The sequence below is a fragment of the Erythrobacter sp. NFXS35 genome, assembly GCF_040148725.1.
Lineage (GTDB): Bacteria > Pseudomonadota > Alphaproteobacteria > Sphingomonadales > Sphingomonadaceae > Erythrobacter.
The window spans coordinates 500346-612409 of record NZ_JAGDEB010000002.1 but is presented as its reverse complement, the minus strand read 5'-3'; the positions used below and the strand labels follow the sequence as shown (position 1 = coordinate 612409).

General features: G+C 63.6%; 116 protein-coding genes, 2 tRNA genes and 1 pseudogene (2 of these 119 cut by a window edge). 63 read left to right on the top strand and 56 right to left on the bottom strand.

Annotated features, from left to right (window positions below; translation table 11 throughout):
* Together J3454_RS10575 and J3454_RS10570 are read left to right on the top strand one after the other, a co-directional pair.
* Positions 1-558 carry the 3' portion of an HNH endonuclease gene (locus tag J3454_RS10575; RefSeq protein WP_502878581.1) on the top strand. The gene continues 51 nt to the left of window position 1, outside the view, so the window shows 558 of its 609 coding nt (coding positions 52-609); its start codon lies beyond the left edge, outside the window; its stop codon occupies positions 556-558.
* 279 nt (positions 559-837) lie between these two features.
* Complete coding sequence (locus J3454_RS10570) at positions 838-1080, top strand: hypothetical protein (RefSeq protein WP_349513718.1); 243 nt, start codon at positions 838-840, stop codon at positions 1078-1080.
* 121 nt (positions 1081-1201) lie between these two features.
* Here J3454_RS10570 and kynU read toward each other — a convergent pair whose 3' ends face one another.
* The 7 genes from kynU to dksA all read right to left on the bottom strand — a co-directional run bounded on the left by kynU (position 1202) and on the right by dksA (position 6913).
* Positions 1202-2440: a kynureninase gene (kynU, locus tag J3454_RS10565; RefSeq protein WP_349513717.1), complete on the bottom strand. Its 1239-nt coding sequence runs from the start codon at positions 2438-2440 to the stop codon at positions 1202-1204.
* Positions 2437-3075, bottom strand: coding sequence for an arylformamidase (kynB, locus tag J3454_RS10560; protein ID WP_349513716.1), 639 nt, complete (start codon positions 3073-3075; stop codon positions 2437-2439). The genes kynU and kynB overlap by 4 nt, the downstream gene beginning before the upstream one ends.
* Positions 3072-3863 carry a tryptophan 2,3-dioxygenase gene (locus tag J3454_RS10555; protein WP_349513715.1) on the bottom strand — a complete coding sequence of 264 codons (792 nt, stop codon included), beginning with the start codon at positions 3861-3863 and terminating at the stop codon, positions 3072-3074. Before J3454_RS10555 ends, kynB begins: the two co-directional genes overlap by 4 nt.
* A 35-nt stretch (positions 3864-3898) precedes the next feature.
* Positions 3899-4330: a DUF4112 domain-containing protein gene (locus tag J3454_RS10550; RefSeq protein WP_349513714.1), complete on the bottom strand. Its 432-nt coding sequence runs from the start codon at positions 4328-4330 to the stop codon at positions 3899-3901.
* A gap of 5 nt (positions 4331-4335) precedes the next feature.
* On the bottom strand, positions 4336-5805 hold the full coding sequence (locus J3454_RS10545) for an ABC transporter substrate-binding protein (protein WP_349513713.1): 1470 nt from the start codon (positions 5803-5805) through the stop codon (positions 4336-4338).
* An 82-nt stretch (positions 5806-5887) separates the two neighbouring features.
* The gene (locus J3454_RS10540; RefSeq protein WP_349513712.1) at positions 5888-6265 is read right to left on the bottom strand and encodes a PilZ domain-containing protein; all 378 of its coding nucleotides are present in this window, start codon (positions 6263-6265) and stop codon (positions 5888-5890) included.
* Between the two features lie 189 nt (positions 6266-6454).
* Positions 6455-6913: an RNA polymerase-binding protein DksA gene (gene dksA, locus J3454_RS10535; protein ID WP_349513711.1), complete on the bottom strand. Its 459-nt coding sequence runs from the start codon at positions 6911-6913 to the stop codon at positions 6455-6457.
* 308 nt (positions 6914-7221) lie between these two features.
* On the opposite strand from dksA, the gene J3454_RS10530 reads away from it, so the two are divergent.
* Positions 7222-7563, top strand: coding sequence for an SEL1-like repeat protein (locus J3454_RS10530; RefSeq protein WP_349513710.1), 342 nt, complete (start codon positions 7222-7224; stop codon positions 7561-7563).
* Between the two features lie 6 nt (positions 7564-7569).
* Here the strand turns inward: J3454_RS10530 and J3454_RS10525 are convergent, their stop codons facing one another.
* From J3454_RS10525 to J3454_RS10505, 5 genes are read right to left on the bottom strand one after another with little or no spacing between them, the layout of a single operon-like run.
* Positions 7570-8721 (bottom strand): GNAT family N-acetyltransferase, encoded by a 1152-nt coding sequence (locus tag J3454_RS10525; RefSeq protein ID WP_502878580.1) that lies wholly within the window; start codon positions 8719-8721, stop codon positions 7570-7572.
* Positions 8718-9446: a glycerophosphodiester phosphodiesterase family protein gene (locus J3454_RS10520; RefSeq protein WP_349513709.1), complete on the bottom strand. Its 729-nt coding sequence runs from the start codon at positions 9444-9446 to the stop codon at positions 8718-8720. Before J3454_RS10520 ends, J3454_RS10525 begins: the two co-directional genes overlap by 4 nt.
* A gap of 6 nt (positions 9447-9452) precedes the next feature.
* Positions 9453-9911 (bottom strand): RidA family protein, encoded by a 459-nt coding sequence (locus J3454_RS10515; protein ID WP_349513708.1) that lies wholly within the window; start codon positions 9909-9911, stop codon positions 9453-9455.
* 2 nt (positions 9912-9913) lie between these two features.
* Positions 9914-10534, bottom strand: coding sequence for an HAD family hydrolase (locus tag J3454_RS10510; RefSeq protein WP_349513707.1), 621 nt, complete (start codon positions 10532-10534; stop codon positions 9914-9916).
* The gene (locus J3454_RS10505; protein WP_349513939.1) at positions 10531-10764 is read right to left on the bottom strand and encodes a DUF3572 domain-containing protein; all 234 of its coding nucleotides are present in this window, start codon (positions 10762-10764) and stop codon (positions 10531-10533) included. Before J3454_RS10505 ends, J3454_RS10510 begins: the two co-directional genes overlap by 4 nt.
* A 96-nt stretch (positions 10765-10860) precedes the next feature.
* Here J3454_RS10505 and J3454_RS10500 point away from each other — a divergent pair, with 96 nt between their 5' ends.
* Positions 10861-11229: a response regulator gene (locus J3454_RS10500; protein WP_349513706.1), complete on the top strand. Its 369-nt coding sequence runs from the start codon at positions 10861-10863 to the stop codon at positions 11227-11229.
* On the opposite strand, the gene J3454_RS10495 is transcribed toward J3454_RS10500, so the two are convergent.
* Positions 11226-11876 carry a Pycsar system effector family protein gene (locus J3454_RS10495; protein WP_349513705.1) on the bottom strand — a complete coding sequence of 217 codons (651 nt, stop codon included), beginning with the start codon at positions 11874-11876 and terminating at the stop codon, positions 11226-11228. The genes J3454_RS10500 and J3454_RS10495 overlap by 4 nt on opposite strands.
* Positions 11877-11950: 74 nt before the next feature.
* On the opposite strand from J3454_RS10495, the gene J3454_RS10490 reads away from it, so the two are divergent.
* The 4 genes from J3454_RS10490 (at position 11951) to J3454_RS10475 (ending at position 16114) form a co-directional block, all read left to right on the top strand.
* Positions 11951-12193, top strand: coding sequence for an acyl carrier protein (locus J3454_RS10490; protein WP_349513704.1), 243 nt, complete (start codon positions 11951-11953; stop codon positions 12191-12193).
* Positions 12194-12205: 12 nt separating this feature from the next.
* Positions 12206-13453 carry a serine palmitoyltransferase gene (gene spt / locus J3454_RS10485; RefSeq protein WP_349513703.1) on the top strand — a complete coding sequence of 416 codons (1248 nt, stop codon included), beginning with the start codon at positions 12206-12208 and terminating at the stop codon, positions 13451-13453.
* A gap of 77 nt (positions 13454-13530) precedes the next feature.
* Complete coding sequence (locus tag J3454_RS10480) at positions 13531-15000, top strand: PQQ-dependent sugar dehydrogenase family protein (RefSeq protein WP_349513702.1); 1470 nt, start codon at positions 13531-13533, stop codon at positions 14998-15000.
* Between the two features lie 148 nt (positions 15001-15148).
* Entirely contained in the window at positions 15149-16114 is a 966-nt protein-coding gene (locus J3454_RS10475) for an IS1595 family transposase (RefSeq protein WP_349513701.1), read from the top strand.
* Positions 16115-16426: 312 nt separating this feature from the next.
* Here the strand turns inward: J3454_RS10475 and J3454_RS16195 are convergent, their stop codons facing one another.
* Complete coding sequence (locus J3454_RS16195) at positions 16427-17164, bottom strand: DUF5343 domain-containing protein (RefSeq protein ID WP_502878579.1); 738 nt, start codon at positions 17162-17164, stop codon at positions 16427-16429.
* 365 nt (positions 17165-17529) lie between these two features.
* Between J3454_RS16195 and J3454_RS10470 the strand changes: the two genes are divergently transcribed.
* The 6 genes and pseudogenes from J3454_RS10470 to J3454_RS10445 all read left to right on the top strand — a co-directional run bounded on the left by J3454_RS10470 (position 17530) and on the right by J3454_RS10445 (position 21231).
* The gene (locus tag J3454_RS10470) at positions 17530-17664 is read left to right on the top strand and encodes a hypothetical protein (protein ID WP_349513700.1); all 135 of its coding nucleotides are present in this window, start codon (positions 17530-17532) and stop codon (positions 17662-17664) included.
* A 146-nt stretch (positions 17665-17810) separates the two neighbouring features.
* The gene (locus J3454_RS10465; RefSeq protein WP_349513699.1) at positions 17811-18371 is read left to right on the top strand and encodes a DUF4760 domain-containing protein; all 561 of its coding nucleotides are present in this window, start codon (positions 17811-17813) and stop codon (positions 18369-18371) included.
* Between the two features lie 307 nt (positions 18372-18678).
* A complete protein-coding gene (locus J3454_RS10460) occupies positions 18679-19134 on the top strand; it encodes a hypothetical protein (protein WP_349513698.1) in 456 nt (151 codons plus the stop codon).
* Positions 19135-19139: 5 nt separating this feature from the next.
* A pseudogene (locus J3454_RS10455) lies at positions 19140-19526 on the top strand (terminase large subunit domain-containing protein); the annotation flags it as partial.
* Positions 19471-19995, top strand: a complete 525-nt coding sequence (locus tag J3454_RS10450) for a DUF2793 domain-containing protein (protein ID WP_349513697.1) — start codon at positions 19471-19473, stop codon at positions 19993-19995. The pseudogene J3454_RS10455 and the gene J3454_RS10450, both read left to right, overlap by 56 nt.
* A 156-nt stretch (positions 19996-20151) precedes the next feature.
* Positions 20152-21231 carry an OmpA family protein gene (locus tag J3454_RS10445; protein WP_349513696.1) on the top strand — a complete coding sequence of 360 codons (1080 nt, stop codon included), beginning with the start codon at positions 20152-20154 and terminating at the stop codon, positions 21229-21231.
* Between the two features lie 250 nt (positions 21232-21481).
* On the opposite strand, the gene J3454_RS10440 is transcribed toward J3454_RS10445, so the two are convergent.
* From J3454_RS10440 to J3454_RS10410, 7 genes are all read right to left on the bottom strand, one after another.
* The gene (locus J3454_RS10440; protein WP_349513695.1) at positions 21482-23122 is read right to left on the bottom strand and encodes an MFS transporter; all 1641 of its coding nucleotides are present in this window, start codon (positions 23120-23122) and stop codon (positions 21482-21484) included.
* Between the two features lie 51 nt (positions 23123-23173).
* A complete protein-coding gene (gene queC, locus J3454_RS10435) occupies positions 23174-23872 on the bottom strand; it encodes a 7-cyano-7-deazaguanine synthase QueC (RefSeq protein WP_349513694.1) in 699 nt (232 codons plus the stop codon).
* Between the two features lie 44 nt (positions 23873-23916).
* Positions 23917-24336, bottom strand: a complete 420-nt coding sequence (locus tag J3454_RS10430) for a hypothetical protein (RefSeq protein WP_349513693.1) — start codon at positions 24334-24336, stop codon at positions 23917-23919.
* An 86-nt stretch (positions 24337-24422) separates the two neighbouring features.
* Entirely contained in the window at positions 24423-25313 is an 891-nt protein-coding gene (gene hslO, locus J3454_RS10425) for an Hsp33 family molecular chaperone HslO (protein WP_349513692.1), read from the bottom strand.
* A 54-nt stretch (positions 25314-25367) separates the two neighbouring features.
* Positions 25368-26318, bottom strand: coding sequence for an ornithine carbamoyltransferase (argF, locus tag J3454_RS10420; RefSeq protein WP_349513691.1), 951 nt, complete (start codon positions 26316-26318; stop codon positions 25368-25370).
* On the bottom strand, positions 26315-27514 hold the full coding sequence (locus tag J3454_RS10415; protein ID WP_349513690.1) for an aspartate aminotransferase family protein: 1200 nt from the start codon (positions 27512-27514) through the stop codon (positions 26315-26317). The genes argF and J3454_RS10415 overlap by 4 nt, the downstream gene beginning before the upstream one ends.
* A gap of 130 nt (positions 27515-27644) precedes the next feature.
* The gene (locus J3454_RS10410) at positions 27645-28418 is read right to left on the bottom strand and encodes a cold-shock protein (RefSeq protein ID WP_349513689.1); all 774 of its coding nucleotides are present in this window, start codon (positions 28416-28418) and stop codon (positions 27645-27647) included.
* Between the two features lie 275 nt (positions 28419-28693).
* On the opposite strand from J3454_RS10410, the gene J3454_RS10405 reads away from it, so the two are divergent.
* From J3454_RS10405 to J3454_RS10390, 4 genes are read left to right on the top strand one after another with little or no spacing between them, the layout of a single operon-like run.
* Complete coding sequence (locus tag J3454_RS10405) at positions 28694-29125, top strand: protein tyrosine phosphatase family protein (protein WP_349513688.1); 432 nt, start codon at positions 28694-28696, stop codon at positions 29123-29125.
* Between the two features lie 27 nt (positions 29126-29152).
* On the top strand, positions 29153-29572 hold the full coding sequence (locus J3454_RS10400) for a hypothetical protein (protein WP_349513687.1): 420 nt from the start codon (positions 29153-29155) through the stop codon (positions 29570-29572).
* Entirely contained in the window at positions 29565-30527 is a 963-nt protein-coding gene (locus J3454_RS10395; protein WP_349513686.1) for a sterol desaturase family protein, read from the top strand. The genes J3454_RS10400 and J3454_RS10395 overlap by 8 nt, the downstream gene beginning before the upstream one ends.
* Before the next feature lie 23 nt (positions 30528-30550).
* Positions 30551-32140: a GMC family oxidoreductase gene (locus tag J3454_RS10390; RefSeq protein WP_349513685.1), complete on the top strand. Its 1590-nt coding sequence runs from the start codon at positions 30551-30553 to the stop codon at positions 32138-32140.
* Between the two features lie 378 nt (positions 32141-32518).
* On the opposite strand, the gene J3454_RS10385 is transcribed toward J3454_RS10390, so the two are convergent.
* From J3454_RS10385 to rpmI, 11 genes are all read right to left on the bottom strand, one after another.
* Positions 32519-33793 carry an ammonium transporter gene (locus J3454_RS10385; RefSeq protein WP_349513938.1) on the bottom strand — a complete coding sequence of 425 codons (1275 nt, stop codon included), beginning with the start codon at positions 33791-33793 and terminating at the stop codon, positions 32519-32521.
* Between the two features lie 59 nt (positions 33794-33852).
* Entirely contained in the window at positions 33853-34191 is a 339-nt protein-coding gene (locus tag J3454_RS10380) for a P-II family nitrogen regulator (RefSeq protein WP_349513684.1), read from the bottom strand.
* A 198-nt stretch (positions 34192-34389) separates the two neighbouring features.
* The gene (locus J3454_RS10375; protein WP_349513683.1) at positions 34390-34947 is read right to left on the bottom strand and encodes a pyridoxamine 5'-phosphate oxidase family protein; all 558 of its coding nucleotides are present in this window, start codon (positions 34945-34947) and stop codon (positions 34390-34392) included.
* An 11-nt stretch (positions 34948-34958) separates the two neighbouring features.
* Positions 34959-35828, bottom strand: coding sequence for an alpha/beta fold hydrolase (locus tag J3454_RS10370; protein WP_349513937.1), 870 nt, complete (start codon positions 35826-35828; stop codon positions 34959-34961).
* A gap of 38 nt (positions 35829-35866) precedes the next feature.
* A complete protein-coding gene (locus tag J3454_RS10365) occupies positions 35867-37387 on the bottom strand; it encodes a peptide chain release factor 3 (protein WP_349513682.1) in 1521 nt (506 codons plus the stop codon).
* 21 nt (positions 37388-37408) lie between these two features.
* Positions 37409-39796 (bottom strand): phenylalanine--tRNA ligase subunit beta, encoded by a 2388-nt coding sequence (pheT, locus tag J3454_RS10360; protein WP_349513681.1) that lies wholly within the window; start codon positions 39794-39796, stop codon positions 37409-37411.
* Positions 39793-40893, bottom strand: a complete 1101-nt coding sequence (pheS, locus tag J3454_RS10355) for a phenylalanine--tRNA ligase subunit alpha (RefSeq protein WP_349513680.1) — start codon at positions 40891-40893, stop codon at positions 39793-39795. Before pheS ends, pheT begins: the two co-directional genes overlap by 4 nt.
* Positions 40894-40972: 79 nt before the next feature.
* On the bottom strand, positions 40973-41839 hold the full coding sequence (locus tag J3454_RS10350) for a helix-turn-helix domain-containing protein (protein WP_349513679.1): 867 nt from the start codon (positions 41837-41839) through the stop codon (positions 40973-40975).
* Between the two features lie 186 nt (positions 41840-42025).
* Complete coding sequence (locus tag J3454_RS10345) at positions 42026-42949, bottom strand: helix-turn-helix domain-containing protein (RefSeq protein ID WP_349513678.1); 924 nt, start codon at positions 42947-42949, stop codon at positions 42026-42028.
* Positions 42950-43095: 146 nt separating this feature from the next.
* Positions 43096-43455, bottom strand: coding sequence for a 50S ribosomal protein L20 (gene rplT, locus J3454_RS10340; RefSeq protein WP_349513677.1), 360 nt, complete (start codon positions 43453-43455; stop codon positions 43096-43098).
* A gap of 47 nt (positions 43456-43502) precedes the next feature.
* A complete protein-coding gene (rpmI, locus tag J3454_RS10335; RefSeq protein WP_054119415.1) occupies positions 43503-43706 on the bottom strand; it encodes a 50S ribosomal protein L35 in 204 nt (67 codons plus the stop codon).
* 273 nt (positions 43707-43979) lie between these two features.
* Here rpmI and J3454_RS10330 point away from each other — a divergent pair, with 273 nt between their 5' ends.
* Positions 43980-45029, top strand: a complete 1050-nt coding sequence (locus J3454_RS10330) for a fatty acid desaturase (protein WP_349513676.1) — start codon at positions 43980-43982, stop codon at positions 45027-45029.
* A 13-nt stretch (positions 45030-45042) separates the two neighbouring features.
* On the opposite strand, the gene hisN is transcribed toward J3454_RS10330, so the two are convergent.
* The 4 genes from hisN to J3454_RS10310 form a co-directional block, all read right to left on the bottom strand.
* A complete protein-coding gene (gene hisN, locus J3454_RS10325) occupies positions 45043-45813 on the bottom strand; it encodes a histidinol-phosphatase (protein WP_349513675.1) in 771 nt (256 codons plus the stop codon).
* Positions 45810-46157: a ribose-phosphate pyrophosphokinase gene (locus J3454_RS10320; protein WP_349513674.1), complete on the bottom strand. Its 348-nt coding sequence runs from the start codon at positions 46155-46157 to the stop codon at positions 45810-45812. Before J3454_RS10320 ends, hisN begins: the two co-directional genes overlap by 4 nt.
* Positions 46157-47092 carry a ribose-phosphate pyrophosphokinase gene (locus J3454_RS10315; protein ID WP_349513673.1) on the bottom strand — a complete coding sequence of 312 codons (936 nt, stop codon included), beginning with the start codon at positions 47090-47092 and terminating at the stop codon, positions 46157-46159. The genes J3454_RS10320 and J3454_RS10315 overlap by 1 nt, the downstream gene beginning before the upstream one ends.
* A gap of 142 nt (positions 47093-47234) precedes the next feature.
* Positions 47235-47414 carry a hypothetical protein gene (locus J3454_RS10310; RefSeq protein WP_349513672.1) on the bottom strand — a complete coding sequence of 60 codons (180 nt, stop codon included), beginning with the start codon at positions 47412-47414 and terminating at the stop codon, positions 47235-47237.
* 184 nt (positions 47415-47598) lie between these two features.
* Here J3454_RS10310 and J3454_RS10305 point away from each other — a divergent pair, with 184 nt between their 5' ends.
* The gene (locus J3454_RS10305; RefSeq protein ID WP_349513671.1) at positions 47599-48561 is read left to right on the top strand and encodes a glutathione S-transferase family protein; all 963 of its coding nucleotides are present in this window, start codon (positions 47599-47601) and stop codon (positions 48559-48561) included.
* Positions 48562-48604: 43 nt separating this feature from the next.
* Here J3454_RS10305 and J3454_RS10300 read toward each other — a convergent pair whose 3' ends face one another.
* The 3 genes from J3454_RS10300 to J3454_RS10290 form a co-directional block, all read right to left on the bottom strand.
* Complete coding sequence (locus J3454_RS10300) at positions 48605-49318, bottom strand: DUF8692 domain-containing protein (RefSeq protein ID WP_349513670.1); 714 nt, start codon at positions 49316-49318, stop codon at positions 48605-48607.
* Positions 49319-49502: 184 nt separating this feature from the next.
* Entirely contained in the window at positions 49503-50519 is a 1017-nt protein-coding gene (gene glpX, locus J3454_RS10295; protein ID WP_502878578.1) for a class II fructose-bisphosphatase, read from the bottom strand.
* Between the two features lie 170 nt (positions 50520-50689).
* Positions 50690-51280 (bottom strand): hypothetical protein, encoded by a 591-nt coding sequence (locus J3454_RS10290; RefSeq protein ID WP_349513669.1) that lies wholly within the window; start codon positions 51278-51280, stop codon positions 50690-50692.
* On the opposite strand from J3454_RS10290, the gene J3454_RS10285 reads away from it, so the two are divergent.
* Positions 51249-51851, top strand: a complete 603-nt coding sequence (locus J3454_RS10285) for a hypothetical protein (protein WP_349513668.1) — start codon at positions 51249-51251, stop codon at positions 51849-51851. The genes J3454_RS10290 and J3454_RS10285 overlap by 32 nt on opposite strands.
* Here J3454_RS10285 and J3454_RS10280 read toward each other — a convergent pair.
* Both J3454_RS10280 and J3454_RS10275 read right to left on the bottom strand, forming a co-directional pair.
* Positions 51848-53167, bottom strand: a complete 1320-nt coding sequence (locus J3454_RS10280; protein ID WP_349513667.1) for a homoserine dehydrogenase — start codon at positions 53165-53167, stop codon at positions 51848-51850. The genes J3454_RS10285 and J3454_RS10280 overlap by 4 nt on opposite strands.
* Before the next feature lie 69 nt (positions 53168-53236).
* Positions 53237-54049 carry a hypothetical protein gene (locus J3454_RS10275; protein WP_349513666.1) on the bottom strand — a complete coding sequence of 271 codons (813 nt, stop codon included), beginning with the start codon at positions 54047-54049 and terminating at the stop codon, positions 53237-53239.
* A 466-nt stretch (positions 54050-54515) separates the two neighbouring features.
* Here J3454_RS10275 and J3454_RS10270 point away from each other — a divergent pair, with 466 nt between their 5' ends.
* The 6 genes from J3454_RS10270 to J3454_RS10245 all read left to right on the top strand — a co-directional run bounded on the left by J3454_RS10270 (position 54516) and on the right by J3454_RS10245 (position 58376).
* On the top strand, positions 54516-55187 hold the full coding sequence (locus tag J3454_RS10270; protein ID WP_349513665.1) for an energy transducer TonB: 672 nt from the start codon (positions 54516-54518) through the stop codon (positions 55185-55187).
* Positions 55188-55260: 73 nt separating this feature from the next.
* Entirely contained in the window at positions 55261-56019 is a 759-nt protein-coding gene (locus J3454_RS10265; protein WP_349513664.1) for a MotA/TolQ/ExbB proton channel family protein, read from the top strand.
* A gap of 144 nt (positions 56020-56163) precedes the next feature.
* Positions 56164-56691, top strand: a complete 528-nt coding sequence (locus J3454_RS10260; RefSeq protein ID WP_349513663.1) for an ExbD/TolR family protein — start codon at positions 56164-56166, stop codon at positions 56689-56691.
* 32 nt (positions 56692-56723) lie between these two features.
* On the top strand, positions 56724-57155 hold the full coding sequence (locus J3454_RS10255; RefSeq protein ID WP_349513662.1) for an ExbD/TolR family protein: 432 nt from the start codon (positions 56724-56726) through the stop codon (positions 57153-57155).
* 220 nt (positions 57156-57375) lie between these two features.
* The gene (locus J3454_RS10250; protein ID WP_349513661.1) at positions 57376-57813 is read left to right on the top strand and encodes an ExbD/TolR family protein; all 438 of its coding nucleotides are present in this window, start codon (positions 57376-57378) and stop codon (positions 57811-57813) included.
* Positions 57813-58376 carry an ExbD/TolR family protein gene (locus J3454_RS10245; protein ID WP_349513660.1) on the top strand — a complete coding sequence of 188 codons (564 nt, stop codon included), beginning with the start codon at positions 57813-57815 and terminating at the stop codon, positions 58374-58376. The genes J3454_RS10250 and J3454_RS10245 overlap by 1 nt, the downstream gene beginning before the upstream one ends.
* A 34-nt stretch (positions 58377-58410) precedes the next feature.
* Here the strand turns inward: J3454_RS10245 and J3454_RS10240 are convergent, their stop codons facing one another.
* From J3454_RS10240 to J3454_RS10220, 5 genes are all read right to left on the bottom strand, one after another.
* Positions 58411-60915 carry a ligase-associated DNA damage response DEXH box helicase gene (locus tag J3454_RS10240; protein ID WP_349513659.1) on the bottom strand — a complete coding sequence of 835 codons (2505 nt, stop codon included), beginning with the start codon at positions 60913-60915 and terminating at the stop codon, positions 58411-58413.
* Positions 60887-61753 carry a hypothetical protein gene (locus J3454_RS10235; RefSeq protein ID WP_349513658.1) on the bottom strand — a complete coding sequence of 289 codons (867 nt, stop codon included), beginning with the start codon at positions 61751-61753 and terminating at the stop codon, positions 60887-60889. Before J3454_RS10235 ends, J3454_RS10240 begins: the two co-directional genes overlap by 29 nt.
* Positions 61754-61781: 28 nt before the next feature.
* Positions 61782-63197 (bottom strand): phosphoglucomutase/phosphomannomutase PgmG, encoded by a 1416-nt coding sequence (gene pgmG / locus J3454_RS10230; protein ID WP_349513657.1) that lies wholly within the window; start codon positions 63195-63197, stop codon positions 61782-61784.
* 195 nt (positions 63198-63392) lie between these two features.
* The gene (locus J3454_RS10225; RefSeq protein ID WP_349513656.1) at positions 63393-63695 is read right to left on the bottom strand and encodes a J domain-containing protein; all 303 of its coding nucleotides are present in this window, start codon (positions 63693-63695) and stop codon (positions 63393-63395) included.
* A 4-nt stretch (positions 63696-63699) separates the two neighbouring features.
* Positions 63700-64536 (bottom strand): division plane positioning ATPase MipZ, encoded by an 837-nt coding sequence (locus J3454_RS10220; RefSeq protein ID WP_349513655.1) that lies wholly within the window; start codon positions 64534-64536, stop codon positions 63700-63702.
* 108 nt (positions 64537-64644) lie between these two features.
* Between J3454_RS10220 and panC the strand changes: the two genes are divergently transcribed.
* Positions 64645-65514, top strand: coding sequence for a pantoate--beta-alanine ligase (panC, locus tag J3454_RS10215; protein ID WP_349513654.1), 870 nt, complete (start codon positions 64645-64647; stop codon positions 65512-65514).
* Positions 65515-65599: 85 nt separating this feature from the next.
* Positions 65600-65673 (top strand) — tRNA-Gly (locus tag J3454_RS10210).
* A 78-nt stretch (positions 65674-65751) separates the two neighbouring features.
* On the opposite strand, the gene J3454_RS10205 is transcribed toward J3454_RS10210, so the two are convergent.
* Together J3454_RS10205 and J3454_RS10200 are read right to left on the bottom strand one after the other, a co-directional pair.
* Complete coding sequence (locus J3454_RS10205; protein ID WP_349513653.1) at positions 65752-66897, bottom strand: S41 family peptidase; 1146 nt, start codon at positions 66895-66897, stop codon at positions 65752-65754.
* Positions 66898-67015: 118 nt separating this feature from the next.
* Positions 67016-69613 (bottom strand): chemotaxis protein CheB, encoded by a 2598-nt coding sequence (locus tag J3454_RS10200; RefSeq protein WP_349513652.1) that lies wholly within the window; start codon positions 69611-69613, stop codon positions 67016-67018.
* 155 nt (positions 69614-69768) lie between these two features.
* On the opposite strand from J3454_RS10200, the gene J3454_RS10195 reads away from it, so the two are divergent.
* The 4 genes from J3454_RS10195 to J3454_RS10180 all read left to right on the top strand — a co-directional run bounded on the left by J3454_RS10195 (position 69769) and on the right by J3454_RS10180 (position 73648).
* Positions 69769-70170 carry a DUF6894 family protein gene (locus tag J3454_RS10195; protein WP_349513651.1) on the top strand — a complete coding sequence of 134 codons (402 nt, stop codon included), beginning with the start codon at positions 69769-69771 and terminating at the stop codon, positions 70168-70170.
* Between the two features lie 143 nt (positions 70171-70313).
* Positions 70314-71483 carry an acyl-CoA dehydrogenase family protein gene (locus J3454_RS10190; RefSeq protein ID WP_349513650.1) on the top strand — a complete coding sequence of 390 codons (1170 nt, stop codon included), beginning with the start codon at positions 70314-70316 and terminating at the stop codon, positions 71481-71483.
* 70 nt (positions 71484-71553) lie between these two features.
* Positions 71554-72072, top strand: coding sequence for a PH domain-containing protein (locus J3454_RS10185; protein ID WP_349513649.1), 519 nt, complete (start codon positions 71554-71556; stop codon positions 72070-72072).
* Between the two features lie 10 nt (positions 72073-72082).
* Complete coding sequence (locus tag J3454_RS10180; RefSeq protein ID WP_349513648.1) at positions 72083-73648, top strand: PH domain-containing protein; 1566 nt, start codon at positions 72083-72085, stop codon at positions 73646-73648.
* Here J3454_RS10180 and J3454_RS10175 read toward each other — a convergent pair.
* The gene (locus tag J3454_RS10175) at positions 73594-73911 is read right to left on the bottom strand and encodes a GNAT family N-acetyltransferase (protein ID WP_349513647.1); all 318 of its coding nucleotides are present in this window, start codon (positions 73909-73911) and stop codon (positions 73594-73596) included. The genes J3454_RS10180 and J3454_RS10175 overlap by 55 nt on opposite strands.
* A gap of 79 nt (positions 73912-73990) precedes the next feature.
* On the opposite strand from J3454_RS10175, the gene J3454_RS10170 reads away from it, so the two are divergent.
* Together J3454_RS10170 and J3454_RS10165 are read left to right on the top strand one after the other, a co-directional pair.
* Positions 73991-75010, top strand: coding sequence for a threonine aldolase family protein (locus J3454_RS10170; RefSeq protein WP_349513646.1), 1020 nt, complete (start codon positions 73991-73993; stop codon positions 75008-75010).
* The gene (locus J3454_RS10165) at positions 75007-75954 is read left to right on the top strand and encodes a DMT family transporter (protein ID WP_349513645.1); all 948 of its coding nucleotides are present in this window, start codon (positions 75007-75009) and stop codon (positions 75952-75954) included. Before J3454_RS10170 ends, J3454_RS10165 begins: the two co-directional genes overlap by 4 nt.
* A gap of 36 nt (positions 75955-75990) precedes the next feature.
* Here the strand turns inward: J3454_RS10165 and J3454_RS10160 are convergent, their stop codons facing one another.
* The gene (locus tag J3454_RS10160) at positions 75991-76785 is read right to left on the bottom strand and encodes an SDR family oxidoreductase (RefSeq protein WP_349513644.1); all 795 of its coding nucleotides are present in this window, start codon (positions 76783-76785) and stop codon (positions 75991-75993) included.
* A 52-nt stretch (positions 76786-76837) separates the two neighbouring features.
* On the opposite strand from J3454_RS10160, the gene pepN reads away from it, so the two are divergent.
* The 14 genes from pepN to J3454_RS10090 all read left to right on the top strand — a co-directional run bounded on the left by pepN (position 76838) and on the right by J3454_RS10090 (position 93978).
* Positions 76838-79489 (top strand): aminopeptidase N, encoded by a 2652-nt coding sequence (gene pepN / locus J3454_RS10155; RefSeq protein WP_349513643.1) that lies wholly within the window; start codon positions 76838-76840, stop codon positions 79487-79489.
* Positions 79482-80243, top strand: a complete 762-nt coding sequence (gene pgeF / locus J3454_RS10150) for a peptidoglycan editing factor PgeF (RefSeq protein WP_349513642.1) — start codon at positions 79482-79484, stop codon at positions 80241-80243. The genes pepN and pgeF overlap by 8 nt, the downstream gene beginning before the upstream one ends.
* 225 nt (positions 80244-80468) lie before the next feature.
* Positions 80469-81032 carry a ubiquinol-cytochrome c reductase iron-sulfur subunit gene (gene petA / locus J3454_RS10145; RefSeq protein ID WP_349513641.1) on the top strand — a complete coding sequence of 188 codons (564 nt, stop codon included), beginning with the start codon at positions 80469-80471 and terminating at the stop codon, positions 81030-81032.
* A gap of 69 nt (positions 81033-81101) precedes the next feature.
* Positions 81102-82472 (top strand): cytochrome b, encoded by a 1371-nt coding sequence (locus J3454_RS10140; protein WP_349513640.1) that lies wholly within the window; start codon positions 81102-81104, stop codon positions 82470-82472.
* 54 nt (positions 82473-82526) lie between these two features.
* The gene (locus tag J3454_RS10135; RefSeq protein WP_349513639.1) at positions 82527-83384 is read left to right on the top strand and encodes a cytochrome c1; all 858 of its coding nucleotides are present in this window, start codon (positions 82527-82529) and stop codon (positions 83382-83384) included.
* A gap of 90 nt (positions 83385-83474) precedes the next feature.
* The gene (locus tag J3454_RS10130; RefSeq protein WP_349513638.1) at positions 83475-84026 is read left to right on the top strand and encodes an adenine phosphoribosyltransferase; all 552 of its coding nucleotides are present in this window, start codon (positions 83475-83477) and stop codon (positions 84024-84026) included.
* 167 nt (positions 84027-84193) lie between these two features.
* Positions 84194-87067 carry a monovalent cation/H+ antiporter subunit A gene (locus J3454_RS10125; protein WP_349513637.1) on the top strand — a complete coding sequence of 958 codons (2874 nt, stop codon included), beginning with the start codon at positions 84194-84196 and terminating at the stop codon, positions 87065-87067.
* A complete protein-coding gene (locus J3454_RS10120) occupies positions 87064-87435 on the top strand; it encodes a Na+/H+ antiporter subunit C (RefSeq protein ID WP_296721228.1) in 372 nt (123 codons plus the stop codon). Before J3454_RS10125 ends, J3454_RS10120 begins: the two co-directional genes overlap by 4 nt.
* On the top strand, positions 87432-88955 hold the full coding sequence (locus J3454_RS10115; protein WP_349513636.1) for a monovalent cation/H+ antiporter subunit D: 1524 nt from the start codon (positions 87432-87434) through the stop codon (positions 88953-88955). Before J3454_RS10120 ends, J3454_RS10115 begins: the two co-directional genes overlap by 4 nt.
* The gene (locus tag J3454_RS10110) at positions 88952-89440 is read left to right on the top strand and encodes a Na+/H+ antiporter subunit E (protein WP_349513635.1); all 489 of its coding nucleotides are present in this window, start codon (positions 88952-88954) and stop codon (positions 89438-89440) included. Before J3454_RS10115 ends, J3454_RS10110 begins: the two co-directional genes overlap by 4 nt.
* A complete protein-coding gene (locus J3454_RS10105) occupies positions 89437-89706 on the top strand; it encodes a K+/H+ antiporter subunit F (protein ID WP_349513634.1) in 270 nt (89 codons plus the stop codon). Before J3454_RS10110 ends, J3454_RS10105 begins: the two co-directional genes overlap by 4 nt.
* Entirely contained in the window at positions 89703-90116 is a 414-nt protein-coding gene (locus tag J3454_RS10100; protein WP_349513633.1) for a Na+/H+ antiporter subunit G, read from the top strand. The genes J3454_RS10105 and J3454_RS10100 overlap by 4 nt, the downstream gene beginning before the upstream one ends.
* A gap of 98 nt (positions 90117-90214) precedes the next feature.
* Positions 90215-92332 carry a S9 family peptidase gene (locus J3454_RS10095; RefSeq protein WP_349513632.1) on the top strand — a complete coding sequence of 706 codons (2118 nt, stop codon included), beginning with the start codon at positions 90215-90217 and terminating at the stop codon, positions 92330-92332.
* Positions 92333-92448: 116 nt separating this feature from the next.
* The gene (locus J3454_RS10090; RefSeq protein WP_349513631.1) at positions 92449-93978 is read left to right on the top strand and encodes a spinster family MFS transporter; all 1530 of its coding nucleotides are present in this window, start codon (positions 92449-92451) and stop codon (positions 93976-93978) included.
* Between the two features lie 50 nt (positions 93979-94028).
* Here J3454_RS10090 and J3454_RS10085 read toward each other — a convergent pair.
* Positions 94029-94103: transfer RNA gene (locus J3454_RS10085), tRNA-Thr, on the bottom strand.
* Positions 94104-94226: 123 nt separating this feature from the next.
* Here J3454_RS10085 and J3454_RS10080 point away from each other — a divergent pair.
* From J3454_RS10080 to J3454_RS10040, 9 genes are all read left to right on the top strand, one after another.
* On the top strand, positions 94227-94397 hold the full coding sequence (locus tag J3454_RS10080) for a hypothetical protein (protein ID WP_349513630.1): 171 nt from the start codon (positions 94227-94229) through the stop codon (positions 94395-94397).
* Between the two features lie 34 nt (positions 94398-94431).
* Positions 94432-95118: a 2,3-diphosphoglycerate-dependent phosphoglycerate mutase gene (gene gpmA / locus J3454_RS10075; protein ID WP_349513629.1), complete on the top strand. Its 687-nt coding sequence runs from the start codon at positions 94432-94434 to the stop codon at positions 95116-95118.
* Entirely contained in the window at positions 95118-95609 is a 492-nt protein-coding gene (gene purE, locus J3454_RS10070) for a 5-(carboxyamino)imidazole ribonucleotide mutase (RefSeq protein WP_349513935.1), read from the top strand. Before gpmA ends, purE begins: the two co-directional genes overlap by 1 nt.
* Positions 95609-96676 carry a 5-(carboxyamino)imidazole ribonucleotide synthase gene (locus J3454_RS10065; RefSeq protein WP_349513628.1) on the top strand — a complete coding sequence of 356 codons (1068 nt, stop codon included), beginning with the start codon at positions 95609-95611 and terminating at the stop codon, positions 96674-96676. Before purE ends, J3454_RS10065 begins: the two co-directional genes overlap by 1 nt.
* A 20-nt stretch (positions 96677-96696) precedes the next feature.
* Positions 96697-97188, top strand: coding sequence for a dihydrofolate reductase (locus J3454_RS10060; protein WP_502878589.1), 492 nt, complete (start codon positions 96697-96699; stop codon positions 97186-97188).
* Complete coding sequence (locus tag J3454_RS10055; protein ID WP_349513626.1) at positions 97188-98129, top strand: bifunctional riboflavin kinase/FAD synthetase; 942 nt, start codon at positions 97188-97190, stop codon at positions 98127-98129. The genes J3454_RS10060 and J3454_RS10055 overlap by 1 nt, the downstream gene beginning before the upstream one ends.
* Positions 98130-98241: 112 nt before the next feature.
* Positions 98242-101262 carry an isoleucine--tRNA ligase gene (ileS, locus tag J3454_RS10050; protein WP_349513625.1) on the top strand — a complete coding sequence of 1007 codons (3021 nt, stop codon included), beginning with the start codon at positions 98242-98244 and terminating at the stop codon, positions 101260-101262.
* On the top strand, positions 101259-101819 hold the full coding sequence (lspA, locus tag J3454_RS10045; RefSeq protein ID WP_349513624.1) for a signal peptidase II: 561 nt from the start codon (positions 101259-101261) through the stop codon (positions 101817-101819). Before ileS ends, lspA begins: the two co-directional genes overlap by 4 nt.
* The gene (locus tag J3454_RS10040) at positions 101812-102225 is read left to right on the top strand and encodes a DUF3035 domain-containing protein (RefSeq protein WP_349513623.1); all 414 of its coding nucleotides are present in this window, start codon (positions 101812-101814) and stop codon (positions 102223-102225) included. The genes lspA and J3454_RS10040 overlap by 8 nt, the downstream gene beginning before the upstream one ends.
* A gap of 151 nt (positions 102226-102376) precedes the next feature.
* On the opposite strand, the gene J3454_RS10035 is transcribed toward J3454_RS10040, so the two are convergent.
* A complete protein-coding gene (locus tag J3454_RS10035) occupies positions 102377-103684 on the bottom strand; it encodes a hemolysin family protein (RefSeq protein ID WP_349513622.1) in 1308 nt (435 codons plus the stop codon).
* 180 nt (positions 103685-103864) lie between these two features.
* Here J3454_RS10035 and J3454_RS10030 point away from each other — a divergent pair, with 180 nt between their 5' ends.
* Positions 103865-104560: a YiaD family glycine zipper/OmpA-like lipoprotein gene (locus J3454_RS10030; RefSeq protein WP_349513621.1), complete on the top strand. Its 696-nt coding sequence runs from the start codon at positions 103865-103867 to the stop codon at positions 104558-104560.
* A gap of 170 nt (positions 104561-104730) precedes the next feature.
* On the opposite strand, the gene J3454_RS10025 is transcribed toward J3454_RS10030, so the two are convergent.
* The gene (locus tag J3454_RS10025) at positions 104731-105507 is read right to left on the bottom strand and encodes a 3'(2'),5'-bisphosphate nucleotidase CysQ (protein WP_349513620.1); all 777 of its coding nucleotides are present in this window, start codon (positions 105505-105507) and stop codon (positions 104731-104733) included.
* A 112-nt stretch (positions 105508-105619) separates the two neighbouring features.
* On the opposite strand from J3454_RS10025, the gene sucC reads away from it, so the two are divergent.
* The 4 genes from sucC to J3454_RS10005 all read left to right on the top strand — a co-directional run bounded on the left by sucC (position 105620) and on the right by J3454_RS10005 (position 109720).
* Positions 105620-106819: an ADP-forming succinate--CoA ligase subunit beta gene (sucC, locus tag J3454_RS10020; RefSeq protein WP_349513619.1), complete on the top strand. Its 1200-nt coding sequence runs from the start codon at positions 105620-105622 to the stop codon at positions 106817-106819.
* A 158-nt stretch (positions 106820-106977) separates the two neighbouring features.
* On the top strand, positions 106978-107724 hold the full coding sequence (locus J3454_RS10015; RefSeq protein ID WP_349513618.1) for an electron transfer flavoprotein subunit beta/FixA family protein: 747 nt from the start codon (positions 106978-106980) through the stop codon (positions 107722-107724).
* Positions 107725-107846: 122 nt separating this feature from the next.
* On the top strand, positions 107847-108776 hold the full coding sequence (locus J3454_RS10010) for an electron transfer flavoprotein subunit alpha/FixB family protein (protein ID WP_349513617.1): 930 nt from the start codon (positions 107847-107849) through the stop codon (positions 108774-108776).
* A 71-nt stretch (positions 108777-108847) separates the two neighbouring features.
* Entirely contained in the window at positions 108848-109720 is an 873-nt protein-coding gene (locus J3454_RS10005; RefSeq protein WP_349513616.1) for a TonB family protein, read from the top strand.
* Between the two features lie 147 nt (positions 109721-109867).
* On the opposite strand, the gene J3454_RS10000 is transcribed toward J3454_RS10005, so the two are convergent.
* The 3 genes in view from J3454_RS10000 to J3454_RS09990 are tightly spaced (at most 47 nt apart) and all read right to left on the bottom strand, a layout consistent with a single transcriptional unit that may run on beyond the window.
* Positions 109868-110323, bottom strand: coding sequence for a hypothetical protein (locus J3454_RS10000; protein WP_349513615.1), 456 nt, complete (start codon positions 110321-110323; stop codon positions 109868-109870).
* Between the two features lie 27 nt (positions 110324-110350).
* Positions 110351-111640, bottom strand: a complete 1290-nt coding sequence (locus J3454_RS09995) for a DUF445 domain-containing protein (protein ID WP_349513614.1) — start codon at positions 111638-111640, stop codon at positions 110351-110353.
* A 47-nt stretch (positions 111641-111687) separates the two neighbouring features.
* A protein-coding gene (locus tag J3454_RS09990; RefSeq protein ID WP_349513613.1) for an efflux RND transporter permease subunit crosses the window boundary here: on the bottom strand, positions 111688-112064 show its final stretch. It continues 3205 nt past the right edge of the window; only the last 377 of its 3582 coding nucleotides appear in the window; its start codon lies beyond the right edge, outside the window; its stop codon occupies positions 111688-111690.

Here is a 112064-nt window from a genome sequence, read left to right as displayed (position 1 = left end):
GAAGACCCGACGCGCAACCTTTCGGCGTGCCCGGCGCTGGTGCTCAACGCCGATTACACGCCGCTGTCCTATTACCCGCTGAGCCTGTGGCCGTGGCAGACCGCAATCAAGGCGGTGTTCCTCGACCGGGTGGACATTGTCGCCAGCTACGAACGCGAGGTGCATTCGCCCAGCCTCGACATGAAAATCCCGAGCGTGATCGCGCTGCGCCAATATGTGAAGCACAGCGAATTTCCCGCCTTCACCCGCTTCAACCTGTTCCTGCGCGACCGTTTCCAGTGCCAGTATTGCGGCAGCACCGATCACCTGACCTTCGACCACGTGATCCCGCGCCGATTGGGCGGACGGACCACGTGGGAGAACATCATAACCGCCTGCGCGCCGTGCAACATGAAGAAAGGCGGACGCACCCCCAAGCAGGCCGGAATGCCGGTGCACCGCACGCCGATCCGCCCGACGAGCTGGCAATTGCAGCAGCACGGCAAGCAATTCCCGCCCGGCTACCTGCACGAGACATGGCGCGACTGGCTGTATTGGGACATCGAGCTGGAGGCTTGATCGAGGGCTTTCGCCGACGGTGGATGGTTCGGTTGCGATCCCCACAGCAGCCGCCAGTTGGTATTTTCCTTATTCCTCAGTCGCTCGCTGCGAATGAAAGAAGTCGAATTTCCAGATCCCATTCTCGCGAACGAGTACAGCTGACTCAAGCCAGCGGACAGGCTGAAGGTCGGTTGGAACCCCGGCGCTGCCAACATTCTCCCAAGCCGACCACGCGACATCGCAGCTAAGTTTCGTATCAATGGGGCCTATCGCCCAATTGATTTGCACACCCTGAGCGTGAGCATCTCGAACGACATCCGCGAGCTCAGTTCCTTCAAAGCGCTTGCCGACATCGAAAGAGTAAAAGGATGCGGTGGTAAGGCGTTTGAAGGCCGCTTCGTCATCCTTACGAAGCGCATCGAAGAAATCATGGATAGTACGGTCAATCTCAGCACCGGCATTAGTCGGAGCAGGGCAGTCGGGCTGACGCGCATGGGAGCACCCAGCGAGCGCCAACGTCGTAGCGAGTACAAGAAATGATCGGAACGACTTCACGCCTGAGAATCGCTCTCTGGATGTCACATGTCAATGCCCGCTAACCACCCAGATTCCGCCATCCGCAAACGTCCGCTTTTTTGCGCGGACGCAGCGGCTCGATCGATCAGGTCACCACTGCCCTTTGGCTGAACTCCGCCCTTTGCCACTCCCCGCTCGCCAGCACTTCGGCCAGATGCCGGGCAGCCGCAGCGATGTTGGCGAAACTGAGATAGGCGGGCGCGAAGCCCAGCCGCAGCACGTCGGGATCGCGGAAGTCGCCGATCACGCCGCGCGCGATCAGGGCTTGGCAGATCGCGTAGGCATCGGGGTGGCGGAACGACAATTGGCTGCCGCGCGCAGTGCTTTTGGGCGGGCTGACCTGTTCAAGATCGACCTTGAACGCCATCAGGCATTCGAGAAAGAACTCCGACAGCGCCTGCGACTTGGCGTAAAGCCGCCCCACACCGATCTCCGCGATCAAATCTACCCCCACTTCCAGCGCGGCGAGGCCCAGTACGGGGGACGTGCCGCACAACAGCCGCTCGATCCCCGGTGCGCCCTCGTAATCGTCGGAGAAGGCGAAGGGCGCTGCGTGGCCGAACCATCCGGTCAACGGCTGATCGAGCGCGGCGTGGTGCCGCTCGGCCAGATAAGCAAAGGCCGGTGCGCCCGGCCCGCCGCACAGATATTTATACCCGCATCCCACCGCGAAATCCGCGCCCGCCGCGTTCAGTTCAACCGGCATCGCCCCGGTCGAATGCGACAGGTCCCACAGCACCAGCGCGCCCGCTTCGTGCGCGGCGCGGGTCAGCGCCGCCATGTCGTGCAGCGCGCCGGTCTTGTAATGCACATGGGTGAGCATCAGTAGGGCAACGTCACCATCGAGCGCCTTGGTCAGGTCGCCCCGTGCAGCCAGCCGCCGCTCCGCCAGCCCCTGCCGCTCCAGCCCGGCGATCATGTAAAGATCCGTCGGGAAATTGCCCGGCTCCGACAGGATCACCTTGCGACCGGGACGCATGTTAAGCGCGGCGGCAATCAGCTTGAACAGGTTCACGCTGGTCGAATCGCAGGCGATCACTTCGTGCGGCCCGGCCCCGATCAATGGCGCGATCTTGCCGCCGATGCGGCTTGCAGCGTCGAACCAGCCTGCCCCGCCGAAATCAGGGCCGTTCCAAGACCGGATGAGTCCTTCGCCCCATTCCTGTTCCACCACGCGCGCCATCGCCGCCGGGGTCGCCTTGGGCAGCGCGCCGAGCGAATTGCCGTCCAGGTAGATCACGCCTTCGGGCAGTGTGAACCGGTTGCGATAGGGGCCGAGCGGATCGGCGGCATCGAATTCGCGGGCGCGTTCTTCCGGATTCATGTCAGCTCTCTCAGCACCGCACGCACCGGCGAGGCATCGCCGCCCACAATCGGTAACGGCAGCGCGATCAGTTCATACCGTCCCGGCGGCACGGCATCGAGCACCAGCCCTTCCAGCACCCGGATATCGTGGCGCAGCACGGCAAGGTGCGCGTCCATGGTCTTCGAGGTCTGCGGGTCGATCGAAGGGCCGTCGAGCCCCACAAGCCGGACACCTGCTGCCGCCAGCGCGTCAATGGTGGCCGGGGCGATGGCGACCGTATTATCCGCCCATGCGCCGTGCGGAAATGCCGCGAAGGTGCGAAACAGCACGCGCTCCACGCCATCCAGTTCGGGCAGATGGTCCGGCAAGATCAGCGGCCCCGCCCCGCGCGCATCGACCACCAGACATGTCCCGAGATAGGGCGCCAGATCCACGCTGGCGATATCCTCAGCGCCGCTGGCGTAATGCAGCGGTGCATCGGCATGAGCGCCCGAATGGGTCGACAGGGTCAGCGCCGACACATTTACCGGCGAGCCGCCGTCCATCTGCCACGTTCCCGCCTGCTGGAACGCGGTATCGCCGGGCCACACCGGCAGACCGGGGCGCAGGGCCTGCGAAATGTCCCACAACCGCCTTTGCCCTTGAGGGGTCATATCGCGGTCCTCACGCTGAGCAATTCCGGGAAAAACGCCTGCTTCAACACGCCTTCCAGATAGGGCACGCCCGGCGTGCCGCCTGTCCCGCGCTTGAAGCCGATGATCCGCTCCACCGTCTTGAGGTGCCCGAACCGCCAGCGCTGGAAATGGTATTCCAGATCGACCAGCTTTTCGGCGAGTTCGTAGAGATCCCAGTGCTCCTGCGGGTCGCGGTAGATCGCCGCCCATGCGGCCTCGACACTTGTGTTGTGCTGATAAGGCGCGGCCGGATCACGCTTCGTCGCAGCCTCGTCAATGGCAAAGCCGCGCCGCGCAAGCAGGTGGATCGCGGCGTCATAAAGGCTTGCGCGGCCGCATTCCGCCTCCAGCCGCGGCGCCCAGTCGGCGTTGTCCTCGTGCAGCTTCACGTGGCGGTCATCGCGTCCGCCCAGCATGAACTCCATCATCCGGTACTGCGCCGACTGGAACCCGCTCGATGCGCCCAAATGCGGACGGATCGCGGAGTAATCATGCGGGGTCATGGTGCTGAGCACATCCCAGCTCTGGATCAACTGCGCTTTCGCCCGTGCCACCCGTGCCAGCATCTTGAAGGCGGGGCGCAGGTTGTCGGCTTCGATGCACTCGCGTGCGGCGGTCAGTTCGTGCAGGCACAGCTTGAGCCACAGCTCGCTCGTCTGGTGGACGATGATGAACAGCAATTCGTCATGCGCGTCCGACGCTGGATGCTGCGCTGCAAGCACGCGGTCCAGATCGAGATAACTCGCGTAGGTGACTTTGCCGACCATCCGCAGTCCCTAGCGCGGGGCGGCAGCCATGGGAACTACCCCTCGATCACACGGGCTTCGGGATGGTGCTTGTCGATATGCCGCAGGATGATCTTGAGGTTCCGGGTGTTGGAACGGAAGACGAAATCCGCTGCGTCCCCCAATACCGGAATCGCGCCGATCGCGGTATCGAACAGCACGTTCATGCCCATCCGCGCAAGCTTCCATCTCGGCAGGCCCAAATTGCGGGCTTCCCAGACGATATAAGCACCCATCGACGCGGTCACTATCTCGCCCAGCACCGGGATCAGCCCGATCAGCGCGTCCAGCCCGACCGGGACATTCACACCGGGAATCACGAAACTGCGTTCGAGCAGATGCTCCATTGCCGTCACACGGGCGCGCACGGAGGCCGGATCGCTACCCATGGGCAGTGTCATTCCGACGATACGCGGAGCGTTGGGGCGGCGGTTGGTGTTCGTATCCATCACTTTCATGTGGTGGGTTGGGACAGCGGGAACAAGGGGTGAAGGCCCCACTGGTTGGCAAGGTAGTTTCTCAGTGACCCGCGCACCAGCGACCAGCGAACCGGCGCGCCGAGCGGAATATAGACTTCCTGCTCCACCAGTGCAGCATGGGCTTCGGCGAGCAGCCGCTCGCGCTCGGCCGGGTCGGGCTCGGTCAGCGACTGCCGCACCAGCGCATCGGCTTCGGGTGAACACAAGCCGGCGTCGAGCGCGCAGTGGAACTGGTTGAGATACCAGCGCGGCGAGGAATAGCGCGCGATAGCATCGCGCAGCTCGATTTCGGCCCCTTCCCCCGGCGCCTTGCGTTCCACGCTCACGCCGATGCTGGCCCACGTCTGGGAAAGTTGCCGGAACAGCAGATTGCTGCCGGGGCCATCGGGCAGACCCACTTCGATCTGCGCGTCTTCGCCGGATTCCGCTTCCCACGCCCGAATGCGGGCCGCTGCGGTCGCACGGCGTTGCTCGAGCGAGAGTTCCTGCCAGCGTTGCGGCGGAAACGGCGAATTGGCGAACAAGCCCGGTGGCACGATCCAGGTGCTCGCCTGCCAGCCGCCAAGCCCGAATGGCTGTATCAGTTCCGCGCGGTCAATCGCCATCGACAGGGCTTCGCGCCGCGCCGGATCGGCTAGCAGGTCGGTTTCCTCGCGGATCACCAGCCCCAGCAGGCCCAGCGCCGGATCGACCTGAATCGTCCCGCGCGACAGTGGCCCGGCCTCCGCCAGCGGGAAATCGATGATGCTGCCCCCCAGCACCAGATCGACATCGCCGCGCGAAAAGGCGGCGACCGCTTCGGTGGTGGACATCGGCTGAATGTTGAGCGGACGCGCCAGCGCCTCCCAATCCTCGCGCGCCGGCAATCCGCGGGTTTCGGGCGGCAATGCCGAAAGGCGAGCCACAGACGCATCATCGTCACGCGACATGACCATCGGCCCCGGTCCGCTGCCGCTCTTGACGAAGCCGAGTTCCGGCTGAGCGAGCAGACGCAGGAAATCGGGCATCGGCGCAGACAAACGCACTTCGATCACGCGCCCTGTCATCGCGCGGATTTCATCGACCTTGGCCAGATCGAGCCCCAGCGACGTTCCCCGCAAACGCCGGATGTTTTCACGCAGAAGGCGGCGAACATCGGCGGCGGTGATTTCCTCGTCATCGGGCCAGGTGCCGTCACGCAGACGGAAAATGTAGCTGAGCCCGTCATCGGTGACGATCCAGCGTTCGGCCAGTGCCGGGACCACCTGTCCACCGGGATCAAGCGAAACCAGCCCCTCGAACGTTGCCGCACGCAGATGTTGGGCTCCGGGCGAAAGCCGCACGCTTTGCTGGAACAGGCTGTCGGGCGTACCGATGATCGCCACATTGATCGGCCCGTCGCCATTGGAAGGGCCGCAGGAAGCGAGCAACAGCAGGATCGGCAACAAGGTCAGGCGGATTCGCATCGCAGCGTGCCTAGCAGCTTGCGGTGCCGCGGTCAGCTTGAGCAGGTGTTTATTACCCGGGGAAAGCCGGGGTGCAGTGCGATCAGATCTTGCGCAGCTTGCCAGGCTCCGGCGGCGATGGCGCGCGATGTGCCCATGAAGGCTTGAGCATGGCAGCCGGGGGAAGATTGCTGTCCTGCGACGGACGGCGTGCCAACTGCGAATCGACTTCCTGATCGAACGCAATACCGATGCGATTGTCCTGCACCCAGGCAACACTTCCGCCGACAGTGCCGATGTTGCGCAATTCGACATCGACGCGGTGCCCGCGCTGCACCCTGAGATTGCCTTCGGCCATCATTCCGCCGTCTGAGAGATTACGCACCCGCACCCGGTGAGCCTCGTGGCCCTGCTCGATACGAATGTCAGCCAACAGGAACAGGCTGTCGCGCACCACGCTCCGTGTTTCAACTCCCGTCATCTCAGGATCGCCTCCATGTCATCGCGTATCGCCCCAGCGACGATGCTAGCCGGAATATGATATCCGTCCCGCAAACGCCATCACGCGGTAGGCAAATGCAGTAAACAGGAGGTAAATCAGGGACTGCAGGCGGCCGCTATCCGCGATGCCGTCCCAAGCCGGGACAGGCTGCCGCAAGATGGTTTCCAATCAATCGTCGCGCGAGATCTTTTCGCGGCGCTCGTGGGCCTCCTGCGCCTCCACCGTCATGGTGGCGACAGGGCGGGCGATCAGACGGCGCAGGCCGATGGGATCGCCCGAAACCTCGCAATAGCCATATTCCCCCTCGTCCAACCGGCGCAGCGCGGCATCGATCTTCGACACCAGTTTGCGTTGCCGGTCGCGGGTGCGCAGTTCGATACCCCAATCTGTTTCGCTCGACGCGCGATCGGTCAGGTCGGCCTCGCGCAGAGGGCCGTCCGCCAGGGACTGCAGGGTCTGTCCGGCGGCGGAGTGGATCGAGCGTTTCCATTCGATCAACAGCATCCTAAAATAGGTTTGCTGCCGCTCGTTCATGTAGTCCTCGTCCTCGGACGGGACGTAGTCTTCGGCGAGCAGGCGCTTGGCCTTTTCGAGTATGTCGATTTCGTCAGACGCCGCAGATGCCATGTCGCCCTCTAATCCCATAAAGCTGCGTACGAGGGCCATATGTGCTGGCGCCTGAACGTTTTCATCGGTCCAATCGGCCTCGGCCCGTTGCAGCTATGGGCGCGCTATAGGCAACCCCCTCCGAGCACACAAGCGGGTTTGGCGAGCGGCAGTGAGGAAAGGCTGCATTCCGGCACTAAAGAAGCTTCGCCCTACGGCGAAAGCCACAAATTAACAGGCGCGTTAACCAATTCTTGACCATGTTAGCCGACCTTTCGAGCAACGGAGGGCCGCAAAGGAGCGGTTCGGTGGGTAACGGGGACTAATTTATGCAACTCATCACGATCGCAAGCCGGGACAGGGGTGTTTCACGTGAAACACGGGCCGATCAGGGCGCAGACTTGGCGCTGGCGCGCTGGCTGGCAGCAGCGGCTCAGGGCGATGCGACCGCCTGTTTCGATCTCGGGGTAGCCTTTTCCACAGGCAGCAACGGGACCGAATGCGATCTGATTGAAGCGCACAAGTGGTTCAACCTGGCCGCCGCACGCGGTCATGAGGAAGCCTCACATTGCCGGGCGGATATTTCCGACGACATGACGGCCCGCGAAATCGCCGAAGCCCAGCGCCGCGCGCGCCAGTGGTTGACGCAGGAGCGGATGCGCGCCGCCTGAGCGGCGTTAGTCGCCCTTTCTGAACGGGGTGCGGGTACCGAGATACATCTGGTCGGTTGCCACGCCGGCGCGTTCGCGTTCGAGGAAATCCGCGACCGCTGCGCCGAACCCGGGATCGGCGATCCAATGGGCTGACCACGTCTGCACCGGTTCGTATCCGCGTGCCAGCTTGTGTCCGCCCTGCGCGCCTGCCTCGACACGGTTGAGCCCGCGCGCGATCGCAATGTCGATCGCCTGATAGTAGCACAGTTCGAAATGCAGGAACCGCACGTCGCGGGCGCAGCCCCAGTATCGACCATACAACGCCTCGGATCCGGCGAAATTGAGCGCGCCTGCAATCGGCACCGCCCCGTCATAGGCGAGGATCAGGATAATCCGGTCGCCCATGCGCTGGCCCATCAGGCTGAAAGCTTCGCGCGTCAGATAGGGCTGCCCCCATTTGCGCGCGCCGGTATCCTGATAGAAAATCCAGAACGCGTCCCAGTGTTCCTCGGTGATGTCGGCGCCGGTGATGTGCCGGACCGTCAGCCCATTGACCGCCGCCGCACGCTCTTTCCGCAGATCCTTGCGTTTGCGCGAGGCGAGGGCGCCGAGAAAGTCGTCAAAGGTGGTGTATCCGCGGTTGAACCAGTGAAACTGGATATCCGATCGCGGCATCCATCCCGCATTCTCGAACAGCGGCAATTGCTCGGGCGCGATGAAGGTCGCGTGAGCCGATGACATTCCGTTCTGAGCGCACACCACCTCTGCCCCTTTCAGCAGATGGGCGGAGAGCGCCGGGTCGGACAGCAACAGGCGCGGGCCGGTCGCGGGGGTAAAAGGGGCTGCGATCTGCAGCTTGGGATAATAGCGCCCGCCTGCCCGGTGCCACGCATCGGCCCAGCTGTGGTCGAACACATATTCGCCTTGAGAATGCGCCTTCGCATAAGAAGGCATCGCGGCCAGCAAGCCGCCTGCTTCGTCGGTGATCACAATCGGCGCAGGCTCCCAGCCGGTCCCGGGGCCAACGCTGCCGGAATCTTCCATCGCGGTGAGAAATTCGTGGGAGACGAACGGATTGTCGCTGCCGCCCAGCGCGTTCCATTCTTCGCGGTCAAAGCTACCGACCGAGGGTGCGAGCCGGACGATCAGCTCGTTGTTGGTCTCAGGGGCGCTCACGCCAACCCTGCCCCTTCAGCGATCAGCGCATCGGCGTTCGCCAGCCCCCGCGCCCGCGTTTCCGGCGTGCGCGCCGTCCATGTCAGCAGCGGACGGCCCGTTTCGCGCCACAGACCGACGAGCGCATTCGGCAGATCGCGCACATCGCTGGCGAGGAATTCGGGCGCGGCGCGTTCCAGTGCATGGGGTGCGCGCCACGCGCTCTTGAACCCGTGGTCGAGCGTATCGGTAATCACCAAGCCGCGCAGCATCTCCGGCGCATGACGCGCGAACCATTCGCCCATCCGATGATCGAAACTCATCACTGCGGACGGCCCAGCGTAGTCAGCCAGCACCTTGGCGATCGCGATGCAGGCTTGCGGCAGCGCGAAGGCAGGATGCGACTTGATCTCGACCAGTATCGGCACCCGGCCCGCGACCAGTTCCAGCAGGTCAGTCAGGGGCCAGATAATCTGATCGGTTCCCATCAAGCGGATACGGCACAAATCCGCGGCAGGACGCGCAGCAACCATGCCCCGCTCTTCTGTCAGCCGGTCCAATTCCCAATCGTGAAACACCAGCGGGACACCATCGCGGCTCATCTGGACATCGCATTCGATTGCCATGCCCGCCGCAATCGCGGCCTCCGCCGCCGCACGCGAATTTTCCGGCACACCGACGCTGTGCAGCCCGCGATGGGCATATTCCCACCGGGTCAGCCAATCCGGAACGCGGCGTTCGGCCATCAGGCGTCAGGCATTCTTCAGCGCGACAATCGCATCGACTTCCACCGCCGCACCGCGCGGCAGGGCAGGCACGCCGACAGCGGCGCGGGCGTGCTTGCCGGCATCGCCGAACACCTGTTCCATCAGATCGGATGCGCCATTTGCGACTTCGGGCTGATCGGTAAAATCGGCGGTGCAATTGATGAACGCGCCGAGCTTCACGACCCGTTCCACGCGGTCGAGCAGGCCTGCGGCGTCAAGCTGTGCGATGATCATCAGAGCGCAGGCGCGCGCGGCGCCCTGTCCGTCTTCGACACTGACATCATCGCCCAGCCGCCCCTTGATGAGCGCGCCGTCCACGAACGGCAACTGGCCCGAGACATGGGCAAAGCCGCCCTGCACCACAACCGGCACATAGCTCGCAACGGGCGCGGCAGCCTTGGGCAAGGTGATGCCGAGTTCAGCCAGTTTTGCGGAAATGGTCATTTTCAATCCTCCAGACGTTCGAGCAGCCACGGCAGCGCCTCTGACCACACATCGATCCGGGCTTCGGCATGGCCGGCCTTGTGCGCGCAATCAATGGCATGGGCGATCGACGGTTCGCCGCACAGGTGCAGCCGCGTGACGTGCGGCGTAATTTCGGCGACCGAGGCGTGGTGCTGCGCCAGATCGTCGATGAACACCGCGCGGGTCGGCGCGTATTCATCCATGATCGCTTTCAGGGCCGGGCCTTTCGGCCCCTGATTGGTGAACACCCGCGCAGTGATCCCTACTGCGGCAAGCTGTGCAGCCCGCGCATCGCGATGGCCGTCTACGAGGTTGGTAAGGATCACCACATCGGCTTTTTCAGCAAGTGTGTTGATCCCTTCGACCGCGCCGGCGATCGGCAGCTGGCTGTCCATCTCGGTGTCGAAAAACCGGCCCAGCATTTTCCAGATATCGGACGGGGCTAGTAGTTCGCCGCTTGCCTGCCAGCGCAGCGCCTCCGCAAAATTGTGCCCTTCAAGGTTGAAGCTTACCCCTTGGCTCGCCTCCAGCCAGTCCTTGAACGGAGCAACCATGTGCAGCAGCACTTCGTCGCAATCGGAAATGATCAGGGGGCGGGTCATGTTGTCAAAGCGTCCTTTGCGGCAACCAGTTCCTCGGGCGTGACGGCCAGCGCCTCGGCCGCACGGATCAGGTCGGGTTCGTGATTGGTGAGAAATTCCAGCGCCGAGCCCAGGATCATCGGATCACCCAGCCCGCTTCTTAAAGTATCGGGATCGAGGCCGGTCAAATCAAGGTAACGCGCGGCGCGATCCTCGTCCTCAAGGACCCAGCCGAGCGCGGCCAGCGCCAGCGCCTGCGGGTTAACGGGTTCGGCTTGCGAGCGAAGCGGGATTGTCCTGTCCTTCAGGCAAGGTTAGTCTTAAGAAGGGCGAATGCGGGGCGAGCAGTGACAAAACGGATAATGGTTGTCGAGGATAATGACCTCAACAGGAAATTGTTCTGTGACGTTCTGAGGGCCAACGGGTTCGAGGTCGAGCCGGTGGCCGACGGCAGCACCATGCTGGCAACTGCGCGTGCGATGGCGCCCGATCTTATCATCATGGACATCCAGCTCGGCGGTATATCGGGTGTCGATCTGATCGAAGCGGCCAAGCGTGACCGCCTGCTCTCTACGATCCCGGTGCTTGCGGTGACGGCATTTGCGGCCAAGGGGGACGAGGAACGTATCCGGGCCGCAGGCGCAGCGGGCTATCTGTCGAAACCGGTTTCGATCAGCCCGTTCATGACTGCGGTGCGCGATTTGCTTCCGGTCTAGACCCCCGGGCGGGCAAGATGCGCGCTTGCCTCCAGCAGATAGATCAGCAAGGTCAGACCAAGCCCGGCGAGGAATATCCGGTAAGCATAGGACAGGAACCGGTATTTGCGTCGCCGAAGAACCGCACCGTTCTGGTAGAGGTCGCGCAGCATCATCCGGTAGAGGCTTTCGTCCTGCCGCGCGCGGTGCAGGACTTCGTCCGCCCAAATATCCTCGGCCAGCAAAGCAAAATGTCCGAAAAACAGATGATTGTATGACATGGCATCAATGGATTTGGGACCAGCCCGGGGCAGGATCGCAATCACCGCACAGATCGTCGAGAACAAGGCCGTGGCCGCAAGGCACATCATCGACCAGTTGATCGCGCCATTGCCGGTCTGGGTAATGACCAGCGAAAACACGACAAAACTGGCTCCGATCAGAATGTGTGCCTTCTGGTCTGCCATTTGCGAAAGGGTCAGCGTGTTGATCTGGGCCGTGCGGATCAATTGCACCGTATGGGCCGACAGGACGGAAGGTGGTTCTGTAGCCGGGGACTCTCCCGGCAGCAGCGCCGGTTCCTGCTGGTCAGCTTGTACCACGCCTTGCCCCCCGATATGCCGCGCTGAGTCCCAGCCCCAGCGCGGCGAAAACTTGACAAGCTGCATCATCCGCCGCTTTGCAGACGTATTATCGTGGCAATGCCCGCCCTACAACCGACGCAACGAAAGCACCGCCCAACATGACCCCCGCCGAAGTCGACGAGCGCATCCGCACCCTGATCGAGCCATTCAACAAGAAAGGCATTGCGGTCGAGGATTCCACCACTTTCGCAGGCGATCTGGAGTTCGACAGTCTGACAGTGATGGATTTCGTTGCCGCCATCGAAGACGAATTCGACATCATCATCAGTATGAACCAGCAGGCTGAGATCGATACCTATGGGCAGCTCGTTTCAGCAGTCCACAAGCTGCAGGATAGCTGATAGAGGGCCATCATGAGCGAGACCATTCTTCAATCCGTCGAAGCCGCATCAGCACCCGAAACGGTTGACCTGCTGGCCAAGTTTGACCCCATCATCCAGACCCGCGAGGCGCTGCTCGCCGCCGGGGTTGAGGATCCGTTCAGCCTCGTGATGGAAGAAGTGCTGTCGCCGACCCAGGCGATCTGCAACGGGCGCGATACGATCCTGCTGGGCACCTATAATTACATGGGTATGACCTTCGATCCCGACGTGATCGCGGCAGGTCAGACGGCGATGCAGGATTTCGGGGCGGGGACGACCGGAAGCCGCGTGCTGAACGGCACCTTCCGCGATCACCGCGACGTGGAAACCGCCTTGCGCGAATTCTATGCCATGGATCATGCCATGGTGTTTTCGACCGGGTATCAGGCCAATCTCGGCATCATTTCGACGCTGGCGGGCAAGGGTGATTACATCATCCTCGATATCGACAGCCACGCCTCGATCTGGGACGGCTGCGCGATGGGCAATGCCGAAGTGGTCCCGTTCAAGCACAATGACGTCGAAGCGCTGGAAAAGCGCCTGAAGCGCGTGCCGGAAGGCGCGGGCAAGCTGGTCGTGCTCGAAGGAGTCTATTCGATGATGGGCGACGTCGCTCCGTTGAAAGAGATGGTGCGGGTCTGCAAGGAAAACGGCGCAACGGTGCTGGTCGACGAAGCGCATTCGATGGGCTTCATCGGCGAAAATGGCCGCGGCGTGGCCGAAGAACAGGGCGTGCTGGACGATGTCGATTTCATCATCGGCACTTTCTCGAAAAGCGTCGGGACGGTCGGCGGCTTCTGCGTGTCGAACCATCCGAAATTCGAAGTGCTGCGGCTGGTCTGCCGCCCCTACGTCTTCACGGCCGCTCTGCCGCCTGCTGTGATGGCGAGCAGCGCGACCTCGATCCGCAAGCTGATGCACGGCGGGAACAAGCGCGCGCATCTTTGGGAAAACAGCCGCACGCTGCATGGCGGGCTGAAAGCGCTCGGGTTCAGCCTCGGCACCGACACCCCGCAAAGCGCGATCATCGCGGTAATCATGCCCGATCTGGAGAAAGGCGCTATGATGTGGGAGGCGCTGCTGAAGGAAGGCCTTTACGTCAACCTCGCCCGCCCGCCTGCCACGCCCGCCGGGATGACTCTGCTACGCTGTTCATTGTGCGCGGAACATTCCGCCGAACAGGTGCAGACGATCCTCGGCATGTTCGAACGGGCAGGCAAGGCGATCGGGATAATTTGAGCAAACACTGCGAAAGGCGATTGCCTTCTGCTGCGATGCCGATACCTTACCCCTGATTTTTCAAGGGGGTCGCATCCATGTCTTTCTTTTCGCCCATTCGGCGGGCCGCCGTCATTGTGTGCGCGAGCATAGCCGTGCTGACGTTGCCCGGTTGCGGCGAAGGCGGCAGCGGCAGCAGCAGCGGCGGCGGCTCACCGCCTGTCGCGGTGCCCACTCGGCCCAGCTTCACTTCGTCCGCAACCGTCAGCCTCGCCGAAAACACAACCGGCGTTTTCTACACGGCAACAGCCAGCGATCCGCAGGGCGATCCGGTTACATTCGCGTTGTTCAGCGGCCCGGATGCCGACAAAGTGGCACTCGACAGTGGGGGCGGCCTGCGCTTCAATCAGGCACCCAATTACGACCTTCCGACTGACGCCAACCTCGATAATGTCTACGAAGTGACCTTGCGGGCGACGGCGGGCGGCGAATCCACCGATCTCGCGCTGCGGGTCAGCGTCACCAACGATGTCGAAGGCGTGCTTGTCACACGGGTGGCAACCGGCATCGTAGATCCGGTAGCCATTGCAAGAGTGCCCAATGTGGAAACGCTACTGGTCGCCGAAAAGGGCGGTCGGGTGCTGCGCTACAACAGCGCCACCGGCGCGATCAGCGAAGACACGTTCGTGCGCGACAACCGCCGCCCTGGCGAGGTGCTGGCAATCAGCTACGGCTTTAGCGGCAATGTTTTTCAGGAGGGCGTGTATCTCGTCACCCATAGCCCTGCCGATGGCCTGATGGTGCAGGCGTTCAACTCCACCCGCGGGGTGGTGGGTTTCACAAATCTGGGCCCCGCCTGGAGTGCGCCGACCACCGTTTCGATGATCCAGAGCGGCTCCATCTTCATCGCCGTCGGGTCTCCGTCGGAAAGCGATGCCCAAGATGACTCGACACCTTACGGAAAGCTCATCGAACTTCCCTTCATTGATCCTTTCGCTGGGGCAAGCGTTCCTGACTCGAGCGTCCTTCAAATCCGACCGCAAATCATCGGCGACGGGATTCGCCGTCCGGGCGGCTTCGCGTTCGGTTCGGCTCTACTTTTCCTCGCTGATCGCGGCGGAAGCCTTGAACATGAACTGACGATTTTCCAGACCAATGCGCGGCCGCTCGATTTCGGCTGGCCGTTTTACGAAGGCTCACAGGCGACCCGCGACAATCCTCCAGCGGCTGTGAACGGGCCGACGCTGGTCTATCCGTTCGGGGACGGGATCAAGCAAGGCGACGGGATTGTTGCAGGCGTGCTCAACGATGGGAATTTCTTGCCGGCGCTCGGCGACAGCTACATCTTCGCTGACATCAACGGTATCATCTTCTCGATCAGTCAGTCCCGGTTGCGCGACGGATTTCGGCACACCATCAACGTGTTCGAAAACAAGAGCGAGGACTTCGTACCAGATGCCGGCCTGATTGACGGGCCAGTTGGGTTCGCGCTCGGAACGGGCACCGATCATTTCTTCATCCTTGATCGCGATGGGGAACTTTTCAGGGTGTCCCAGCGGCCCGACTGACCCCACGCGCTGTCAAGTACTAATGGCCTTATAACCAATTTGGTTATTTATCTTGACATCGTGACACTCTCTGGTTAGAGATAGGCGATTATGTACTTTACAAACCCAGCGGCTTGCCCTAAAAGAATGGGGCAAGGAGCGTTGAACCATGTCGGTACTTTCATCCCCCCACTTCCACGACGAAGCCAAGGCTTTCGAGTACCTTGAAAGCATCGTGTGGGCGGACGGAGTTGTTTGCCCGCATTGCGGCGTGGTTGGTGGTCGCGTGTACGACCTGTCAGGCGTTCGCTCGAAGGCCAGCGCGAAGAACCCCGAGGGCAAGGTTCGCCACGGCCTCAAGAAGTGTGGCGAGTGCCGCAAGCAGTTCACCGCCAAGGTTGGCACCGTGTTTGAACATGCGCGCCTTCCCCTCACCAAGATGTTGCAGGCCGTTCACCTGATCGTTTCCAGCAAGAAGGGCATCAGCGCCCACCAGCTTAGCCGCGTTCTCGAAGTGCAGTACAAGAGCGCTTGGTTCCTTGCGCATCGTATCCGAGAAGCTATGCGTTCGGGCGATCTGGCAACCCCGTTCGGCGGCAACGGCGGCGCGGTTGAAGTTGATGAAACCTACATCGGCTTCAAGAAGGGCCGCGCCATGCAGAAGGGCACTGGTCACAAGATGGCCGTTCTCGCACTTGTTGACCGTGACAGCGGCCAGAGCCGTTGGTTCCATATCGACAATGCCCGCGCCGTGGACATTCATCCTATCGTGCGCGCCAACATCAGCCGCGAAGCACGTTTCATGACCGACGAAGCCCGCATGTACAGCCGCATCGGCAAAGAGTTTGCCGAGCATGGCACCACCGTCCACGCTGCTTTCAACTACGTCGATCTGAACGACCGCACCATCCACACCAACACCGTTGAAGGCGCGTTCTCGATCTTCAAGCGCGGTATGCGCGGCGTGTACCAGCATTGCGCCGAGCATCACCTGCACCGCTACCTTGCGGAGTTTGAGTTCCGCTACAACAACCGTATCGCCAACGGTGTTGACGACCGCCAGCGCGCCGTGAACGCGGTGCAGGGCATCAGCGGCGAGCGCCTCACCTACGCAAGGCCTGACGCAAACGCCTAAGCGAGAGTACCAGCTTTGGCTTCCCGGTTTCGCACCCAAGCGGCGCGGGCGATGGAAGGGGCGAAGGCTAGTGATTCCATTTTCAGATAGAGCGTGCTATGGACGCACAACGGCGCGCCGCCGGTTGGATTGGAAGCGCGCCGTTGCTCTTACCCCTTCTGGAAGGGGGCAGGGATTGGAACGGCCAAAGGCCGAAACTTATCTCCTATGGATGGCTTGCCAGACCATAATGCCCTCCTTTTCGTTCGGGTGGTGCGCCGCACGATCCTTTGGCGAGGTCGACGTGCAGCACGGGAAATTGGCGGCGGATGGTCATTGACTGTCCGCCGTATCCTTTTCCGCAGGGGGATTCCCAACGGGGTAGGTGTAGTCCAAAACCACCGCGAAGGTGTTCAAGAACTTGTCGCGGCGCTCTTGCGGCCAAGACCCGCCCTCAGGTGGAAGGGTAGCCAAAAGCCCCGCAAGGGCTGCGGGAAGCCCGCTAGCTTGCCCAACGCCGCTGGGATTCGTCACCATCGGCGGGTTCTTCGTAGGGGGAGTAGGCGAAGGCGCGCGGGCTTTGATAGCCCCGAGGCGCGGGGTGGCGTTCTTAGGCTTTGCTGGTACCTGTGACTTCTGACGCTGGGGCATAACGCCAGCGGCTGTGAACAGTCCCATGAACAAGGTGACCATTCGGCCTTGCTGGCCTGTCGGAATGTACTTCCGGAATGCGTCGCGGATTGCGACCTCATCATCCGTTGCCGGATCCACATAAGTGAGCGCGTCAGCATACGCCGCGTTGAGCCATTGGGCTAGACGCTGCTCGTACTCGTGGGTGGGAGCCAGACGGATGCCCTCAAAGACCTCACTTGGCCGACCATCTTCTGTAAGTAGATCAAGCACCTTCATGCTCTGGAGAGTGCGCGGGATAAGGCTGTCGGACACACCAGCCCGCGCCAGAACATCAGCATCGATAACTGGGGGCAAACCACGGCTACGGTGCCGGTCAATCAAGTCCAGGACCGCAGAAGCGGGCGCATATGGCGCTGGTTGGTCTGTTGTGACTGGCATAGAATCGCTCCGTTGCCTCTAAGTTGCTGCGGCATAATACTCTTTGGACGGACAAACGCAACAGTTTGTTCACGATGTACACCGTCCACACTAGGGGCGCGGTTACAAGGCTTATCCATTTGACATATATGCGAAATTTATTTCTAATCGCTGTCAGTACCCAAACTGGAGTGAAGCGCGATGAAAACTTTTCAACAAGAGCCTCGATTGATCCAGCGTATCTGTGGGGGGTGGTTGGCGCGGTCGAACCGCGAAGACCGTCTGCAAATCGGGGTAATCGCCGACGACCGTGAGAGCGCTTTATTGCTTTACTCTGACGCGCTGCGCGACTGGGCGCGAACTCTAAGCTCTGCTAAGGAGTGACAATGGACAAGCCCGAAAAGCCCCAGATCGATAAGTTCAAGGATGCCGCGCGCGAACTTGAGTGCGACGACGACGAGCAGCGCTTCAAGGAGCGCTTGGGTAAGCTGGTCGCGAAGCCCAAGGGTGAGACAGGCTAGGTACAGCAAGAAACTCTTAGGACTTGCGTGGCACATATGGAGAGGTTAGATAGGCTCCATGCAGAGGGAGTAGCCCGATGAGAGAAGCAAGATCAAAAATCTGAGATAAGGCCCCCGACTCGGGGGCCTTTTTCGTTGGGGGCTGTGTGGACGAGGGGTTATCAATAATCGCAGCCGCGATAATGGCGATTGCAGGAATTTTCTACACGTCCAGACAACAGAGAAAGTTGCTCAGAAAACAACACACTTTTCAGGTGATTGACCGCCTTAACGGCTGGGCGGAATTGGAGGATTGCGTGAATCACGCAGTTGCTCTGATCAAAAAGGGCAGGATACCATCTCTGGCCGTCAAGGCCCACGCTAGGGATTGCGCTAAAATCGAGTTTCTTCTGAACTATTATGAGGTTCTCGCCTCCGCTGTCATATGCGGAGACGTTGATGAAGAGTTGATGAGGCGCATGGAGCGAGGAAGGCTGACACGCACATATCTCAAGTTCCTTCCGTACGTTGAGGAAGTCCGAACTGACGATAACAACATTCGAGTTTGGGAAAATCTAGAGTTCATCACTTATCGCTGGGAGCGGGGGCAACACGACCACTTTGATGCGTTAGTGGATCGAATGATGATGAGGCCCACCATTCAGCACTTGGAGTTCCAAAGGGAAGAGGTGAAGGCCTATCTGTGGGAGCAGCGAGGTAAGCTCTGATCTTTGCGTGGCTATTCCCCCTCACCAATACGGTTAAGCCCCGCCATGCGCCGCCCATCTGCAACAGAACTCGAAGCTGGTGCGCTGCTGATCGCGTGGCTGTTCGGATTTGCGTTCATCGCCATTAGCTTAGGCGCTTGGCTGCTAGGGGGTTGACAAATCGCGCCAAAGCAAAGCCTTAGCCGTGGGTTTGTAAAAGACAGCATCGCCTAGAGATAGGCATAGTCGAGAAATAGCGATTCGCCAGCAGGGCGGCCTTCCCACCGGAAGTGCCGCCTTTTTGTTGTCTTCGCATGGAGTATTGCCAATGGCGAAGCGTGACCCTGCGCAAAACAATGCCCCCAACCGGTCCGGTGCCGCGAGAGATCGCAACTGGCGCACTCGGTTTCTGGATCACCTGGCCGAAAGCTCCAACGTCACCCGTTCGGCCGAACACGCCGGGGTCGACGTCAGCCGCGTCTATCGCCTCCGCCGCGCGCAGCCCGATTTTGCCCGGCAATGGCAGGCAGCGCTGTCCGAAGGCTATTCCCACCTGGAAATGGAAGTCCTGCGCCGCCTGCGCGAGGGCAACTTCAAAACCACCGACAACGAGAAATTCGATTTCGCCAACGCCATCCGCTTGCTCTCCGCGCATCGCGACTCCGCTACTGCCGGTCAAAGCCGCGAACGTGACGTCAGCGCCGCCGAAGTACGCGCTTCAATCGACCGCAAGATCGAGGAAATCCGGCACCGCATGAGCAAAGCCAGAGCGGGAGAACAGTAAGCCTGATGATCGAACCGCTCGCATGGTACAGCACAGCACCACCAGAAGCCCGCAAGCGGCTCGTCCATCACCTCAGCCAGCGCGAAAAGAACCAGTTCCGATTTCAATGGCCGGTATTCGCCCGTCCCGAACAGCTGGCTCCGACCGGTGAATGGCGCATCTGGATGATCATGGCGGGACGCGGGTTCGGCAAAACCCGGACGGGGGCCGAATGGGTCCGCATGGTCGCCGATTGCCACCCCGCGGCACGGATCGCGCTGGTTTCGTCCTCCTTGGCCGAGGCTCGCTCGGTAATGGTCGAAGGCGAAAGCGGGCTGATGGCAATCTACCCGCCGGATGAACGCCCCCACTTCGAACCATCATTACACCGAATCCGGTTCGCTAGCGGAGCGCAGGCACAGTTGTTCTCGGCTGCAGAGCCGGATTCTCTGCGCGGCCCTCAACACAGCCATGCCTGCCGGCCAAGCACAGAAGGAATTTTTTGTAAATCAGGCCTTTTCCATCTTGGACGCGCATTCACAACGTGCGGTCGCCGCCTCGTTGAACGAGCCCCCGGCAAGCGTGTCGGATGGTGATTGCTACAGGATCAACGCGCCCGCCGAAGGTGCATGGCACCTTCATTCCGATCACTTGGCCATCAGCATCGGCGGATCCTGGCACTTCATTGCCCCTACGGAGGGAGCGCTGCTGTTCGACCGGGCCGCCAGCCAATGGTTGTGCTTCCGTTCAGGCTGGCAGGCAGCCAATGTGCCGGATGTGCCCGAAGGGGGCTCTATCATTGACGCAGAGGCCCGCGCCGTCCTTTTGCAACTTATCGAAAGTATGCAGGCGATCGGCGTCCTTCCCACCGGGATCCCTTGAAGCGCCCGGCGCGAGACACTGTGTTGTATTTTTCTTCACAAACTCGCTATAGAGGCATTCTTGCAACACCAGCCATCTATTGACTGCTTGCCTCTTTAATGGGGAAAAGATAGAGACCTCCGGTGCCTCAAGTCGATAACAAAGGGGAATTTTAGAATGCGCAAATTCGTCATAGGAATGGCGATGGCTTCGACCGCGCTGACCTCGCCCGCCCTCGCCCGTGAGGGCCAGTGGTACATTCAGGGCGACGGCGGCGTCATGGTTGTCGAAGACCAGACTCTGGACGTCAATGGCGTTGATGGAGATTCATCCGCCGATTACGACACCGATTACGATTTTGGTGCGGCAGTCGGCTACGATTTTGGTGCGTTCCGTCTCGAAACGGAAGCAAGCTACCGCGCAGCCGATCTTGAAAGTGTTACCGCCGGGACGCAAGGCCTCGCGCTCGACACGGGCGGCAACACCTTCTCAGGTCCCCGCGACGCACTTGGCGAAGTCAACGCTCTTAGCTTCATGCTCAACGGCCTCTTCGATTTCGGTGACGACGATGGGCTGCAGGCGTTTGCCGGCGGCGGTGTCGGTGTTGCTCGTGTCGACATGGATGGCCGCGTGAACGCGAATGGTGCGGGTGTCTGGGACGACTCCGATACCGGGTTTGCGTGGCAGGTGCTTGCGGGTATCCGCGCACCTCTCAGCGACTCCTGGGACGTTGGCCTCAAGTATCGTTATTTCAACGCTCCCGGCATCAATCTGGTTGACCCGCTTGGCCGTGACCTTGAAACCAAATTGACCACACACTCGCTGCTGGGTTCGATCACGTATAACTTCGGTGGCGAAGAAGCACCGCCGCCCCCGCCCCCCCCCCCGCCGCCGCCACCTGCGCCGTGCAACACGGGTCCGTACATTGTGTTCTTCGACTTCGATAAGTCGGACATCACTGCCGAAGCGGCGACCATCCTCAATAATGCGGTCACCGCTTATGCAAACTGCGGCACTGCAAGCGTGATGCTGGCTGGTCACACTGACCGCGCTGGTTCGGTGAAGTACAACATGGGGCTTGCCGAGCGTCGTAACGCATCGGTTCGCAGCTACCTCAGCGGTCGCGGCGTGCCCGATGGCCGTATCACCAGCGAAGCGTTTGGCGAATCTCAGCCGCGCGTTCCGACTGCTGATGGTGTTCGCGAAGCGCAGAACCGCCGCGTCGAAGTGACCTACGGCCCTGGCTCGGGCATGTAAGTCACTGCCTCAGGCAAACATCAGAAAAGGGGCCGGAGAAATCCGGCCCCTTTTTTTGTCAGATCAATTTGCTGCCAAGGGGTGAGAAGCCCGGCAGGTGTGTCCGACAAATCATGGAAGCCTAGCACCTGCGATACCACCGGCTCGCAATGCACAACCAGCCTACTGAAAATGAATTCGGGGATCATCATCAGTCAGCGGACGCAAACGGCCGAGCCTTCAAGCGTCACAGCGAACGCGAACGAAGCTATTAGGCGATCCCCTCGCCTGCTGCCTTTGCTCGATCGGCAATCGTGGCGTTCGCACGCGGGACCAATCGGATCGCTGCGATAAGCAACGCGAGGCCAATAGGCGCGATCCAGAGGGTGGAAATCACACCCTTGGACAGGTCGTCACCACTCGTCGCCGAGACATAGCCCGCCAGATACGGCCCGAGCGCAAGGCCCACGAGAGTTGTCGCAAGAAAGAATGTCGCGGTCGCCGTCCCACGCATCCTGGGAAGAACAAGTGACTGGCTGGTTGCGGCGGCAGCGCCCAGCGCGGAAGCAGCAAGCGCGCTGACGACGGCGTTGAGCACTATGAATAATGTCCAGCTATCTGTGGTGTACTGGATTACAGCAAAAGGGATCGGGCTCAGCAGCCCGAACAGAATCACCCAAACCCTGCCCGAAGGCGTGCGGAGCAATAATATGTCGGCCATACGGCCGCCCAGAACAACTCCGAGAAAGCCGCCGGCCGCACCGCCGCCGCCTAGAAAGAAGCCGAGTTCCGACTTCGAGATTCCGGCGAATGTCCGCTCTGCGTAAGGCGCCCCCCAATAGGACGCGGAATACGCCATGAACGCGACGGTCCCATAGCCGAGTATCGTGCACATGAACGCTGGCGAAGCCCAAGTCAGTGCGAATGTCGGATAGTCGCGGACACGCAACGCCGCCACCCAGCAGAATACCGCATAATAGCCGATGGCGAGAAGTAGCCACTGATCGGTGATCGGCGGCAGTTCGGCTCCCATCAGCTTGCCAAATTCCCTGAGAATAACGCCTTCGCCCGAACCGAGGGTAATCGTCAGCAGGTGCGCGCCAATCAGAGCTGCCAACAGCACCGCAATATTCACCATCAGGCTCTTCCAGCCGCGCTCTGCAGCACCAAAGAAGGTGAACCCGGGAATGATCGTGTAGAGTTCCCGAACAAAGCCACGAAAGGGTTCCGGATCTTCTGGCGTTGTGATCCCATCAATCGCCCCGCGAACCGGTTCGCGCAAAGTTGCCACCCACACGGCAAGCAACAGTCCCGGCAAACCCACAGCAATAAATGCCGCTTGCCACCCGGCCAAGCCGAGAACTGGGTCGCCATCAGGAAAGGCCTTGTTCCAGCCGTCTACTATAACGCCGCCGATCGCCAGCGACACGCCGCCGCCGATGTAAAGGCCGGAGCTGTAGATCGCGAGCGCAGTTGCGCGCAGCCGCGCCGGGAACCAGTCGGAGATCAGCGAATAGGCTGACGGACTGGCGGTTGCTTCACCCACCCCGACTCCGACCCGCGCCACCGAAAGCGTCGCCGCGTCACGCGCGAATCCGGAAAAGGCGGTCATCGCTGACCATAGGGCAAGCCCCAAAGTCATCAGCCGCACCCGTTTCCAACTGTCCGCCAACCGGCCAAGCGGAATTCCGAACAATGCATAGAAGATCGCAAATGCCGTGCCGTACAGGAAGCCCAGAAAGGCATCATCGACCCCGAGATCGGCCTTGATGTCGTTGGCCAGGATCGAAAGGATCTGGCGGTCGATGAAATTCAGGACATAGACCAGCACCAGAACCCCAAGAGCGTACCAGCTATATGCCGGCACAGGATCGTTCTCGCGGCTCCGGGCCGCGCCTGCTTCCTCACTCAAGAAATGATCCTCTGTCCCGTGTGTCAGTTTTTGCGCTCGCCGTTATCCAGCCTATGCGCGATATGCGGTGCTATCGACAATCCCCGCTTCAGCAAAACCCTTTCTGCGCAAGCGGCACGAATCGCAAAGGCCGCAAGCCTGCCCCTCCGGCGTCGGGTCATAGCATGACCAGCTCCATGCCGGGTCCAGCCCCAACCTGTAGCATTCGCGAGCGATGTCGGCTTTGTTCAGGTGCTGCAGCGGGGCATGGATTGTAAAGGGGGCGCCTTCCACTCCAGCCTTGGTGCCAAGCCGAGCCGTTTCTGCGAAACTCGAGATGAACTCAGGGCGGCAATCGGGATAGCCGGAGTAGTCGAGCGCATTGACCCCGATGAAAACATCGCGGGCGCCCGCTGCCTCTGCGCAGGCGGTGGTCAGGGCAAGGAATACAAGATTGCGTGCCGGGACATAAGTTACTGGAATATCGGCGCCCACCCCGCTTTTGGGCACATCGATGGCGTCCGTCAGCGCTGACCCCCCGAAGGCCCGCAAATCCAGCGCGATTTCTGTGTGGCGCGCAATCCCGAGACGCTCCGCGATCCTCCTTGCGGATCCAAGCTCGAGCCGGTGCCGCTGTCCATAGTCCACACTCAACGCGTGGACGGCAAACCCCTGCTCCTTGGCCAGCGCCGCGGTGACCATCGAATCCAGACCGCCGGATAGCAGGACAACAGCCAATTGCGACGAAGAAGCGGGTTCCGAGGCACTCATGTTGTGGCCCTATCACGCCAGCGTCTAAAGGCAATCGGCCCGGCTCAGCAACTGCCGGTGCGCCGTGCTTCCGCGACGAACTGAAACGGCAGCCCCTTGTGAATGCCTTGGGTTTCCAATTGCACCAGACCCGCGGTTTCACGGCGAATGCTGGTGCGCCCATAGCCGTTGCCGGGACACGTATATTGTACCGTGACCTTGGCGGCGCCATCTTCCACCACGAATCGGCTGCATCCGCCCTCCACGTGCTTCAACTGGATCAATTCGTATCCAGCGCGCACGCAGATCTTGCGGTCAGGCGAACCGTCGCGGTGCTTAACGGTCCACTCGCCTTTGGTCAGCGTCCCGAGCATGGACAGCCCCTTCCCCTGCGCAAGTGCCGGCACTGCCAGTCCAGCAAGCGCGGAGATAATTAGTCCGCCACAGCCAATCGCCTGCAAACGCTTTTTGGAATTCTGCTTCATGGCCGCAGTCATGCCCTTTTATTGCCTGAATGGCTTGTATGAATTGGCGATCTGCGCGCCTGTTGCATAATGTTTTCGACGAACCGCTAGACTGTCAATTCGAACAGGCGCGAACAAAAGGCGCAATCGACCACCACCACGCCATCCTCGTTTCGCATCGCATCTTGTTCGGCGGGTGGAAAACGGGCGATGATCGTGGCGTAGTGTTCGGCACTGCACCGACAGCCGCGCGACAATCTGTCGCCGGGCAGCACCCGCACCTCTTCCTCTTCATGAAAAAGGCGCCACGCGATGGCTTCGAGCGAGAGTGCGGGATCGAGCAGTTCGTCATGGCTGAGCGAACCGGCCATGATCGCCACATGCTCCCAATCGGGGTGATCCATACGGACATGCAGGCGCTCGCGCCCTTCCTCGCCATCGGCAAGATGCTGCAACAGCAGCCCGGCGGCCGTCCTGCCGCTTGCACCGGCGCGGCTGGCCACCCGGATCAGTGTGGGGATCTGCTCCGACTGGCTGAAATAGAGCTCGCACGCTTCGGCCAGGCTGCTGCCTTCCAGCGGGACGATCCCCTGATAGCGCTGGCGCCCTTCAGTCTCGAAGGTAATTGCGAGAAAGCCTTCGCCGAACAATGCGCCGAGCGAGGGGTTGGCCCCAAGGCTGCCTAGCCGGTCGGCGTCGAAGTCGGCATACCCCCGAACCGCGCCTGCGCGATAATCACACACCAGCAGGTTGACGATCCCGCCTTTAGTCTGGGCCTGCATCGTCATCTGCGCGGTTTCGCCCTTCAGCAAGCCACCGATCAATGCACCCAGCACCAGCGCCTCGCCCAGCAGGTGCGTGATCGGCGGGGGGTAATCATGCGCCGACAACACGTCCTCGAGCACGCCTTCGAGCCGCACAAGGCGACCACGCGCGTTGCGGCCCGGAAGCGTGAAGCCCATGAGCTTGTCGGAAAATATCTCGTCAGTGTCAGTCATGCGCCGCCATATGGGGACGGATCACCGCCGACGGAAGACCCTCACCCTCGGCGATCAGGTGCCGAGCAGTCCGAAGCACCACAAAAGTACCGCTTTCTGGGCGTGGATGCGGTTCTCGGCTTCGTCGAACACCACCGATTGCGTGCCTTCGAACACATCCTCGCTGACTTCCTCCCCGACATGAGCGGGCAGGCAGTGCAGGAACAGTGCATCCGCCTTCGCCTGTGCCATCAGCGCAGCATCGACCCGATAGGGTGCCATTGCCGCGCGCTTTTCCTCCGCGTCGGCCTGCCCCATCGAAATCCATGTGTCGGTCACGAGCACATCTGCCCCTCGCGCTGCTGCCGCAGCGTCCTGCGTCAACGACACGGCAACCCCTTCGGCGCGCGCGGCGGCGACGAATGCTGGGTCGGGCTGGTAACCAGCCGGTGTCGCCACCCGCACGTTGAACTTGAACAGCCCGGCCGCTTCGAGGATCGAATGCAGGACGTTGTTGCCGTCGCCAAACCACGCGACTTCGAGCCCGGGAAGCGACTTGCCATGCTCGATCACGGTTAGCAGATCGGCGACAATCTGGCAGGGGTGCGAACGATCGGTGAGGCCGTTGATCACCGGCACGGCGGCGTGCCGTGCCATTTCCTCGATTTTCGCGTGGTCATCGGTGCGCAGCATAATGCCGTCGACCATCCGGCTGAGTACACGCGCAGTGTCAGCGATGGTTTCGCCCCGCCCAAGCTGGCTTGAGGTAGTATCGAGAAACAGCACGCTGCCGCCCAGCTGGCGCATCGCCATATCGAAGCTGACCCGGGTGCGGGTCGAGTTTTTCTCGAACACAAGCGCAAGCACGCGGCCCGCCAGCGGCGCATCAGCATCGGGCGTGCCCTTGGGCAAAGCGGCGCGGGCGGCCTTTCGATCGATCGCGTCGTTGATCATCGCTGCGACGTCATCAGCCCCCGCATCGCCGAGGTCGAGAAAATGCCGATACTGCCCCCCAGCGTCGGTCATGCCGGTTCAGGCACCTTGAAGCTGGCGGCACCGGCCGAAAGCTTGTCGAAAAATTCGTCGATCTCGGCATCGCCGATCACCAGCGGCGGGATGATGCGGATGGTATTGTCACCCGCCGCCACTGTCAGCAGCTGATGGTGATCGCGCAGATGAACGAAGAACGGGCGGCTCTCCACCTTCATCTTGAGACCGAGCATCAGCCCCTTGCCGCGCACCAGTTCGAACAGCTCGGGATAATTTCCGATGAACTGTTCGAGCCGTGAGCGCAGCCGCTCGCCCTTTTCGCGGACGGAGGCGAGGAATGGCTCGTTGGCAACCGCCTCCATCACCGCGGTTCCCGCTGCCATCGCCAGCGGATTGCCGCCATAGGTCGATCCGTGGGTGCCGAAGGTCATACCGCGCGCGGCCTTTTCGGTGGCGATGCAGGCGCCGAGCGGAAACCCGCCGCCGATGCCCTTGGCGGTCGCGAGGATATCGGGCTCGATCCCGTATTGCTCATAGGCGTACAGCGTTCCGGTGCGCGCGACGCCGCATTGCACTTCGTCGAGGATCAGCATGAGATCATGCTCGTCGGCAAGCGCGCGCAGGCCCTGCATGAATTCCTGCGATGCCGGACGAATACCGCCCTCGCCCTGGATCGGCTCGACCATGATCCCGGCGGTATGCGGCCCGATCAGCGCCTTGACGGCTTCGAGATCGTCGAAGGGGGCATATTTGAACCCCTCAAGCAGCGGCGAAAAGCCGTGGTGCATCTTGGCCTGGTTCGATGCGCTGATGGTCGCCATCGTGCGGCCATGGAAGGCGTTATGAAAGGTGATGATCTCGAACCGGCTGGCGTCTCCATGCTCTCCTGCGTTCTGATGATAGGCGCGCGCGGTCTTGATCGCCGCCTCGACCGCCTCGGCACCGGAATTGGTGAAGAACACAGTGTCGCCGAAGGTAGTTTCGACCAAAATCTGTGCGAGGCGTTCGCCCTGCGGACTGCCGTAGAGGTTCGACACATGCATCAGCGTTGCGGCCTGTTGCTGGATCGCCCCGATCAGGCCTTCGTGCGAGTGACCAAGCAGATTGACTGCAATGCCGCTGGCGAAATCGAGATAGCGGGTCCCGTCCTCGTCAATCAGGTGGCAGTGCTCGCCGCGTACCGGTCGCACGCCGCAACGCGGATAGACGGGCATGAGCGGGGTGATCGACATCGGTATTTCCCTGAATTGGTGAGCGGGTAGGACAAAACGCAAATGGCGGCCCTAACCAGAGCCGCCACCTGCAATTCAATAATCCTCCGACCTGCGCGCGTCAAATGGCGTACGGGCCGGAAAGAAGCCGTCAGGCTTCAATCGGCACGAGGTTGACCGCCGAGTGCTTGCCGCGCCGGTCGACCTCGAGATCGAATTCGAACCGTTCGCCTTCGTTGATGGCGGAAAGGCCGGAACGCTCGACCGCGCTGATGTGCACGAAAGCATCGGGCTGTCCGTCGTCACGCACGAGAAAGCCGAAGCCCTTCATCGCGTTGAAGAACTTGACCGTCCCCGTAACGCGTTCTCCGGTGAGTTCGCGTTGCGGCGCCGCAGGCTTCTGCGGGGCTGCAATCACATCGCCGACGATCTGGAGATCCTGCGCCGACACCTTGCCGCCGCGATCGATCAGGTTGAACTGCAGCTCCTGCCCTTCGGCAAGGCTTTCCAGCCCGGCCCGCTCGACCGCACTGATATGGACGAAGACATCTTCGCCTCCACCTTCCTGCTGGATGAAGCCGAAGCCCTTCTGGCTGTTGAAGAACTTCACGATGCCCTTGCCGGTGCCGACGACCTGGGCCGGCATGCGGCTGAAGCCGCCTGCGCCTGCACCGCCGCCTGGGCCACCCGGACCGCGCGGACCGCCGCCTGGACCGCCACGTGGGCCGCCGCCGCCGAAGCGATCACCGCCACCGCCGCCGAAGCGATCGCCGCCGCCTCCGCCGCCGCCGAACCGGTCACCGCCGCCGCCAAATTCGCGCGGAGGCGAGAAGCCGTCATTCCCGCCGCCAAACGGATCGAAGCCTTCTTCGCCGAAACCGTCGCGCTTGTCGCGTCCGCGCCGGCGTCCCCTATCGTAACCCATATTTCGAAACGTACCTTGCCACGCTGCCCGTCCTCCAGTGTGCCGATGACGTGGACAGCGAGCCGTACCGGACACAGTGACCCCGAGCTCGATGGATCGGAGCACATTTACGGGCGGACCATAGCGCACAACGAGTTGCTTTGCGAACGATTTTACCGGAACCGGAGTCGGGCCGCGACGCAGCGCTGCACAACAGGTGGACACAGGTGCTTGTGCGAACCTTCATGGTTGGGCATGAGGCGGCGGATCAAGGCTCCCGACGGCAGGATTGAACCATGAGCGGATTTCGCAAACTTACCGAAAATGTGCTGGTCAGCCCGCAACTTGCCGTCGGCGATATCGCAGAGGCAGCGGCCTCGGGCATCACGATGATCGTCAATAATCGGCCCGACGGGGAAGACCCCGATGCGCCGCAAGGGGCCGAGATCGCTGCTGCCGCCGCGGCTGCGGGGCTCAATTACGTCGAGATTCCGATCGGCCATTCGGGCTTCAGCGAACCGCAGGTCGATGCGATGATCGCCGCGCTCGATCAGGCCGAGGGCCCGATTCTCGCCTATTGCCGTTCTGGCACCCGGTCGACCTTTCTGTGGGCGCTAGCCGAGGCCAAGGAAGGCAGCGATCCCGAAGAAATCACCCGCATCGCAGCCCGCGCGGGCTACGATATCAGCCCGATTCGCGCGCTGATCGACATGCTCGCCGCGCATTGAGGCGGCGGGGTGGAGGCATCCCCGCTCTTGCTGCAAACCGCCGGATCGCTGGTCGCGATTGTCGCGCTGGCGGGTCTTGCGTGGTGGATGCGACTCGGGCCGCGCGCGCCCCTCAACCATGCTGACGCAGTCCGGGCAATCGCAGGCGAGGTCGACGACGGCTTCACTCCCGTGGACATTGCCTGCGACGAGAAGGGCGCGGGCGCACTGGCACGCGACGGCGGGGGCCGGATCATGCTGATCAAGTCGCACGGCAATCGCTTCGCCGGACGCGTACTGACAGCGCACGCTCGCGCAACGCTCACGGGCGAATCGGGCGAATCGGGCGACCTCAACATCATCGTCGATTGCGGGGAAGCGCGGTTCGGCCGGGTGTTCCTGACCATCCCCGATCCTGCCGCTTGGGCCGACGCGATCAATCGGCTAGGATCGCCCGGCGATGCCTGATTTCAACCCCACCCAATATGCCGTGCCGCTGTTCGTGGTCGCGGTTCTGGCCGAGATGCTCTGGGCCAAATTGCGTGCGCCCGAAGCGTACGAGCCGAAGGATACCCTCGTCAGCCTCGCCTTCGGATTGGGTTCGACCGTCGCAGGCGCGTTGCTGGGCGGTTTCGCGGTCGCGGCGTTTTTGGCCGCCTACGAATACCGGGTCTTTGATTTCGGCCCCGAATGGTGGGCCGTGTGGTGGGCATGGCCGGTGTGCTTCGTGCTCGACGACCTCAAATATTACTGGGTCCACCGCGCCGGGCACCGCGTGCGGTGGATGTGGGCGAGCCATGTGAACCACCATTCCTCGCAGAACTACAATCTGTCGACCGCGCTGCGGCAAACGTGGACCGGCATGTTCACCTTCGGCTTCCTGTTTGCGGTGCCGCTGGTGCTGCTCGGCTTTCACCCGGCAATGATCGCGATCTGTGGCGGGTTCAACCTCATCTACCAGTTCTGGATCCATACCGAGGCGATCAGGCGCATGCCGCGCTGGTTCGAGGCGGTGATGAACACGCCGTCGCACCACCGCGTCCACCACGCCACCAACCCGCGCTATCTCGATCGAAATTACGCGGGCGTGTTCATCATCTGGGACCGGATGTTCGGCACCTTCGAGCCGGAGCGCGATGACGAAGCGATCCGGTACGGCATCGTGAAGCAGCTCGGCAGCTTCAACCTGCTGTGGGCGGTGTTCCACGAATGGATCGGGATGATCGCGGACATCTGGCGTGCTCCGTGGCGGCACAAGCTGAGCTATCTGCTGCGCGAACCCGGCTGGACCCATGACGGCAGCCGCGAGACATCCGACATGATCCGCGCACGCTGGCAGGCTCGGACCCGCGGGGATGATGCACCCTCCGCAACATCAGTTGCGTCTCGAAACGCGATTGCAGAGGCAACCGAAGCTGCCTAGTCTCCCCCCAAAAGGGAGAGAACATGGAAAGCTTCGACTACATCGTCATCGGCGGTGGCAGTGCGGGCAGCGCCGTTGCGGGCCGTCTGGCTGTCGACGGTACGCGCCGCGTCTGCCTGATCGAGGCCGGCGGTCATAATAATAATGTCTGGATCAAGACGCCGGGCTTCATGCCCTTCATCCCGGAAAAATCGAACTACCGATACGACACCGTGCCGCAGAAGGGGCTGAACGGACGCACCGGATACCAGCCGCGCGGACGCGGGCTTGGTGGCTCCTCGGCGATCAACGCTATGGTCTATATCCGCGGCAACCGCTGGGATTACGACAATTGGGCCGCGGAAGGCTGCACCGGCTGGAGCTACGACGACGTACTCCCCTACTTCAAGCGCGCCGAAGCGAACGAGCGCGGCGCGGATGAGTACCACGGCGCGAGCGGCCCGCTGTTCGTTTCGGATCAGACCGCCGTCAATCCCGCCAGCCATGCCTTCGTCGAAGCCGCCGCCGCGCTGCAACTGCGCACCACGCGCGATTTCAACGGCGATCGGCAGGACGGCTTCGGCATCTATCAGGTCACCCAGCGCAATGGCGAACGCTGGTCTGCGGCGCGCGCCTATGTCGAGCCGATCCGCGATCAGGGCAATGTCACGGTGCGAACCGACACTTTGGTCGAAAAGCTGGTGATCGAGGATGGCCGGGTCACAGGCGTGAAGGTGCGGCGCAAGGGTAAGGTGGAGACCTTGTTCGCCCGGCGCGGCGTCGTGCTGTCCGCCGGAACCTTCAACACCCCGCAGATCCTGATGCTGTCCGGGATCGGCCCGGCGGCGCACCTCAAGGAGCACGGGATCGACGTGGTGATCGACCGGCCTGCGGTCGGCAGCGACCTGCAGGACCATATCGACTATGTCTCCGGCTGGGAGACGTCCAGCGACGTTCCGATCGGCAGTTCGCTGAAGGGAAGCCTGCGGATGGTCGGGGCCATGATCGAACATCGCCGCAAGCGGAGCGGCGTGATGACCACCCCCTATGCCGAAGCGGGCGGGTTCTGGACGGTGCTGCCCGATTCGCCCGCACCCGACGTGCAGTGGCACTTCGTCCCTGCGGTGCTGGAAGATCACGGTCGCGAGAAGATCAAGGCGCACGGCTTTTCGCTTCACGCCTGCGTGCTGCGCCCCGAAAGCCGCGGGACGGTGCGACTGGGCTCGCCCAATGCTGCCGCTGCGCCGCTGATCAATCCCAACTTCCTCGATGACGAGCGCGACATGGCCTGCCTGCGCGCAGGCGTGCGCCTGTCGCACCGGATCGCCGAAGCGCCGCCGTTGCAGGCCTATGGCCCGACCGACCGTCACCCCGTCGATCTGAATGACGACGCAGCACTGGACGACATGATCCGCAACCGCGCCGACACGGTCTATCACCCGGTCGGCACCTGCCGCATGGGTTCGGACGCCGATGCAGTGGTCGATCCCACGCTGAAGCTCAACGGGATCGAAGGCCTGTGGGTGGCGGACGCGAGCGTGATGCCGAAGCTGGTCAGCGGCAACACCAACGCGCCGAGCATCATGATCGGAGAGCGGTGTGCGGACTTCGTGGTGGCGGCGGAAAGAGGTTAATTTGTTTCGCCCTCAAGCGCCGGGCGCAGCGCGTCCGCGCTGCTTGGCTTGCGCGCCATAAGGCGCGGCGGTCGGTCGGCCTTGCGGTCGCTATGCGCCCTAACCAGCTCTCCCCCGTGGAACCGCACTAACGGCCCAAGGGGCCGCAAGGGCGACCGCCCGACCGCAGGCGCTCTGGCGCGAAGCGACAGAAACAGCGCCGAGGAAGACCGTGCGGAGGCGCGGTCGCATTATAAACAATCCAAACAAAAAAAGGCCGGAGAGCTTGCGCTACTCCGGCCATATCAAGTGTGTTCGTTCGCAGGAGGAACAAGGTGAGGCGGGGGGAGAAGAGAGGGAGAGAGAGCCTCCCCCCGCCAAGCTTGGTGGAGAAGGTGCCTAGTTGTAGGCGCGCTCCCCGTGTTCAGAGATGTCGAGGCCATTGATCTCGGCTTCTTCATCGACCCTGAGGCCAATCGTCAGCTTGACGAGGAAGCCCGCAATCAAGGTGCCGATGGCAGCCCAGCCAATGGTCACCAGAACGCTGAAGGTCTGGATACCGAGCTGGTCGGCGAGCGGGGTCGAGCCGTCGCCGGGGCCGCCGAGGAAGGGCTGGTAAACCACCGCCGTGCCGATCGCGCCGACGATGCCGCCGATCCCGTGGATGCCGAAAGCATCGAGCGAGTCGTCGTAGCCGAACTTCGCCTTCACCTTGGCGACAAAGATGTAGCAGACCGCGGAAGACAGAATGCCGAGCAGGATCGCGCCGAACGGGCCGCTATTACCTGCCGCCGGTGTCACCGCGACGAGACCGGCAATCACACCCGAGCAGAAGCCCAGCGCCGAGCCCTTGTGGCCTGCAGCCCGCTCGATCACCATCCAGGTGAGCGCGCCTGCCGCTGTTGCGACGAAGGTGTTGATCATCGCAAGACCGGCCGAACCGTCGGCTTCGAGCGCCGAACCGGCGTTGAACCCGAACCAACCCACCCACAGCAAGCCCGTGCCGATCATCGTCATAACCATGCTGTGCGGGGGCATCGGTTCCGAAGGATAGCCACGACGCTTGCCGAGCAGATAGGCCAGCACCAGACCGGAAACCCCTGCGTTGATGTGGACCACGGTGCCGCCGGCAAAGTCGAGCGCGCCGTCCTCGAACAGCAGGCCGCCGCCCGCCCACACCATGTGCGCTATCGGGAAGTAAACGATGGTCAGCCAAATTGGCACGAAGGCCATCACCGCACTGAACTTCATGCGTTCGGCCGTCGCCCCGAGGATCAGCGCAGCGGTGATTGCAGCGAAGGTCATCTGGAAGCTGATGAAGACATATTTGCTTATGACTTCATCGGTGAAGGTCGCCGCCGTGCTGCTGGCATCGGTGCCGGACAGAAAGTAACTGCCCCCGCTTATGAACAGGCCGAGCGTGCCTTCGTAAGTGGTATCGCCAAACGCGAGGCTGTAGCCCCACATCACCCAGATCAGCATCGCGAGGCATGCAGTTGCCCCGATCTGCGTCATGGTCGAGAGCATGTTCTTTGACCGGGTGAGGCCGCCGTAGAACAGCGCGAGACCCGGCAGGATCATCAGCAACACGAGAATGGTCGATGTCATCATCCAGGCATTGTTGCCGGGATTGGGAACAGCGGGTGCGGCCAGCGCCGGTTCGGTAGCCAGCATGGTGCCGACAGCAAGGGCGGCAAGGCGAAGAAAAATACGGTCCAAGGTCCCTGTCCCCCTCAAAGTGCGGTTTCGCCGGCTTCGCCGGTGCGGATGCGGGTGGCCGATGCGAGATCGAGCACGAAAATCTTGCCATCACCGATTGAGCCGGTGTTGGCGGTTTGCTGGATGGTCTCCACCACCTGCCCGGCGATCTCGTCGTTTGCAGCGATTTCGAGCTTCACCTTGGGCAGCATGTTGGTGGAATATTCGGCACCCCGATAAATCTCGGTCTGCCCTTTCTGGCGACCGAAGCCCTTGACCTCGGTAACCGTCATCCCGGCTATGCCGATGGCGCTCAGCGCCTGACGCACTTCATCCAGCTTGAATGGCTTGATGATGGCGATGATGAACTTCATTCATGCCCCCTGTCGCGCCGGACCATTCCGGCACGGGAGGTTATGCAACTAGCGTGCCACATTTGTGTAACGCAGTTGCAGCAACGATTTTGGCGGGATTCTTCGCAGATGCGGAAGAAATCTTGCCTAGGCTTTAATCAAATGATTACAAATTAGGCAGGGATTGCGCTGCGACGGGCGCTCAGTCACCCCGCCCGCTCACTCGCCGGCGATGTAGCGGTCGCTCGGCCGGGTCGGCAGGCCGTCGATGCTGCGGACGCGTCCAGAGGTCTTGCTCTCCCACGTCGCGGGATCGGCCTGTCGGTGATATTTGACCAGGGTCGTCCGCTCGTCTTCAAGTGTCATCAGCGGCACGCCCCAGCCGCAGCTGGTCTGCACGCTTTCTACCGCAATGTCGAAGATCTGGCGGGTGCCGGGAAGCAGCGTGAAATGCGCTGCCAGATTCTCCCAATCAGCGTCCTGCGGCAGCACCGGAACGCCGCGGCCATAAACCCTGAGGATCAGCGCGGGCTGCTGAAAATTGCAGAACATCAGCGTGATCCGCCCATCTTCAACAAGATGCGCGTGGGTTTCGTTGCCCGATCCGCCCAGATCGAGCCATGCCATCCGGTCCGGCCCCAGCACCCGCACCGCGTCATAGCCCTTGGGGCTGAGATTGATGCGCCCCTCGGCGGCGGCGGTGGCAACGAAGAACACCGGCTGGGCAGCGATCATCGCCATGTGATCATCATTGAGGTGGTCGAAGAAGTCCGCCATCGCGCCTGCGCCTAAAGAAAATCGCGCAAGGTGGCGATGAAGCGGTCGAACTGGTCGTGGTGCAGCCAGTGACCGGCTTTTTCGAACTCGATCACGCTGGCGGTGTTGAAATGGACCATCCGCCCGTCCTTCTCCGGGTTCGAAGCCCAGCTGTCCGCGCCGTACAGCAGCAGCGTGGGGCAGGTGATCGCACTCCACAGCGCCGCGATGAATTCGTCCGCCACGTCCTCGACCTGCCAGACGTTGAGGTGTGGGTCGAACTTCCAGCTATAGGTGCCGTCCTCGTTGCGGTTGACCCCGTGGACGGTCAAATGCCGCGCCTGTTCCTCGGTGAGGTAGGCGTTTTCCTCGATCATCCGGGCGAAGGCGGCTTCGATGCTGTCATATTTGCGCGGCGTGCGCCCTGCTGCCTTGCGCTTCTTCTCGATCCATTCGGCGAGGCGCTCGGGGTACGGAACGGCGCGCTGCTTTTCGCGCAGTTCCGGCGACGGGCCGAGCCCTTCGATCGCCACCAGCTTGGTAACCATGTCGGGGAAGGTACCTGCGTATCGCAGCGCCACATTGCCGCCCATCGAATGCGCCACCATTCGTACCGGGCCGACGCCGAGCTGATGGATCAGCTGCGCCAGATCATAGACCATGTCAGCCGCCGAATAGACCCCGTCCGATACCCAGTCGCTATCGCCGTGGCCGCGGTGGTCCATCGCGATAACGTGGTATTCTTCGCGCAGTGCCTTGGCGGTCCAGTCCCAGCTACGCGCATGATCGCGCCCGCCGTGCACCAGCACCAGCGGGGGCTTTCCCCTGCCGCCCCAATCCTCGTAATTGAGGCGAAGTCGCTGCGAGATGAAGGTCTGCGAAGTAGGGCCGGTGTCGTGCATGGTACCTGCCATGCCGCGAACCTGCCGCTCCTGCAAGACTACCGCTCCTTGGTCGCCGAGAAGGTCAGCTGCGGGTTCTTTTCGACCTGATAGCTCACATCCCACGGACTCTTGGCCATGAACACCATGTCTCCATCGCGGTCGCGGGCGACATTGGCGCGGTTGAACCCGGCGAATTCGTCGAGCGCCTTGTCGTCGCCCTTGATCCAGCGAGCCGTGGCAAATGGCGATGGTTCGAGCACCGCTTCGACCTTGTACTCGGCCTCGAGCCGCGAAATCAGCACTTCCAGCTGCAACTGCCCGACCACGCCGACAATGTGCTGCGATCCGATTTCGGGATAGAACACCTGGATCACGCCCTCTTCGCTGAGGTCGTCCAATGCCTTGCGCAATTGCTTGGTCTTGGTCGGATCGCGCAACTGCACCCGGCGCAGGATTTCCGGCGCGAAGTTGGGTAAGCCGGTGAATCGCACCTGATTGCGCTCGCTCAGGGTATCGCCGACCCGCAGCGTGCCGTGGTTGGGAATGCCGATGATGTCACCCGCCTCGGCGGTATCGGCGATCTCGCGGTCCTGCGCGAAGAACAGGATCGGTGAATGCACCGCAATCGGCTTGCCCAGCCCTGACGGCGTCAGCTTCATGCCGCGTTTAAAGGTGCCCGACACCTGCCGCATGAACGCGATGCGGTCGCGGTGGTTGGGGTCCATATTGGCCTGCACCTTGAAGATGAAGCCGGTCACTTCGTCACGCTCGGGGCTGATCTGCTCCTCGCCTGCAGGCTGCGGGCGCGGCGGCGGGGCATGGCGGGCGATGGCGTCGATCAGTTCGGTCACACCGAAATTCTTGAGCGCCGATCCGAAATAGACCGGGGTGAGGTCGCCGTTGCGAAATGCCTCGAGGTCGAATTCGGGATAGCCGCCGCGCGCCAGTTCGATCTCGTCGGCGAAGCGCTCGGGTATCGCCGCATCCGCATCACGCTTCCCGAGAAATTCGCGTGAATTGCCTTCGGGGCGGCTGACCGTATCGGTGGCGAAATCGAGGATGCCCTCGAACTCGCCGCCCATCCCGATCGGCCACATCTGCGGGCTGACGTCGAGCGCCAGCATGTCCGCCACCTCGTCCATCGTCTCGAACGGATCGCGGCCTTCGCGGTCCACCTTGTTGACGAAGGTGATGATCGGCACGCTGCGCAACCGGCAGACCTCGAACAGCTTGCGCGTCTGCGGCTCGATGCCCTTGGCCGCGTCGATCACCATCACCGCCGAATCCACGGCGGTCAGGGTGCGGTAGGTATCTTCGGAGAAATCCTCGTGCCCCGGCGTGTCGAGCAGATTGAAGGTGATCCCGTCTTTCTGAAACGTCATCACGCTCGATGTGACCGAAATCCCGCGCTGCTGTTCGATCTTCATCCAGTCCGAACGCGCGCGCCTTGCTTGTCCCCGCGCCTTGACCTCGCCCGCCAAGTGAATCGCGCCGCCCTGCAGCAGCAGCTTTTCGGTGAGCGTCGTCTTACCCGCGTCAGGGTGCGAGATGATCGCGAAGGTGCGGCGATTGGACATGATGTTTCCCGAGCGCTGGCATCAGCCGCGCAATTCGGCCCCCAGCTTGGCAGCGGCAGCGATAATCTTTTCGGCCAGTGCCTTCAGGTCGGCATCCTTGAAGCTGGACTCGCACGGCTGCATCGTGACTTCGACGGCAAGCGACTTGTGGCCTTCCGGCACGCCCTGCCCGGCGAACACGTCGAACAGGCGAACCCCGGTGATGACCGCCTTGTCGGCGCCTTGCACGGCGCGTACAAGATCACCTGCTGCAAGCGCTTCAGGCACAAGGAACGCAAAATCGCGGGTCACCGCCTGCAGCGCGGGCGGGGCAAAGCTGGGGCGAGCGAAGGCGGCGTTCTTCTTGGCCGGGATAGCGTCGAGGAACAACTCGACCGCCGCGATCGGGCCATCCACATCGAACGCCTTGAGCGTTGCCGGGTGCACCATGCCGAAACGCGCCAGCACCACCTTCGGGCCGAGCCTGAGGGTAGCCGACTGGCCGGGGTGGAACTGCGCGCCCGCCTCTCCCATCACCATCAGGTTCGCGACCGGAGCCCCAGCCGCTTCGAGCAGCTGAAGCGCCAGCGCCTTGGCATCATAGGCGTCGAACACCTTGGCCTTGCCCGCCTGCCAGCCGCGCTCCGCCTTTTCCCCCGCCAGCACGGTGCCGAGCGTCTGCTTTTCATCGCTCAGACCATTGCCGGAGCGGAAATAGCGCCGCCCGATTTCGAACAATCGCGAAGATGCCGCACCGCGATCGGCGTTGCGCTTGGCTGCCATCAGCAGGCCAGGCAGCAGCGAGGGGCGCATCGCCTTCATGTCCTCGCTGATCGGGTTGGCGAGCACCCACAGCGGCTGGTCGAAAGCGAAATGCTCCGCCGCCCATTCGGGCAGGAATGACCATGTTATCGCCTCGTTCAGACCGCTCGCGGCGGCGGCACGGCGCAAGCCGCGTTCGAGCTTCTGTTGCGGCGTGGCAGTGGGGCGGGCGACGCCTCCAGCGCGCGGCAAAGCGACGCTCGCCACTGCGTCGAGACCGTGGATACGCACGACTTCCTCGACCAGATCGGCAGTGGCTTCGATATCGTGGCGGCGCAGCGGGCAGGTCACCTGCCAACCCTCACCCACAGCAAAGCCGAGGCTTTCGAGAATGCGCTTTTGCTCAGCCTCAGCCACCTCCACCCCGCCGAGGCGAAGTGTCAACGCCGGATCGAACGCGATCACCTTGGCGTCGCTCGGCGGCGAACCAGCGCGCACCACGTCGCTGGCGGCGCCGCCCGCCAGTTCGACAATCAGTCCGGTGAGCAGATCGAGGCCGTCGTCCAGAAATTCGGGATCGACCCCGCGTTCGAACCGCGTGCGTGCGTCAGACGACAGCCCAAGCTTGCGCCCGGTCGCGCCGATCCGTGCGGGATCGAAATAGGCGATTTCGAGCAGCACATCGATGGTCGCCTCCGACACTCCCGAATCCTCGCCGCCCATGATTCCGGCGATATCGTGCACCTGCACATCATCGGCGATCACGACCATCTCGGGATCGAGCGTGTAAGTCTTCTCGTTGAGCGCCAACACCTGCTCGCCATTCTTCGCGCGCCGCGCGACCACCGCGCCCGAAAGCTTGGCGAGGTCATAGACGTGCGCAGGGCGACCGAAGCCCAGCATCAGGTAATTGGTCAGATCGACCAGCAACGAGATCGGGCGTTGACCCGCGCTTCCCAGCCGCTGTTGTAGCCAATCGGGCGAAGCGCCATTGGCCACGCCCTTGATGACGCGCCCGTAAAACGCCGGGCAGCCTTCAGGATCGTCGGTGCAGATTTCGACCGGGCATGCCCCTGCCGCAGTGAAGGTGGGTGTCGCGATCGGCTTCAGCGTTCCCAGTCCCTTCGCCGCAAGATCGCGCGCGATGCCGTAGACGCCCATGCAATCGGGGCGGTTGGGGGTCACGGCCACCTCGATCACCGGCGATGCGCCGTGGTAATCGGCAAAGCTGGCCCCCACCGGCGCGTCATCGGGCAGTTCGATGATCCCGTCATGATCTTCGCCCAGTTCCAGCTCGCGCACCGAGCACATCATGCCGTTGGATTCGACGCCCCGGATCGCGCTTTTGCGCAGCACCATGCCGTTGGCGGGCACGGTCGCGCCGGGAAGCCCCAGCACGCCCTTCATCCCGGCCCGCGCATTGGGCGCGCCGCATACGACCTGCAGCGGATCGCCCTCTCCGGTATCAACGGTGAGCACCTGCAGCTTGTCGGCATCGGGATGGCGCGCGGCGGACAGCACGTGGGCGACGCGGAAACCCGCCAGCTTGTCCGCCGGGTCTTCGACGCCCTCAACCTCGAGCCCGATGGCATTCAGCGCATCGCAGATCTCGGCGACAGTGGCAGAGGTTTCAAGGTGATCCTTGAGCCAGGTTAGCGAAAACCTCATGCTTTCGCTCCCACCCCGGCAGACAATGTCGGCTGGTCGAACGGATTGAAGCCATAGTGGGCCAGCCACCGCGGATCGCCGTCGAAGAAGGCGCGCAAATCGTTCATCCCGTATTTGAGCATGGCGATGCGGTCGATGCCCAAGCCGAAGGCAAAGCCCTGATATTTGTCTGGATCGATCCCGGCGAATTCAAGCACGCGGCGGTTCACCATCCCGCTGCCGCCCAGTTCCATCCAAGCATGGCCCGGCGAATCGCCGTGCCCGCCAACGACCCTGCGGCCCCCTTCGTTGGAATAGCCGACATCGACCTCAACGCTGGGCTCGGTAAAGGGGAAGTAGGACGGGCGCAGCCGCAGCACGATATCCTCGCGCTCGAAGAAAGCCTTGAAGAAGGTCTCCAGCGTCCATTTCAGGTGGCCGAGATGAATGTCACGGTCGACCACCAGACCTTCGACCTGATGAAACATCGGCGTATGGGTGGCGTCGCTGTCGCTGCGATAGACCCGGCCCGGCGCAATGATCCGGATCGGTGCGCCCTGGTCCAGCATCGAACGAATCTGCACCGGGGAGGTGTGGGTCCGCAAAAGGATTTCCCGGCCTTCAGAAGTGCGGTCCGGGAAATAGAACGTGTCGTGCATCGCCCGCGCCGGGTGGGTTTCGTCCATGTTGAGCGCGGTGAAATTGTGCCAGTCGTCCTCGATCTCCGGCCCCGTGGCGACCGCGAAGCCCAAATCGGCGAAGATTTCGGCCAGTTCGTCCATCACCTGACTGACCGGATGCACCGAGCCTTTCGGCGCGGCCCCAGCCGGCAACGTCAGGTCGAGCGTTTCGCGCGCCAGTTGCGCTTCGAGCTCGGCGGCTTGGAGCGCGGCTTTCTTGGCCTCGATCGCATCGGCAATTGCGGCGCGCGCACTCTGGATCGCGGGTGCCGCTGCGGTGCGTTCGTCCGGGCTCATGCCCCCGAGCGTCTTCAGAGCAAGGCTGACCCAACCCTTCTTGCCGAGCGCGGCAAGCCGCTGCTCCTCAAGCGCATCAAGGTTAGCGGCTTCGGCGATCGCGGCGAGCGCGGCCTGTTTCTGGCGTTCAATATCAGTCATGACCTGTCGTATCGGCTGGCGCGGTGCACGCGCGCGTCCGCTAGCGGCAAATGGCGGGTTTTGCAAAGCACCAGTCGCGCTATCCTGCCTGGAGCGCGCCCGATCCGACCGGTCGGTGCAGCGCCTGCATCGCTTCTCCTGCCACCGCCATGCGCGCCCGCGCCGCGGCGATCAGCAGCGGCTTATCAAGCTTGGCATAAGCCGAGGGGCTCATCCCCATAAAGCACCGGAAGTCGCGCACGAAATGCGATTGGTCATAATAGAGGTCGTCCAGCGCCCCGAGCCATTTGAGCGAAGGGTCGAGCATGAAGCGCGCAAGACTGCGCAGGAACCGCTGCCGGCGCAGCAGCAGCTTGGGCGTAAAGCCGAAGGCACGGCGCGACAATCGTTCGAGCGAGCGGGTGGTCATGCCAAGGTGCCCGGCAAGTTCGGCCACCGCGACGAGTTTCGGATCGACCAGCGCAGCGGTCAGGGCGGCGATATCCGGGTCGACCGGCAAGGCTTGCGCGAACAGCGCCGCCATATGCGCCTCGATCAGCGCAAGCTCTTGCGCATACCCTCCTTCGCTCGCTGCCAGTGCGCGCACCAGCAGCACGAAGTCTTCAAAGACCGGATCGGCCAGCCCGTCGACCAGGCGGTCGGCATAATCCCCGGCCTGCGCCGGAAGCAACGCGGCCCACCCTTCGGGCAGAAGGCCGATCCCCCAGACCCGCCCCGACCGCATGCGAAAGCGCGAAGCGCGACTGGTCGGCCCGGTGACGGTAAAGTCGGAACAGTGCTGCAATTCCCCCGCGCCGATCACCGACTGAGCTTCGGTATTCAGCAGAAACCGCAGATTGACCCATTCGGGATGGAGGTAATCCTCCAACCACGCGTCCCGCGGAGAGCAAGTGACATCGGCGCAATAATAGGCCGTGACGAACGGCTGCAGCGAAGCCCCAGGCATGCTATAGCGCATATTGACCGACTGGCCCCAGGCAGCATGCATCTTTTGTTGTTCCCCCCGTGAAATGCGATGGCGACATTGGGCAATACGCATGCCGCCCGGCAATCCCTTAAATCGGGGACGAAGGCCCGGTCGCGGATCATGGCCGCACCGGGTTTGGGCCTGTCATTGTGCGGCAATTGCCGGTCAGTTGCTGTCCTGCGGCGTATCCAGTGTCTGAGCAGCGCTTCCCCGAGCCCGCAAGCGCGCTTCCATAAACGAGGTCAGGATCGGGTGATCGAGCGCGGCATATTCGCTCGGATTCATGGTCATGAATGCATGAAACTCGCGGGTGAACTGCGCCTGATCGTGGTAGTGATCGTCGATCGCCTCGGTCCAGCGGCTGCCGCGGTGGAGCATGAACGTCGCCAGGCTGCGCATGAAGCGCTGGCGCCGCATGAGCAGCTTGGGCGAGAAGCCGAAATACCGCGCGCACACGCGTTCGAGCGTACGGATGCTCATGGCGCAGGCATCGGCCAAATCGTGGACCGAAGCTTGTTCGCCGCTGACCAGCGCGGTGTGGACGCGGCGGATGCGCGCGTCGTCGCGAGTCGGACGCATGAGCCGCGCCATGGTTGCGACCAGCGCGGCATTTTGTTCATCGAGCGTGGCTTCGGGATCGCACAACGATTCGTCGAGGTCGGCGAAGCGGGTGAAGGCGGGGTGGTCGGCACCAGCGCACACGATATTGGCGCAGGCGCTCGCCTCGGCATCGAAGAACCGCGCCCATCCCAGCGGCAGGAACCCCACGCCCCACATCCGCATTGCCCCCACGGTGAACCGACACGGCAGCGTACTTGGCCCGGTCGCCACGAACCTCGCCCCCGCCACCCGCTGTTCGCCGATCACCGCCTCGGGCGTGCCGCCGCAGAAGAAGCGAATGTTGCCCCATTCCGGCTGCAGGTAATCGGTAAGCGGCGCGCGGTCCGGGCCAATATCGAGTGAAACATGGTAAAAGGTGGTGAAGCAGCCCTCGAATTGCGCTGGCGGGTCACGAAATTCGGCGATCAGGTTGTATCCGCCTGACCGGGTCGCCGATGGGGCGGATTGGAACTGCCGATTGTCACCCATATCTTCAGATACGCGCAGATGGCGTGTTTATACAAGACCGATGACGGGTTTCTACAATCGCGAAGCGGGCGGTCGCCGAAACGCAAAAGGGGCAGGCCCTCGAAAGAGCCCGCCCCTATCTGCTCGCCGGGTTGCCCCGCGCTGTCTTATGCCGGCAAAGCGGCTTTCGCCTGCTGGATCACCGACTTGAAGGCGCCGCCTTCGTTCATCGCGAGATCGGCCATCGCCTTGCGGTCAAGCTCGATCCCGGCCAGCTTGATGCCGTGCATGAACTGCGAATAGGTGAGGCCTTCCATGCGGACGGCAGCGTTGATGCGCTGGATCCACAGGGCGCGGAACGTGCGCTTTTTCACCTTGCGGTCGCGGTAGGCATACTGCCCGGCCTTTTCGACCGCCTGACGGGCGACGCGGATCGTGTTCTTGCGGCGACCGCGATAGCCCTTGGCTTGGTCGAGAATCCGCTTGTGCTTGGCGCGGGTGGTAACACCGCGTTTGATGCGTGGCATACTAGTATATCCTTATCTTGAGGACGCGGGGCCAATGGCCCGCCGCATCAATCGAGCCCGTACGGCGCCCACTTCTTGATCGTCGGCGTATCATGGGCCGACAGGACGGAAGTGCCGCGGTTCTGGCGGATATACTTCGCATTGTGGCTGATCAGACGGTGACGCTTGCCAGCGACGCCGTGCTTGACCTTGCCGGTGGCGGTGATCTTGAAGCGTTTCTTCACACCGCTCTTGGTCTTCAGCTTGGGCATTTTCATCTCCTGATTGAGACACGTCGGAACCGGCCATGGCAGCCCTTGTCGCCAGGCAGGCTGATTGATTCGTGTCAGTGAAGTGCGCGCGCTTAGGCAAGCGAGGGGTGAATGGCAAGAGTTTTGCGGCGCATGGATCAAGGCGGCGTTGAAGCCGGCGCGGACTTCTGACAGAATTACGGCCACCTCTGGAAACCGCTTCCAAGCAAGCTATCTCTACGGCAAAGATGTTTCTATCAGAACCGCGAATCCTCCCGACCAAGAAAGAATTTGATGACAAATCCCGATTGCGCAGAGCGTGCTGGCACCGCTGCGCTTGATCCGCGAGCGCTGATGCGTGAGCTGAAAATCTTCGCCAAGGCCCACCCCGCACGCAGTTTCTGGGAACTGGCAATCACGCTGGTTCCATTTGTGGGCATCATGGCCGCGATGCTGTTCGCGGTGCAATCGGGCATCTATCTGGCGCTTGCGCTGGTGCCGGTGGCAGGGCTGTTTCTGCTGCGGATCTTCATCATCCAGCATGATTGCGGGCATGGTGCGTTTCTGCCCGGCAGGCTCGGCAATGACTGGACCGGAAGGGCATTGGGCGTGCTCACTTTCACGCCGTATGATTGCTGGAAGCGCTCGCACGCGCTCCACCACGCCAGCACCGGCAATCTGGACGCGCGCGGCAATGGCGATGTCGATACGCTGACCGTGCGCGAATTCTACGAAGGCACGCGGATACAGCGCATGCTTTACCGCATGTACCGCCATCCGATCGTGCTGTTCGGGATCGGGCCTGCGTATCTGTTCCTGCTGCGCCACCGCTTGCCGATCGGCCTGATGAAAGAAGGGGCGACCTACTGGGTCAGTTCCATGGCGACTAACGTTGTGATTGCCGCCATTCTGGGCGGGCTGATCTACAGCTTCGGCTTGGCCGCAACCGTGATGGTCGTGCTGCCGGTGCTGCTCGTCGCGGCATCGCTGGGTGTGCTGCTGTTCTACGTCCAGCACCAGTTCGAAGAGGCGCACTGGGACTCCGCCGATAACTGGTCATTCCATGATGCGGCGCTGCTGGGCAGTTCGCATCTCGACCTGCCCCAGCCGCTGCGCTGGTTCAGCGGCAATATCGGCGTGCACCATGTCCACCACCTGGCGAGCCGCATTCCGTTCTATCGCCTGCCCGAAGTGCTGGATGCAAAGCCCGCTCTCCGCACGCTGAACCGTTTCACGGCGCGCGAAGCATTGGGGCCGGTTCGGCTGGCGCTATGGGCGGAAGATCAGCGACGGCTCATCACTTTTCGGGAGGCATCGCGCGGGCTGTCGGAAATCAAGGCTTGAGGCAGGAGGCGGTCTAGCCCATCGCCTCCAGCACATCCTCCAGCCGGGCAGGATCACCCAGTGCGATCACCGTGCCATCCGACCCGGCGTCGAGCGGATTGCCCTGCCAGTCGGCCATCATCCCACCTGCGCCTTCGACGACCGGGACCAGCGCGGCGTAGTCATACAGCTTCAGCCCGGCCTCGATCACCACGTCGATATGGCCGCTGGCGACGAGGCCGTAATTGTAGCAGTCCCCGCCGTAGATAATCTTCTTTTCCGCCACCTGCTTGGCGACCGACATGAAGGCATCGGCCTCCTCATTGGTGAACAGGTGCGGGCTGGTGGTGGCGAGCACGGCATCGGAAAGATTCTTGCACGGCGCGGCGGCGGCAGGCTTGCCATTGAACAGCGTCGGCTGGCCGATACGGCCCACCCAGCGCTCGCCCGCAATCGGCTGATCGATGATGCCGAGCACCGGCCACCCATCCTGCAGCAGCGCGATCAGCGTGCCGAAGATCGGGCGTCCGGCAATGAAGCTGGTGGTGCCGTCGATCGGATCCAGCACCCACTGGCGGCCTGCGCCTTCGTTGCGGGTGCCGTATTCCTCGCCGATGATGCCGTCGCGGGAGAACTCCGCTTCGATCAGCCGCCGCATTGCGGCTTCGGCAGCACGGTCGGCTTCCGTCACGAAGGAGCGGTCGGCCTTGCGTTCGGATTCCCACGAGCCGCGAAACAGCGGACGGATTGCGGCTCCGGCAGCATCGGCAAGACGCAGGGCGAGGGCGAGGTCTTTGTCGGTCATGGCGCTTTCCAATAATTGAACGCATCGGCCTGTCGAGCCTCGGTATAGCGCCGCGCCTCCGGCCCCTCCCATTCGTGCGGCAGATCGTCGTAAATGCCGCTGCGCGCGACGAACCAGCCCTGCCCCGGCAGCCCGTCAGACTGGCGCACCACCAGCACCGCGAGTCCCGGCTCACCGCAAGCCCGCCCATCTTCGTCGATCCGGTCGAGCACCTTGCACAGCTGGCGCATCAGCGGGCGGGTGAATGCGTAGCCGAGGATGTTGAGAAGCGAGCCATAGGTGAACACCTGCCGCACGCGGGCCGCTTCGAGCAGCAGCCTGCGCACCTCGACAGGGTCAAACATCAATCGAACAGCGAGCTGACCGAGCTTTCGTCCGCAATCCGGCGGATCGCCTCGCCCACCAGCGGGGCGATGGTCATGATGCGGATGCGGTCGGATTGTTCTGCGGCCTCGCTTGGCCGGATCGAGTCCGAAATCACCAGCTCTTTGAGTTTCGACCCGTTGATCCGCGCCACCGCGCCGCCCGACAGCACGCCGTGGGTGATATAGGCGGCGACCGACTTCGCGCCGTTTTCCAGCAGCGCTTCGGCGGCGTTGCACAGCGTGCCGCCCGAATCGACAATGTCGTCGATCAGAATACAGTGTCGGCCCGAAACATCGCCGATGATGTTCATGACTTCGCTTTCGCCGGGCCGGTCACGCCGCTTGTCGACGATCGCCAGCGGAGCGTTGTCGAGCCGCTTCGCCAGTGCCCGCGCGCGCACCACGCCGCCGACATCGGGCGAGACCACCATCAGATCCTGATCGCCGTAGCGCGCCTGAATATCCGCCGCCATCACTGGCGCAGCATAAAGATTATCGGTCGGAATATCGAAAAAGCCCTGGATCTGCCCGGCGTGCAGATCGACTGCCAGCATCCGATCAGCGCCCGCCTCGGTGATCAGGTTCGCCACCAGCTTGGCCGAAATCGGCGTGCGCGGGCCGGGTTTGCGATCCTGCCGAGCGTAGCCGAAATAGGGCACCACCGCCGTGATCCGCTTGGCCGAAGCGCGCCGCAGCGCGTCGATGCAGATCAGCAGTTCCATCAGGTTGTCATTGGCCGGAAAGCTGGTCGGCTGGACCACGAACACGTCTTCACCGCGCACGTTCTCGTGGATTTCGACGAACACTTCCTCATCGGCGAAACGCCGCACGCTGGCATCGGTCAGCGGCATTTCGAGATAGGCCGCAATGGCCCGGGCAAGCGGCAGGTTCGAATTGCCGGACATGATCTTCATCGCTGCGAATCCCCGGTTGGCGCGTGACGGAACCCGCCTAGCGGGGCGTCATGGAATTGCAACGCGGAAGGGCGCGGTTGTCGACGGGTTGGGTGATGTCGCGCGTGGGCAAATGGCGCAAAGCTGCGGGAAGGCCTTTCGGCTATCCCATTTCGCCGGGTGGAAGTTCATCCGGCCCGCGTCCGGGTTCGTCGATATCGGGCGGCGTAGGCTCGGTTTCGGGCGGCTGCGGCTCGAACGGTTGGTTCGGCTCCGGCGGCGTCTTTTCCGGAGGGGTGGCGGGCTGGATCTCATCTGGCTTGGCCGGTGGGACTGTCGCCATGGGCGGTGCTCCTTCTCGTTCGCAGTGTTAGGGAAAACGCGATCCGGAACCGAAAGTGCCATCAAGAGCCGCTCTCCGCCCCAAGCAAGTCTCGCTCTGGCCGCTGCGGCCCTTATACCGGTCCCCGGTTCGGGAACCCAATCGCTCGCGCCTTGCTTAACTTCTGACAGCGCAAAGGTGAAACATGGGCTTCCTCAAAGACGGCGAATGGCACGACAAATGGGATTACAATGACGCCGATAGCGGCGCGTTCGAGCGCGACGAGAGCGCCTTTCGTAACTGGATAACACCGGACGGATCGCCCGGCCCGACCGGGACAGGCGGATTCGCGGCCGAACCGGGGCGCTATCGGCTCTATATCAGCCTCGCATGCCCGTGGGCGCACCGGGCCAATATTGCGCGGCACCTGAACGGGCTTACGGGCGCAATCGAGCTGGTGGTGGTGCACTGGCTGATGAAGGAGGGCGGCTGGTCGTTCCGGTCAGGCGAATGCGTGACGCCCGATCCGCTGTGCGGCGCGCAGCACCTTCATCAGGTCTACAGCAGGGCCAAGCCGGACTATTCGGGCCACGTCACCGTCCCGCTGCTGTGGGACACGAAGACCGGCACCATCGTGAACAACGAAAGCGCCGACATCCTTCGCATGCTGGGCAGCGCCTTCGACGATTGCGGCGCGAATGATCGCGATTTGTATCCCGAAGCGCTCCGGGCTGAGATCGATGCGGTGAACGATCAGGTATACGACGCGGTGAACAATGGCGTGTACAAGGCCGGGTTCGCTGCCTCGCAGCAGGCATACGAGCAGGCCGTGACACCGCTGTTTACGATGCTCGACGAGTTGGAGAAGCGGCTGGAGGGCGAAGAATGGCTGGTCGGCGGGCAGCTGACCGAGGCAGACATACGCCTCTGGACAACGCTGATCCGCTTCGACCCGGTCTATCATGGGCACTTCAAGTGCAACATCCGCCGGATCGCCGACTATCCGAACCTCGCTGCCTTCACCCGGCGGCTCTATGAGTTAGAGGACATCGCCGAAACGGTGAACTTCCGGCACATCCGGCACCACTATTACGAAAGCCACTCGCACATCAATCCGTCGGGCATCGTTCCGGCGGGGCCGGATCCGCTTGTGCCGGGAGCGCGCTAGACGAAACCACAGAGGCTGCGGTTGCACCGCCAATAGCAGAGTGTCAGCGCAGCACGATATTCAGATCGAAGCGGCTCTCGCCAAGGTTCTTCAGCAAGGCGAACTGGAACGACAGCACCCCTGCAAATTCAAGCGTCTCCTCGAACACCGTCATCAGGCTGTAAGCAAGGCTGCGCCCGGTGGTCTGCGCGTCGATCGCCGAATTCACTACTTCGACGCCGACCGCGCCCGACACAAACAGCGCCGCCGAGCAAAGGAACAGCAGCCGCGTTCTGGGCGGCAGCTCGAAAAGCCACGGAGCCAGCAGCACAGCCAGCCCGATGAGAAGGGGCACGGCGATTGCGGTCCAGGCGTAGTGGAATATCGGGCCGAGTGATCGGATCGCGGGCACTAGCCGCTCGAGAACCTGACCGCTGAGCTCATGGAGCATCGCAACTTCATCCATGGCCAGAAACACGAAGACCGCCGACAGGAACCACCATGGCCAGACCTTTTTCGTGCGCTTCTGCTGCTCGGCCTTGGCGGTCAAAGCCAGAAGAGCCGCGCAACTCAGCAGCAGCAGCGATGCAATAAAGGTGGGAATGCTGTTATCGGTCGCAAGCGAGATGCGCGCAAGAATCCGCGTCGTCGTCTCGCCGGCATAGAGGGTGAGCAGGACGTCAGCGACCAGCCCAAGGCAGACCACAACCACAACCGCCATGCACGACCAGCTGCTGATGCGGGAATGCGGGACTGAAAATTCGACTTTGCCGGACATCCCATGGTGTTATCCGGGGCATGCAAGGTGTCACTAAACTGTAATAGAAACCCGGTGAGCCGCTCACCGCCCTTCGACCTAGCCGGTCACGCGATCCGGTGCTCGCCTCTGATCCACCGAAAGTTGTTAGAAGACGGTACGGAGGACCGTCGCGTTTGCGGCGGCCCTCGTTCTTCTCAACCGGTCACGCGATCCGGTGCTCGCCTCTGATCCACCGAACCGTGCCAGACGAAGCGCGCATCACTACGCTTTCAGTGGTCATGTAGACTTCGCCCGTAAGGCGGCGGCGGCGCTTTACGCCGTCGAGCAGCGAGCCCGAGGTCACACCGGTCGCAGCGAAGATGCAATCGCCCTTGGCGAGATCTTCCAGCTTGTAGATCCGATCAAGGTCGGTGATGCCCCACTTGCGGGCGCGGGCCTTCTCGTCATCGTTGCGGAACACAAGCCTGCCGTTGAACTGCCCGCCGACGCAGCGCAACGCGGCTGCCGCCAGCACGCCTTCGGGCGCGCCGCCCTGCCCCATATACATATCGATCGTGGTGTCCTCGTCCGTCACCGCGATGACGCCCGCCACGTCGCCATCGCCGATGAGCACCACCCCGCAACCGATGCTGCGCAGTTCCGCGATCAGTTCGGCATGGCGCGGCCGGTCGAGCACGCAGACATTGATCTGGCGCGGCTCCACGCCCTTGGCCTCAGCCACGGCGCGAACGTTATCGCTCGCCGACTTGGCGAGATCGATGATGCCTTCGGGATAGCCCGGCCCGACTGCCAGCTTGTCCATGTATACGTCCGGCGCGTTGAGCAGGCAGCCTTCCTCCGCAGCCGCCAGCACCGCGAGCGCATTCGGCCCGGCCTTGGCGGTAATGGTTGTGCCTTCGAGCGGATCGAGCGCTATGTCGATCTTCGGCCCTTTGCCCATGCCGACCTTCTCGCCGATATAAAGCATCGGCGCTTCGTCGCGCTCACCTTCGCCGATCACCACGGTGCCATCCATGTACAGCGTGTCGAACGCCTTGCGCATCGCTTCGACCGCCGCTGCGTCGGCAGCCTTCTCATCGCCGCGCCCGATCAATTGTGCCGCGGCAATCGCCGCCGCTTCGGTAACGCGGACCATCTCCAGCACCAGCACGCGCTGGATCGCGTTATCGGTCATCGCTTGCCTGCCTGCGAGCACGTCGGTATCGGTTGGGGAATTCATGTGCAATTCAGCCTCTTTTTGCTCTGGTTGCAGCGATATTTCGGATCACCCCGGCGCATAAGCGGATGGAGACGGGTTTGTCGAGCAATGCCGCACCCGCTGTAACGGGTTTTCCTCTCGCTCTGTCGGCTCTTGTGCTGAGCACGTTGGCTCTATCGCTTATGATGGTGTCATTGATTGCCGCGCCTTTGGCCGCTCAGGATGACACCGCCGCGACACCGCCTGCTGCCGAAGCCGAGCCGGGCGCGGCAGAACCATCGCCCTCCCGCGTCAATCTGACCGTCACGGTGCCGCGCGGCGAAGTCAATTAGGCGCAGGCGCAGGAATGCCGCGACGAAGCCGATGCCGGCACTATCAGCGGCGAAATCGTGGTTTGCCGCGAGACCGGCGATAATGGCGAAAGCCCCCTGACCGGCAATCGCGAAGAAACGCAGAAGCGATATGCGCAGGAAACCATGCTCAAGGGCGGAACGCGCGCACCCGAAGGGTTCGGCATTGCCAATCATGGCAATCCGATCGGTTTCGGAGGAGCGCCGCCCCCAGCGGTGTTCATTGACGTCGAGGCGCTGCCCAAAGCTCCCGCCGGTTCCGACGCCGATCGCATCGCCCGAGGCCTCCCACCGCTGGGCAAAGAAGGCGACTTGTCCGAGGAAGAGGAAAAGGCCCGGCGTGAGGCGATGGGGATCAAGACAACCGTTCCGGCGCGACCGAAGAAGAAGAACTGAGGCCGTGCGGGTGGTCCGCGCCGCGCTCGCTGTCACCGCCCTGCTCGCTGCGGGCCTGCATGCGCCGGTGCTGTCCGCGCAGGAACGCATTCCGATCGATCTCGGCCCGGATGCTCCTGCGGCCGAACCGCCGCCGGTTATCGATATCCGCGCCGAGCCGCCCCAACCCGAAGCGCCGACCGCGGCAGTGGTGAAGGAATGCGAGGATCAGCGCGAAGCGGGGGATATCTCGGGCGAGATCGTGGTCTGCCGGCAACTGGAAGTCGATACCTCACAACATTACAGCGGCAGCCGCGCGGCATGGCTGAGGCGCTATGCCGAACGCACGCAAGGGGCAAACACGATCCCGCCGCCCGACGTGGCCGGCCCCGGCATCTTTCGCGGGCCTGCCAGCATCGGCGGGCTGTGCCTGATCCCGCCCTGCCCGAAGCCCCCGGCGCTGATCGTGGATGTCGAGGCGATCCCGCCCCCGCCTGCGGGATCGGACGCAGAGCGTGTGGCGCAAGGCCTGCCGCCTCTGGAAGAGGATATGGCGCCGCTATCGGACGAAGAACGCGCCCGGATCGAGGCGCACCTCGGCCTGCCCGAATCTCCGCCAGAAAACTAAAGCGGCAGGATCGGCAGCACCAGCGGATCGCCGGTCAGGCTGTCCGAACCTTCGAGCAGCTCCAGCGCCTTCACAACGCAGCGCTCCGGCCCTTCGTGAGTAACCATCGCCACCATCACTTCCCCTCCGCCGCTGCTGCGGCCCTGCTGGATCAGGCTCTCGATCGAGACATCGCCGTCGCGCAGCGCGGCGGTGAGCTCGGCGAGCACGCCGGGGCGGTCCTTGACCATGAAACGGATATAGGTGCGCTCGGTACGGTGGCCGGGTTCGGCAGGCGGCAGCGCTGCAAGCTGCGCTACGGGGATCGAGAAAGGTGCGCCCACTTCGTCACGGGCGATATCGATCAGGTCAGCGGCGACAGCGCTGGCGGTCGGCCCGTCGCCTGCGCCTGCGCCCTGAAACAGCAGGCGGCCGACGAAATTGCCCTCGGCCACCACCGCGTTGGTGGGGCCATCGACCGCGCTCAAGGGATGGCCCTTGACCACCAGACAGGGCCGCACACGCTGAAGCAAGCGCGCACCATCGGGCGTGTCCTCGACATCCGCTTCCCCGATCAACCGGATCACGAAGCCCAGCGCATCGGCCTGCGCGATGTCGGATGCGCGCACCTGGGTGATGCCGCTCACCCGCACGCCGACGAAATCAATCCGTGTGCCGAACCCGATGGCGGCGAGAATCGCCAACTTGTGTGCCGCGTCCACACCCTCGATATCGAACGCCGGGTCGGCCTCGGCAAAGCCGCGCGCTTGCGCCTCGGCCAGCACCTCGCCGAAATCCGCACCGGTCGATTCCATGGTCGACAGGATGTAATTGCAGGTGCCGTTGAGGATGCCGTAAACCTTGGTCAGCGCATTGGCGCTGGTGCCTTCACGCAGGCCCTTGATAACCGGAATGCCGCCGCCGACAGCCGCTTCGAACTTCAGCGCGGCGTTGTTGGCTTCGGCGATCTCGGCCAATTCCAGCCCGTGATGCGCGACCATCGCCTTGTTGGCGGTGACGAGCCCCTTGCCCGCGCTCAGCGCGGCACGCGACAGGGCCAGCGCCGGGCCATCAGAGCCGCCGACCAGCTCCACCACCACATCGACATCATCGCGCCGGGCGAGCGCGGTCATGTCGTCCTCCCACGCGAACGGAGCGATATCGACACCGCGATCCTTGCCCCGGTCGCGCGCGCTCACGGCCACCACTTCGATTGGCCGTCCGGCGCGCGCAGCGATGATGCCGGCATTGGTTTCGAGCAGACGGATCACGCCCGCCCCGACAGTGCCGAGACCGGCGATGGCTATACGCAAGGGGACAGGGGCGGAATTGGTCAAGCGGGCCTCCAGGAATAATCCGGGACGGCGCTTAACCTGCGCCCGCGCAGGGTCAACCCGCCATGCCGCTTAGCCGCCGCTGGTGATGCGCCGCTCGCACGGGCCGAGCGCCGCCATGACGAAGGCATAATCGTTCGCCGCCAACCGCCGCTCCTCCGGTTCACGCGCCAGGTTGGCGCTGCTCGGCAGTTGCGCCGGCAGCGAACAGGCGAGACGATACCAGCGCAAGGTTTCCGGAGCCGGCGGACGCGCGGAGGAATCGATGATCTCTCCCCACGAAACACCCCATTGCACCTGCTGGCCGGGTCGCCGCAGGACCGTTATCGAAATCGGCGAGCGGTCTTCGGTCGCAAGGAACACCTGCGTCTCCGATTCGCCGGTCAATGTACCCTGCACGGCCAGCGCATCGCTTATCCCGGTGACGCGCGGCGCAAGATCGGGCGCGTAGAGTTCGGTCAGGATCGGACGCAGCCGCGCTTCCAGTTCGGGGCTGTAGAGCAGCTGGGCATTGGGGTTCACCAGCCGCACCTCGCCCGCGCGGCCCGGCACCGTGTCGGCAAACAGCACCATCTCGCGGTTCTTCAACTTGGGCACCTTGCCCTTGGCATCGAGCGGGACGTCGACAAGGTAGGCCAGGGTCTCGCCCACGGCGTTCCGCCCGGCGATCAGCGCGACCGTGCGCGCTTCGATATACAACCGCGCGAATCCGGGTTCGAGCCCGGGCGCACGGTCGTCTTTCAAGGCGGTCTGCCGGCGAATCTGCGCCCGGATTACCAGATCGGCAGCATCCGCAAGGGTCACAAGATCGGCATAAGTCGGCCCCGAGGGCGCACTGGCGGCAGGCGCCGATGCGGTCTGTGCAAGCGTCGGAGCGGGGCTCATGACAAGCCCCATCGCCACCGCCGGCGGTACCATCAGATATTTGAAAACAAATCTTAATTGTCGTTTAACCAATCGCTTCATCACAGCCTTCATCTACTGTCCATTCGTCCTTATCCTAGCAGGGAACATAGGACATTGCGCGCAGTGAATCCGCACTGAACCGATAAAGCGTTTGATTGGGTAGGGGTTGCCCGTTAAAGCCCCGAGTGCTCGCCGTGCAGGCTTGGGGACACTCCCTGCGCGATGAGGATGGTTGCGCATTGTCCCGATTGACGCTTTGGCGCAATCGGGTGCAGGACGTGCCAGTCGGGGTTGGACACTTGCGAAACTCGCACAAGCGCGCTCGCAGTTCGATCCCGGTGTGGGAGGACCGAAATCTACGGATCTGCCTGTCGGCGTGCTTGGCTGACAGGTCAGGAATTTGCCGGGCCCAGCGTCCGGCCTGAACTTGGAGAGAAAGCGCTGGATGGCCTACGCTGACCAACAAAAAATGACCGGGAGCAAGATCGCAGGCATTGTGATTGCCGTGGCGATCAATGTCGGGCTTATTCTTGCTCTCGTCTTCGGGTTGACTATCTCCGCCATCAAGAAGGAGATCGAGCGGGTCACCACGATCGACATCGAGGAACCGCCACCGCCGCCGGAAGAACCCGACGAGCCGCCGCCAGAGCAGCCGGACGTGGCACCGCCACCTCCGGTCGCTCCGCCACCACCGATCAACATCGCCCCGGCACCGCCGCCGATTCAGACGCAGCCGACCATTCCGCCGCCGTCACCGCCGGCACTGCGGATTCCGCCGCCTGCTCCTGTCGCACCGCCTGCGCCGCCGCCCGCGCCATCCAAGGCCCGTGGTGCGCGCACGAAGAACGAACGCAGCTGGGCTGGCCGTATTCAGGAAAACTATCCGGCTCGCGCCCTGCGTGAGGAAATCGAGGGTACGGTGGGAGTTCGCGTCACCGTGACCGCCGATGGCCGCGCCACAGGTTGTTCGGTCACCGCTTCAAGCGGTTCGAGCATCCTCGATGCGGCCGCTTGTCAGGGGATGGAGCGTTACGCACGTTTCGATCCGGCACTGGATGCTGCCGGAAACCCGACTTCGGACACGTATTCGACGCGGATTACCTATCGTTTGAACTGACGGCTCAATACGGTCTCGGCCCGGTGGAGTGGCCGCGACCACCAGGACAATTCTTTCAAGAGGACTACTCGCAATGAACCTTATGATTCTCGCCGCTGGTGCCGAAGCCCCCGCAAACAAGTTCGGCTTCGTCGAAGCCATGAAGGAAGGCGGCCCCGTCGCCTGGACCATTCTCGCCGTGATGATCATCATGTCGGTCGGTTCGTTCTACATCCTGTTCACCAAGCTGTTCGAGCAGAACAAGATCATGAAGCAGTACAAGGCCGTGCAGACCGGGTTCTGGCGTGCGGGCAGCCTGCGTGAAGGCGCGACAAAGCTGGAAAAGGACAGCGCATGGCGCCAGCTCGCCGATGACGCGGTCAAGGCGCAGGACGAACACGGCAAGATGACCGACAGCCTCGAATCGCATGACTACATGCACGGTTCGATGCAGCGTTCGGAAGATTCGATCAACGCGGTGCTGGCCGGCGGTCTGCCGTTCCTCGCATCGGTCGGTGCGACCGCGCCGTTCATCGGTCTGCTCGGCACCGTGATCGGGATTTACCGCGCGCTGATCAACATTGGTATCGCCGGTTCGGCTTCGATCGACAAGGTCGCGGGCCCCGTGGGTGAAGCGCTGATCATGACCGCGATCGGTCTGGTCGTCGCGGTTCCCGCGGTGCTTTCGTTCAACTGGCTGCAGTCGCGCAACCGCCGGATCGCTGAGCTGCTGAACAGCTTCTCGACCGACATCCTCGCCTACATCAACTCGAACGGCGCGGTGAAGCCGGTGGTTCACGCGGCTCCGGCTGCTAAGCCCGCTGCGAAGCCGGCCACGGCCACCAAGGCCTGATCGCCAATGCCGGACGTGGCAGGAGCGGCCTTCACAGGCGCTCCTGCCAGTCCTCCGGCCAATATCCTGCCACGGCAGGATAGGGCGCCGGAATGCCTCAGGGCAAAATCTCAAGTCAATGTTTTGACAAGGTAGGAATTCACAATGGCGATTTCGACGGGAGGCGGGGAAACCCCGATGTCCGACATCAACACCACGCCGCTGGTGGACGTGATGCTGGTGCTCCTGATCATCTTCCTCATCGCAGTGCCCGTGGCGATTCAGACGATCGAGAAGCTGGAAATTCCGGTGTTCGAATCAGTCGAATCCAAGGACAAGGTGGAAAACCTGCTGCTTACGATCAGCACCACCGATGCCGCTGGGCGCAGCGCCGGGGAACCGGGCTTCGAAGGCGCGGCGCGCTCGGGCGAATGCCGGGTCTACTTCAACAACATCACTCCGGTGACGTCCGAAGAATTGTATGATCAGGCGTTCAATCGGCTCGACAATATCGTGACCCGCGCAGGCGGACCCGAGGCGATCATGGCGGAACCCGATCTGATCCCGCAGGTTCACATCCGCGGCGACGTGAACGCGCCGTGGCGCTGCGTGGCTGGCGCAATCTACAACGTGCAGGCAGCCGGCTATCCGACTGTCGGGTTCATCTCGAACCCGGTCGATCCGAACGGCTGATCCGGTTTCAAGCGATTTAAGGAGTAACTGACATGGGTATGGCCGGAGGCAAACTCGACGGCGAGCCGATGCTCGACATGAACATGACGCCGCTGATCGACGTTCTGCTCGTTCTGCTGATCATGTTCATCATTACCATCCCGGTGGCCACCCACTCGGTCGATATCGATCTGCCGCAGGGTAACCCGCCGCCGACGGATGTTGTCGTCGATCCGATCAAGAACAAGCTGATTCTGACCGCACAGGACCAGATCCTGTGGAACGGCACCCCGGTGACCGAGGGCCAGCTGGTTACATTGCTCGCCGAGACGACCAGCATGGCGACCGAGCCCGAACTGCAGTTCGAGCCCGAAGCACTCGCAAGCTACGACATTTCGGCCAAGGTGCTGCAGGACATCAAGCTGTCCGGCGTGACCAAGTTCGGCTTCGTCGGCAACGAGAAGTATCGCCAGTTCGGCAAGTAAGCTTCATAGGCGCCTCCGGGTGCCGCGAGAGTAGTCCAGAAGGGGCGTTGCGAGTGATCGCAGCGCCCCTTTCTCGTGGCGCTCGCAAAATGTTTCACGTGAAACATTTGTGGAACATCGGATGGGCGCGGATGATCCGTTGCGCTCTGCATACCGGTACGCGTTAGGCAACCTGCTGTTTGTAGGTTACAACTCGGGGCTCTAGCGAAGGAGAGCGACCATGCCTTACGCCGTGACCCGCCCCAACCTCTACGCCCGCCGCCCTGCCCCCGTTGCCGCAATGAACGTCACCCCGTTCATCGACGTGCTGCTGGTGCTGCTGATCATGATGATCCTCGCCATGCCGATACCGGTCCACGTCACCCCGGTCGACCTGCCGGGCGAGCCGAAGCAGCCGGTGCTGCCGGTGCTGGCCGAGAACAGCATTGCCATCGATGCCGCCGACCGGTTGTATTGGAACGGCGATGCCCTGTCGGCCGACGATCTGCGCGTGCAAGTCGCCGCCGCCAGCGCGATGGAGCAGCCGGCGATGCTCCGCTTCGAACCCGATGCGCTTGCCAGCTACGACACGGCCTCCCGCACCATCGCGCTGATCAAGGACGAAGGCGCAACCGGCTTCGCTTTCGTCGGCAACGAACGACACCGGAAACTCGACTGATGCTGCGCAAACCTCGGCAGCGCCGAGCACGCTTCGACCACGGCGAGCCGATTCGCGGCATCGACACGCGCCCGCTGGTGTTCGTCGCGCTATTCGTGGCGATCCTGTTCCTGATCCCGGCGAGCCAGATGCGGACCCATGCGCTGCTGGTGGATTTGCCCGGATCATTCACGGCGCCGCCCGGGCCCGATGACTTCGCCCCGTTGGTGCACCGCATCAGGGTGACCGAAGATGACAGGCTGCTGTTCAACGGCGTGCTTGTCACAACGGACGAGCTGGAGAATCTGCTGCTAGCAAGCTCGGTTCAACCGCAAGAGATCGGGATCGCGTTCGAGCCCGACGCCAACGCCTCCTACGACCTGTCGGTCCGCACGCTCGCGATGATCAAACGCACCGACATGATCAATCAATGGTTCTGCTTCGATGGAATGGAGAAGCACCGGCAGTTCGGCAAAGGGAGCGGCGCGCCGTTTCCGCTGCTTTTGACGCTGGTTATCCCGCCGCTGAAATACCCGCCGGGCAGTCAGCCCGCGGAATGGTATATCGGCTGCGCGTCGGGATAGTAGGCCATCGACATCGAGGTATCCTGACCCCGCATCAATCCCCCTCAACCGGCGGATCAGGCCGCATTGCCGCGGCAATCAAGCCCTCGGCCTCCAGCAGCAATTCATCATCCACCGCCCCTTGCGGCACCGCCTCGCGCCCGATCATCGTCATCACCGGCACCGCCAGCGGGGACACCCGGTCGAGCGTCACGTGGACCAGCTCGCGCTCAGACCGTTCGAGCAAGTCCGCCAGACGCCCAACGTCCGTCATCCGTGCCCGCGCATCGGCCCATGCCGCTTCGAGCAGCACGTGATCGGGCTCGTATTTCTTGAGCACGTCGTAGATCAGGTCGGTCGAGAAGGTGACCTGCTTGCCGGTTTTCTTCTGCCCCGGATGCTGGCGTTCGACGAGGCCGCTGATTACGGCTACTTCGCGGAACGCGCGCCGCAGCAGGTGGCTTTCGGTGACCCACTCGACGAATTCGTCGGTCAGGATATCGGGTGAGAGCAGCGGTGCGGGATTCTCGACCGGCTTCAACCCCCACACCGCCAGGCAGTAATCATTCGCCACGAACCCGCCCGGCAGCAGCCCGCGATCCTCCATCCGCCGGGTGATCAGCATCCCCAGCGACTGGTTCGCGTTCCATCCTTCGAAGGTGTAATAGGCGGTGTAGTGCTTGCCGCCGTGCGGGAAGCTTTCGGCCAGCAATTCCCCCGGCGCGGGCAGGCGACTGCGGTAGTCCTGCATTTCCAGCCATTCGCGCACATCATCGGGGAAGCGGCCCCACCCCGCGCGGTCCGCCAGCAGCCCTTGCACCCGCGTGGCGAGGTGCGTGGTCAGCGGCAGGCGCAATCCGCCATAGGACGGGATCGTGGCGGATTTCTTCGCCGCGCGCACCACCACGTCCATGTCTTTGACGCCTTCGACTTCAAGGCTCATGCCCGCGAAAAAGAACGTATCGCCCGACGATAGCTGCGCGGCGAAACGCTCTTCGACCTTGCCGAGCCTGCGCCCGTTCTTGAAGCGCACCGTGAGCATTTCGGAATCGACGATGATCCCGGCGTTCATCCGGTGGCGCTGCGCCTGATTGGGATGCGCGAGCCGCCACACCCCCGCCTTGTCGCGCACGATCCGCTGGAACCGGTCATAGGCCTTGAGCGCATAGCCGCCGTTGGACACGAACCCCAGCACGCGCGCGAAGGTCGCTTCATCCAGCCAGCTATAGGCCAGCGCGCTGCGCACTTCGGCCAGTAATTCCGCCTCGTCGAACGGTCCGGCGCAGGCGCAGGCCATGACATGCTGGGCGAGCACATCGAGGCTGCCCGGGCGGAACGCCTCGCCATCGCGCTGGCCTTCATCAACGGCCTGCTTGGCGGCGGTCGCCTCAAGGAATTCGAAACGGTTGCCTGGAACCAGCACCGCGCGGCTGGGGGTATCCAGCCGGTGGCCTGCCCGCCCGATCCGTTGCAGCAGGCGCGACGACCCCTTGGGTGCGCCCATCTGAACCACCAGATCGATATCGCCCCAGTCGATCCCCAGATCCAAGCTGGCGGTGCACACCAGCGCACGCAATTCCCCGCGCGCCATCGCCTCTTCGACCTTGCGGCGCGCCTCGACCGACAGGCTGCCGTGGTGGATGCCGATAGGCAGGTGATCCTCGTTCTCCTCCCACAGGCACTGGAAGATGAACTCGGCCAGAAACCGCGTGTTGGTGAAGACCAGCGTGGTGCGGTTGGCCTTGATCGCCTGCATCAGCTGCGGCACCGCCCAGCGCCCGGCGTGCCCGCCCCACGGCACGCGTTCCTCGATCGGCAACAGGATTTCAACTTCGGGATCTGCGCCGGGTTCACCCAGCACCAGATCGGCGGCGGCGATTTCGCCGGTATCTGTTGTGTGTTGGGGGGCGAGCCATTCCTGAAACGCCAGGGGCTTGGCGAGAGTGGCGGACAGCGCCACCCGCTGCGCCTGTGGAGCAAGCGTGTGCAGCCGCGCGAGGCTCAGCGCCAGCAGATCGCCGCGCTTGTCGGTGGCAAAGGCGTGAACCTCGTCGATCACGATCCGTTTCAGCCCCCCGAACAGAGCGGCGCTTTCGGGATAGGACAGCAGCAGCGACAGCGATTCAGGCGTGGTCAGCAACACGTGCGGGGGGCGCTCGCGCTGGCGTTTCTTGCGGTCCGACGGAGTATCGCCGCTGCGGGTCTCCACCCGGATCGGCAACCCGATCTCCTCGATCGGCGCGACCAGGTTGCGCTTCACATCCTGCGCCAGCGCTTTCAACGGTGAGACATAGAGCGTGTGCAGACCGTCAGGGAGAAGCGGCCCGGCGGAGGGCACGAAGGCGCACAAGGTTGGCAGGAACCCCGCCAGCGTCTTGCCCGCGCCGGTATCGGCCACCAGCAGCGCGTCGCGGCCCGCTCGGGCCTTGGCCAGCATCTCGATCTGATGTCGCCGCACCCGCCATCCGCGCGCATCGAACCACGCGGCGATTTCAGGCGGGAGGGAAGCGGCAGAATCAGTTGCGGTCACATCACTCGGCAGCTTCGGCCGCAGTGTCATACGCCTCGCCGTCAGCGGCACCGGCGTCGAGATTGGCTTCGATTTCCTCGACCGTATAGCCAGTCAGTTCCGCCACCTTGGCTTTTTCCGTCGGTGTCAGGTCGGCAAAGCTGCGCTTGGACGGAAGATCGGCGGTGGCTTCGGCAAGCTTCTGCTCCAGCGATCCGATCGTCCCCATGATCGCGGGCATCGCCTCCATCGTGGCACGAATGACACGCGGATCGCTAGACATGGTAAAGCTCTTGCGGGCATAGGTGGTGCCGGTTTCGGTGAGGAAGAACGCCTCGATCTCGTTCAGTTCGGTCGGGTTGAAATTGATCGCGTAAAGCTCTGCCATCGCCTTGCGCATGCCAGGTTCCATCGCATCCATCATCTGCGCCATCATCTCTGGGAACATCGCCATCTCGCGCTCCTGCCGCACGGCCCAGGCGGGATCGAATAGTCCTGCCAGTTCCTCGACCTGTTCGGCCGGAAGATCGAGATCGAGGGCGCTCAGCCCCGTCGCCCCGGTGACCGTGCTGGTCGCGGCCGTTCCGCCCATCTGCATCACCGGGCCGAGCAGCTTGTCGAACATCGACCCCATCATTTCGGACAGCGTGCCTTCGGGGATCATCCGGGCAATGATGCGCTGCGCCTGCGGCAGTCGGGCTTCCTGATCGGCGGTGAGCGGTTCAGCCGGGAACATCGCGCCGAGCATTGCCATTGCCTGCTGCATTTCGTCGGGTTCGGCAGACAGGGCGGCATCCTCTTGGGCAGGCTCCTGAGCGGCAAGCGGCTGCGGGGCCAGCGTCAGGGCGGCAAGCCCTGCGGTGGCGGTGAAAATACGGCGACGAATCATGATGATGCTCCCCTGTGCTCGAGCAGCGTTAATGCCCCACGCTTTCGCCGCGTTCCAGCCCCGACAGCGCCAGTTGGTCGTCAATCTGCGCGAGCAATCGTTCGAGGCCTTCCTGGCTTTCGCTTTCGGCGCGAGCCACCAGCACGTCCTGCGTGTTCGAGGCGCGCAGCAGCCACCAGCCGTCGGCGGTGTTGACCCGCACCCCGTCGGTGGCGTTGACTTCCTCTACGCCGGGACCGGGGTTGGTGGTCAGCCGCTCGGTGATTTCGGCCATCGCGGCGAACTTGCGCGACTCGTCCACCTGAAAGCGCATTTCCGGCGTGTTGAGCATCGGCGGGATCGCAGATCGCAATTCGGTCACCGACTTGCCCAGCCGCGCCGCCGCCGCCAGCAGGCGCACGCCAGCATAAAGCGCATCGTCATAGCCGTAATAATCATCGGCGAAGAAGACGTGGCCGCTCATCTCGCCCGCCAGTGGGGCGCCGGTTTCCTTCATTTTGGACTTGATCAGCGAATGTCCGGTCTTCCACATCAGCGGCTGACCTCCCAGCTCCGCGACCCGGTCGAACAGGGCGCGGCTGGCCTTCACATCGGCGATAATCGTCGATCCCGGGCGGGTCTTGAGCAGGTCCTCGGCGTAGATCATCAGCAGCTGATCGCCCCAGATCACCCGCCCCTCCCCATCGATCGCACCGATCCGGTCGCCATCGCCGTCGAAAGCCACTCCGAAATCGAGGTTCTTGTCCGCGACGAGGCGGCGCAAATCGGCAAGGTTGGCTTCCACGGTTGGATCAGGATGGTGGTTGGGAAAATGTCCGTCGACTTCGGTAAACAGCAGATGGTGTTCCCCCGGCAACCGGGCGGCCAGCGCCTCGAGCGCGGGGCCGGCCGACCCATTCCCGGCATCCCAGCCGACACGCAGGGTATCGAGCTTACCGGGATCGATTCCAGCCAGTCCCTGGAGCAGGCGCTCGACATACTCGCTCATGATGTCGCGCGCGGTGATGTCGCCCGTGCCGCTGGCGAACGCCCCGTCTGCTGCCAGTTTCCCGAGCTTCTGGATATCGGCCCCGAAGAACGGCCGACCCATAAATACCATCTTGAAGCCATTGTAATTGGGGGGATTGTGACTGCCAGTTATCTGAATGCCGCCGTCCACCTGTTCGGCTGACGCTTCGGCATAATACAGCATCGGGGTGGCGCTCAGGCCGATCCGCACGACATCGCAGCCGCTCGCGGTCAACCCTTCGATCAATGCGTGTTCGAGCATCGGCGAACTCACCCGCCCATCGTAACCCACCGCCACCGTGGTGCCGCCCGCATCGCGCAGCAGCGTGCCGAAAGCGCGGCCGATCGCGCGCGCATCATCCGCACCCAGCGTTTCGCCGATAATCCCACGAATATCATACTCGCGCAGCACGGAAGGGTGGAACTGGTGTTGCATGACGAAAACTTTCTCCTTGCCGCTTCGGGGCAGGCCGATGGGGACCAATGCGCGATGCCGGATTGTTCGGGCATTGTCCGTATAACGGATTACAATGCGCTAACATTCCCGCCCATATTTCCACCGGGCCTGCAGTCTTCGGACAAACCCCTGCCGAGCGAATGTGTCAATCCCGCGATGACGTTGAGGGTCCTGTCAGCCGCCCGATCCGTCGCGCAGGCCGGGCAGCTCGCCGAGCAGCAGATCGCGCGCGGCATTGGCCTCCTGCATGGCCTGATGGGAGCCGCCGCGATCGGGATGAACCAGCGCGGTCAGCCGCCGATGTGCGGCAATCACCTGGTCGCGGCTGGCGCTGGCTTCTACCCCAAGCAGGCTCCGCGCCCGTTTCAGCGCCGCAGCACGCGGGGAGGGGCCGCGCAGATAGTCCCACGGCCACCGGCCCAGCGCCCAGCGGCACGCGATACACACCAGCGCGACAAGAAAGATAATCCGCAGCACTCGCTCAGGCCAGTTCGAGCTGGCTGTCGGCGCGCGCGAAATCCGGCAGATTCAGCGTCTTGACCAGTGCCCGCAGTTCCTGCCGTGCGACCAGATGGCTGGTGCCGAGTTCGCCCAGATGCCCCTTGTCGAGCAGGGTCAGGCCCGATGGGAACAGCTCACGATAGATCACGCGCTCGGAAAGCCCCTGCGTCACCCGGAAACCGACCCGCTTGGCCATTTCGGTGAGCGCCTTTTGCAGGCGCGCCATATTGCGCGCTTCGACATGGCCGGTGCGGTTTCTGACCACGATCCAGTCCATTTCCGGCCGCTGCTGCTCGATCGTCATACGGCTGCGCTTCAATCGCGCTTCCCAGATCAGTTCGGCGAAGAACGACAATTTCCGCACCTTGAACGTCTCGGCATCGACCTGACCGATTAGATCGAAATCGACGAAGCTGTCATTCATCGGCGTCACCAGCGTATCGGCATTCTCCACCGCGATGCGCGCGAACGGATCATCGCGACCGGGATTGTCGATGATCAGGAAATCGCAAGTCGCCTCGAGCCGCGAGATCGTGGCGAGCAGTTCTTCCGGCGTTTCGCCGCGAAACACCTCGCAGTCGGGGGTCGGCAGGGTCAGCTGCCGCTTTTCCAGCGTGGCGAGGCGGTTTTCGATATAGCGATGCATGGTGCGCTGGCGCGGATCGAGATCGAGCGATGCGACCCGCGCGCCGAGATAGGCCAGCGCCACCGCGACGTGCACCGCGGTGGTCGATTTGCCGGTGCCGCCCTTTTCGTTGGCGAAAACGATGCGATGGGCCTTGCCGGGGATCCGCCGTGAAGGCGCGATGGTGGCCATGATCTTTCAATACCTCTTGTTCTTGCACCGCCGCGCTCGCTGGCCCGCTTCAAAAAGCACGGGCGCGCGGCTAGGGCTGCGGATGGTTCTATCGGCAGGGGACAAGGCGTGCAAATTGCGACGACGCGCGATGTGTTGAGAAATGCGGTTGATGCGCTTCGATTACAGGGCGCGGGGCGGATTGCGCTGGTGCCGACCATGGGCGCGCTGCACGAAGGCCACCTGACACTGGTGCGCCGCGCGCAGGAGCTGGCCGATCACGTGGTCGCGTCGATCTTCGTCAACCCGAAGCAGTTCGGCGCGAACGAGGATCTGAGTGCCTATCCCCGGCAGTTGGCGGCGGACGCTGCGATGCTGGAGGCCGAAGGCTGCGCGCTGCTTTGGGCGCCGACAGTGGAGGAGATGTATCCGCAGGGCTTCGTTACCAATATCAGCGTGTCCGGCGTGAGCGAGGGGCTGTGCGGCGCAGCCCGGCCCGGCCATTTCGATGGTGTGGCAACGGTGGTGTGCAAGCTGTTCAACCAGGTGCAGCCCGATATCGCGCTGTTCGGCGAGAAGGATTTTCAGCAGCTCGCCGTAATCCGGGCAATGGCGCGCGATCTCGACCTCATTCGTCCGCATGTCGATGCGATCATCGGCGTTCCGACCGTGCGCGAAGCGGATGGCTTGGCTATGAGCAGCCGCAACCGCTACCTTTTGCCCGAACAACGCACGCAGGTAGCCGCCCTGCCCCGCGCCATGCGAGCGGCAGTTGTGGATCTGGAAAGCGGTGCGCCGGTTGCCGATAGGCTCGCCACGCTGGAAGCAGATCTGGTCGCGGCAGGTTTTGCCAGCGTCGATTACGCGGTGCTGGCGGATGCGGTGTCGCTCACCCCGTTGTCCGCACTGGTCGCTGGCCCCGCTCGCCTGCTGGTCGCTGCGCGGATCGGCGGGACGCGGCTGATCGACAATATGGCAGTGTATCCCGAACGCGAATAGCCAAGCGTCTTGGCGACAAGATTTCCCACGCAAGAATCGTTGACGCGCGCCCATCCGTAGTGGCATTGGCACTCCCGGAGCCCAAGCGGGTATAGCTTAGTGGTAAAGCTCCAGCCTTCCAAGCTGGCTATGCGGGTTCGATTCCCGCTACCCGCTCCACTCTCCCTCACCGAAAAGCCCATTAAATCCGCAGGAATTTGCGCAAGTGGTTTGGCGTGAAGCCCACTCTTGCTGCGCTCAACGGCTCGCGGGGTCGAATTCTTCTCTGGGTGTTCCTGCGGGGGAATACAGTCGTTCGGCCGGCAGTTTCACCACCAGTTGAGAATTGGGCAGGCGTTCATCGTAGATCGCGCCCAGCAAGCCGGCCATGCGGGTGCCTTCGATCGTCGCCCCGATCGCATCCAGACCGATCGCCAGGCCTTCACCCATGCTGCCCGTCCAGCGGCCCACACGGACGGTAATTGGCCCCGAGTGATATTTGCCCGCACGTGGTAGCACTTGCTCGATCCACTGACGGGCGATTCCGGTCCGGCGCATTTCTGCGGGAAGCTGATGGATCTGATAAGCCGTCGGCTGCTGGACGAACCAGCCCATGATCGCGCGGGCAACGACCGTGTTTCCTCCGCTGGCGGTGTCGGTCAGATCGATGATGACATGCTGCCCCTGTTCGGCCTCGGCCATGGCCGCGTCGAAGGCTGCAATTGCCGCAGTCTGACCCAGCGAATCATGGAATTTGATAATCAAGTCATCATTCTGTCTGCCTGCTGACAGCATCGGCTTTTCCGGTTCGTCGACCGAATAGAGGCTGGGCAACTGCAGCTTGCGCGGCTGATCCGATCCTCGCTGCAAGGTCAGGTTTCGCGGCCGATCGCGTTTGCCTGCGGCAAGGATACGGGCCGCGAACGCGCCGTCGCCGCTTGCGTCTGTCACCCCAAGATCGCGCCAGAAATTCTCGACCGCGTTCTTGGACTTCTCATCTCCAATACCGACAAGACGATCGCCCGCCAGGATGCCAGCGCGTGCCGCCGGGCTGTCTTCGCGGACCTGCTCCACGACATAATCATCACCGCGCCGCTCGATCCACAAGTCGCCAAAACTGGGGAACACGGCCCAGCTATCTGACAATGAAGCGCCGGTGATGGCATGATGATCTTCCAGAAGCAGCAGCGCCCGCTCTGCAAAGCGGATCAATTCGGCTCTGGTCCGGACTTGAGCTGCTTCTGACTTCAGCGTCTCGGTCAATGCGAAATCGCCGTCCGGCAATCTATCGAGATAGGCGTATTGGTAATCGACCAGCCGTTCCAGCAGCTCCGCATCTTCGCGAAAGCCGTCCGGCTCCGACGCGAACGAAACTGTGGCGGTGAGCGCAACGAGGCATGTCACAATCCATCTCATCCGGGATGCAATGGCATCAAGCCCGGTTGGTCGCAATTGTGCGGCTAGCCCAGCGGCAGCGACTGCGCGAGGCGCGGCCGGACAAGCGCGACAAGAGAGCAGGCGCTCAGGTGTTCTTGGAAGCCTCCGTCTCGGTTGTCGTTTCCTCGATGACCCGGCGGTACCGTTCCTCGCTCTGGCGCAGTTCCTCCTGTGCCATCAGACGCTGCGTGATGTCGATGAAGCTGACGACAATCCCGTCGATCCGGTCTTCCACCGTGCGATAGGGACGCAGCCGCATCAGCAGCCAGCGACCGGCCTTGGTCTTCACTTCCTTCTCGAACGGGACGAGATCACGCAGCACCATGCCGGCATCGTCCTCGATCGAGGCGTAGTCGAGCTTGTTGCTGAAATCGGTGATTGGCCGCCCGATGTCGGCATCGGTGACGCTGAACAATTCCTCGACCGCCGGGGTCAGCATCTTGATCCTGAGGTCCGGGTCGAGAAACAAAGTGCCGATATCGGTGGTGTTGATCAGGTTCTGCAGATCGCTGTGGGCGCTCGCCAGCCCGGCCAGCTTGCTTTTCAGCTCGCTGTTGACGGTCCGTAGCTCCTCGTTGATCGACTGCATTTCCTCCTTGCTGGTTTCCAGCTCCTCGGCGGTGGAGCGATATTCCTCGTTGACCGATTGCAGTTCCTCGTTGGCGATCCGCAGTTCCTGAATCGCGCCTTCGTGCTCGCGCCGGCTGGAACTCAGCCGCTCCTGCGCATGGCGCAACTCCTGACGCAGCCGCTGAACCTCGCTCGCTCCGAAGGTTTCGTCGCCCGTCAGTTCATCATCGGCGGGCATGATCGGCCCGCCATCCATGAACACCACCAGCATCAGCGGCGCGGAATGCGCCTCGACCGGGGTGCGCCCGACATATAGGGCCACCCGGTGGCGCGCACCGTCGAAAGCGACGCTGATCGGCAAGGTGATGCACGGCTCGCCGGTCGCAGCGACGCTGTGCAGGACGTTGCGCAATTCGGCGCGCAGTTCGGCGCGCACGATATCGGGCAATTCGGCGCTCAGCGGCCCCTCGGGCGGGGCGATGTAGCGGCCGGCATTGGCGGAAAGGTGAACCACCCGCATGTCTTCATCGACCAGCGCGCTGGGCGGCCCGGCATGTTCCAGCGCCGCCAGATGCAGCGCCCCGAGAACAGGTTCGCTGCGGACGCGGCTTTCGCGCGCCTGCGGCAGATGGGGGCGGTGTTCTGCGGGAAGATCGTCCAGCAACTCCACCTTGCGCCCGGTGCGCGGCTTGGCGGAGTAGATCCGCGCCTCGCGATCGATCGGCGCAAACAGCTCCGTCCGACTGTCGGCGGTTTCGGCCGATCCCAGATACAGATAGCGGCCGGGCCGCAGGGCATAGTGGAACAGCGCCAGCAGTTGCGCCTGCAATTCGCGTTCGAGATAGATCAGCAGGTTGCGGCAGGTGATCAGATCCAGCCGCATGAAAGGCGGATCCTTCATCGCGCTGTGATTGGCAAACAGCACCATGTCGCGCACGTCCTTGCGGATGCGGTAATGTGCCACTTCCTCGACGAAGAACCGGCGCAGGCGTTCTTCGCTGACGTCCCCTTCGATCGCGCGCGGATAACGCCCTTCGCGTGCGGTGGCGAGCGCCCCGTCATCGAGATCGCTGGCGAAAATCTGCACATTGGGCGCCACCTGCCGCCGTTCGGCTTCTTCCAGCAGCAGCATCGCCAGGCTGTAGGCTTCCTCGCCCGTCGCACAGCCGACCACCCAGATGCGGATCGGCTCGCCCGCCTCCTGCGCCTCGAACAGTGCGGGGATCACATCCTTGGCCAGCGCGTCGAATGCGGCCGTGTCGCGGAAGAACGAGGTTACGGAGATCAGCAGGTCGCCGAACAACTCCTTGGCTTCTTCCGGATTGGCGACCAGATAATCGGCATAGCCGGCAAGGCTCGGCTGCTGCGTCACCTGCATCCGCCGCCCGATTCTGCGCCGCACGGTGGCGGTCTTGTAGCTGGCGAAATCGTGCCCGGTTCGCGAGCGCAGGAACGACAGGATCTGCGTGACCGATCGTTCCGCTTCGGCGTTGGTGGTGTGGGCCAGCGCCGCCTTGGCCTTCAGCGTTTGCGCGATCCGCGCCGGAATGTCGGCGAGCGGCTCGACGAAATCCGCGACCCCGGTGGCGATCGCGCTGCGCGGCATCATCGCGAATTCCGCCTCGCGCGGGTCCTGCACCAGCACCAGTCCGCCCGCCTCGGCCACCTTGCGCACTCCGACCGCACCGTCTGCCCCCGCGCCGGTCAGCACCACCGCAAAGCCGTCATTGCGGGCGTGGGCAACCGAGCGGAAGAGCCGGTCGATCGGCGCCCGCAATCCGCGCGGTTCGGTGAATTTGCGCGACATGATGCGGTTGCCTTCGATCACCAGCTCGCGATCGGGCGGGATGACATAGACGTGATCGGGCTTGAGCGTAGGCGAATCGTTGACCTGCAGAATCGGCATGGAGGTGCAGTGCTGGAGGATCTCGGCCAGATGGCTCGGATGATCGGGGGCGAGATGGACGATCACCACATAGGCGAGGCCCAGATCGGTCTCGATCGCGCCGAACAGCGTCTGCAGCGCCTTGATCCCGCCGGCGGAGGCACCGATCGCACAGACCGGAGTGAGCCCCTGTTCGGACCCTGCTGCCTGCTCTCCTGTCTCGCTCATGCGGCCTTCATCCTGTATCAAAAAGCAATATCGTCATTGGTTGGTCGACCGTAGGCCACGGTCTGGCGCAGATCCCGCTCCCACATATCATGTAGGGTTGGCATCAACCCCTGATCGGCTGACCTTGCAACATATGCAATCGGGAGGAAACCATTGTGGCACTCTTCTTTTTCCACTTTTACGACGGTGCGGGCCTGAGCCCGGACGAAACAGGAACCGAGCTCGCCAACGTAGAAATGGCGTGTCTCGAAGCGAGCCGGACCGCGTTGGCGATGTGGCCGGAATTGCTAGCGGATCGGATCAACCCGCTCGGCTGCTCGTTCGAAGTCGCCAATGCGACCGGCACGATCCTGCTGAGGCTCGACTTTTCGGAATTGCTCGACACGAAGGGCGCGGGTGCGCCGCAGCCGTCGCAACCGCTTGAAACGATGTGTTCTTCGATCGCCAATACGCATCGCCGCGCAATGCGCGCCAAGGCGGAACTTGACGAGGCGATCACAGGCGCAAGGCAATCGCTGGAGGAAGTGAGAACCTTGCTGGCGCAGATGGCCGCCTGACGCGGTGCACCTGCACGGCGCGGAAGCAGCGTACCAATCCCGCCCCCGCAAAGCAGCGGGGCCTTTGTCACACAAAGGCTTGCGCCCCCGCCCCTCCCATGCGCTAGGAGCGTCCGGAACACGCGACAGGGGATGATGCATCCATGAACTTCCAGCTGACCGACGAGCAGCGCGCGCTGCAGGACACCGCACGCAAGTTCGCGCGCGCCGAATTGCCCGCTTTGGCGCGCGACATGGAGGAAAAGGACTACCCCGTCCCGCACGATATGCTGCGCACCTATGGCGAAATGGGTTTTCTGGGGGTCAACCTGCCGACCGAATATGGCGGGCTCGGGCTCGGTCATGTCGAGGCGCTGCTGGTGCTGGAGGAATTCGCCAAGATTTCCAACGCGGTCGCTTTCCCCGTGTTCGAGGCGCTGGTCGGCCCGGTGCGCACCATCGAACGTTTCGGCTCGGCTGAAATGAAAGCGCGCATCCTGCCCGAGGTAATCCGGGGCGAGAAGGTGGTGGCGGTGTCGATGTCCGAACCCGACGCCGGAACCGCGCTGACCGATCTGAAAACCCGCGCGGTGATCGACGGCAATCATTACCGCGTCAACGGCTACAAGCGCTGGACATCCGGCGGCGGGCATTCGGATTACTACGTCACCTATTGCCGGTTTTCAGATGAACCGGGCGCCAAGGGGATCGGCGCGATCCTGCTTGAAAAAGACCTGCCGGGAATGCAGTTCGGCAAGCGCGAGGAGCTGATGGGCTTTCGCGGCATCGCCACTGCCGATTACGCGATCGAGGATGTGCGGGTGCCTGCAGGCAATGTCATCATCGGCGCGGGCGGGTTCGGCAAGCTGATGAGCGCGTTCGGGCTGGAACGCTGCGGCAATGCCACCCAGAGCCTCGGCGTCGCCGCAGCCGCGCTGGAAGCCGCGACCCAATATGTTCAGGAACGCGAGGCGTTCGGCAAGCCGATCATCGAGTTTCAGGCGGTGCAGTTGAAACTCGCCGAGATGGCAATGAAGGTCGAGGCCAGCCGCCTGCTGATCCACCGCGCCGCCGCCAACGCTGCGCATCAGCCCGATGGTCTGCCGACCGTCTACGAAAGCAGCGTGGCGAAATGTTATGCCAATGAAATCGTGCGCGACGTGACCGCGATGGGGATGCAGGTGATGGGCGGTTACGGCTATCACAAGGATTACGGGATGGAGCAGCGGCTGCGTGACGGGTTTGCGTGGGGCATCGCGGGCGGATCGATCGACGTGCAAAAGACCAACATCGCCGCCGCGCTGGTGGGCCGCCGGTTCGATCAGCGGCGGTAGCTTGGCGAAAATCCTTGCGCGGGCCCGAATCCCCTTGCGCGAAGATAGTGTATTGCGCCAGTAATTCACCATGGATCACTCTCCCGCAATCGCTCCCGCCGGCCTGTCGCTCGATGATGATGCCGAGCTGACACGGTTGCATCCGAACTACACCCATTCGCTGCGGGTGCAGGCCGCGTTGATGGCGATCCCTTTCCTGATTGCCGCGCTGGTGCTGGAGGCGGTCAGCCGGGATGCGGGCTTTCTTCCGCCGGGCGTGATCGCAGGGCCGGTGCTGCTGATTGCGCTGGCGCTGGTGATCCGCGTGCCGACCCGCCGCTATAACGCGCGCGGATACCAGATCAGCCCCGACCGGCTGCGGGTGGTGCGCGGCCTCCTGTGGCGGTCCGACACCGTGGTGCCGTTCGGTCGGGTGCAGCATATCGATGTCGATCAAGGCCCGCTCGAACGTTTCTTCGGCATCGCTACCCTCACGCTGCACACTGCGGGCAATCACAATGCCAGCGTCTCGCTGCCGGGGCTTGGCGAGGAGCTGGCGCGCGAGATGCGCGAGGACATCCGCGCTCATATCCGCCGGGAAAGTCTGTGAGCACGTCGCGATGAACGAGCCACGCCATACCGCGCCGCTCAGCGTCGCCATCGGCGCGTTGGGGGCGATCCGCAGCGCGATCATTCCCGCAATCGCCATCGCCTTTTCGGGGATCGGTGGATCGGGGCGCTATCTGATCGCGATCGGCGTTGCAGCGGCCTCGATCGTGATCGGCACGATCTTCAGCTATATCGGCTGGCGCCGGTTGACCTATACCATCGGCGCGCAGGATATCCGCGTCGAAAGCGGCGTGTTGAGCCGTGCGGCACGATCGGTGCCGTATGAGCGCATTCAGGATGTCAGTCTCGAAGCCAAGCTTCTGCCGCGTGTGTTCGGGCTGGTCGCAGTCAAGTTCGAAACAGGCGCGGGCGGGGGCGAGGACCTGGCGTTGCAATATCTCTCGCAACCCGAAGGCGAACGCCTGCGGCAATTGGTGCGCGAACGGCGGGACGAGGAACGGGTCGCAGAACCCGGTACAAACCCGGAGGCGGTCTTGCCCGCCGGCGCGGACGACGGTGACGTGCTGTTCGCCATGGGGCCGCGCCGCCTGCTGCGCTTCGGCCTGTTCGAGTTCTCGCTTGCAGTTTTCGCGCTGCTCGGCGGCGCTTTGCAATATGTCGACACCGTCACCAATGTCGACGTCTGGAACGTCGACCTGTGGCGCGGCTGGCTGGACGAGCAGGGCAGCACCGTCGCCCGGCTCGGCCCCTATGCGCAGGCGGCTGGCGCGCTTGCCGGCCTGATCGGGCTGGTCTTCATCGGCATGGCGACCGGCATCGCCCGCACTTTCGCGCGCGAATGGGGCTTTGTTCTCTCGCGCTCACCGCGCGGCTTCCGGCGGCAACGTGGGCTGTTCACCCGCACCGACGTGGTGATGCCCCCGCACCGGGTGCAGGCGTTGGTGATCGGCACCGGGCTGCTGCGTTACCGCTTCGGCTGGCACGGATTGAGCTTCGTCAGCCTCGCGCAGGATGCGGGAAGCGCCAGCCATGTGGTCGCGCCGTTCGCAAAAATGGAGGAAATCGCCCCGATCATCCGATCCGCCGGGTTTCACCTGCCCGACGCAGAAACCAGCTGGCACCGCGCGAGCAGGCGGCACCTGACGGACAGGATCGTGTTCGATTCGGCGGTGCTTGGCATGGCCGCGATTCTGGCGGCGATCTTTGCACCGTTCGGCGTTGCCTTACTGCCGATCGGACTAGCAGTGCTGGCGGCCGGGGCGAATATGTATGCGTGGGAGTTTCGGCGCCACGCGCTCGATGATCTGCAGGTGTTTGCGAGCCACGGGCTGCTATCGCCCACCAGCCAGATCGCCACCCGGCTCAAACTCCATTCGGTCGAGATCGCGCAGGGGCCGATTGCCCGGTGGCGCGGCTATGCGACGGTGCATCTGGGGCTGGCAGGGGGCGAGTTCGCCATCCGCGGCGTCCCGATCGAAGAGGCACGCAGCTTGCGTGCCAGCGTGCTCGAAACCATCGCCGCGACCGATTATTCACGGCTCGATGCGGCTCCGGCCCGCGATCAGGCCTTGAGCGCGGCCCAGTCCGGATTTTCTTCGAATTTGGCTGCGACATAGGAACAGTCGGGGCGAATCAGGAAGCCGAGCCGCTCTGCATCCGCCACCAGACGCCCGACCAGCTGCGCCGCGACGCCGCGACCGCTGATCGCTTGCGGCACCACCGTGTGAGCGGCGATGCGCACCTCCTTGCCATTCTTGATGCCGCCCGGCTCCCACTTGAGATAGGCCTCCTGCGTGGAGTCCTCGACCACGGCGACGTAAGAGCCGCCTTGCCCCTGCACGTGATGGGTGATGGTGACTTCGGCGCGCTGTTCGCCCATGTTTGCTGCTCCCGCTTGTGTTGGCGACCGATGCTGGCCGCTTGCCTTGGCCGCGTGGCGCTCTAGAGGCGTTTCCATCATGACACTCGCAAAACCGTTCCTGTCCGACAATGCCGCCGCCGTCCACCCCAAGGTCTGGGAAGCGATGCGCAGTGCCGACCAACCGGACAATCCCTACGACGGGGATGCTCTGTCGAAAGAACTCGATGCGCGCTTCACCGCGCTGTTCGGGCGCGAATGCGCTGCGCTGTGGGTGGCGACGGGCACGGCGGCCAATTGCCTCGCGCTCGCCACCATGTGTCAGCCGCACGGCGGAGTGGTGTGTCACAGCGAGGCGCATATCGAGGTGGACGAAGGCGGCGCGCCGGGGTTCTACCTCCATGGTGCCAAGCTGATGCTGGCGGACGGCGAAGGCGCGAAACTGACGCCCGCCAATCTTGCTGCGCTGATCGACCCGATCCGTGACGATGTGCATCAGGTGCAACCGCATGCCATCGCCATAACGCAGGCATCGGAATACGGGCGGAGCTATCGTCCCGACGAACTCGCGGCGCTCGGCGATTTCGCCAAGCAGCGCAAGCTCGGCCTGCACATGGACGGCGCGCGGTTCGCCAATGCGGCGGCGTTTCTGGGCGGCAGCGCCGAGCAGGCGGCCCGGGCGGCCAGCGGACCAGTCGACAGCCTTGCCTTCGGGTTCATCAAGAACGGCGGCATGGGGGCGGAAGCCGTTGTGCTGTTCAATCCCGAAGCTGCGATGCAGGTGCGTTATCGTCGCAAGCGTGCAGGCCACCTGCAATGCAAGGGGCGCTATCTGGCCGCGCAGATCCTCGCGATGCTCGATGACGACCTGTGGCTCGCCAATGCCGCCCATGCCAATGCGGCGGCGCAGGAAGTTGCAGCAGGCTGCGGTGATCGCCTGCTGCACCCGGTCGAGGCAAACGAGCTGTTCGTGCGCCTGAGCGAGCCCGAACGTGCGGCGCTGCGCACGCAGGATTTCGCTTTCTACGACTGGGGCGCCGAGGCCGCCCGTTTCGTCACCGCGTGGAACACCAAGGCAGATGACGCACAGGCACTCGGCAAGGCTATCGCCGCCCTATGACAACGCTGGCCGCGCCGTCGATGCTCAGCCCCCGCGTGCTGATCCCCTTCATGCTGACCGGCACGATCTGGGGGTCGACCTGGTTCGTCATCACCGGGCAGATCGACGTGGTGCCGGCGGCGTGGAGCGTGTTCTACCGTTTCGCGCTCGCCACCCCGGCGCTGTTTCTGGTGGCGTTGCTGATGGGCCGGAGGCTGCGGCTGACGCGGCCCGAGCAAATGCTCGCCATCGGTGTCGGCATCGCGCAGTTCAGCGGCAATTTCCTGTTCGTCTATCATGCCGAACTGCACATCACCTCGGGCATTGTCGCGGTGATGTTCGCGCTGCTGATGGTGCCCAATGCGCTGTTTGCACGGGCGTTCATCGGCGAGCGGGTGCAGGGCGGCTTCATTGGTGGCAGCATGGTGGCGATTGCCGGTGTGGCACTGCTGCTGGTGCACGAATGGCGCGCCGCGCCGCTGGACGGCAATGTGGGATTAGGCATCGTGCTGGCAATCGGCGGGATGCTGGCCGCCTCGATCGCCAATGTGGTGCAAGCCAACCCGACCGGACGCGGCGTGCCGATGGTGAGCCTGCTGGCTTGGGCGATGCTGTACGGCACGATCTTCGATCTCGGTTTTGCGGCTGTCACCGCAGGCCCGCCGCCAATCCCCGATAAATGGCAGTTCTGGGCCGGGACGGCCTATCTGGCGCTGATCGGATCGGTGGTGACCTTCCCGCTGCACTACAATCTGGTGCGCGAGATCGGCGCGGGGCGCACCGCCTATAACGGGATCGTCACGGTGTGCGTGGCGATGCTGCTGTCGACCGCGTTCGAAGGCTATCGCTGGACGCCGCTCACCGCGAGCGGGGCGGCGCTGGCGCTGCTCGGCATGGCGCTGGCGCTGAGGGCGCGGCGGGTGAAGGCGGTGCAGGTGCAGCAGGGCGGCGCGCTCAGGCGTTAGTTTTGCCTCGCGGCCCTTCGGCCCGTTCCCCGCGGGTTACAGGAGCGCCGCCAGCCCCTCGACATAGGTGGGGAAGCGCGGCTGCCACCCGAGCATCTGCTCGGCCTTGCCGTTGGCGACGCGGCGGTTCTCCATGTAGAACCCGCGCGCCATGTCGGAGAGGTTAGCCTCTTCCAGGGTCTCGAGCGGCGGCGGTTCTACACCCAGCAAGCGGCAAGCATGCTCTGTCACCGCGTTGCCGCTGGCGGGCAGATCATCGCCGATATTGTATGCCCCCGGCGGCGCGTCCTGCGTCAGAGCAGCCACGACCCCGCTCACGATATCGTCGACATGGACGCGGCTGAACACCTGATCCGGCAAGTCGATCCGCCGCGCCTTTCCTTCCCGCACCCGGTCCAATGCGCTGCGACCGGGGCCGTAAATACCTGGCAGGCGGAACACTCTTGCGCCCATGTTGAGCCACGCGAGGTCCGCCTCGGCACGGGCGTTCCTGCGCCCCTCTCCGCTTTGCGCGATGGTCGGGGTAGCCTCGTCCACCCATGCGCCTTGCCGATCGCCATAGACGCCGGTTGAGGAGAGATATCCGATCCGCTTTCCCGCAATGTCCTGCCCGTAGCGTTCCAGCACCGGGTCGGCACCCGATCCACGCTCCGGCGGGACGGACGAGAGAACATGGATGCAGCCATCGAGCGCCGCACGCACGGCATCGGGGTTGTCAAAATCGATATTGCCCGCGCTTCCGGTAGCGTCGATCTGCCAACCGTCAGCGCGCAACGCATCGGCAATCCGGCTTGCGGTGTATCCAAGGCCAAAGATGAACAATCGCGCCATGTGGGCAACCTAACCATTGGACCCGCGCCCGAATCAACCTAAATCGGCTGCTATGGACATCGCAACCACCCCGACGAACCCCGAAGGCAACCCCGAACTTGCGGATGCCGCGCCCAGTCCGCAGCAGCCGCCCGTCATCCTGCGTGAGGATTATCGCCCGTTCGGCTGGTTGATCCGGGAGGTCTCACTGCATTTCGATCTCGGCGTCACGCGCACCCGCGTGCGCGCCGAACTGGCTGTTCAGCGCAACGCCCGTGCCGACCGGGCGGATATGATCCGCCTCAACGGGGATAGCCTCAAGCCGGTGTCCGTCGTGGTCGACGGCGCAGCTGCCGACTGGCGCATGGACGGGGCCGATCTGATGGTGCCGTTGCACGGCGACAGTCACCTGATCGTTATCGAAACCGAAATCGATCCCAGCGCCAATACCCAGCTGATGGGCCTCTATGCCTCGGGCGGGATGCTGTGCACCCAGTGCGAGGCCGAGGGCTTCCGCCGCATCACCTTCTTCCCTGATCGGCCCGACGTGCTGTCGGTCTATACCGTGCGCATGGAAGGCCCGAAGGCAGCTTTCCCGGTGTTGCTGTGCAACGGCAACAAGGTGGCCGAGGGGGAGGGCGAGGACAGCACCCACTGGGCCGAATGGCACGATCCTTGGCCCAAGCCGTCCTATCTGTTCGCGCTGGTGGCGGGCGATCTGGTGGCGAACTCCAAGCCCTTCACCACCCGCTCGGGCCGTGAGGTCGAATGCAATATCTGGGTACGGCCCGAAGACCTCGCCCGCACCGACCACGCGCTCGAATCGCTCCACCGCTCGATGAAGTGGGACGAGGAAACCTTCGGCCGCGAATACGACCTCGATCTCTACAACATCGTTGCGGTCAGCGACTTCAACATGGGGGCGATGGAGAACAAGGGGCTCAACGTCTTCAACACGAAATACGTGCTGGCCGATCCCGACACGGCCACCGACGCCGATTTCGACGCGGTCGAGGGCGTTATCGCCCACGAATATTTCCACAACTGGTCGGGCAACCGCGTGACCTGCCGCGACTGGTTCCAGCTCAGCCTCAAGGAAGGCTTCACCGTGCTGCGCGACCAATTGTTCAGTCAGGACATGCGCGGCGAGGCGGTCAAGCGGATCGAGGATGTGCGCATTCTGCGCGCGGCGCAGTTCCCCGAGGATGCGGGGCCGCTCGCCCACCCGATCCGGCCCGACAGCTACCGCGAGATCAGCAATTTCTACACCGCGACCGTCTATAACAAGGGCGCAGAGGTGATCCGCATGATGCGCTCGATGGCGGGGGTCGATCGCTTCCGGGCCGGCACCGACCTTTATTTCGATCGCCATGACGGCGAAGCGGCCACCTGCGAGGATTTCGTCAAGGCGATCGAGGACGGGGCGGGGATCGATCTTGGTCAGTTCCGCCGGTGGTATTCGCAGGCCGGCACCCCGCGCGTTAACGTGTCGCAGGCGGTCGAAGGCGGCAGCCTGACCCTCACGCTCAAACAGCGAGTCCCCGCCACCCCCGGACAGCCCGACAAGCTGCCGATGCCCATCCCGCTCAGGGTTGCAGTGCATTTGCGGGCCACGGGCGCACTCGGCGCCGAGCAACTGATCGTCCTGACCGAAGCCGAGCAGAGCTTCACCCTGCCGCTGGCCGGCCCCGATCCGGTCGTGTCGATAAATCGCGGCTTCACCGCTCCGGTGGTGATCGACCGCACACTGGCGCGCGAGGACCTCGTGTTCCTCGCCGCCTACGACGATGATCCCTTCGCCCGCTACGAAGCGTTGCAGGAGCTTGCCGTCGGCCACCTCGTCGCACAGGCGCGCGGGGAAGCGCCCGGCGATGGCGAAAGCGCGGTCGTCGGGGCGTTCCGCGCGATCCTGACGGACACTGATCTCGATGATTCGATGCGCGGCGAATTGATGGTGTTGCCGTCGGAAACCTATCTGTTCGAGGTGATGGCGAGCGGCGACCGCAAAGCCGACCCCGGCGCGATCCATGCAGCTCGCGAAGGACTGAAAGCCGCCATCGGCATCGGGCTGGCCGACGAACTGGACGCGCTCCATGCGCGAACCAGTGCGGTTGCGCTGGACGATCCGGCAGGGCGCGGGGCGCGCAAGGTCAAGACGCAAGCGCTCGCCCTGATCGCCGCCGCCGATCCCGCCCGCGCCGCCACGCTCGCCGCGCAGCAATATGACGCTGCCGACAATATGACCGACAGGCAGGGTGCGCTGATGGTCCTGTGTGGGCTCGACTGCCCCGAACGCGCGGAGCGGCTCGCCGCGTTCCATAATCGCTATCGCGACAATGCGTTGGTCGTGGACAAGTGGTTCACCTTGCAAGCGCTATCGCTCCACCCGGATGTGATCGCGCAGGTGCGCGAATTGGCGCAGCACCCTGACTTCACCTTGCGCAATCCCAACCGCGTGCGCTCGCTCCACATGGCGTTTGCGGGCAATCCGCAAGGTTTCCATGATGCGAGCGGTGAAGGCTATCGGATGGTTGCTGACGTGATCCTCGCCCTCGATCCGATCAACCCGCAGACTGCAGCGCGGTTCGTGCCCTCGCTGGGACGTTGGCGGAGGATCGAGCCGGGCCGGGCGGCGCTGATGAAGGCGGAGCTGGAGCGCATCGCGGCCGCAGGCAACCTGTCGCGCGACACGTTCGAACAGGTCAGCCGCAGTCTCGATGGATAAAGGCACCCCCTTCGCGATCGAGCGCAGTGCCGTTCTGGAAGGGGTGCGCCACGGCTTTTTCGGCAGCGCGGGCGGCGCGCACCAGTTCGGATTCGGCGGGCCGGGTGATGCGCAGGCGGTGCGGGCCCTGCGCGCAGCGGCAGCGGAAGCGATTCGGCCCGGCGGCCGAATCGCCGCGCCGCATCAGGTGCATTCGCCCGATGTGGTGGTCGTCGACGCTGGCTGGGACGACGCCGCAGCGGGCCGCCCCGTCGCCGATGCGGTGGTAACCGCAACTCCCGGTATCGTGCTGGGGATCGTCACCGCAGACTGCGGGCCGGTGCTTTTCGCCGACGCGGAGGCGGGTGTGGTGGGTGCGGCCCATGCGGGCTGGCGCGGTGCGGTGGACGGGGTGATCGAGAATACGGTCGCCGCAATGGAAAGCCTCGGCGCGCGGCGCGGACATATCGCTGCCGCACTCGGGCCGACCATCGCACAGCCGAGCTACGAGGTCGATGCGCCGTTCTTGGCGTGCTTTCAATCTGAAGATAAACGCTTTTTTGCCGACGCAGGCATGCGCGTCGGGGCGCGCCGCTGGCACTTCGATCTCCCCGGCTACATCACCACCCGGCTGGAGCAGACAGGCATCATCAAAATTGCTGATCTTGGCCGGGATACTTTTTCTCATGTCGTGCGTTACCATTCGCATCGCAGGGCCAAGCAGGCGCGCGAGGCGGATTATGGCAGGCAGATCAGCATGATCGCGCTTGATTGACCCCGCCTTGCGCAAGGGCGAACGGGTCTTGTTCAAAACACGGTTGGTTTTTCGCTGGATTGCCGTTAATTGCCCCCACGCTGCGGGCGAGGTGCACGAACAAAAGCACCCCGCATCTCGGCAGGATCAATCGACGGACTCTTATGGGGCAAAAGCCCCGCCACTGAAACAGCACGCCGCGCAGAGCGTTTCTCCGGCGCGGCAAGACGAGCAGGGTAAGACACAATGGCTTCTGACACGGCCGCTATCAGCGACACGGGCACCGAAGACGGCGTCCGCCGCCGCGACTGGATTCACATTGCCGCACTCAGCACGGCCGGCGTCGGCGCCGCATCGGTGCTGATCCCGTTGATCACCCAGATGGCCCCTTCGGCAGATGTGCTCGCCGCCAGCACCACCGAAGTCGATGTCAGCGCGATTCAGCCCGGACAGGGGATCAAGGCGGTGTTCCGCAAGCAGCCGCTGTTCGTCAAGCGACTGACGCCCGAGGAAATTGCGTCTGCCAAGGCTCAGGACGCGGCCGACATGCGCGATCCCCAAACCCTCGCGGAGCGTACCAAGGAAGGCCACGAAGACATTCTGGTCACCATGGGCGTTTGCACCCACCTCGGCTGCGTGCCGCTGGGCGCGGCCGAAGGCGAGAACAAGGGTGAGTTCGGCGGCTATTTCTGCCCCTGCCACGGTTCGCACTACGATGTCGCAGGCCGCATCCGCAAAGGCCCGGCGCCGCTCAATCTGCTGGTGCCGGAATACGAGTTCACCTCCGACGCCGTCATCCGTGTCGGCTGAGCTTTCGTAGCTGAACGACAACGATAATCGTCCCGATCTGACCATTTCGATCAAACCCGAGAGAACGCCATGAGTTTTGCCTGGGCCAAGCAGTATGAACCGCAGTCCGCTTTCACCAAGTGGATCGACGAGAAATTGCCGCTTCCGCGGCTCGTCTACAATGCGGTCGGGGCCGGTTATCCGGTGCCGCGCAACCTTAACTACATGTGGAATTTCGGCGTGCTCGCCGGGTTCTTCCTGGTGGTGCAGATCGTCACCGGCGTTGTTCTGGCGATGCACTACGCGGCGAATGCGCAGGTCGCGTTCGGCACGGTCGAACACATCATGCGCAACGTCAACTATGGCTGGATGCTGCGCTACGCCCACGCAAACGGGGCGAGTTTCTTCTTCATTGTCATCTACCTGCACATCTTCCGCGGCCTGTTCTACTCGTCCTACAAGGCGCCGCGCGAGATGATCTGGCTGCTCGGCGTGGTGATCTTCCTGCTGATGATGGCGACCGCCTTCATGGGTTACGTGCTGCCGTGGGGCCAGATGAGCTTCTGGGGCGCGCAGGTGATCACCGGCCTGTTCAGCGCACTTCCGCTGATCGGCGAACCGCTGCAGGTGTGGCTGCTGGGCGGGTTCGCGCCGGACAACGCCGCGCTCAACCGCTTCTTCTCGCTCCACTTCCTGTTGCCCTTCGTGATTGCGGGCGTAGTGATCCTGCACATCTGGGCGCTGCACATTCCCGGTTCGTCCAACCCGACCGGCGTCGAAGTGAAGCAGGAAAGCGACACGGTTCCGTTCCATCCCTATTACACATCGAAGGACGGGTTCGGGCTCGGTGTCGTGCTGATCCTGTTCACCACCTTCGTGTTTTTCCTGCCGAACGTTCTGGGGCACCCGGACAACTACATCGAAGCGAACCCGCTCTCGACCCCGGCACACATCGTTCCGGAATGGTACTTCCTGCCGTTCTACGCGATCCTGCGTGCCTTCACCGGTGACCTTGCGCTGTTCGGAATCACCTTCGTTCCGGCGAAGCTGCTGGGGGTGATTGCGATGTTCGCCTCGATCCTGGTGTGGTTCATCCTGCCATGGCTGGACAAGAGCCCGGTCCGTTCGGGCCACTATCGCCCCATGTTCCGCCGGTTCTTCTGGTTCGGCCTGATCCCGACGATGATCGTTCTGACCATCTGTGGCGGCGCTCCGGCAGAAGAGCCCTATGTGATCCTCAGCCAGGTGGCGACGGCATATTACTTCCTGCACTTCCTGGTGATCCTGCCGATCATCAGCCAGATCGAAGTGCCCAAGCCCCTGCCCTTCTCGATCACCGAGGCGGTGATCGGCTCGGACAAGCCCGGCACCACGTCAGGCGGCGGCAAGGTCGATCCGGAAGGTGTGGTTCAGGGCCTGCCCGGCACTTCGTCCGATGGTTCGCTGCAACCGGCCGAGTAATCGGCCGGCCTCAGCCCCAAGCAATTTGACCCGATAACGAGAAAGAGTTCGGTCATGACTATTCGTCTCGGAGGCATCATTGTCGGCCTCGCCATCACCGCAATTCTGGTGCTGTGGTCGCTGGTTCCTGGCTTCATCAATTTCGCCTTCGGCCCGCCGGCTGAAAAGCAGGCATCCTATGCCTTCTACGAGCACGGCGACGGTCCGGAAGGCGGCTTCGCGTTCGACGGCCCGCTCGGCACCTGGGACGTCGCCCAGTTGCAGCGCGGCTATCAGGTCTACAAGGAAGTCTGCTCGGCCTGCCACGGCCTGAAGTTCGTGGCGTTCCGCAACCTCCAGCAGCTCGGTTACACCGAAGCCGAAGTGGATGCCGAGGCGGCTAGCTGGACTGTGCCGGGGATCGACCCGAACACCGGTGAAACGACCACCCGCCCGGGCGAGCCGACCGACTTTTTCCCCAAGCCGTTCGCCAATGACATCGCGGCCGCCGCGGCCAACAACAACGCGATCCCGCCCGACCTTTCGCTGATGACAAAGGCGCGCGGTGATGGGTCGAACTACGTCTATGACCTGCTGACCGGATACGGCGAGCCTGACCCTGAACTGGCAGCGAAGGTGGGCTTCGAAACCCCTCCCGGCCTGTATTTCAACGAGCACTTCCCCAACGTGAACATCGCCATGGCGCCGCCGTTGGTGATCGATGGCCAGGTGTCCTACGCCGATGGCACCGAAGCAACCGTCCCGCAGATGTCCAAGGACGTTGCCGCTTTCCTGACCTGGACCGCCGAACCTTCGCTGGTGCAGCGCAAGCAGACAGGCTGGTTCGTGATCGGCTTCCTTATCTTCGCGACGGCGCTGGCCTTCCTGTCCTACAAGCAAATCTGGGCAGGCATGAAGCCGAAGAAGAAGTAAGCTTCCCTCGCGCGTTCGATACGGGCGCCCCGTCATCCCTTGCGGATGGCGGGGCGCTCTGCTTTTACGGTGACAAAGGGGCCTTACGACATGACCGCACCGCATCTCTCCCGCGAACAGCTCAAGGCGCTGGTGCGCACCATCCCTGACTTCCCGCACCCCGGAATCCAGTTCCGCGACATCACCACCTTGATCGGCCATCATCAGGGCATGGCGGCGAGCGTGCACCACCTTGCCCAGCTGGCAGACAGCGCAGGGGCACACAAGATAGCCGGAATGGAAGCGCGCGGCTTCATCTTCGGCGCAGCCGTGGCAGTGCAGCTCGGCATCGGCTTCGTTCCTGTGCGCAAGCCCGGCAAGCTGCCGATGCAGACTATCGGCATCGACTATGCGCTGGAATACGGCAGCGACCGGCTGGAGATAGATCCGGGCGCGATCGAACCGGGGCAAAGGATCGTGATGGTCGACGATCTCATCGCCACCGGGGGCACCGCGCTTGCCTCGGCCGAACTCCTGCGAAGGGCCGGAGCCGTGATCGAACACGCGCTGTTCGTGATCGACCTGCCCGATCTTGGCGGAGCGGCCCGCTTGCGAGAGGCGGGAATTGACGTGTGCACGCTGATGGAATTCGAAGGCGACTGACCGATCACGCGCACAGAGGCGGCAACCTGCCCCGGGAACACCGCAGACAAACGGCACGTTTGGTGCAAGCGCTTGTCCTGTGACAAAAGCCTCGTCTATGGCAGGCGCACGCGCAACAGACGCGATCGCAACGTCAATTCTGGCAAAAAGGGCCACCGGAACCGCCAATGGCTTATGCCTTGACGCTATTTACACTGGTGGCGCTGCCCTTTGCCGCCGCCCTTGTGATCGCGCTTGTCGCGAACGGGTCGCGTGCGCTCCACTCCGGCATCGCTGCTGCGGCAAGCGCTGCAGGCTTGATCCTGCTGGCGAGCATGGCCGGGCCGGTGATCGGCGGCGCGGTGCCTTCCGCCACGGTCAGCTGGGTGCCGACGCTGGGGCTGGACCTGACCCTGATGGTCGATGCCCTCGGCCTGATGTTTGCCGGGCTGATCCTCGGCATCGGCCTGCTGGTGGTGATCTTCGGGCATTTTTACCTCTACAAGGGCGAGGCGACCGGGCGCTTTTTCGCTAGCCTGATGCTGTTTCAGGGTGCGATGCTGGGCATCGTGCTGGCGGGCAATGTCCTGCTGCTGCTGGTTTTCTGGGAGCTGACCAGCCTCTCGTCCTTCCTCCTCATCGGGTTCTGGCAGCACAAGGCCGAAGGGCGGCAGGGCGCGCGCATGGCACTCGCGGTGACCGGCGGCGGTGGGCTGGCGCTGATCGGGGGCATGGTGCTGCTCGGGCTGGCGGCAGGATCGTTCGACCTTGCCACGATTCTCGAACGCGGTGCGCAGGTTCAGGCCTCGCCGCTCTATCCGGTGCTGCTGGGCCTGATCCTGATCGGGTGCTTTACCAAGTCGGCGCAGTTCCCGTTCCATTTCTGGCTGCCGCACGCGATGGCCGCACCGACCCCGGTGAGCGCCTATCTGCATTCCGCGACGATGGTGAAGGCGGGCGTGTTTCTGCTCGCGCGGCTGTGGCCGGTGCTGGCGGGGACGGAAGCCTACACCGTGATCGTCAGCAGCGTCGGTCTGATCACGATGGTGTTCGCCGCCACCGTGGCGCTGTTCCGGCATGATCTGAAAAGCATCCTCGCATATTCCACCATCAGTCAACTGGGCCTGCTGGTGATGCTGCTCGGCTTTTCGCTGGAGATGGCGGCGCTGGCGGCGGTGCTGCACATCCTCAACCATGCCGCGTTCAAGGCGGCGCTGTTCATGGTCGCAGGCATTGTCGACCACGAAACCGGCACGCGCGATATCCGGCGGCTGGGCGGGCTGGCCAAGGCGATGCCGGTGACAGCGCTGATCGCGACACTCGCGGCGGCTTCGATGGCGGGGCTGCCACCGATGGGCGGGTTCATTTCCAAGGAGCTGATGCTCTACGAAACGCCCAATATCGCGCTGTTCGGCCTGCCGTGGCTGGTGCCGCTGCTGGCCACTGTGGGCGCGACCTTCTCGGTCGGTTATTCGCTAAGGCTCGCATGGCACCTGTTCTTCGGCCAGCCGCGCAAGGCGGAGCCGCACGAACGCGCGCATGATCCGTCCGTCGGCATGTGGGCACCTTCCGCGCTGCTGACAGCGCTGGCTGTGCTGCTTGGCCTCGTGCCGATGCTGCTGGCCGGGCCGCTTGTGGGCGCGGTGACGGGCGCGGTGATCGGCGGCGCAGCGCCCGAATTCGATCTGGCGCTGTGGCACGGGGTCAATCTGGCGCTGATCCTCAGCATGATCGCGGTCGCGGGCGGGGTCTTGCTGCTGTGGCGGCACGCAGGCTTGCTCAGGGCGTGGGACAGCATCGCACACAGCGATGCCAAGCGCATGTTCGAAACCACCTTGGCCTTCGCCGATATCTGGGTGCGCAAGGCCATCGTCGCCGTCCACACGCCTTCGCTCCAGCGAATGCTGCTGATGACCTTCGGGGTGGTGGTGGCCTTCATCATCGATGGCGCGCTGGAAGGCGGCGGGGCAATCACAGGGGTGCAGCCGGGCATTCCCGCTTCAGCGCCCGCAATCGTCGCCTGGGCGCTGATGATCGCGGCGACGGCGGCGGTGGTGAACGATTCGCGCCAGCGTTTCCGGGTGCTGATCTATATCAGCGTGATCGGGCTGGTGGTCAGTCTTGCCTTCGTGCGCTTCTCGGCGCCCGATCTGGCGCTGACCCAGATTTCGGTCGAGGTGGTGACGATCCTGCTGCTGCTGCTCGCGCTCAACCTGCTGCCCAAGGCACCGCCGCTGATCTCCTCCTCCCCGCGCAAGTGGCGCGACGGCGCGCTGGCGACGGCCGGCGGCGTGTTGATCGGCGGGTTGGCCTGGGCGATGCTCACGCGCGGCGCGGGGGAGACGATTTCCGCCTTCCATCTCGCCAACTCCAAACCCGGCGGCGGCGGCACCAATGTCGTCAACGTCATCCTGGTCGATTTCCGCGCCTTCGATACGCTGGGCGAGATCATCGTGCTGGGCATTGCCGGCCTAGCCATCTTCGCTCTGCTCGACAGCGCCGCGCGCGGCAGTGCCGGCGCGCGGCTCGCCCGCTGGCAGGAAGATATGCCCCATTCGCCCGAGAGCCACCCGATGATGTTCGTCATGGCCAGCAGGATCGCCCTGCCGTTGACGCTGACCGTGGGCATCTACCTGTTCCTGCGCGGCCACAACCAGCCCGGCGGCGGGTTCATTGCCGCGCTGGTGGTGGCGATCGCCTTCCTGCTGCAATATCTCGCAGCAGGCTATGACTGGACCGACCGGCGGCGGCGGTTCAGCGAGCACCGGATGATCGCGTGGGGCGTGCTGGTGGCAATGGCGACTGGATTGGGTGCAATGGCATTCGGCGCGCCGTTCCTCACTTCGACCTTCGAATATTTCACCCTGCCGCTGATCGGCACCTTCGAGCTGGCGAGCGCGATGCTGTTCGATACCGGCGTGTTCCTGACGGTGCTGGGCGCGGTCTTGCTTGCGCTCGCGCAGTTGAGCCACATTTCCCAGCGCGCCGCCCGCGCCTATGCCGAAGGGCTGGATGCCGAAACTGGCGAACCGGACGACGCGGCGCAGGGGGTTGCGCCATGACCTACGAATTCCTCGTCGCCAGCGCGATCGGCGTATTGGTGGCAGGCGGCATCTATCTCGCCTTGCGCGCCCGCACCTTTCAGGTGGTGCTGGGCCTCACGCTGTTTTCCTATGCGGTGAACCTGTTCCTGTTCGCCTCCGGGCGGCTGGTGCTGAACCGCCCGCCGATCTGGGACAAGGCAGTGACCGAATATACCGATCCGCTGCCGCAGGCGCTGGTGCTGACCGCAATCGTCATCACCTTCGGCATGACCGCATTCGTGGTGATCCTCGCGCTGCGCAGCTTCCTCGAAACCGGCAGCGACCATGTCGATGGCGACAATGTGCCGTGCGACGGGGATGATGGCGAAGCGGGGAGAGGCGAATGACGCTTGTCGATCATCTCCCGGTCCTGTCGATCGCAATTCCGGCGGTGGCGGCGCCGTTCACCCTGCTGTTGATGCGCCGCCATCCGGGCTGGGCGATCGGGGTCGCCTTCACCTCGTCCGCGGCGATGCTGGGGTGCGCGCTGGCGCTGCTCGCACAGGCGGGTGATGGCACTGTTCAGGCCTACGCGCTGGGCGGATGGCCCGCGCCGTTCGGCATCTCGCTGGTGGCAGACCGGCTCGCGGCGATCATGCTGACGCTGGCCGCCACGCTGGCGCTGATCGCGCTGCTGCACGCGGTCGTCACCGGAGCGGACCGCAAGGGCTGGCATTTCCACCCGCTGTTTCAGTTCCAGCTGATGGGGTTGAATGGCGCATTCCTGACCGGCGACCTGTTCAACCTGTTCGTGTTCTTCGAAGTGCTGCTGATCGCCTCCTACGGCCTGCTGCTGCACGGGCAAGGACCAGCGCGGCTGAAGGCGGGGGTGCAATATGTGGTGGTCAATCTGGTCGGATCGTCGCTGTTCCTGATCGCGCTGGGCCTGCTTTATGCGCTGACCGGCACGCTCAACATGGCTGACATGGGGCTGCGCGTGGCAGCGCTCGCGCCCGAGGATCAGGGGCTGATCCGCATCGCCGCCATGCTGCTGGCATCGGTGTTCGCGATCAAGGCGGCAGTGGTGCCGCTGCACCTGTGGCTGCCGCGCACCTATGATGTGGCGACGCCGGCGGTGGCGGCGCTGTTTGCAATCATGACCAAGGTCGGGGTCTACTCGCTGGTCAGGGTCGTGCCGCAGGTGTTCGGTGAGGGTGCCGGGGCGGCCGCCTGGGCGCCTGCACCGTACCTGCTCCCAGCGGCGCTGGTGACGGCGGCAGTCGGCTTCGCGGGCGTGTTCGTCGCCCGCACATTGTCCGAACAGGCATCATACGCGGTGATCGGATCGACCGGTACGCTGCTGATCGCGGTGGCAGGCTGGCAGGAAGCGACGCTGGGCGCGGCGCTCTATTACCTCGTCCATTCGACGGTTGCCGGGGCGGCGCTGTTCCTTGTCAGCGACATCGTGGCGCGGCGGCGGGCGGGCTTTACGGATAACTGCAGCCCCGGCCCCGATTTCGCCGACCGGCAAGGCGTGGGTCTGATCTTCATGGCCGCCGCCATCGCGGTGACCGGCCTGCCGCCGCTGTCGGGCTTCATCGGCAAGCTGCTGATCCTGACATCGGTGACGGGCCTGACGAACTGGGGCTGGTCGTGGGGCGTGATCCTTGTCACCACGCTGATCGGGGTGATCGGCTTTGCCCGCGCGGGCAGTGCGATTTTCTGGAAGGCCGCCGAAACCGAAGGCAAGGGCGCGACCGAAACTTTCGCCCGCACCGATATGGCCCCCGCCATGATCGCGCTGGCGCTGCTGGCAGCGCTATCCGCTGGGGCAGGCTGGGCCACTGCCTACGCTGAAGCCGCCGCAGCGCAGGTGCTCGATCCTGCTATTGCCGCACGCGCGGTGCTGGGGGAGAACGGCTCATGATGAACCGGCTGATCCCCCATCCCGGCCTGTCGGCGCTGCTGGTGATTATGTGGGTGGTGATGGTCAACGACCTCACCTTCGGCGCGCTTTTTCTCGGGCTGATCTTCGGTCTGTTTGTACCGCTGTTCACCGCCGCCTACTGGCCCGGCCGGCCGAAGGTGAAATTCGCCGTCGGTTTCGCCTATATCGGCCTTGTGCTGTGGGACATCATCGTAGCCAATTTCGAAGTCGCGGCGATCATCCTGTTCAAGCCCAATCACAAACTCCAGCCCGCCTGGTTGTCGATCCCGCTCGATCTCGATACGCCCGAAGCAATCACCGTGTTCGCCGGCACCATCAGCCTCACACCGGGCACGGTCTCCGCCGACGTCTCGGCCTGCGGCACTTGGCTGTTGGTGCACGCACTTCACGCGCCCGATCCCGCCGCAGAAGTGGCGCGGGTCAAGCAGCGCTACGAAGCGCGGTTGAAGAGGGTTTTCGCATGATCGAATATGCTCTCGCTTTCGCATTCGTGGCGTTGGCCATCGCTCTGGCCATGAACCTGTGGCGACTGCTGCGGGGGCCGGGCGTGGGCGACCGCATCCTCGCGCTCGATACGATGGTGATCAACGCAATCGGGATCATCGTGCTGGCGGGGATTGCCGACGGTTCGGGCACCAGCTTCGAAGCGGCGATGCTGCTGGCGATGGTCGGCTTCGTCGGCACGGTCGCCTACTGCAAATTCCTTTTGCGCGGAGACATCATCGAATGATCGGGAATTTCGCCTTCGCCGAACTGCTCGCCAGCGCGCTGATCGTGCTTGGAGGCGCCTTCGCGCTGATCGGCAGCTGGGGGCTGGTGCGCCTGCCTTCGCTGATGGAGCGGCTGCACGGGCCGACCAAGGCCAGCACGTTGGGGCTGGGCGGGATGCTGCTGGGATCGGTGGCGTTCTTCCAACTGGTCGAGGGCGCGTGGACGACCCACGAATTGCTGGTGTCGGTGTTCCTGTTCGTCACCGCCCCAATTGCCGCCAACATGATCGCCAAGGTGCATCTGCATCAGCTCAAGCTGGGAAAGACGCCCGGCCCGGCAGGCCCGCCGGCCGAACCGGGGCCGGACAGTTTGTGGGCGACCTACGAGGCCCCGCACGAAGGCACGCCCGGCTGCTTCGCCGAGGACTAGGCAGTCAGCGCCGCCCTGCCGGACGGTGAGCGATTGACCCTCCGGCAATGCCGCCCCACAAGGCTTGCCGAAGAATAATCTGCCGAGGAGACGGATGAATGCCCCAGCCGTGGGTCGCAATTGCACTCGCCCCTGTATTCGCCCCAGTGTTCGCTTTCGCGCTCGCGCCGGTATCCGCGTCCGCCCAGTCACAGGGCGCCGACACTGATGCCAGCGTGCCCGCCGGGCCGGAGCGGCGCTTTACCGCGCAGGACCTGTTTCATCTTTCCTCCGCCGCCGATCCGCAGATCAGCCCGGATGGCAGCCGCATCGCGTATGTCCGGCGCAGCCATGACATCATGGCGGACCGTGCGCGCTCCGCGATCTGGCTGATCGACACGCGCACCGGCGAGGAAATGCCGCTGGCGGGCGGCCCAGATGGCGATGCCTTCGCGCCGCGCTGGTCGCCCGATGGCACCCGGCTGGCCTATGTCTCCAGCCGCAGCGGCGGAGCGCAATTGTGGGTCAAGTGGCTGAAGGGAGGCGAGGCGGTACGCCTGACGGGGCTGCCGCAAAGCCCGTCCAACATCACTTGGTCGCCCGATGGCAACATGATCGCCTACACCATGCTGGTTGCGAACGAGGGGCTGACGCTCGGCTCACCCCCGTCCGGCAAGCCCGAAGGCGCTGAATGGGCAGAACCGCTGGAGGTCTACGACCTCATCACCTACCGCGCCGACGGGGCGGGATACCTGAAGCCGGGTTTCGAGAAAATCTTCACGATCCCGGCCACCGGCGGCGCGCCGCGTCAACTGACCTTCGGCGATTATCATGACGGGGGGCCGCTCGCCTTTTCACGGGATGCAAGCCGGCTGTATTTCAGTGCCAACCGCCAGCCCGACTGGCAGACCGATCCAGTCGAAAGCGAAGTCCACGCGCTCGATATCGCCAGCGGGAACATCACCGCGCTCACCAGCCGCGACGGGCCGGATCACAGCCCGCGAGTCTCGCCCGATGGCAGGCTGATCGCCTTTTTGGGCTTCGACGATGCGGGCCGCGCGTATGAGGATGACGATCTCTACGTGATGGCGCCTGACGGCACCGGTCGCCGCAATCTCACCGAAAGCTGGGGTTTCAGCCCCTCCGGGATCGTCTGGGATGCCGATGGCAAGGCGATTTACGCGCAATACGACGTCAGCGGCGAGGTGCGCGTTGCACGTATCGGTCTCGACGGGTCGATCCGCGACGTGGTGGAAGGCGTCACCGGCGGCGGGCTCGACCGGCCCTATACCGGCGGCAGTTTCTCGGTCGCGGCCAATGATGCGATTGCCTTTACCGGCGGCGAACCGACTTTCCCCGCCGAAGTGCGCCTGACGAACGCGGGCAAGGCACGCATGCTGACCGACCTCAACGCATCGCTCCGCAGCGTCAAGACGATGGGCACAGTGCGCAAGATCACCGCGCAATCGAGCCACGATGGGCTTGCAATCGAAGGCTGGCTGACCTTGCCGCCCGGTTATATCGAAGGCACACGCGTGCCGCTGATCCTCGAAATCCACGGCGGGCCATTTGCCGCATACGGCCCCCATTTCGCCACCGACAACCAGCTTTACGCCGCCGCAGGCTATGCCGTGCTGTCCGCCAATCCGCGCGGATCGACCAGCTATGGCGAGGATTTCGCCAACCGGATCGACAAGGCCTATCCCGGCAATGATTACGACGACCTCATCAGCATCGTCGACGCAGCGATCGCGCAGGGCGTGGCTGACCCCGATGCCCTGTTCGTCACCGGCGGATCGGGCGGCGGGGTGCTGACCAGCTGGATCGTCGGCAAGACCAATCGCTTCAAGGCCGCGGTGACACAGAAGCCGGTCATCAACTGGACGACGCAGGTGCTAACCGCCGACAACGCAGCGTACTTCGGGCGCTACTGGCTTGGCATGCAGCCTTGGGAGAATCCCGAATTCTACTGGCAGCAATCGCCGCTTTCGCTGGTGGGCAATGTCGAAACCCCGACGCTGGTAGTGGTCGGCGCGGAGGATTACCGCACCCCGGTGAGCGAATCCGAGCAGTATTACACCGCGCTGCGCCTTCGCGGCGTGCCGACCGCGCTGGTCAAGGTACCCGGCGCAAGTCACGGCAGCATCGCCGCCCGCCCTTCGCAAAGCGCGGCCAAGGCGGCGGCGATCCTCGCCTGGTTCGAAAAGTACAAGGACGGCTGGACACGGCCGGAATAGGCCTGCCAAGTCAGGGGTGCGGCGTTGGGGGCTTTACCTCCGCGGCCGATGCCCCGAAGGTGACAGCTGCGTAAAAGGCCCGCGCGAAACGACGCGGGCTTCGGGAAGGGATCGAGATGGCGCATTCGAGCGTGGCACCGCCGCTGCGGAAAGGCACGGCGGCCGACGGATTTGGCTCCGCAGGTTACCGGGGCTATGTGCTCGGCACACTGCTGGTGGTCTACATCTTCAATTTCATCGACCGCACCATCGTCAACATCCTGACCGAGCCGATCAAGCGCAGTTTCGGGCTTGAAGACTGGCAGATGGGGCTGCTCGGCGGTCCGGCCTTCGCGGTGCTCTACACCTTCCTCGGTATCCCGATCGCGCGGCTGGCGGAGCGGCACAACCGCGTCATCATCATCGCATCCGCGGTCGCGATCTGGAGCCTGTTCACCGCTTTGTGCGGGTTTGCGGTGTCGTTCCTCACATTGTTCCTGTTCCGCATCGGCGTCAGCATTGGCGAGGCCGGCTGCACCCCGCCTGCTCAATCGCTGATCGCCGACTATTTCAAGCCGTCGAGCCGCGCCACGGCGGTTTCGATCTATGCCCTCGGCGTGCCTTTGGGCGGGATGATGGCTTCGATCTTCGGCGGGCAGCTGGCCGGGCTCGACGGAGCGGCTTTCGGAGCATGGGTCAATGCCGCCGGCCTGGGCTGGATGTTCGGAAGCCTCGATTGGTCGCAAGTCGAAGGCTGGCGCGTCGCCTTCGTCGTCGTAGGCCTGCCGGGGCTGCTGTTGTCACTGCTGGTCTGGCGCTCCGTCAAGGAACCGCCGCGCGGCTATACCGATCCGGCGGCGCTGCAGGGGCTGGCGCGCGCCAGTTTCGGTGAGGCGCTGGGCGTGCTGATGAAGAAGCCCGCCTATCGCCAGGTGGTGATGGGCGCGACGGTAGCGTCCTTCGTCGGTTACGGGATCGGACAGTTCACCACATCGTTTTTGATCCGCACCCACGAGCTGTCGATCGGCGATGCCTCGCTGTTGTTCGGGATCATTCTGGGCGTGATGGCGGCGATCGGAGTGTTTGCTTCCGGGTGGCTGGCCGACCGGATGTCGGTACGCTATCCCAAGGCGCTGTCATGGCTGCCCGCCATCGGCATGGGAGCATCCGTGCCGCTATATGTTTTCGGGTTCCTTGCCGACAGCCTGTGGTACGCCATGCCCGCGCTGATGATCGCGGCGATGATCCACTATTTCTACCTTGGCCCGATGTATGCGGTATCGGGCGGCGTGGTCGACAGCCGGATGCGCGCGACCGCGGTGGCGATCACGTTGTTCGTGGTCAATCTGCTGGGTTACGGGCTCGGCCCGCTGGTGATCGGCATCCTCTCGACCGTGCTGAAGTCGATGTTCCTCGGCGGAGCAGATGCCGCACTGACGCTGGAGGCGTGCAAGCCGCTGCTGGCGTTGACGCCCGATGCGCGGGCAGTGTTGGCAGGCACCGAACTGCAACGGCTCACCGCCTGCGCCAGCGCCGAGGCGCGCGGCCTGCAATGGTCGATCGTGATCTTCGCCTGCGGTTATGGCTGGGCGGCGCTGCATTACCTGCTGGCCGGACGCACGCTGCTGACCGACATGATAGCGCATAATGCGCAGCCAGCGAAGTAACGGAGGTTTTGCCGAAACACCGGTAAACCATTCCCGCCGTCGTGCGGGAATGGTGCTGCTGGGGAGGATTGAACTCCCGACCTCACCCTTACCAAGGGTGCGCTCTACCACTGAGCTACAGCAGCGCCGGTATGGGCGCGCGCTATTGTCGCGCGGGCGGGCAATGTCAAGCGCAGGCTTTTCGTCCGCGCGATCTACTGACGCATTGCCACTTGAGCGCATCGCTGCTTACCGGCAAGGAGTTGCCCATGAATGAAGGCAGCGCCAAGAATGGGTCGCGCGAGGAACGGCTCGCGGCAAAGCTGCGCGAAAACCTGCGGCGCAGAAAGGCGCAGGCCCGCGCAGCGTCAGGCGCACCGGACGAATCGGATGGGCCTGCGCCGACAGAATCACTTCCCAATCCGCCGCGCGGTAGCTAACCCCCCGCGCTCCACCGCAGAGACGAAAGCCGCCATGCCCAAGCTCATCCTCGTTCGCCACGGCCAGAGCCAGTGGAACCTCGAAAACCGCTTCACCGGCTGGTGGGATGTCAATCTGACCGATCAGGGCGTGGCTGAAGCCAAAGCGGCAGGCGTGCTGCTGAAAGATCGGGGCGTGCTGCCGACCCGCGCTTTCACCTCGCTCCAGACCCGCGCGATCCTGACGCTGCATCTGGCGCTGGAACAAGCCGGTCGGCTGTGGATTCCGGAGATCAAGGACTGGCGGCTGAACGAGCGCCACTATGGCGGGCTGACCGGGCTGGACAAGCAGGAAACCCGCGAGAAGCACGGCGACGAACAGGTGCACATCTGGCGCCGCAGTTTCGACGTGCCGCCGCCCGAAATGGAAGCCGGAAGCCCGTTCGATCTCGCATCCGACCCGCGCTATGCCGGGATCGACATCCCGCGCACCGAAAGCCTCAAGCTGACGATTGAACGCGTGCTGCCCTATTGGAAAGCTGCGATCCTGCCGGTGCTGGCAAGCGGCGAGACAGTGATCATTTCCGCCCACGGCAACAGCTTGCGCGCGCTGGTCAAGCACCTGTCGGGCATTTCGGACGATGACATCACCGGCCTCGAGATTCCCACCGGGCAGCCGATCATCTATGACTTCGATGCGAACATGGTGCCGGGGACGCGCTATTACCTGAAGGACGCATGATGGATACCACGGGGGGACGCGTCGCGATCGTCATGGGCAGCCAGTCGGACTGGCCGACCATGAAAGCCGCAGCCGAGGTGCTCGACGAGCTGGAAGTGCCCCATGAGGCGCGAATCGTCTCCGCCCATCGCACCCCCGACCGGATGACTGCATTCGCCAAGGGGGCCGAGGGCGAAGGCTTCGATGTCGTCATCGCGGGCGCGGGCGGCGCGGCGCATCTCCCCGGAATGATCGCCAGCATGACCCACCTGCCGGTGCTGGGCGTGCCGGTGCAGTCGCGGGCGCTGTCGGGCATGGATAGCCTGCTCTCGATCGTGCAGATGCCTGCGGGCATCCCCGTCGGTACGCTCGCAATCGGAGAGGCGGGCGCCAAGAACGCCGCGCTGCTGGCTGCCGCGATCCTCGCGCTGTCGGACAAGGACCTATCCGAACGCCTGCAGGATTGGCGCGCCGCCAAAAGCGCCGCCGTGGCCGAAACGCCGGAGGATTGATGCTGCTCCCCGGCTCCACCATCGGCATTCTCGGCGGCGGCCAGCTGGGCCGGATGATGGCGATGGCCGCGATGCAGCTGGGCTACCGCTGCATCGCCTATGCCCCGCCGGGCGACAATGTCGCGGCCGATGCCTGTGTCGACTTTTTTGAGAACGGCTGGGGCGACCGCGCAGCGCTCGCCGCCTTCGCCGCGAAGTGCGATGTTGTGACCTGGGAGTTCGAGAACGTCCCGCTGAGCGCCGTCGCCGCCATCCCCGACCACCTGCTCGCCTGCCCTCTGCGCGCGTTGGAAGTGGCGCAGGACCGGCTGAACGAGAAAGGCTTCATCGCGCAGCTGGACGGTAGGTCGGCACCCTATGTGCGGGTCGAGAGCGACGGGGACTTCGCCCGCGCGCTGGAACAGATCGGCACCCCCGGCATCCTCAAGACCGCGCGCGAAGGTTATGACGGCAAGGGCCAGTGGCGCATCGCCTCGGCCCACGAGGCTGGCGGCGTGCGCTTTCCGGGGCAGGCTTGCATCTACGAAGGGCTGGTCGCGTTCGAGGCCGAGTTCTCCGTGATCCTCGTGCGCAACCGCGAGGGCGAGGTGCAGTTCTGGGATTCGACCGCGAACCATCATGAAGGCGGGATGCTCGCGCAATCGCTGCTGCCTGCGGGCGCGGCGATCGAGGCGCAGGTGCCCGCCGCCCGCGAACTCGCGGCAAAAACGGCGCAGGCGCTCGGCTATGTCGGTGTGCTGACGCTCGAATTCTTCGCCACCGCGCAAGGTCCGGTGTTCAACGAGATGGCCCCGCGGGTGCACAATTCGGGCCACTGGACCATCGAAGGCGCAGCCACCAGTCAGTTCGAGAACCACATCCGCGCCATCGCCGGTCTGCCGCTGGGGGCGACCGCGACCCGCTTCGCCAGCATCGACATGCGCAATATCGTCGGCGAGGATGCCTTGTCCGCCCACGCCATTCTCGCCGAGGCGGGCGAGCCGCACCTGCACCTTTATGGCAAGCGCGAGGCGCGTAGCGGGCGCAAGATGGGCCATGTCACCCGCGTGGGGCACGCGCTGCCGTGAACACCCCAGCCGCGCCTGAAATCGTTCTGATCTATGCCCGCGCCGCCAATGGCGCTATCGGCAACCGGGGCGACCTGCCGTGGCGGCTGCCCGCCGATTTGAAGCGGTTCAAGGCGCTGACGATGGGCAAGCCTATGGTGATGGGCCGCAAGACCTTCGAAAGCCTGCCCGGCCTGCTGCCCGGCCGCCGTCATATTGTCCTGACCCGGCGCGAGCGCTGGGATCACGAAGGCGCGGAACTGGCGCATGATCGCGATACGGCGCTGGCTTTGGCCAGGGCGGACAACGAGACAGGCGAAATCGCGGTTGTCGGCGGCGCGGCGATCTTCGACGTGTTCATGCCGCTCGCGCACCGGATCGAGCTGACCCAGATCCATGCCGATTATCCGGGCGATACCTTCATGTCCGAACCGGGGCGCGAATGGGCGGAAGTGGCGCGTGAGGATCATGGTGCGGAAGGCGACAAGCCGGCTTTCTCCTTCGTAACCTACCGCCGCAGGGACCCGGCCTGATGCGCTGGCTCGATCACCGCGACCCTGTGCCCGGCGCGCTGCGCGGCGCGGTCATCGCGCTCGGCAATTTCGACGGGTTTCATCGCGGCCATCAGGCGGTGGCGGGCGAAGCGATTCGCTGGGCGCATGCCGAAGGTCGCCCCTCGATCATCGCCACCTTCGATCCGCATCCGGTGCGCTTCTTCAAGCCGGACGTGCCGCCGTTCCGGCTGACGACGCTGGAGCAGCGGCAGGAACTGTATCTCGAAGCTGGCGCGACCGCGATGCTGGTGTTCCACTTCGACGCCGATCTGGCGGGCACCAGCGCCGAGGATTTCATCGCACAAATCCTGATCGAGCGTTTCGGCGCGCACGGCTTGGTGACGGGCGGCGATTTCACCTTCGGCAAAGGTGCGAAGGGCAATGTCGACCTGCTGCGCACGCTCGGCGGCGAACTCGGCCTCGAATCGCGGGTGGTCGAGCCGGTCGCGGGCGCAGGCGCAGTCGTGTCCTCCAGCCGCATCCGCGAGGCACTGCGTGACGGCGACCCGCAACTGGCGGCGCAATTGCTCACACGGCCTTTCGCGATCCGCGGCATTGTCGAACACGGCGACAAGCGCGGGCGCACCATCGGTTATCCCACTGCAAACGTCGCGATCGACAGCTACCTGCGTCCGAAATATGGCATCTACGCCGTGACGGGCCGGATTCTGGCCACCGGCGAAGTGCTGCAAGGCGCGGCGAATATCGGCATCCGTCCGCAGTTCGAACCGCCCAAGGAGCTGCTGGAACCGTTCTTCTTCGATTTCTCCGGCGACCTGTATGGGCAGGAGATCGAAGTCGCATTCCACCATTTCCTGCGCGGCGAGGCAAAGTTCGACAGTCTCGATGCGCTGATCGAACAGATGGACAGGGATTGCGAGCGGGCGCGCCGATTGCTTGCTTCGTCATTGCGAGCGTAGCGCGGCAATCCAGAGCGGCACGCACTGCGCTCTGGATTGCCGCGTCGCCTTCGGCTCCTCGCAATGACGAGTCTTTGCAGTCGCAGCACTTACCGCTAAGGCCCCGCGCAACATGACAGACGAAACTAAGCGCGATTACCGGGACACCGTCTTCCTGCCGAAGACCGATTTCCCGATGAAGGCCGGCCTTCCGCAGAAGGAGCCGGGCATTGCCGCGCGCTGGGAGCAGATCGGGCTGTATAATGCCCTTCGCACCGCCCGCCGGGGCCGCGAGAAGTTCATCCTCCACGATGGCCCGCCCTACGCCAATGGCGACATGCATATCGGCCATGCGCTGAACCATATCCTGAAAGACATGGTATGCCGGACGCAGAACCTGCTGGGCAAGGACGCGCCTTACGTGCCGGGCTGGGATTGCCACGGCCTGCCGATCGAATGGAAGGTCGAGGAGCAGTATCGTAAGAAGAAGCTCAACAAGGACGAGGTTCCGGCCAAGGAGTTCCGCGCCGAATGCCGCGCCTACGCCCAAAACTGGGTGAACGTGCAGCGCGAGCAGCTCAAGCGGCTCGGCATCATGGGCGATTGGGACCACCCCTATCTCACCATGGACCCGCAGGCCGAAGGCACGATCGTCGCCGAGCTGCTGAAGTTTGCCGAGGCCGGAAACCTCTATCGCGGCTCCAAGCCGGTGATGTGGTCCCCGGTTGAAAAGACCGCCTTGGCCGAGGCGGAGGTCGAATACGAGGACATCACTTCGACCCAGATCGACGTGGCGTTCGAGATTGTTGAGTCGCCGATTGCGGAACTGGTCGGCGCGCACGCGGTGATCTGGACGACGACACCGTGGACGATCCCGGTTAACCAGGCTTTGGCCTATGGGCCGGAGGTTGAGTATACAATTATCAGCCTCCGGGGAGCTGGCTTCCATGCCGATGAGCCCGATCCAATCGACATCACTGCGCATCCGCTCTTCAAGTTCCTGAAGTATGGGAAGTTCTTGGTCGCTAAGGAGTTGCTCGGTCAGTTTATGAATCGAGTGACTTTTGCTTTCTCGAAGGCCTCTGAAGAGGTCTATCGAGACAAAGAGAAGGCCAAGCCCTTCTTCGAGTATTCTGCTGACACTATCAAAGGGTCCGACCTCGCCGGCACCCTCGCCCGCCACCCGATGCACGCATTGGGCGGGTTCTACGCGGCCCCGCGCCCGCTGCTCCCCGGCGACTTCGTCACCACCGATAGCGGCACTGGCCTCGTCCACATGGCACCCGATCATGGCGAGGACGACTTCGACCTCTGCAAATCGGCCGGCATCGCCCCCGTCTTCGCGGTGATGGACGACGGGCGCTACCGCGACGACTGGGGCTGGCTGGGCGCTGCCGACGAGCGCCGCATGAGCGTCATCAACCCCAAGTTCAACGCGCCCGACGGCCCGATCTGCTCCGACCTGCGCGAAACCGGCGCACTGCTCGCCGCGAGCGCGGATTACGCGCATTCCTACCCGCATTCATGGCGCTCCAAGGCCAAGGTGATCTTCCGCTGCACGCCGCAATGGTTTGTGCCGATGGACCGCGTAATGGACTGGATCGAACCCAAGAGCGCCGCAGACAAGCGCTGGGAATCCGAAGGCGGCGCGATCGACCCCTCAGAAGAAACCCTCTGCGCCTCGCCCACACTGCGTGAACGCGCGGTCGAGGAAATCGCCCGCGTTGAATTCATCCCCGAGAAGGGCCGCAACCGCATCGGCGCGATGGTCGAGGGGCGGCCCGACTGGGTGCTCAGCCGCCAGCGCGCATGGGGCGTGCCGATCACGCTGTTCGTGCGGCCCGATGGCACCTATCTTCAAGACCCTGAAGTCAACGCCCGCATCGTCGCAGCCGTCATGCAGGAAGGCGTCGATGCGTGGGACGAGGCGCGCAAGGCGGAATATCTTGGGCCCGATCACAACCCCGAAGACTTCGAGATGGTCACCGACATTCTCGACGTCTGGTTCGATAGCGGCTGCACCCATGCCTTCGTGCTGGAATCCGGGCGCTGGCCTGACCTGACATGGCCCGCCAACCTCTACCTCGAAGGCAGCGACCAGCATCGCGGGTGGTTCCAGTCCTCGCTGCTGCAGAGCTGCGCCACGCGGGGCCGCGCGCCTTACGATCAGGTGCTGACCCACGGCTTCACAATGGATGCCAAGGGCAAGAAGATGTCCAAGAGCCTCGGCAACACCATCAGCCCGATCACGGTTATGGAGCAGACCGGCGCGGACATCATCCGCCTGTGGGCGCTGAGCGTCGATTTCACCGAAGATCACCGCATCGGCGATGAAATCCTGAAAGGTGTGGGCGACCAGTACCGCAAGCTGCGCAACACCTTCCGCTATCTGCTGGGGGCGCTGGACGGCTTCGTCGGCGATATGAGCGACGGCGGGGAACTGCCGGAGCTGGAGGTCTATGTCCTTGCGCTGCTCGCCGAACTCGACGGGAAGCTGAAGGCGGCGGCAGAAAGCTACGATTTCAACCTCTACACCCGCCTGCTGGTCGATTTCTGCAACGAGGATCTCAGCGCGTTCTTCTTCGATATCCGCAAGGATTCGCTCTATTGCGACGGGCCCGGCAGCACCACGCGCAATGCCTATCGCACCGTGCTCGACCTGCTGTTCCACGCCCTGGTGCGCTACGCCGCGCCGGTGCTGGTGTTCACGGCAGAGGAAGTGTGGCTGACCCGCTATCCGCAGGACGGCGAAGCCGACGAGGAAGGCCAGCGCGGCAGCGTCCACCTGCTCGAATGGCCGAGCGTGCCGGGCGTGCCGGTCGACGGCGCCAAATGGGCGATGCTGCGCGCCCTGCGTGAGCGGGTCAACGAAGCGATTGAACCGCTGCGGCGCGACAAGACCATCCGCTCCAGCCTCGAAGCCGAAGTGGTTGTGCCCGCCAGCGCCGTGCCCGAAGGCGTCTCGGACGCACAACTCGCCGAGCTGTTCATCACCGCGACAGTCACGCGCGGGCAGGGCGACGGCGTGATCGTGACCAAGACCGCCCACCACAAATGCGGCCGCTGCTGGCGGCTGCTGCCCGATGTGGCCGACGATGGCGCATTGTGCGGCCGGTGCGATGATGTGGTGGCGCAGCTGGACGTGGTCGCATGAGCGCGCTTCTCACCCGCAACCGCCTGATCGGCCTCGCCATTGCGGCGTTCATCGCGATTATCGATCAGGTGGTGAAATGGTACGTGATCGGCCCGCTGGCGCTGCGGCAGGTCGGCAATATCGACCTGCTGCCGTTCTTCGATCTCACCTACACCGAAAATCGCGGCATTTCGCTGGGTATGCTGCAGGCGACCAATATGGAAACCCGCTGGCTGCTGGTGCTGATGACAGCGGTGATCGCGCTCGTGGTGCTGGTGTGGATGCTGCGCGAAAAGGCGATGGGCGACATTTTCGGCCTTGCGCTGATCCTCGGCGGGGCGGTGGGGAACATCCGTGATCGGTACGACTTGGGCTATGTCATCGACTATGCCGACTTTCATATCGGGACATTCCGCCCGTTCCTGATCTTCAATATCGCCGACGCCGCGATTACCATCGGCGTCGTCATTATCCTTGCCCGCAGTCTGTTCGTGCGCGACAAGGAGGAAACCGAAACCAGCGTGCCGCCTCCGGAAAAACCGGATGCGCGGCCCCGTGGAGAGCCAAGTGATGCGTAACCTCAAGCCTCTTATCCTGCTGGCCAGTGCTTCGGCGATGCTGGCAGCCTGCGGCGGCGGCGGCGGTGTGTTCAACCGCGAGCGGCCCGATGAATTCGCGGTGCAGCGGCAGGCCCCGCTGGTGGTGCCGCCCGACTTTACCCTCACCCCGCCCGCCCCCGGCGCGCCGCGTCCGGCTGAAGGGACTGCGTCCGAGCAGGCCCTGGAAGCGCTGTTCGGCGGCCCCGCCCCGCGCAGCCGGATCGAAGCCAGCCTGATCGACCGTGCCGGCAGCGCCGCGCCGGGTATCCGCAGCACAGTGGGCGACACCGGCACCAACACCGTTGCCAAGGGCCGCACCACTCGCGACATCATCGCCGCGCCCGAAGGCGACGGGCAGTCGGCGACGACGGTGATACCGTCTTGATTGTTCCGCACGCCGTCCGGCGTGCGAAATCCTCGCTCATGCGATCTGAAGATCGCGTCGCTGCGGGCGCGCGGTCGCGCTTGCGGTCGCTTCGCGACCGTTTCCTGCACTGACATTGAGGTGTTGGAGGCGAACGCTTTTCGGCACTTCGCTAATCTTCGCCCGCATCGGCTCGGCTCACCAGCAGCTTGTCGATCCGGCGGCCGTCCATGTCGACAACTTCGATGCGCCAGCCTTGATCGGTAAAATACTCGCCCTCCGCCGGCAGCTTCTTCAGCACCGACAGGACATACCCCGCCGCCGTGCCAAATTCGCGGTCCTCACCGTAGTCTAGACCGAGCCGATCAGCGAGCGCATCGGCGGATAGCGATCCGGCCACCAGCAACGACCCGTCCTCGCGCTCCACCACCTGCGGCTGATCGCCTTCGTCCTGATCGCTCGCAAAGGTGCCGACAATCGCGGTCAGCAGGTCGACGGGGGTGACGATCCCCTCGAAATGCCCGTATTCGTCGTGCACCAGCGCCATCGCCACTTCGGCAGCTTGCAGCACCCGCAATGCGTCCATGGCGTCGAGCTGATCGGGCACCACTTCGACCCGCCGCATCATTGTGCGGATTGAAACTGCATCGCCTGCCACCAGCGCCGCCAGCACTTCGCGAACCTTGACCACGCCGAGGATGACATCGGGCGATCCTTCGGCGACCGGCAGCAGCGAATGCGGGCTTTCCTCGATCGTCTGCTGGATTTCTTTGGCGTCGGCGTCGGCTTCGATCCAGTCGACTTCGGTGCGCGGCGTCATCATCTCGCGCACCGGGCGTTCGGCCAGCCGCACCACGCCGGTCAGGATCTGGCGTTGCTCGGCCTCGATCACCCCGGAACGCGTCGCCTCGGCGAAGATCATCTGCAATTCCTCGGCGGTAACCGATGCCTCGCCCTTGGCGCGGATGCCGAACAGCGCCATCACGGCCGCAGAGCTGCTGTCGAGCAACCATACCAGCGGTGCAGCCGCGCGAGCGATGAAGGCCATCGGCCGGGCCATCACCAACGACACCGGCACCGCCGCACGCAACGCCATCTGTTTGGGAACCAGTTCCCCGATGATCAGGCTGAGATAGGTGGTCAAGGCGATCACCACCGCGAACCCGGCCTCGTCGGCGTACCGGGCGGGCAGGCCGAGCCATGCCAGCCGCTCTCCCACCGGCCCGCCCAGGCTCGCGCCCGAATAGGCTCCGGCGATGATGCCGATAAGGGTGATGCCGATCTGCACGGTCGACAGGAACTTGCCCGGATCCGCCGCCAGCCCGATGGCGATGCGAGCGCTGTCCGACCCCGCCTCGGCCCGTGCCTCCAGCGCGCTGGTCTTGGCGGAAACGATGGCGAGTTCGGACATCGCGAAAACGCCGTTGATCACGACCAGCGCGAAAATGATGGCGAGATCAGTCCATGGAAAGGGTGTCACGCCCTACCCGCTAGCACAAAAGCCCATCTGTGCCAGCCGCATGATTGGGTAGGCGCGGCGAACCTGTTCAAGCGAGGGCAATGACAGGCACGCCAAGGCGTGGCCGAGAAGCGACATTATTCCTTGTCGGCTCTCCGGCGGCATGCCATTCTTGCCGCTTGAATTGAGGGAGGTTTCACCATGACTTTTTCGCGTATCCTGCTTTCCGGCACCGCCGCGCTGGCCTTGATGGGCACCAGCGCCTGCGTGACCGATCCCAACACGGGCGAGAAGAAGATTTCGCGGACCGCGATCGGCACCGGTCTCGGCGGCACGCTCGGTTACCTCCTGGGCGGCGCAATCGGCGGCGATGCCGGGCGTATCATCGGCGCCGGCGTGGGCGGCACGGCGGGCGCCGTCCTTGGCAAGCAGTATGACGACCAGATCAAGACCCTGCGCGAACAGACCGCCGGGAGCGGCGTCGAAGTCGAGGAAGTGGGCGATCAGGACGCGATCCTCGTGCGCCTGCCCGACGGCGTGACCTTCGCCACCGGTTCGGCTTCGATCAATCCCGGCTTCTATGAAACCCTCAACAATGTCTCGGAAAGCCTGATCAATTACCCCAACAGCCTGATCGACGTTTACGGCTTCACCGATACCACTGGAGCGAACGCGACCAATCAGCGCTTGTCGGAACAGCGCGCACAGGCAGTGGCCGATTATCTCGCGGCGCGCGGGGTGGCGCGCTCGCGGATCGCCACGCAGGGCTTCGGCGAACAATATGACTATCTGCGCGTCAAGACCGCCGACGGGGTGAACGAACCGATGAATCGCCGAGTCGAGATCAAGATCATCCCGATCAGTCAGGATGATGTGAACGCAGCGCGTACGCAGTAATATTGGCGGGGCCGCCTCCGCGGCCCCGCATCCTCGCTCACTTCGGTCGCTGCGGGCGGGGTCTTCTCAGCCTATCGCTTCGCTATTTGAGGCCGGTCGGCCTTGCGGGCTGCCCTTGCGGGCAGCCCGTTGTGGTTCTGCGCCGCTCGGCTAGGAATGACGCTTGCCTCTTACCGCAGCGCTTCGGCCCGTTCCGCCAGCCGCTCGACCGCAGCTGCGTGGATGGCGGGCGAGCACACCAGCACACCGAAATCGCGCGGGTCGTGCTTGTTATAGGCGAGTGGCCGACCGAAGGCATCGCTGACCTGCGCTCCGGCCTCGCGCGCAATCAGCGTCGCGGCAGCGATATCCCATTCGAACCCCCAGCGCAGCGTCGCCACCAGATCGGCGCGGTCATCGGCGACCATCGCGATCCGCAAGGCAATCGAATTGGGCTGTTCCACCGCGACCAGATCAGTATCCTCCATCGGCAGAGAGTGCACCGGCACCCGCGCGCCTGAAAACTGCGTGCGCGTGCTGGCCTTGAGCGGGAGGCCGTTGAGCGTTGCCCCCTGCCCGGCCACCGCCAGCCACTCTTCGTCCCGCGCAGGCGCGGCCAGCATTCCGACCAGCGGCCTTCCGGAGCTCACCAGCGCGACCGACACCGCCCAGCCGGGCCGACCGCGTACGAAATCGCGGGTACCGTCGATCGGATCGACCAGCCAGATCAGCCCGCTGGCGGTGCGCGCTTTGTCGTCGGCGGTTTCTTCGGAAAGCCACGCCGCCGAAGGCAGCAACCGCTTCAGTTCGCGCGTCAGGAACCGGTCGACCTCCAGATCGGCCTCGCTCACCAGATTGCCGGGAGTCTTGTCCCAGCTGTGCAGGGCATGGCCCGCCCCCGGCCAGCGCGAATGGGCGATCCTGCCCGCCTCGCGGACGATTGCTTGAAGGCGATCCGTGTCAATCATGAGATGCCTGCTGTTGCGCTTGCACACAGCACTTTTCAAGAGGATCGATCCGTGCTTAGGCCCGCCGCAAACAAACCTCTCCCCCGGAATCGCAAGAAGGGATCGATACGCCATGAATGTCCACGAATATCAGGCCAAGGAACTGCTCGCCGAGCACGGCATCGCAGTGCCCGCCGGACACGCCGCGCTGAACGTTGCCGAGGCGGTCGAAGCCGCCAAGAAGCTGCCCGGACCGCTCTATGTGGTCAAGGCGCAGATTCACGCCGGTGGCCGCGGCAAGGGCAAGTTCAAGGAACTCGGCCCCGACGCCAAGGGCGGCGTGCGCCTCGCCAAGAGCCTTGAGGAAGTCGAATCCCACGCCAAGGAAATGCTCGGCAACACGCTGGTCACCATCCAGACCGGGGACGCGGGCAAGCAGGTCAACCGGCTTTACGTCACCGACGGGGTGGACATCGCCAAGGAATATTACCTGTCACTGCTGGTCGACCGCGCCACCGGACGCGTCGCTTTCGTCGTTTCGACCGAAGGCGGGATGGATATCGAAACCGTGGCGCATGACACGCCCGAACTGATCACCACCTTTAGCGTCGACCCCGCGCAGGGCTTCCAGCCGCACCACGGCCGCGCGGTGGCGTTTGCCCTGAAGCTGACGGGCGATCTTAACAAGCAGGCGCAGAAGCTGTCGAAGCAGCTTTATGACGCCTTCCTCGCCACTGATTGCGAAATGCTCGAGATCAACCCGCTGGTCGAAAGCGAAGACGGCAAGCTGCTGGTGCTCGATGCCAAGATGAGCTTCGACGGCAACGCGCTTTACCGCCACCCCGCGATCGAAGCGCTGCGCGACGTGACCGAGGAAGACCCGGCCGAAGTCGAAGCATCCGAATACGACCTCGCCTACATCAAGCTGGACGGCAATATCGGCTGCATGGTCAACGGCGCAGGCCTCGCCATGGCGACGATGGACATCATCAAGCTGAACGGCGCCTTCCCGGCGAACTTCCTCGATGTCGGCGGCGGCGCCACCACCGAGAAGGTGACGGCTGCGTTCAAGATCATCCTGAAAGACCCGGCGGTGGAAGGCATCCTCGTCAACATCTTCGGCGGGATTATGAAATGCGACGTGATCGCCAATGGCATCGTGCAGGCGGCCAAGGACGTGAACCTGCAGGTTCCGCTGGTGGTGCGTCTGGAAGGCACCAATGTGGCCGAAGGCAAGGCGATCCTGAACAATTCGGGTCTCGCCATCGTCAGCGCCGACAATCTCGGCGATGCCGCGCAGAAGATCGTGGCCGAGGTGAAGAAGGCCGCCTGATCGCCGGGGTATTGTTGAGCAAGTACATCCTGGGCGGGGTTGGCCGCGTATCAACCTCGTCCGGTCCCACACCGCCCTGCCTCACTTGACGTTTACGTAAACGCAAGCTAGGCGGAGCGCCAATATGCCAGTGATTCTTTGAGAGGAAGGAACGCCCCATGAAGATCCTCGTCCCCGTCAAGCGGGTGATCGATTACAACGTCAAGCCGCGGGTCAAGGCCGACGGCACCGGCGTTGATCTTGCCAACGTCAAGATGAGCATGAACCCGTTCGACGAAATCGCCGTCGAAGAGGCCATCCGTTTAAAGGAAAAGGGCGCAGCGACCGAAATCGTTGCTGTCTCCATCGGTCCGGCCAAGGCGCAGGAAACGCTGCGCACCGCGCTCGCCATGGGCGCTGACCGGGCGATCCTGGTCGAGAGCGAAGACGAGGTCGAGCCGCTGGCGGTCGCCAAGATCCTCAAGGCCATAGCCGATGAAGAACAGCCCGGCCTGATTATCCTCGGCAAGCAGTCGATTTCGGACGATTCGAACCAGACCGGCCAGATGCTCGCCGCGCTGATGGGCCGCCCACAAGGCACCTTCGCCAACACCGTCGAAGTCGATGGGGACAGCGTCACCGTAAAGCGCGAAGTCGATGGGGGCCTCCAGACCGTGAAGCTGACGATGCCCGCCATCGTCACCACCGACCTGCGCCTGAATGAGCCGCGCTACGCCTCCCTGCCCAACATCATGAAGGCCAAGCAGAAGCCGCTCGCGAACAAGACCGCTGCCGATTACGGCGTCGACATTGCCCCGCGCCTCACAACCCTCAAGGTCGCTGAGCCGCCGGTGCGTCAGGCGGGCGAAAAGGTCGCCGACGTTGCCGCGCTGGTCGAGAAGGTCAAGGCGCTCGGCATCGCTTGAATTTCAACCATACCCGTTCGTGCTGAGCTTGTCGAAGCACCGTCCTTCTTAAGGCGCGCGGGTGAAAGAAAGTGCAGCCCTTCGACAAGCTCAGGGCGAACGGAATTTGAGAGGTAAGTTCAATGAAGACTCTGGTTCTCGTCGAACATGACAACACCAAGGTGAATGACGCGACGCTCGCGGTCGTCACCGCAGCCGGGAAGCTCGGCGAAGTGCACCTGCTGGTCGCGGGCCACAATTGCGGCTCGGTTGCCGAAGCGGCTGCCAAGATCGCTGGCGTCGGCAAGGTCCACGTCGCCGATGATGCGGCTTACGCCAACGGCCTCGCTGAAAACGTCGCCCCGCTCGCAGCCGACCTGATGGGCCACCACGACGCGTTTCTCGCGGCGGCCACCACGCAGGGCAAGAACGTCGCCCCGCGTGTCGCCGCGCATCTCGATGTGATGCAGGTGTCCGAAATCCTCTCGATTGAAGGCCCCAAGACCTTCACCCGTCCGATCTACGCCGGCAACGCCATCGCCACGGTCGAATCGACCGATGCCAAGCTGGTCATCACCGTGCGCGGCACCGCGTTCGAAAAGGCCGCGACCGAAGGCGGCTCGGCTGAGATTGAGAATGTTTCGGGCGCAGGCGATGCCGGTATATCGACCTTCGTCAGCTCGGAAATCGCCAAGAGCGAACGTCCCGAACTGACCAGCGCCAAGATCATCGTTTCGGGTGGCCGCGCGCTGAAGGATAGCGAAACCTTCGAAAGCATGATCACCCCGCTCGCCGACAAGCTCGGCGCCGCCATCGGCGCGAGCCGCGCCGCGGTCGATGCGGGCTATGTGCCGAACGATTATCAGGTCGGCCAGACCGGCAAGATCGTCGCCCCCGAAGTGTACTTCGCCATCGGTATCTCGGGCGCGATCCAGCACCTTGCCGGGATGAAGGATTCCAAGGTCATCATCGCCATCAACAAGGACGAAGACGCGCCGATCTTCCAGGTCGCGGATATCGGTCTGGTGGCGGATCTGTATACCGCAGTGCCGGAGCTGACGAACGCCCTGTAAACGCTTTATCGCAAGCGACTTTATTTCGAAACGAACCTCCGGCAGGCTGCATGTCTGTCGGAGGTTTTTCTATGCGTCTTGCCATCCTCACCGTCGCTGCCGCTTTCACTGCACTTGCCACCGCCCCGGCGCGGGCGGAACCACTGGTGCTCAACCCAAGCACTACCTGGACTTTGGACTACGCTGAGGACAAATGCAGACTGATCCGCAAGTTCGGTAGCGGCGAGACCGAAGTGGAACTTCATATAGAACAATCTGGAACCGGACCGTTTTATAACTTGGCCCTGTTCGGCAAGCCTGCCCGCAAGGACGTCGGCGACGTCATGCGAATTGCGTTCGGTCCGAATGAAGGCCCATCGGAGCGGAGCTACTTGGGTGGAAGGATCAAATCGAGCAAAACGCCCTTTGTCATGATGCACGGCATTCACCTCGCTCCCGTCGCGCGAAACGCTGACCAAGGCGAGTTCGAGGTGACTGAGATTGGCCCTGACCGCGAAAGGGCCATCACCTCGTTGACCCTAACCAAAGGACTTAGGCGACCCCTTCAGCTTCAGATCGAATCCATGGAAGCGCCATTGAACGCGATGAGGGCATGCGTTGCCGACTTGATCCAGACTTTAAAACTCGACGAGAACGGTCTCGCTCAAATAGTCACACCGCCAGAACCCAAAAACGCGATGGAATTCGCCCGGTTCATGCAGGAGCGCTATCCACCACAGCAAATTCGAAACGAGCAAGGCGGCACAGTGGCAGTCCAGTTAACAATAAATGATAAGGGCGAAGCTACTGCCTGCCAGATCGCCGCTTCTGATCGCCCTGCGGTCTTCGACGATGCCGTTTGTTTCGGCTTGATGCGAATGGCCGAGTTTGAACCTGCTGTTGGTCCGGATGGAAAGCCGCGTTTCAGCTTCTGGAGGACCCGAGTCACCTACAGAATGAACTGAAACCGCGGAGCGGCGGTGACAATATTCGGCCGTCGCAGATCGATCATTCCAATTCCTTCCTCTTCACACGCCCCCTCACATCACCGTCGTAAGGAAATGCAGCGCCACCCCCGATGACATTGCGCCCAATCGCCCTCAAGCCAGCTTTCAAACGTCACACCGCGCCAGAGCCTCTTGGCCGCCGGGCATCCTGTCAGCCGCGATCCAGAGGCTTTCAACGCAAGCCGTGTATCCCCGCGCCTCCAGATGCCACGCGGCGAGCCAATGCGCGCCGAGCGGAAACACGATCACGAAGGGCAGCAGACAGGCGGACAGCACCAGCAGGCGCTTGATCCGGTCGCTGCGCGGCCCGTCAACATCCGGTCCCTGATAGCGGCCGATATACAGGCCCAGCGCAAGCACAAGCAGCGCGAGCGCGATGGGGAGTGCAATCCAGCCGCCAGTATCCCAGAGAATGATCGGGGCGCTGGCTGCAACGGCATCGACAAATTCGTAAATCGTGATCGCGGAGAAGCCCAGTAGCGCCGCTCCTGCCAAGCCGAGGCCCCAGGCAAGCCGAAGGCCGGAGCCTTGCGTGCCGCTGTCACCCGACTTGCTGACCACGCCGATCCCTTATCGCATCGGTCCCGATCACAACACCCCGGTGAGAAAGTGTAGCGTCATCCCCACCAGCCCGCCGACCAGCGTGCCGTTGATGCGGATGAACTGGAGGTCGCGGCCGACCGCGCCTTCGACCCGGTCGGTGATCGTCCCTGCATCCCAGCGCTTCACCGTTTCCGACACCAGCCGCACGATCTGGTCGCCGTAGCGGGTGGCCACGCCGACGGCGGTGCGGCGGGCGAAGCGGTTGATCTGGTGCTGCAAGCGTTCGTCCGCTTGCAGCGCCGCGCCCAGTTCGGCGAGCATGGTGCGCATATCCTCGCCCATCCCGCTTTCGGGATCGCGCGCGCGGGCGATCAGGGATCGGCGGATGCGTTCCCACACCCCGGTCCACCACACCGCCACCGCCGGATTGGCAATCAGATCGCGCTTCATCGATTCCACCCGCTCGCGGGTTTCGGGGTCGTGCTGCAAATCCTGTCCGAGCTTGGCCAGCCCTTCCTCGATCTTCCCGCGCAGCGGGTGATCGGGGTTGACCAGCACCTCGGCCAGCAGCTTGTACAGACCGTCGAGCACGCTGGAGGAGATCGTCTTGTCGATCCCGGCCCAGCGCAGCACCCCTGCCACGCGCTGATGGATGATCTCGCGCAGGGTGTCCTCGTTGTCCTCGATCGTCAGGCCCGCCCAGCGCACGAATCCGTCGATCAGCGGCTGGTGGCGCTTGTCCGCCATCGTGGTCTCGATCATCCGGCCTGCCAGCGGCGCGATGTCGAGCTTGGATAGCTGCCCCGCCAGCCCGGCGCGCACCTGATTGCCGAGCCGGTCCGGATCGAGCGATTCGAGCACTTCGGCCAGCAGCTCCGCCGCGGCCGATGTGATGCGCGAGCGTTCGTCGGGCGCCCCGCGTTCAGGCGACGCGGCGAGGAATTCGCCCGCCGCCTTGGCGATATTCATCCCCGCCATGCGCCGTGCAACCACGGCCGGGGTGAGGAAGTTCTCGCGCAGGAAGGCCGCCATGGTGTCGGCGATGCGGTCCTTGTTTTCGGGAATGATCGCGGTGTGCGGGATCGGCAGCCCGAGCGGATGGCGGAACAAGGCGGTCACCGCGAACCAATCGGCCAGGCCGCCCACCATCGCGGCTTCGGCAAAGGCGTTGATATATCCCCACGCCGGATGCGCGGCGACAAGGCCGTGGGTGGCGATGAACACCACCGCCATTGCGGCGAGCATCCCCGTCGCCGTCCAGCGCATCCGGCGCGCACGGTCGACGGTCAGCGGTTCGCCGCCAAAGGTCAGGGGTCTTGCAGGGCGCATCGCCATGGTGCGGTTCTAGCCCCTTCAGAGCGGCCGCGTCACCCTTTTGTCGCTCATTCGGCCGGTTCGCTGCCCGGCGGGACGCGCCGCGCAGGCGTGGGCCGCACGCCGCCCGGCAAGCCGGGGAACGGCAAGTCAGGCTCGCCCTCACCATGCGGACGGGTATCGTCGCCCGGCTTGTAGGTCAGCATCCGATCGCGCAACCACGGCCCGACCCGCTTTTCGAAACCGTCGGCAAGACTGAAACCTGCCGGCACGATCAGCAGCGTCAGCAGCGTCGAACATAGCAGCCCGCCGATCACCACGATGCCCATCGGCTGCCGCCATGCGCCATCGCCGCTCAGCGACAGCGCGACGGGCACCATCCCGGCGGTCATCGCCACGGTGGTCATGACGATCGGCTGCGCCCGCTTGTGCCCAGCATCAAGGA

Bases quoted from the DNA above. Each gene is read 5' to 3' on its own strand.
- kynU (WP_349513717.1), bottom strand. From the start codon at position 2,440: ATGAATCCGGAAGAACGCGCCCGCGAATTCGATGCCGCCGATCCGCTC.
- kynB (WP_349513716.1), bottom strand. From the start codon at position 3,075: ATGACCCCTCAAGGGCAAAGGCGGTTGTGGGACATTTCGCAGGCCCTG.
- J3454_RS10555 (WP_349513715.1), bottom strand. From the start codon at position 3,863: ATGGTCGGCAAAGTCACCTACGCGAGTTATCTCGATCTGGACCGCGTG.
- J3454_RS10550 (WP_349513714.1), bottom strand. From the start codon at position 4,330: ATGGATACGAACACCAACCGCCGCCCCAACGCTCCGCGTATCGTCGGA.
- J3454_RS10545 (WP_349513713.1), bottom strand. From the start codon at position 5,805: ATGCGAATCCGCCTGACCTTGTTGCCGATCCTGCTGTTGCTCGCTTCC.
- J3454_RS10540 (WP_349513712.1), bottom strand. From the start codon at position 6,265: ATGACGGGAGTTGAAACACGGAGCGTGGTGCGCGACAGCCTGTTCCTG.
- dksA (WP_349513711.1), bottom strand. From the start codon at position 6,913: ATGGCATCTGCGGCGTCTGACGAAATCGACATACTCGAAAAGGCCAAG.
- J3454_RS10530 (WP_349513710.1), top strand. From the start codon at position 7,222: ATGCAACTCATCACGATCGCAAGCCGGGACAGGGGTGTTTCACGTGAA.
- J3454_RS10520 (WP_349513709.1), bottom strand. From the start codon at position 9,446: ATGGCCGAACGCCGCGTTCCGGATTGGCTGACCCGGTGGGAATATGCC.
- J3454_RS10515 (WP_349513708.1), bottom strand. From the start codon at position 9,911: ATGACCATTTCCGCAAAACTGGCTGAACTCGGCATCACCTTGCCCAAG.
- J3454_RS10510 (WP_349513707.1), bottom strand. From the start codon at position 10,534: ATGACCCGCCCCCTGATCATTTCCGATTGCGACGAAGTGCTGCTGCAC.
- J3454_RS10495 (WP_349513705.1), bottom strand. From the start codon at position 11,876: ATGCAGCTTGTCAAGTTTTCGCCGCGCTGGGGCTGGGACTCAGCGCGG.
- J3454_RS10490 (WP_349513704.1), top strand. From the start codon at position 11,951: ATGACCCCCGCCGAAGTCGACGAGCGCATCCGCACCCTGATCGAGCCA.
- spt (WP_349513703.1), top strand. From the start codon at position 12,206: ATGAGCGAGACCATTCTTCAATCCGTCGAAGCCGCATCAGCACCCGAA.
- J3454_RS10480 (WP_349513702.1), top strand. From the start codon at position 13,531: ATGTCTTTCTTTTCGCCCATTCGGCGGGCCGCCGTCATTGTGTGCGCG.
- J3454_RS10475 (WP_349513701.1), top strand. From the start codon at position 15,149: ATGTCGGTACTTTCATCCCCCCACTTCCACGACGAAGCCAAGGCTTTC.
- J3454_RS16195 (WP_502878579.1), bottom strand. From the start codon at position 17,164: ATGCCAGTCACAACAGACCAACCAGCGCCATATGCGCCCGCTTCTGCG.
- J3454_RS10470 (WP_349513700.1), top strand. From the start codon at position 17,530: ATGGACAAGCCCGAAAAGCCCCAGATCGATAAGTTCAAGGATGCCGCG.
- J3454_RS10460 (WP_349513698.1), top strand. From the start codon at position 18,679: ATGGCGAAGCGTGACCCTGCGCAAAACAATGCCCCCAACCGGTCCGGT.
- J3454_RS10450 (WP_349513697.1), top strand. From the start codon at position 19,471: ATGAACGCCCCCACTTCGAACCATCATTACACCGAATCCGGTTCGCTA.
- J3454_RS10445 (WP_349513696.1), top strand. From the start codon at position 20,152: ATGCGCAAATTCGTCATAGGAATGGCGATGGCTTCGACCGCGCTGACC.
- queC (WP_349513694.1), bottom strand. From the start codon at position 23,872: ATGAGTGCCTCGGAACCCGCTTCTTCGTCGCAATTGGCTGTTGTCCTG.
- J3454_RS10430 (WP_349513693.1), bottom strand. From the start codon at position 24,336: ATGAAGCAGAATTCCAAAAAGCGTTTGCAGGCGATTGGCTGTGGCGGA.
- hslO (WP_349513692.1), bottom strand. From the start codon at position 25,313: ATGACTGACACTGACGAGATATTTTCCGACAAGCTCATGGGCTTCACG.
- argF (WP_349513691.1), bottom strand. From the start codon at position 26,318: ATGACCGACGCTGGGGGGCAGTATCGGCATTTTCTCGACCTCGGCGAT.
- J3454_RS10415 (WP_349513690.1), bottom strand. From the start codon at position 27,514: ATGTCGATCACCCCGCTCATGCCCGTCTATCCGCGTTGCGGCGTGCGA.
- J3454_RS10410 (WP_349513689.1), bottom strand. From the start codon at position 28,418: ATGGGTTACGATAGGGGACGCCGGCGCGGACGCGACAAGCGCGACGGT.
- J3454_RS10405 (WP_349513688.1), top strand. From the start codon at position 28,694: ATGAGCGGATTTCGCAAACTTACCGAAAATGTGCTGGTCAGCCCGCAA.
- J3454_RS10395 (WP_349513686.1), top strand. From the start codon at position 29,565: ATGCCTGATTTCAACCCCACCCAATATGCCGTGCCGCTGTTCGTGGTC.
- J3454_RS10390 (WP_349513685.1), top strand. From the start codon at position 30,551: ATGGAAAGCTTCGACTACATCGTCATCGGCGGTGGCAGTGCGGGCAGC.
- J3454_RS10385 (WP_349513938.1), bottom strand. From the start codon at position 33,793: ATGCTGGCTACCGAACCGGCGCTGGCCGCACCCGCTGTTCCCAATCCC.
- J3454_RS10380 (WP_349513684.1), bottom strand. From the start codon at position 34,191: ATGAAGTTCATCATCGCCATCATCAAGCCATTCAAGCTGGATGAAGTG.
- J3454_RS10375 (WP_349513683.1), bottom strand. From the start codon at position 34,947: ATGGCGGACTTCTTCGACCACCTCAATGATGATCACATGGCGATGATC.
- J3454_RS10370 (WP_349513937.1), bottom strand. From the start codon at position 35,828: ATGCACGACACCGGCCCTACTTCGCAGACCTTCATCTCGCAGCGACTT.
- J3454_RS10365 (WP_349513682.1), bottom strand. From the start codon at position 37,387: ATGTCCAATCGCCGCACCTTCGCGATCATCTCGCACCCTGACGCGGGT.
- pheT (WP_349513681.1), bottom strand. From the start codon at position 39,796: ATGAGGTTTTCGCTAACCTGGCTCAAGGATCACCTTGAAACCTCTGCC.
- pheS (WP_349513680.1), bottom strand. From the start codon at position 40,893: ATGACTGATATTGAACGCCAGAAACAGGCCGCGCTCGCCGCGATCGCC.
- J3454_RS10350 (WP_349513679.1), bottom strand. From the start codon at position 41,839: ATGCCTGGGGCTTCGCTGCAGCCGTTCGTCACGGCCTATTATTGCGCC.
- J3454_RS10345 (WP_349513678.1), bottom strand. From the start codon at position 42,949: ATGGGTGACAATCGGCAGTTCCAATCCGCCCCATCGGCGACCCGGTCA.
- rplT (WP_349513677.1), bottom strand. From the start codon at position 43,455: ATGCCACGCATCAAACGCGGTGTTACCACCCGCGCCAAGCACAAGCGG.
- rpmI (WP_054119415.1), bottom strand. From the start codon at position 43,706: ATGCCCAAGCTGAAGACCAAGAGCGGTGTGAAGAAACGCTTCAAGATC.
- J3454_RS10330 (WP_349513676.1), top strand. From the start codon at position 43,980: ATGACAAATCCCGATTGCGCAGAGCGTGCTGGCACCGCTGCGCTTGAT.
- hisN (WP_349513675.1), bottom strand. From the start codon at position 45,813: ATGACCGACAAAGACCTCGCCCTCGCCCTGCGTCTTGCCGATGCTGCC.
- J3454_RS10320 (WP_349513674.1), bottom strand. From the start codon at position 46,157: ATGTTTGACCCTGTCGAGGTGCGCAGGCTGCTGCTCGAAGCGGCCCGC.
- J3454_RS10315 (WP_349513673.1), bottom strand. From the start codon at position 47,092: ATGAAGATCATGTCCGGCAATTCGAACCTGCCGCTTGCCCGGGCCATT.
- J3454_RS10310 (WP_349513672.1), bottom strand. From the start codon at position 47,414: ATGGCGACAGTCCCACCGGCCAAGCCAGATGAGATCCAGCCCGCCACC.
- J3454_RS10305 (WP_349513671.1), top strand. From the start codon at position 47,599: ATGGGCTTCCTCAAAGACGGCGAATGGCACGACAAATGGGATTACAAT.
- J3454_RS10300 (WP_349513670.1), bottom strand. From the start codon at position 49,318: ATGTCCGGCAAAGTCGAATTTTCAGTCCCGCATTCCCGCATCAGCAGC.
- glpX (WP_502878578.1), bottom strand. From the start codon at position 50,519: ATGAATTCCCCAACCGATACCGACGTGCTCGCAGGCAGGCAAGCGATG.
- J3454_RS10275 (WP_349513666.1), bottom strand. From the start codon at position 54,049: ATGAGCCCCGCTCCGACGCTTGCACAGACCGCATCGGCGCCTGCCGCC.
- J3454_RS10270 (WP_349513665.1), top strand. From the start codon at position 54,516: ATGGCCTACGCTGACCAACAAAAAATGACCGGGAGCAAGATCGCAGGC.
- J3454_RS10265 (WP_349513664.1), top strand. From the start codon at position 55,261: ATGAACCTTATGATTCTCGCCGCTGGTGCCGAAGCCCCCGCAAACAAG.
- J3454_RS10260 (WP_349513663.1), top strand. From the start codon at position 56,164: ATGGCGATTTCGACGGGAGGCGGGGAAACCCCGATGTCCGACATCAAC.
- J3454_RS10255 (WP_349513662.1), top strand. From the start codon at position 56,724: ATGGGTATGGCCGGAGGCAAACTCGACGGCGAGCCGATGCTCGACATG.
- J3454_RS10250 (WP_349513661.1), top strand. From the start codon at position 57,376: ATGCCTTACGCCGTGACCCGCCCCAACCTCTACGCCCGCCGCCCTGCC.
- J3454_RS10245 (WP_349513660.1), top strand. From the start codon at position 57,813: ATGCTGCGCAAACCTCGGCAGCGCCGAGCACGCTTCGACCACGGCGAG.
- J3454_RS10240 (WP_349513659.1), bottom strand. From the start codon at position 60,915: ATGACACTGCGGCCGAAGCTGCCGAGTGATGTGACCGCAACTGATTCT.
- J3454_RS10235 (WP_349513658.1), bottom strand. From the start codon at position 61,753: ATGATTCGTCGCCGTATTTTCACCGCCACCGCAGGGCTTGCCGCCCTG.
- pgmG (WP_349513657.1), bottom strand. From the start codon at position 63,197: ATGCAACACCAGTTCCACCCTTCCGTGCTGCGCGAGTATGATATTCGT.
- J3454_RS10220 (WP_349513655.1), bottom strand. From the start codon at position 64,536: ATGGCCACCATCGCGCCTTCACGGCGGATCCCCGGCAAGGCCCATCGC.
- J3454_RS10200 (WP_349513652.1), bottom strand. From the start codon at position 69,613: ATGAGCGAGACAGGAGAGCAGGCAGCAGGGTCCGAACAGGGGCTCACT.
- J3454_RS10190 (WP_349513650.1), top strand. From the start codon at position 70,314: ATGAACTTCCAGCTGACCGACGAGCAGCGCGCGCTGCAGGACACCGCA.
- J3454_RS10185 (WP_349513649.1), top strand. From the start codon at position 71,554: ATGGATCACTCTCCCGCAATCGCTCCCGCCGGCCTGTCGCTCGATGAT.
- J3454_RS10180 (WP_349513648.1), top strand. From the start codon at position 72,083: ATGAACGAGCCACGCCATACCGCGCCGCTCAGCGTCGCCATCGGCGCG.
- J3454_RS10175 (WP_349513647.1), bottom strand. From the start codon at position 73,911: ATGGGCGAACAGCGCGCCGAAGTCACCATCACCCATCACGTGCAGGGG.
- J3454_RS10170 (WP_349513646.1), top strand. From the start codon at position 73,991: ATGACACTCGCAAAACCGTTCCTGTCCGACAATGCCGCCGCCGTCCAC.
- J3454_RS10165 (WP_349513645.1), top strand. From the start codon at position 75,007: ATGACAACGCTGGCCGCGCCGTCGATGCTCAGCCCCCGCGTGCTGATC.
- J3454_RS10160 (WP_349513644.1), bottom strand. From the start codon at position 76,785: ATGGCGCGATTGTTCATCTTTGGCCTTGGATACACCGCAAGCCGGATT.
- pepN (WP_349513643.1), top strand. From the start codon at position 76,838: ATGGACATCGCAACCACCCCGACGAACCCCGAAGGCAACCCCGAACTT.
- pgeF (WP_349513642.1), top strand. From the start codon at position 79,482: ATGGATAAAGGCACCCCCTTCGCGATCGAGCGCAGTGCCGTTCTGGAA.
- petA (WP_349513641.1), top strand. From the start codon at position 80,469: ATGGCTTCTGACACGGCCGCTATCAGCGACACGGGCACCGAAGACGGC.
- J3454_RS10140 (WP_349513640.1), top strand. From the start codon at position 81,102: ATGAGTTTTGCCTGGGCCAAGCAGTATGAACCGCAGTCCGCTTTCACC.
- J3454_RS10135 (WP_349513639.1), top strand. From the start codon at position 82,527: ATGACTATTCGTCTCGGAGGCATCATTGTCGGCCTCGCCATCACCGCA.
- J3454_RS10130 (WP_349513638.1), top strand. From the start codon at position 83,475: ATGACCGCACCGCATCTCTCCCGCGAACAGCTCAAGGCGCTGGTGCGC.
- J3454_RS10125 (WP_349513637.1), top strand. From the start codon at position 84,194: ATGGCTTATGCCTTGACGCTATTTACACTGGTGGCGCTGCCCTTTGCC.
- J3454_RS10120 (WP_296721228.1), top strand. From the start codon at position 87,064: ATGACCTACGAATTCCTCGTCGCCAGCGCGATCGGCGTATTGGTGGCA.
- J3454_RS10115 (WP_349513636.1), top strand. From the start codon at position 87,432: ATGACGCTTGTCGATCATCTCCCGGTCCTGTCGATCGCAATTCCGGCG.
- J3454_RS10110 (WP_349513635.1), top strand. From the start codon at position 88,952: ATGATGAACCGGCTGATCCCCCATCCCGGCCTGTCGGCGCTGCTGGTG.
- J3454_RS10105 (WP_349513634.1), top strand. From the start codon at position 89,437: ATGATCGAATATGCTCTCGCTTTCGCATTCGTGGCGTTGGCCATCGCT.
- J3454_RS10100 (WP_349513633.1), top strand. From the start codon at position 89,703: ATGATCGGGAATTTCGCCTTCGCCGAACTGCTCGCCAGCGCGCTGATC.
- J3454_RS10095 (WP_349513632.1), top strand. From the start codon at position 90,215: ATGCCCCAGCCGTGGGTCGCAATTGCACTCGCCCCTGTATTCGCCCCA.
- J3454_RS10090 (WP_349513631.1), top strand. From the start codon at position 92,449: ATGGCGCATTCGAGCGTGGCACCGCCGCTGCGGAAAGGCACGGCGGCC.
- J3454_RS10080 (WP_349513630.1), top strand. From the start codon at position 94,227: ATGAATGAAGGCAGCGCCAAGAATGGGTCGCGCGAGGAACGGCTCGCG.
- gpmA (WP_349513629.1), top strand. From the start codon at position 94,432: ATGCCCAAGCTCATCCTCGTTCGCCACGGCCAGAGCCAGTGGAACCTC.
- purE (WP_349513935.1), top strand. From the start codon at position 95,118: ATGGATACCACGGGGGGACGCGTCGCGATCGTCATGGGCAGCCAGTCG.
- J3454_RS10065 (WP_349513628.1), top strand. From the start codon at position 95,609: ATGCTGCTCCCCGGCTCCACCATCGGCATTCTCGGCGGCGGCCAGCTG.
- J3454_RS10055 (WP_349513626.1), top strand. From the start codon at position 97,188: ATGCGCTGGCTCGATCACCGCGACCCTGTGCCCGGCGCGCTGCGCGGC.
- ileS (WP_349513625.1), top strand. From the start codon at position 98,242: ATGACAGACGAAACTAAGCGCGATTACCGGGACACCGTCTTCCTGCCG.
- lspA (WP_349513624.1), top strand. From the start codon at position 101,259: ATGAGCGCGCTTCTCACCCGCAACCGCCTGATCGGCCTCGCCATTGCG.
- J3454_RS10040 (WP_349513623.1), top strand. From the start codon at position 101,812: ATGCGTAACCTCAAGCCTCTTATCCTGCTGGCCAGTGCTTCGGCGATG.
- J3454_RS10030 (WP_349513621.1), top strand. From the start codon at position 103,865: ATGACTTTTTCGCGTATCCTGCTTTCCGGCACCGCCGCGCTGGCCTTG.
- J3454_RS10025 (WP_349513620.1), bottom strand. From the start codon at position 105,507: ATGATTGACACGGATCGCCTTCAAGCAATCGTCCGCGAGGCGGGCAGG.
- sucC (WP_349513619.1), top strand. From the start codon at position 105,620: ATGAATGTCCACGAATATCAGGCCAAGGAACTGCTCGCCGAGCACGGC.
- J3454_RS10015 (WP_349513618.1), top strand. From the start codon at position 106,978: ATGAAGATCCTCGTCCCCGTCAAGCGGGTGATCGATTACAACGTCAAG.
- J3454_RS10010 (WP_349513617.1), top strand. From the start codon at position 107,847: ATGAAGACTCTGGTTCTCGTCGAACATGACAACACCAAGGTGAATGAC.
- J3454_RS10005 (WP_349513616.1), top strand. From the start codon at position 108,848: ATGCGTCTTGCCATCCTCACCGTCGCTGCCGCTTTCACTGCACTTGCC.
- J3454_RS09995 (WP_349513614.1), bottom strand. From the start codon at position 111,640: ATGGCGATGCGCCCTGCAAGACCCCTGACCTTTGGCGGCGAACCGCTG.